Here is a 111,945-nt window from a genome sequence, read left to right on the forward strand (position 1 = left end):
CTTGATTCTTTGATTCATGGGGGACTCTTGGTTCCAGGGCATGATCAGTTACCTCCTGATCATGCGTATTAGCCTGTAAACCATGTCCCCGGTTAGAAATGTAAACGATGTCCCCGGTTTGTACCGGAGCAAGCCCCCTCCCACAGGGGAAAGTGCTCGCAGTTCAAATGTGGGAGGGGGCTTGCTCCCGATGACGGAAGACACTTGAACCCAAAACCCCCAGACGAAAAAAAGCCCCGCATTCAGCGAGGCTCTTTTCAGCTCATCAAGCCAATCAGCTGCCCTTGATGGCCTTGCCGTCAACGGTACCGTCCTGCAGCATGATGTTGTATTCCTTGCCGTCGGTTTCCACCTGGCGCAGGGCTACCAAAATGCCGCCCAGGTCCTTGGCAAACCACATCTGGGTGATGCGCTTGCTTTGAGTCGGGTCGCGTACGCGCTCAACTTTGATCGCGTCAATGCTGCCGACCTTGGTCTGGACTTTTTCCGGGCCGATCACGCGGAAGTCGTAGGTGTCGACGTCAGTGCCTTCAACCACGTTGTAGCTCATGCTTTTCTTGCCCGCTGCGACGTCGCGTTGCAGGGCCAACTGGTACGTCGATTTGTCGAGCATGCCGCTTTGCAGAGGGACGTTGACCGGGTCTTTGTTTTCAAAACCCGTTACTTTTTTGGTCGACGGATCGAAGTCCAGGTTGATCTTTTTGGCCTTGCCCAAACCGCCGCGTTCGAAGGTGTAGCTCTTGGGTTGCAGAGTGTCCTTATCAAACAGGATCACGCTGGTTTCGGTCAGGCTGGCGATCATCATGGAAGCCTTGAAGTTCAAGGTCCAGGTGCCGTCACCGTTCTTGGTCAGGCTGCGTTCTGCCGAACCACTCATGGGCAACTGTTTCCAGTCGGCGGTGTAGCTGGCGGAGAACGGGTGTAGATCTGCCGCTTGCACGGCAGGCAAGGCGAACAGCGCAAAAGCGAAGAGCAAGGCGCGACGCATAAAATCTCCTAGGTTCGAATCAAGTGGCCGCTGGCCGCAAGTAACTGGCCGTCCAATAATGCACCCTGGTCACCAAGAATCAACCGCCCCTCGGCAAACCAGCGCACAGCCAGCGGGTAAATCCTGTGTTCCTGGGTATGAACCCGCTGCGCAAGTGTCTGCGCGGAGTCGTCAGACTCTACCGGAACCACTGCCTGTACGACCAGAGGCCCGCCATCGAGTTCCTCGGTGACGAAGTGCACGCTGCAGCCATGCTCGCTGTCACCGGCATCCAGCGCGCGCTGGTGCGTGTGCATGCCTTTGTATTTGGGCAGCAGGGACGGGTGGATATTCAGCAGGCGCCCTTCATAGTGGCGCACGAAATCAGCGCTGAGGATGCGCATGAAACCGGCCAGTACCACGAGTTTGGGGTTGAAGGCGTCGATCAGGTCGACCAGGGCGCTGTCGAAGGCCTCGCGGCCTTCGAAAGCCTTGTGATCCAGCGAGCGGGTTTCGATACCCGCGTCCCTGGCGCGTTGCAGGCCGTAGGCGTCGCTGCGGTTGGAGATCACCGCAGCGATGCGCACCGGGCTGTCGCCGGTGCGCGTGCTGTCGATCAGGGCCTGCAAGTTACTGCCGGTGCCGGAGAGCAGCACCACGACATCACAGGTCTGGGACATCAATGCGCCTTGAGGTTCTTCAGTTCAACCTGAGCCGCGCCTTCGGCGGCGGTGGCGATCTGGCCGATGACCCAAGGCTGCTCGCCGGCTTCACGCAGAACGTTCAGCGCGGTTTCAACGTGTTCTTGCGCCACGCAGATGACCATGCCCACGCCGCAGTTCAGCACGCGGTGCATTTCGGTTTCGTTGACGTTGCCTTTCTCTTGCAGCCAGTCGAATACCGCAGGACGCTGCCAGCTGGCCACGTCGACGATCGCCTGGGCGCCTTTTGGCAGTACGCGCGGGATGTTGTCCAGCAGGCCGCCACCGGTGATGTGGGCCATGGCCTTGACGGCGCCGGTGTCCTTGATCAGCTTGAGCAGCGGCTTGACGTAGATGCGGGTCGGCGCCATCAGCAGGTCGGTCAGCGGTTTGCCGTCGAGTTGGATGTTCTCGATGTCGGCGCCGGACACTTCGATGATCTTGCGGATCAGCGAGTAGCCGTTGGAGTGCGGGCCGGACGATGGCAGGGCGAGCAGGGCGTCACCGGCAGCCACTTTGGAGCCGTCGATGATCTCGGCTTTTTCCACGACGCCGACGCAGAAGCCGGCCAGGTCGTAGTCTTCGCCTTCGTACATACCTGGCATTTCAGCGGTTTCGCCGCCGACCAGGGAGCAACCCGACAGTTCGCAGCCGGCGCCGATGCCGGTCACCACCTGGGTGGCGGTCTCGACGTTCAGCTTGCCGGTGGCATAGTAGTCGAGGAAGAACAACGGCTCGGCACCGCATACCACCAGGTCGTTGACGCACATGGCCACCAGGTCGATGCCGATGCTGTCGTGCTTGTTCAGGTTCAGTGCCAGGCGCAGCTTGGTGCCCACACCGTCGGTGCCGGAAACCAATACAGGCTGCTTGTAGCCGGCCGGGATCTCGCAGAGGGCGCCAAAACCGCCCAGGCCGCCCATGACTTCGGGGCGCGCAGTGCGCTTGGCAACGCTCTTGATGCGTTCGACCAATGCTTCACCGGCGTCGATGTCTACACCGGCGTCCTTGTAGCTCAGGGAGGGTTGCTTGCTCATGATCCAGGCCTTTAGGGGGGATTCAGGGGTAACGACCGAGCGGGCAGGCGCTTTTGGTAAAAGGCCCAGCCGTTGACGGTCTGCGAAGGCGCGCGATTTTATCAGGCTTGAGGGGCAGCGGCCATCCTCGGGCCGACGGGCAGGGCACATAGATTTAAAAAAGCAGGTTAAAAAAATGCTAATCGGGTCTGTTCAGGCACGTATTAAGGTATAGCCTTTAAACCGCTGTCGTTAATGACATGGCGAAAACTTACCGGGACCCCGTGAATGTTTTAGTTGTCGCTGTGGTCACAGCCTGGCTATGCCGATTTCACGCGGTCTGTTCCAGCCGCTAAATTTGTCGTTCGGGAATCTTCCATGCGTCTGTGTAATGTCTTTTTTGTAGGCTGCTTGTCGTTGATCAGCCTGGCGAGTCATGCCGAAACCCTCAATGGCCTTTATCAAGTACTTGAACCGGTCAGCAGCCAGTCCCCGCAGGAGCGCGACCAGGCCACTCAGCGTGCGGTGCAGACCCTGGTCATCCGCCTCACCGGCGATGCCAAGGCCGCCGAAGGCCCGGGCCTGGCGGCGATTCGCAAGGATCCGCAGCAAATCATCACTCAATACGGTTACGACGCCGGCCCGCCCGAGAGCTTGCAAGTGGACTTCGATCCGGTCAGCACTGATCGCGCCTTGCGTGACGCCGGCCTGTCGATCTGGGGCAGCAACCGGCCATCGATCCTCGGCTGGTGGCTGAACGACTCCACCGAAGGCAGCAGCCTGGTCGGCGATGGTCAGGCTGTCGCCCAGGCGTTGCGCCGTGCGGCACAACACCGTGGCTTGCCGTTGCGCCTGCCGCTGGGGGATCTGGATGAGCAGGTCGTCGCCACGGCGCCGAATCTGGAAAGTGCCGACGCCACACCGTTGCGTGCCGCGTCCGAGCGCTACGGTGCCGACGCCTTGCTTGCCGTGCATGCACGCCAGGAAGGCAATCAATGGCAGGCCAAATGGCGACTATGGCTGGGCGACAAGAGCGAGCAGGGCACCGAGCAAGGCGCTGACACTGGCGCGCTGGCCGATGCGGTCATGCTGGCGGTCAGCCAAAAACTGGCGCCGCGCTTTGCGGTCAAGCCCGGTGTGAGTACCGAACAATTGCTGGAAGTGCAGGGCATGAACCTGGAGCGGTACGCGGCGTTGGGGCACCTGCTTGAGCCGTTTGGCGGTCAGCCGCAATGGGTGGATGGCAATCGTATTGTGTACCGGGTCAACGGCAGCGCCGATCAGTTGCGTACCCAGTTGAGCCTGGCCAAATTGCAGGAGGTGCCTTCGGGTGAGGCCCCAACTCAGCAACCGGTCATCGAAGGTACGCAACCGGTCGCCGCCCCGGAGCCTCAGGCGCAACTGCGTTTTCGCTGGTAAAAGTTCTTCCTATATAGATAGAAGCAAGTAATGGAGTGGTTTATGGCGGATACGCGTCGTTGGGTGTGGCTTGGCGGGATAGTCCTGCTGTGCGTTTTTGTGTTCTTGCTGCATTCGATCCTGACGCCGTTCCTGGTTGCGTTGCTGCTCGCCTATCTGTTCGATCCCGTGGTGGATCGCCTGGAAAAAGCCGGTCTGTCGCGGACCTTGGGTGTGGTTGCAGTGTTTGCGTTGTTCACGTTGATCATCACCGCGCTGGTGCTGGTGCTGGTGCCAATGCTGGCCAAGCAACTGTTTCGGCTCTATGAGCTGGCGCCGCAGATGCTCGACTGGCTGCAGCACACGGCGATGCCGTGGGCCCAAACCAAGCTCGGGCTGGCGGACGGTTTCTGGAAGTTCGACAAGGTCAAGGCGGCGATCAGCGAACACATGGGGCAGACCACCGATATTGTGGGGGTGATCCTCAGTCAGGCGACCGCCTCCAGCCTGGCGCTGATCGGCTGGCTGACCAACCTGGTGCTGATCCCGGTGGTGGCGTTCTACCTGCTGCGCGATTGGGACATCATGATGGCCAAGATCCGCAGCCTGCTACCACGCAGCCGCGAAGAGCGCATCGTGGCCCTGGCCGGCGAGTGCCATGAGGTGCTTGGCGCCTTTGTGCGCGGGCAGTTGCTGGTGATGCTGGCACTGGGGGTCATCTACGCGGCAGGCTTGATGGCCATCGGCCTGGAGCTGGGCCTGTTGATCGGCCTGATTGCCGGCCTTGCCGCTATCGTGCCGTATATGGGTTTTGTGATCGGTATCGGCGCGGCGTTGGTGGCCGGGTTGTTCCAGTTTGGCGGCGACCTGTACCCGATGCTGGGGATTGTCGCGGTGTTCATGGTCGGCCAGGCCTTAGAGGGCATGGTGCTCACGCCGTTGCTGGTGGGGGACCGGATTGGCATGCACCCGGTGGCGGTGATCTTTGCGATCCTGGCGGGCGGCGAGCTGTTCGGCTTTACCGGTATCCTGCTGGCCCTGCCGGTGGCGGCGGTGATCATGGTGCTGGTGCGCCACATGCACGATTTGTACAAGGATTCCGACGCCTATACGGGGGTCGAAGGCCCCGAGCTGTAACCGCTGCGTCATAAACCCGGCTTCGGCCGGGTTTGTTGTTTATGGGGCTACGGCGTCAAACAATCCGCTTAAAACCGGCGAGTTAACGCAAACCTTTGATTTTGCTTGTGGTCTGCTGCATTGTGCGCCCGGCGTCACGGGTATAAACTTTGCAAACTTTACACAGAGGCCACTAACGGTTCGATGGGAGCCGTTCAGTCAGCATGAAACCGATTCAGCTGCCCTTAGGTGTGCGTCTGCGTGATGACGCTACCTTTATCAATTACTACCCAGGCGCCAATGCCGCTGCACTCGGCTATGTCGAGCGGCTCTGCGAAGCCGACGCCGGGTGGACCGAAAGCCTGATCTATCTGTGGGGCAAGCACGGCGTGGGGCGTACCCACCTGTTGCAGGCTGCGTGCCTGCGTTTCGAGCAGATGGGCGAGCCGGCGGTCTACCTGCCCCTGGCCGAGTTGATGGATCGGGGCATCGGGATCTTCGACAACCTTGAGCAATACGAACTGGTGTGCCTGGACGATCTGCAGGCGGTGGCCGGCAAGGCGGATTGGGAAGAGGCGCTGTTCCATCTGTTCAACCGCTTGCGTGACAGCGGCCGGCGCTTGTTGATTGCTGCCTCTACCTCGCCACGCGAGTTGCCGGTGAAGCTGGCCGACCTCAAGTCGCGCCTGACCCTGGCGCTGATCTTCCAGATGCGCCCGCTGTCCGACGAAGACAAATTGCGCGCCCTGCAATTGCGCGCATCCCGTCGCGGCCTGCACCTCACCGATGAAGTCGGGCACTTTATCCTCACCCGTGGCACCCGCAGCATGAGCGCGTTGTTCGATTTGCTCGAACAGCTCGATCAGGCCTCTTTGCAGGCTCAACGAAAATTGACGATCCCTTTTCTCAAAGAAACTTTGGGCTGGTAACTGGTTGAATCTACGGGCTTCGGCAATTTACAGGCGCCAGAAATCCTGCGTTTAAGCCACGTTGGCTACGCATTTGAACCGATAAATGGAATTACGGCTTAGATGTCATAGTCCAATCGCGAAGTCACATAGATCACGATTGAATTTGCAAATCGATGTGATAGAAGGCATAGTCTCGACTTCTTTACATACCAGCCACGGTCGTGCCCATGCTAAATCGCTTCGCACCCCTCGTGCCCCTCGCACTCGTTACCCTGTTGTTTGGTTGCGCCTCCCACCCTCAACAGGTGGTTGAGCAGCAAAAAACTCAACAACAGTCCCAGGCAAAATTCGTTGCTGCACAATCTGCTTCTGTTTATGAAGAAACGCTTTATAAAGAAGAGCAAGCAACCGAAAAGGAACTGGCCGATTTTTCCGGCAACAAGCCTTACCAGCTTCCAGTTCTGGCCGACAGCATCCTCGAACGCGGCATGTCCCTGATCGGTACCCGTTACCGTTTCGGCGGTACCTCTGAGGCCGGTTTCGACTGCAGCGGTTTTATCGGCTACCTGTTTCGTGAAGAAGCTGGCATGAACCTGCCACGCTCCACTCGCGAAATGATCAACGTGAAAGCACCGTTGGTCGCGCGCAATAACCTCAAGCCCGGTGATCTGCTTTTCTTCAGTACAGCAGGCCGTGGTCGCGTAAGCCACGCCGGTATCTACCTGGGCGATAACCAGTTTATCCACTCCAGCAGCCGTCGCAGTGGCGGTGTTCGAGTCGACAGCCTTGGCGACAGTTACTGGAGCAAAACCTTCATCGAAGCCAAGCGCGCACTCGCCATGGCCCCGACTACGGTTACCGCCAGTAAGTAAACTTAAAGTGATACTTGAAGTTTGACGTGTAAGCGCTAGAATCCCTGGACATTGTTGTAATCCGTTCGCGCGAGCTTTGCTTGCGCGTTCTGGTTTTCAGCGTTCGGCAGCGATAGCCGCATCCAGACCAGGATTGTTCTGCACATGTCGACCACAGCCCGCCTGCTCCTTATTCTCTGCGCCGCGCTGATCAGCGCCTGCGCCAGCCGGCCGCCGCCTGCTCCCGTTGCGGTCAAGCCCAAGCCGGTATTCAACTATTCCACCCAGAATTTCTCGCCTGCGGCCGAAGACGTGCTCTTTCGTGCGCTGGGCCTGGTCGGCACGCCTTACCGTTGGGGCGGCAACACGCCGGACTCGGGTTTTGATTGCAGCGGCCTGATCGGCTTTGTCTTCCGCGACGCCGCCGGCATCTCCCTGCCGCGCACTACCCGCGAACTGATCGTGATGCGCGCCCAGGATGTCAGCGAGCAGAACCTGCAGACCGGCGATTTGCTGTTCTTCGCCACCGGTGGCGGTTCCCAGGTCAGCCACGCCGGGATCTATGTGGGCGAAGGCCGCTTTGTCCATGCGCCGCAAACCGGCGGTACGGTGAAGCTGGATACCTTGTCCAAGGCGTATTGGCAGAATGCTTATCTGAGCGCCAAGCGTGTGTTGCCAGCAAATCTGGCACGTAATCCCTGAGTCAAACACCAAGCTCAATGTGGGAGGGAGCAAGCCACCTCCCACATTGGGTTTGTGTTGCTTCTAGGGGCGTTTATTTAGCCGCCGACACCCGCCACACCTTATTCCCCACATCATCCGCCACTAGCAAATCCCCCTGCTGATCAATCACCACGCCCACCGGCCGACCCATGGCTTTCTCATCTTTGTCGAGGAACCCGGTCAGCACATCCACCGGCTGACCTTTAGGCTGGCCACCCTCGAATGGCACGAAGATCACCTTGTAGCCACTGTGTGGCTTGCGATTCCACGAGCCATGCTGGCCGATGAATGCGCCGTTGCTGAACGGCACCGGGAGTTTGCTGCCCTCGGCGAACGTCAGGCCCAAAGACGCCGTGTGCGGCCCTACTGCATAGTCCGGCGCAATTGCCTTGGCGACCAGGTCCAGGTTCTGCGGTGTGACGCGCACATCCACATGCTGGCCGTAATAGCTGAAGGGCCAGCCATAGAACCCGCCATCCTTGACCGAGGTGATGTAGTCCGGCACCAGGTCGCTGCCGATCTCATCGCGCTCGTTTACCGCTGTCCATAGCTTGCCGCTCTGGGGTTCCCAGGCCATGCCGTTAGGGTTGCGCAGGCCGGAAGCGAAAATGCGGTGCTGGCCGCTGGCGCGATCCACTTCCCAGATAGCCGCGCGGCCCTGTTCCGCTTCAAGACCGTTCTCACCGACGTTGCTGTTGGAGCCAACGCTCACGTACAACTTGCTGCCGTCCTTGCTGGCGATCACGTTCTTGGTCCAGTGGTGATTCAGGGGGCCGCCCGGCAGGTCGACCACCTTGGTGCCAGGTGCCTTGATCGCGGTTTCGCCCGCTTGATAGGGGAAGCGCAACAGCTTGTCCGAATCGGCCACGTACAGGTCATTGCCGACCAGTGTCATGCCGAAGGGCGAGTTGAGGTTTTCCAGGAACACCGTGCGGGTCTCGGCGACGCCATCGTGATCGGCATCGCGCAACAGGGTGATGCGGTTCGGGCTTGGCACCCCGGCGCCGGCGCGGCCCATGACCTTCTCCATGACCCAGCCGCGAATGCCCGTGGAATCATCCGGTTTCGGCGGCGCATTGGTTTCTGCCACCAGCACATCGCCGTTGGGCAGCACATACAGCCAGCGCGGGTGGTCCAGGCCTTCGGCGAACGCCGCCACTTGGGTGCCGGCCGCTGCGGTCGGCTTCACGCCCTCTGGCCAGCCGATTGCCGGGGCAATGTTCACGGTGGGAATCAGCGTGTTGTTTGGCTCCGGTAGCTTGGGCGATGGCCCGGTGCCGTCGGACACCTGCAGGGTGGAGCTTTCACCGCAGGCCGCGAGGGTGCCGGCGAGCATGATGAGTAGGGCGAGTCTGGTTTTATGCATGGTGTTCTCCTTGATACCTGTAAGGGTAGAGGAGGGCGCTGGTGCGATGGTTCAAGTGCAAGGCCAGCTTTAATTGACGCTCCACCCCCAACCCACTAACCTTCGCGGCTTGTTCCAGGTGCTCTGTGACCCATGGGTCGACCGAGTGAAACAGGGAAGCCGGTGAGCGAGCGCACTTGTACACAGTGCTGCCGCGATTCCGGCGCTGCCCCCGCAACGGTAAATGAGTCAAGACGGTGCCTTTTGCCACTGTATCGCCCGCGATATGGGAAGGCGCGCCGTCGGCGTGTTCGCTCTGTAGATGAGCAAGCGCGCCACTCATGAGCCCGGAGACCGGCCTGGATCATCCAACAGCATCACGGTGGGCGATGCTTGGCTGTCTGTTTTTTCCTGCCTGCCGTTTTTGTCCAGCCCCAACGGAGAGCTGCCATGACCGATACCCCCGACCGCGACGAACGCCACCTGGCGCGCATGCTGCGCAAAAAAGCCGTGATCGACGAGCGCATCGCCAATTCCCCCAATGAGTGCGGCTTGCTGCTGGTGCTGACCGGCAACGGCAAAGGCAAGAGCAGCTCCGCATTCGGCATGCTCGCGCGCGCCATGGGCCACGGCATGCAGTGTGGTGTGGTGCAGTTCATCAAGGGGCGCAACAGCACCGGTGAGGAGTTGTTCTTCCGTCGCTTCCCCGAACAGGTGCGTTTCCACGTGATGGGCGAAGGCTTCACCTGGGAGACCCAGGACCGCCAACGCGATATCGCCGCCGCCGAAGCCGCCTGGGCCGTCTCCCGTGAACTGCTGCAAGACCCCACCATCGGCCTGGTGGTGCTGGATGAGCTGAACATCGCCCTCAAGCATGGCTACCTGGACCTCGATCAGGTTCTGAGCGACCTGCAGGCCCGTCCGCCGATGCAACACGTGGTGGTCACCGGCCGTGGCGCCAAGCCTGAATTGATCGAAATGGGCGACACCGTCACCGAAATGGGCATGCTCAAGCACGCGTTCCAGGCCGGTATCAAGGCACAGAAGGGCGTCGAACTTTGAATCAGCCCCGTCATTGCCCGGCCGTCCTGATCGCCGCACCGGCGTCCGGCCAGGGCAAAACCACCGTCACCGCCGCGCTGGCCCGTTTGCACCGCAACCTGGGGCGCAAGGTGCGCGTGTTCAAATGCGGCCCGGACTTCTTGGACCCGATGATCCACGAGCGTGCCAGCGGTGCGCCGGTGTATCAGTTGGACATGTGGATGGTGGGCGAGCAGGAAAGTCGTCGCCTGCTGTGGGAAGCGGCGGGCGAGGCCGACCTGATCCTGATCGAAGGCGTGATGGGTCTGTTCGATGGCACACCGTCCAGCGCCGACCTGGCGCGGCACTTCGGCGTGCCGGTGCTCGCAGTAATCGACGGCACCGCCATGGCCCAGACCTTTGGCGCCCTGGCCCTAGGCCTGGCGCGCTATCAGTCGGACCTGCCATTCGCCGGGGTGCTGGCCAACCGCGTCGGTACCCTGCGCCATGCGCAACTGCTGGAAGGCAGCCTGACCGAAGGCCTGCGCTGGTATGGCGCACTGTCCCGCGAAACCGGGATCGAACTGCCCAGCCGCCATTTGGGCCTGGTGCAAGCCAGCGAACTGAACGATCTCGACGTGCGCCTGGACGCCGCCGCCCAGGCATTGGGCAGCAGCTGTGAAGTCGCATTGCCGCCACCGGTGACCTTCGCCGCGCCGGAAGTGATCGCGGCCGAGCCGTTGCTGGCCGGTGTACGCATTGCGGTGGCCCGTGACGAAGCCTTCGCCTTTACCTATGGCGCCAGCCTTGACCTGCTGCGAGCGATGGGGGCCGAACTGACGTTTTTCTCGCCGATCCATGATCGCCAGCTGCCCGAGGCTGACAGCCTCTATTTACCCGGCGGTTACCCGGAACTTCATCACCAGGCGCTGTCGGAAAACACCCCGATGCTTGAAGCTATTCGTAACCACCATGCCGCCGGCAAGCCCTTGCTCGCTGAGTGCGGCGGCATGCTCTACCTGCTGGATTCGCTCACCGATGTCGACGGCATCCGCGCCGAACTGGTCGGCCTGCTGCAAGGCGATGCGGTGATGCAAAAGAAACTGGCCGCCCTGGCCCTGCAAAGCGTCGAACTGCCGGAAGGCGTGCTGCGCGGGCACACGTATCATCATTCCCTGACCAGCACCGAGTGCCAGCCGATTGCCCGTGGCCTCAGCCCGAACGGCGGGCGCGGTGCCGAAGCGGTCTTCCGACAGGGGCGGATGACCGCCTCTTACGTGCACTTCTATTTCCCGTCGAATCCGACGGCGGTAGCCGCCTTGTTTGCGCCGGACCGAGCTGAAACCCTATCCACTGTGGGAGGGGGCTTGCCCCCAATAGGGCCATGACCGACAACGCTTTCCCCCAGGCCGACCGCGACGCCGTCTACCGCGCCATCGCCGAACGCCGCGACATGCGTCACTTCAGCGGCGGCATGGTCGCCCCCGAATTGCTGCATCGCCTGCTCCAGGCCGCGCACCAGGCCCCCAGCGTCGGCCTGATGCAGCCTTGGCGGTTTATCCGCATCAGCGACCGCGCGTTGCGAAGCCAGATTCAACAGTTGGTGGAAGAAGAGCGCGTGCGCACCGCCGAGGCGTTGGGCGAGCGCTCCGACGCGTTCATGAAGCTCAAGGTCGAAGGTATCCACGACTGCGCCGAAGTGCTGGTGGCGGCGTTGATGGATGATCGCGAGCGCCACATCTTCGGGCGGCGTACCCTGCCGGAGATGGACCTGGCGTCGCTGTCCTGTGCGATCCAGAACCTGTGGCTGGCCGCGCGGGTCGAGGGGCTGGGCATGGGCTGGGTCTCGCTGTTCGAACCCCAGGCCCTGGCCGACCTGCTGGGCCTGCCGCCCGGTGCGAAACCCCTGGCGGTCTTGTGCCTGGGGCCGGTGACGGAATTTTACCCGGCACCGATGTTGCAGCTCGAAGGCTGGACCGAGCCTCGGCCGTTGAGTGACATGTTGTATGAGAATGTGTGGGGAGTGAGTCAATGAGTGTGGCCTTGCTGTGTGTCGCTGCGGTGGCGCTGGATGCGCTGCTGGGCGAGCCCAGGCGCTGGCATCCGCTGGTGGCGTTCGGCAATTTTGCCGGGCGCATCGAGCAGCGTTTCAACAGCGGTGGCCGTGGCTGGCGCAGCCATGGCGTGACCGCGTGGTTTATCGCCGTGGTGCCGTTGACCCTGCTGGCCACCGCGTTGTCGTGGGCGCCGTATATCGGCTGGGTTCTGGAGATCCTCGCGTTGTACTGCGCCCTCGGCATGCGCAGCCTCGGCGAGCATGTGATCCCGGTGGCCCAGGCCCTGCGCAGCGATGACCTCGACGCGGCCCGCACACGGGTGAGCTACCTGGTCAGCCGCCAGACCAGCGAACTGGACCGCACCGAAGTCGCCCGCGCCGCCACCGAATCGGTGCTGGAAAACGGCAGCGATGCGGTGTTTGCCGCGCTGTTCTGGTTTGTCGTCGCCGGTGTGCCAGGCGTAGTGCTCTACCGCCTGAGCAACACCCTCGACGCCATGTGGGGCTATCGCAATGAACGCTTCGAGCGCTTCGGGTGGGCCGCGGCCAAGATCGACGATGTACTCAACTATATTCCTGCACGCCTGGTGGCTTTGACCTACGCCGTGCTGGGCAAAACCCGCCTGGCCCTCAAATGCTGGCGCACCCAGGGGCCGACTTGGGACAGCCCCAATGCCGGGCCGGTGATGGCATCCGGCGCTGGCGCGTTGGGCGTTGAGCTGGGTGGCGCCGCGATTTACCACGGCGAGGTGCATCATCGTCCGCAGTTGGGCGAAGGCCCGGCGGCGGATGCCGATTCCATCGACCGCGGCTGGCAGCTGGTGCAGCGCGGCGTATGGTTGTGGTTGCTGATTCTATGCGTGGGGGGGCAATTTTATGCTTGAACACGGTGGCCGGCTGCGCAAGGCGGCGATTCAGTACGGGATTGCCGAGGCCGATTGGCTCGACCTTTCCAGCGGCCTCGCGCCCTGGCCCTGGCCGATCCCGGAGATTCCGCTGCGGGCCTGGGCGCGCTTGCCGGAATCCGACGACGGCCTGGAACAAGCGGCCAGCGAGTATTACGGCGCTGCCCATCTCCTGCCGGTGGCCGGCTCCCAGGCAGCGATCCAGTTGCTGCCGCGCCTGCGCCGTGCCGGCAAGGTCGGCGTGCTGTCGCCGTGCTACGCCGAGCACGCCGAGGCCTGGCGTCGCGCTGGTTACGTGGTGCGTGAAGTGCAGGAGCAGGAAGTCGACTTCTTCCTCGACGGCCTCGACGTGCTGGTGGTGGTCAATCCCAATAACCCCACCGGACTGAGCCTGACCCCGCAGCGCCTGCTGGACTGGCACACAAGGCTGGCCCAGCGCGGCGGCTGGCTGGTGGTGGACGAAGCATTCATGGATGTCACCCCGCAGTTGAGCCTGGCGAACCAGGCCCATCAGGTCGGCCTGATTGTGCTGCGTTCGTTCGGCAAGTTTTTCGGCCTGGCCGGGGTGCGCCTGGGCTTTGTGCTGGCCGAACGCAGGCTGCTCAAACTGCTGGCCGAACAGGTCGGGCCGTGGGCCGTCAGCGGGCCGACGCGGGTGCTGGGCCAAGTGTGCCTGCGCGATACCGCCGGCCATGCACGGCAGCGGGCACGCTGCACCGAGGCCGCCCAGCGTTTGTTTGAAATGCTCGAACGCCGTGGCTTTCAACCCCAGGGCGGCTGCGCGTTGTTCCAATGGTTGATCACCCCGCACGCCGAGCGCATGCACGAATTCATGGCGCAACGCGGCATCTTGCTGCGCCTGTTTGTGCACAACAGCAGCGTCCGGTTTGGCCTGCCCGACACCGAGGCCGATTGGCTGCGCCTTGACGAAGCGCTGGCAGCCTACAAGGACGCCTCATGAGTACGCTGATGGTGCAAGGCACCACCTCCGATGCCGGCAAAAGTACCCTGGTGACCGCGTTGTGCCGTTGGCTGGTACGCCAGGGCATTGCCGTGGTGCCGTTCAAACCACAGAACATGGCGCTTAACAGTGCGGTGACGGCCGAGGGCGGCGAGATCGGCCGGGCCCAGGCGGTGCAGGCCCAGGCGGCCAACCTGGCGCCCCATACCGATATGAACCCGGTTCTGCTCAAGCCCAACAGCGACACCGGCTCCCAGGTGATCATCCATGGCCGCGCCGTGACCAGCATGAACGCGGTGGCCTATCACGACTACAAAGCCATCGCGATGCAGGCAGTGCTGGCTTCCCACGCGCGGTTGAGCGAAGCCTACCCGGTGGTGATGGTGGAAGGCGCAGGCTCCCCGGCCGAGATCAACCTGCGCGCCAACGACATCGCCAACATGGGTTTCGCCGAAGCGGTGGATTGCCCGGTGCTGCTGATTGCCGACATCAATCGCGGCGGGGTGTTCGCCCATCTGGTCGGCACCCTGGAATTGCTCTCGCCCAGCGAACAGGCGCGGGTCAAAGGTTTCATCATCAACCGTTTTCGCGGCGACATTGCACTGCTGCAACCCGGCCTGGATTGGTTGCAAGCACGCACCGGCAAACCGGTGGTCGGCGTATTGCCCTACGTGATGGACCTGCACCTGGAAGCCGAGGACGGCATCGACCGGCGCCAAACCGACAAGGCGGCGCAGGTGCTCAAGGTAGTTGTGCCGGTGTTGCCGCGCATCAGCAACCATACGGATTTTGATCCGCTGCGCCTGCATCCCCAAGTGGACTTGCAGTTCATCGGGCCGGGCCAGCCGATTCCGGCCGCCGACCTGATCATCCTGCCCGGCTCGAAAAGCGTGCGCAGCGACCTCGCCTACCTGCGTGCCAATGGCTGGGACACCGCCGTGGCGCGGCACTTGCGCTACGGCGGCAAGGTGCTGGGGATTTGCGGCGGCTTGCAGATGCTCGGTGAGCAGGTGCACGACCCGTTGGGGCTGGAAGGGCCAGCGGGTTCCAGCGACGGCCTGGGGCTGCTGGCGTTCAGCACCACCCTGGAAGAAGAGAAGCAACTGCGTAATGTTCGCGGGCGTTTGTTGCTGGAGGATGCCGAGGTCAGCGGGTATGAAATTCATGCGGGCGTGACGTGCGGCGCTGCCCTGTCGAACGCCGCCGTACTGCTGGAGGACGGTCGCAGTGACGGCGCGCAAAGCGCTGACGGGCAGATTCTCGGCACGTATCTGCACGGCTTGTTCGAGACCCCGGCGGCCTGCAGTGCGTTGCTGCGTTGGGCCGGGTTGCAGGCTGTGCAGGAGGTGGACTACCACGCCCTGCGCGAGCGCGATATCGAACGGTTGGCGGATTTAGTGGAGAACCATTTGGATACCGATTTGTTGCGCAATCTGTGTGGGGTTTAAGGGTGTACACACGGTTCAAATGTGGGAGGGGGCTTTCGGTGTACATATCCATTCCTGCGGTAACGGCCACTTATGGTGGGTGGGTAGGGGGTGTCTCATGCTTCAACTGATTTTAGGCGGCGCTCGTTCCGGTAAAAGCCGTCTGGCCGAAAAGCTCGCCAGCGACAGCGCTTTGCCCGTCATCTATATCGCCACCAGCCAGCCGCTTGACGGCGAGATGAATGCCCGCGTTGCCTTGCATCGTGAGCGTCGTCCTGATCACTGGGGTTTGATCGAAGAACCTGTCGAGCTGGCACGGGTGCTACGCGAAAACGCCGCGCCCGGTCGTTGCCTGCTGGTGGATTGCCTGACCCTGTGGCTGACCAATCTGCTGATGCTCGAAGACGCGCAGCGCCTGGCGTTTGAGCGCGATCAATTGCTGGAAACCCTGGCCGTGCTGCCGGGTGAAATTATTTTTGTCAGCAACGAGACCGGTCTGGGTGTCGTGCCGCTGGGCGAATTGACTCGCCGCTATGTGGATGAAGCCGGTTGGCTGCATCAAGCCTTGGCCGAGCGGTGTCAGCGTGTTGTCCTGACGGTTGCCGGCCTGCCCCTGACGTTGAAAGGTACTGCGTTATGACTGACACCTGGTGGCTCAACCCTTGTAAGGCCATTGACGCCTCGGCGTACGAACAAGCCCTGGCGCGCCAGCAGCAATTGACCAAACCGGCCGGTTCCCTGGGCCAGCTGGAAGCGCTGGCGGTGCAATTGGCCGGCTTGCAGGGCCAGGTCAAACCGTCGGTGGATCAGCTGTGGATTGCCATCTTTGCCGGTGACCATGGTGTGGTTGCCGAGGGTGTATCGGCGTTTCCCCAGGAAGTGACCGGGCAGATGCTGCATAACTTTGTCACCGGTGGCGCGGCCATCAGCGTATTGGCGCGGCAACTGGATGCGCAGTTGGAAGTGGTCGACCTCGGCACGGTGAGCCCTTCGCTGAGCCTGCCTGGCGTCCGTCACCTGAATCTCGGCGCGGGCACCGCCAATTTCGTCAAGGGCTCGGCAATGACCGGCGCCCAGGGCCGATTGGCATTGCAGGCGGGTCGCGACAGTGTGCTGCGCGCCCGTGAAAGCGGTGCGCAGTTGTTTGTCGGCGGTGAGATGGGCATTGGCAACACCACCGCTGCCAGTGCGCTGGCCTGCGCCTTGCTCGATTGCCAGGTGACCGACCTGACAGGTCCGGGCACGGGGTTGAATGCCGAGGGCGTCAGTCACAAGGTGACGGTAATCGAGCGCGCGCTGGCCTTGCATGCCGCGCAGCGCGGGGATGCGCTGCAAACCCTGTGCAATCTCGGTGGATTTGAAATCGCTGCCTTGGTGGGCGCTTATCTGGCCTGCGCCCAGGAAGGCATTGTGGTGTTGGTGGATGGGTTTATCTGCACCGTCGCTGCGCTGGTCGCCACGCGCTTGAACCCGGCGTGCCGCGACTGGCTGCTGTTCGGTCATCGCGGCGCGGAGCCTGGCCATCGCCATGTCTTGCATAGCCTCGACGCACAGCCGTTGCTGGAACTGGGCCTGCGCCTGGGCGAGGGCAGTGGCGCTGCGTTGGCGGTGCCGTTGCTGCGCCTGGCCTGTGCGCTGCACGGGCAGATGGCGACGTTTGCCGAAGCGGCCGTGGCAGACCGTCCGGCATGACCTTGCACCTGGACCTGCTGCGCCATGGCGAAACCGAACTGGGGGGTGGCCTGCGCGGCAGCCTGGACGATGCATTGACTGCCAAGGGCTGGGAACAGATGCGCGCCGCCGTGGTGGCGCAGGGGCCTTGGGATCGGCTGATCAGCTCGCCGCTGCAACGCTGCGCGCGCTTCGCGGATGAGTTGGGTGCGCGGCTGCATCTGCCGGTGAGCCTGGAAAAGGATCTGCAAGAACTGCACTTCGGTGCATGGGAAGGGCAGAGTGCGGCGGCGCTGATGGAGACCGACTCCGAAGGTTTGGGCCGGTTCTGGGCCGATCCGTATAGCTTCACGCCGCCCGAGGGCGAACCGGTCAGCGAGTTTTCCCAGCGGGTTTTGGGCGCCGTCCTACGCCTGCATAAGGCGTATGCCGGTGAGCGTGTGCTGTTGATCAGCCACGGAGGGGTGATGCGTTTGCTGTTGGCCCAGGCTCGGGGGCTGCCCCGTGAGCAGTTGCTGAATGTCGAAGTCGGTCATGGCGGGTTGTTCAACCTGCAAGTCGCCGCCGATGGCGTGTTGAAGGAAGGAATCTGAGCATGCTGCCGTTCTGGATCGCCGTGCAGTTCCTGAGCAGTTTGCCGATTCGCCTGCCGGGTATGCCGCAACCGCAGGAGCTGGGGCGCTCGTTGCTGTTTTATCCCGTGGTCGGGTTGCTGTTCGGCGTGCTGCTGTGGGGCCTGAACACACTATTGACCGGATCACCGCTGTTGTTGCACGCCGCGCTGCTGCTGACGGCCTGGGTGTTGCTCAGCGGCGGCCTGCACCTCGATGGCCTGGCGGACACTGCCGATGCCTGGCTGGGTGGCTTCGGCGACCGCGAGCGCACCCTCAGCATCATGAAAGACCCGCGTAGCGGGCCGATTGCCGTGGTCACCCTGGGCCTGGTGTTGCTGCTCAAGTTCACCGCGCTGGTGGCCTTGATCGAACAACGCAACGGTGTGGCGTTGATTCTCGCGCCGTTGATCGGGCGGGCGTCGATGCTGGGGTTGTTCCTGACCACGCGTTATGTGCGAGCGGGTGGGTTGGGCCAAGCGCTGTCGGATCATTTACCGCGCATCGTCGGTCAACAGGTGCTGATCCTCAGTGGCCTGGCCTGCATCCTGATCGGCGGTTTCAGCGGGGGGCTCGCCGTGCTGCTCGCGGCTGTGTGTTTCATGGGATTGCGTCAACTGATGGTCAATCGTCTCGGCGGCACCACCGGCGACACCGCTGGCGCGCTGCTGGAGCTGTTGGAGGTCGCTGTTCTGGTCGGTTTGGCGTTGTAACACTTTCTTGCATTTCCTTAATCGCGGGTATATACACGTTCCATGCTTGCCTCCCAATGTTTATGCACCAACCTGCGACGTGCCGCCCGGGGCGTCAGCAGGCATTACGACGGCGCCCTTGACGGCTTCGGGATCAACGTCGCCCAGTATTCCTTGCTGTGCAACCTGCAGCGCCTCGATCAACCGAGCATTTCCAGCCTGGCCGACGCCATGGGCCTGGATCGCAGCACCTTGGGGCGCAACCTGCGGGTGTTGGAAGGTGAGGGCCTGGTGCAGATGGTGGAGGGCGATGACCTGCGCAACCGCCTGGTGCTGTTGACCGCAGCCGGTGAAGAGCGCCTGGCCGCAGCGTTACCCGCCTGGGAGGCGGCGCAACAGAAATTGATCGATCAACTCGGCGCGGAAAAACGCGAAACCCTGTTGGCCTTGCTGGATGAACTCGCCTGAACGCGGGTTTGTTCGAACACAAGCGGGTATATACCCGTGAGCGGAGAATAAGAAATGACGTCGATGTGGCGCACCAGCGGTTGGATCCTTTTAGGGAGTGCGCTGATCCTGGCGTTGTCCTTGGGCGTGCGGCACGGTTTCGGCCTGTTCCTGGCGCCGATGAGCAGCGAATTCGGCTGGGGCCGTGAGACCTTTGCCTTTGCCATCGCCTTGCAGAACCTGATCTGGGGCCTGGCGCAGCCGTTTACCGGTGCCCTGGCCGACCGGTTCGGCGCCACCAAGGCGGTGTTTGTCGGCGGGGTGTTGTACGCCGCAGGCCTGGTGTTGATGGGCATGTCGGATTCGGCGTGGTCGTTGTCCTTGAGTGCGGGCCTGCTGATCGGTATCGGCCTGTCGGGTACATCGTTCTCGGTGATTCTGGGTGTGGTTGGCCGCGCCGTGGCGCCCGAAAAGCGCAGCATGGCCATGGGCATTGCCAGCGCCGCCGGTTCGTTTGGCCAGTTCGCCATGGTGCCGGGTACCTTGGGCTTGATCAGCTGGCTGGGTTGGTCGGCAGCCTTGCTGGTGTTGGGCTTGATGGTGGCGCTGATCCTGCCGCTGGTGAGCATGCTCAAGGACCGCCCGCTGCCGGTGATGGCTGGCCAGCAAACCCTGCGTGAAGCCTTGAAGGAAGCCTGCTCCCACTCCGGGTTCTGGCTGCTGGCCTTCGGCTTTTTCGTCTGTGGCTTCCAGGTGGTGTTTATTGGTGTGCACCTGCCAGCTTACCTGGTGGACCAGCACTTGCCTGCCACGGTCGGCACCACGGTGTTGGCGTTGATCGGGCTGTTCAATATCTTCGGCACCTACACCGCCGGCTGGCTCGGCGGGCGCATGTCCAAGCCGCGCTTGTTGACCGGGTTGTACCTGCTGCGCGCGGTGGTGATCATACTATTCCTGTGGGCGCCGGTGACCGAGGTCACGGCCTACCTGTTCGGCATGGCAATGGGCTTCCTGTGGTTGTCCACGGTACCGCTGACCAACGGCACGGTCGCCACGTTGTTTGGGGTACGAAACCTGTCCATGCTGGGTGGGATCGTGTTCCTTTTCCACCAGCTCGGCTCGTTCCTTGGCGGCTGGTTGGGCGGGGTGGTCTATGATCGAACCGGTAACTACGATTTGATCTGGCAAGTGGCGATCCTGTTGAGTGTGCTCGCCGCAGCCCTGAATTGGCCGGTGCGTGAGCGGCCGGTGGCGCGATTGCAGGCGCAGATGGAGGCGACATGAGTGCGACCTGGTATTGGTTCGGCGGGGCAGCAGCGATAGCGCTATTGCTGGCCCTGGCCTGGTGGGGCTGGCAGCGCGGTGGCCTGGCGTTGATGCAACTGGGTATGTCGATCTGTTAAGTTCGATCCCTGAACTTTTTAAAGGATGTTTCGACATGCAGATGCGCTGGCTTGCTGTACCCGTGCTGATGGCTGCTTTTGGCGGTGTGGCGTTGGCTGCCGATTGCCCGCCGTTGCTGGAGGGCCAATTGCCCAAGCTGCGCGCCAAGGAATCCATCGACCTGTGCCAACGTTTTGCCGGTAAGCCCTTGGTTATCGTCAACACGGCGAGCTTTTGCGGGTTCGCGCCGCAATTCAAAGGCCTCGAAGCACTTTATCAGCGCTACAAGGATGAAGGGTTGGAGGTGATCGGCGTGCCATCCGATGACTTCAAGCAGGAAGCCAAGACCGGCGAAGAAACCGCCAAGGTCTGCTACGTGAATTACGGCGTGACCTTCACCATGACCGAGCCGCAGAAGGTCAAGGGGCCGGACGCGGTGCACCTGTTCAAGGTATTGGCGCAGCAGAGCAACGCGCCGAAGTGGAATTTCTACAAGTACGTGGTCGACCGACAGGGCAAGGTGATTGCCGATTTCTCCAGCCTCACCAAGCCGGACAGCCCTGACCTGATCAAGGCTGTGGAGCAGGCGATAGCGTCTAAACCCTGATCATCGGGCACTAAAAAGCCCCGCCTCCCTTGCAGGAGTGCGGGGCTTTTTTACACCCGTCTGTATCAGAAGGTGTAGGTCATGCCCAGGCCGAAACCGTTGGCACTGTTTTCGTATTTGGCGCGGTAACTGGCTGTCGACGGGGCGTCAGCAGTCTGGTTGATCTTGACGTCTTCTTCTTTCAGGTACGAATACGCCAGGTCGACTGTCATGTTATCCATGACTTTGTAGCCCAGGCCCACGCTGAAGATCGTACGGTCGCCAGTCGGGATGCGCGGCGAACGATCGGTGTTGTTGGTCGGGGATTGGTCGAAGGTCAGGCCGGTACGCAGCACGACTTGCTTGGTCAACTGATACGAGGTACCCACGGCGTAGGCCCAGGTGTCGTGCCAATTTTGTTCTTCGGTGATGGAACCTAGTTGGCTTGGCGCCAGTAAGCCGCCTGCGGCCGTTACGCCTTCGTTGTTGACGGTGATCTCTTTCAGGCGACTCCAACGCGTCCAGGTTGCACCGCCATAGAGTTTCCAGGCGTCGGTCAGGTCTTGGGTGACGGACAGGTCGTAGGACTCTGGGGTGTCGATTTTCAGCGAGGCGTCGTAACGGTTGTTACGCAGGAACGGCTGAGTGGCCGCTGGGCCGCTGACGGTGGTGTGGCCTTCGAGCTTGTACTTGACCTTCGAGTGGTAGGTCAGGCCTACGCGTGTGGTGTCGGTGGCCTGGACCAATACGCCGATGTTGAAACCCAGGGCAGTATCGTCCCCCTTGATTTTGACGTTGGTATCGGAAGCAAGCGGGCTGAGGGTCTTGTCCGACTCGAGCACACCGGAAATCCGGTTGATGGTCGGGCCAAAACCGATGGATACACGGTCGTTGAACGCGTAGCTGACAGTTGGCTGGAAGGTCATGACCTTCACTTCGCTCTTGCTGCCGAAGCCGCGACCCTGGAAGCCGTTTTCATAGTCGGTCACCAGGCCGAACGGTGCGTATACACCGAAGCCGATAGCCCACTGATCGTTGAGTTTGTTGGTGTAGAAACCGAATGGCACTGCGGTGAACGGAACCATATCGCCTTTGTTGGTACCGCGAGAGTTGCCACCGGTATTGCTGATGTCGGTCGACGCATCAATGGCAGCAACACCGCCGGTGATTTGCTGGCCATTCAGGCGGGACATACCGGCCGGGTTACCGTAGACAGTGCTTGCATCATCGGCAGAAGAGGAGCGACCTGCGAAACCCGTACCCATCCCGCTGACGCTCTGTTCGTTCAGTGCGAAACCGCTTGCGAACAGTTGGGAGGATGCCATGGCAACGGCGAGGCTAAGTGTGGTCTTGAGCATTACTTTTTTCATTATTAGAACTCCGGGGTGATCACCGCTGCGGAAAGTATCAATAAAATTAACATCGCGCTATAGGCTGTAATGTAGGAGATAGAGCGGTTTTGTAGGACAATCCGACCAGAATTCTGCTTTTTTGGCGAATCTTGCAAATTGCCCGGTCAGCAGGCCACGTGATTCAAGGGGGAAACACAGGTTTGCCAGGCTTGGGTGAAATCCCGCAGCCTTCCTTGAGGATGAAATATTTCTTTCCAGATACGCGCCATGGCTAAAACATCACCGGGTGGTGGCAGGGCGGGGCTGTGCTGTTCGACCAGCAGCCAAGCGATGGCCGTGGCGTAACGCAGGTTTACGGTGAGTTCCAGCTGGGGCGCGCTGAGGAAGGCATGTTGGCTGGCGAGCCCGCGTACCAGGCTGGCGCGCTCGGGGTCGAGCGCCAGGTAGTTATCCCACAAGGCGCGATGGCGAGGTTCGGTGATGCTGTACAGGCCATGGCCGCGTCGATCGTGTAAGGCAGAACCCAATTCCGACTGGCTGGCCGCGATGCCCAGCAGCAGTGACTCAGCCGTTGGGCTCTGCTGGCCGAGGTACGTCAGCGTTGGCCGGATCACATAGCGACACAATTCACTGGCTGCGATACCCATACATGCCTCAATCCGTGAAAGGGGTCGACGAGTCCTGAGATGGGGGCTTGGCAGCAGTGGATCGGATCTCAGGCTCGTCGGAAGCGGATCATGCCGCTTGAGTTGAAGTGTAGTGTCATATTCATGATGTAAAAGACTGTTTTTAAAACATCTTCCTCATCCAGTTATAACGTTTATATCGATTTGAACTTAGTACAAAGGCTCAGGGTACGAATTTCGGGCAATAAAAAACCCTGTGTTTTAAACAGGGTTTTTTGTGTTTCAGCGACTCGGGTCGATCAGGCAACCAGTGCCTGACGGGTACGCTCGATCACGGCCTGCAGCGGTTCAGCGCTGGAGTATTGATCGGGGTACAGGCGTTCGCTGTGACGAGCGATGCCGTGTTCGTTGACCAGGGTGAAGCTGAAGCAGCCTTTGCGAGCGGCCATGATCAGGCAGTTCATTGGAGCAAAAGCGTTGGTGAGGGTGCGAATGGCATCCTGAGTGTGGATAGCGGACATATTATTGGTGTTCCTACAAATGACACGGATAAGAACCGTGCAACGTTAAAACGTTCCAGTAACGTTGATCACCATTGATCAAACGAAGAACCTGACTGGAACAAAGCAGCCAGTTTGAAGCGCTAATAAGTTAGGCGCGCTTGGGCTGGCAGGTAGGTACTTAGGAGGGCAGGCAACACAACAAGGGCAAAGGTTCTGGGCCCGGGGTGAAGATCCTGATCAATTTGCAGGTTGGTTCGGTCAGAGTATGGAAACTTCGCGGCACCCTTTGCTTGTTCAAAGGCAGTGTCGTCGCAAGTGATACCTGGAAACCATCGAGGTGGTCGATCCCGTGTTGTTCAGGGGAGTTGTTCGACCAGAATTGACTTTCAGCTTGGTACTAACGCTGCGGATAGTAACGGATTGAAACAGGTAATGGAAGCGCGTTAATCAAAAACTGCAATCAACCGCCCAGCAGGCCGCGATACACCAGCACCGTGACGGCGGCGGCCAGGGAACAACCCAGCCCATAGGCGGCCAGGGTCAGGCGCAAGGATTGGCCGGTCTCGACCATCTTCATCACATCGCCCATGTCATCGACACGTCCTTCACCCAGCTCGATGCACACGCTCGCGGCGGTGAAAGCGGCCGATAGCAGGATGGCGATGGCAAACAACGCCCCATCCGGGGATGGCAGCGCGACATTGATCCCTAATGAAATGGCGCAGATGGCCAGTAACAACACGGCGAATAATAGAATTCCTTTCATCAGCCCACTCAGCCTTGCGTTGTCCGTCGGGCAGTGTGGCGAGCCTGAAAAGATTTGAAAAGTCCCTGTTTTGCTTCGGCGGTAACATTTTTGAAGGCTGTCGCTTCAAAAAAAGCCGGGGATATAACCATCGGATCGGTACTTGTGCACATTAGTTGCGGCGTGTGTAACCGGGCTGTCAATTGCTGGACAAGGCCGCCATTTGCCTGCAATGGAAATTTAAGTCAATGAAAAATCTGGCTTTTTTTTATTGGTGAAAAAATCGTCAGTTTGACTGCGGGCCCCGTTCCATGGGCGTTTGCGCGAGTTAAAGGCTGGTTGTCCACTGAGTTATCCACAGCTTCTGTGGATTGTCCCGAGCGCTTGCTCTAGAACGGGCGTGCAGGGTTTTTTCAGCTTTACCTGTACGAAAAAAAGAGTAGAGTGGCGCGCCTTCCGTTCTGTCCCACAGTGCTTTATGAAGTTTCGCTCAGTATCACCTTCTGTTACCGACATCCCCCAGACTGTTACCGCGCCCAAGCGTTTTTCTTTGAAGGTCGCCCTGTGGTTGCTCGACAGCCCACGCCTGGGGCACAGCACCAACGTCAAACACTTCGCCGGGCGCTTGCTCAAGCAGCCGGCCCGTGAGGGCGTAGTGGCTGCGCAAAGCCGCCTGGGCCAATTGATGTGCCGTGAGTGCGGCAACGCCCGCGACCGCCGCATCGGCCACGATCTGCTGCGCCTGGCCGCCCGTGCCGGTGACCGCCGTGCCCAACGAGAACTGGGTCAGGTCGAAGACTGAGCTGTCCTCACGCTCTACGCTTAGTTAACCTTGCTCCTTTTCGGTGATGGCAGAAATGGCTATGGTTTTTGACTGGACCAGTATTGCCCTGGGCCTGGCTGGCGCCGCAGTGCCTTTATTGGCGGTGTGCTGGCAGATTCAACGGCGGTTGACCGCGCGGACCACCGGCTGGGAACTGCTCGAAGAGCGCCTGGCCACTGCGCAACTGGCCCAGGAAGGCCTCACCGCTCAATTGGATGCCAGCCGCGATGAAATCAGCGATCTGAGCCAGGCCAATGCCGCCAAGCAAGCGGACCTCGCTGCCGTGCGCCGGGAGGTCGAGCTGTTGCAGATCGACCGCGATAACGCCCGCGACGCCGCCCACGCCTGGAACCTTGACCGCAGCGCCAAGGAAACCGAATTGCGCCGCCTTGATGCATTGTCGGCCGCCTTGCGCGCCGAACTGCGCGAGCAGCAGGAAAGCCATCAGCAGCGCCTCGCCGACCTGCAAGGCTCGCGGGACGAATTGCGTGCGCAGTTCGCTGAGCTGGCCGGCAAGATCTTTGATGAGCGTGAGCAGCGCTTTGCCGAGAACAGCCAGGAGCGCCTTGGCCAGTTGCTCGATCCCTTGAAGGAACGCATCCAGTCCTTCGAAAAACGCGTCGAAGAGAGCTATCAGAACGAGGCTCGCGAGCGCTTTTCCCTGGCCAAGGAGCTTGAGCGCCTGCAGCAACTGAACCTGCGTCTGTCAGACGAAGCCACCAACCTGACCCGCGCCCTCAAGGGCCAGAAAACCCAGGGCAACTGGGGTGAGCTGATCCTCGAGCGCGTGCTGGAGCACGCCGGCCTGGAGAAGGGCCGCGAGTACCAGACCCAGGTCAGCCTCAAGGGCCCGGACGGCGAGCGTTTCCAGCCGGATGTGCTGATCATGTTGCCTGGCGACAAGCAGGTCGTGGTGGACTCCAAAGTCAGCCTGACCGCTTACCAGCAGTATGTCGCAGCCGATGATGAGGTCATCGGCCAGACGGCCTTGAAACAGCACGTGCTGTCGCTGCGCAATCACGTCAAAGGTTTGGCCGGTAAGGATTACAAACGCCTGGAAGGCCTGCACAGCCTGGATTTCGTGTTGTTGTTCGTGCCGATCGAAGCCGCTTTTTCCGCGGCCTTGCAGGCCGAACCGAATCTGTTCCAAGAGGCTTTCGACCGTCATATCGTGATCGTCAGCCCAACGACGCTGCTCGCCACCCTGCGGGTAATCGACAGCCTGTGGAAGCAGGAGCGCCAAAGCCAGAACGCCCGCGAAATTGCCGAACGCGCCGGGTGGCTGTACGACAAGTTCGTGCTGTTTATCCAGGATCTGGACGAAGTGGGCAATCGTCTACAGCAATTGGACAAGGCTTACAGCGCGGCGCGGAACAAGCTGACAGATGGGCGTGGAAACCTGGTCAGTCGCACCGAGCAATTAAAGTTGCTCGGTGCGCGTGCCAGCAAAAGCCTGCCGGCGGATTTGCTGGAGCGGGCGATGACCGACGCCGACGGCGTGGCGCACCTTCCCGAATAAACACATTCCGAGAGGTGGGAGGGGGCTTGCTCCCGATTGCAGTGGATCAGGCACAGATGGTGTGACTGATGCTCCGCTATCGGGGGCAAGCCCCCTCCCACATTTTGACTGGGTACATCCGGTTTATAGAGGTAAGTGTCGGCTCAGCAACGCCCGTAAAGCTGCTGGCTTCACCGGCTTGGCAAGGTAATCCAACCCCGCCGCATGCACCTCTGCCACCATCTCCGGGCGGCCGTCGGCACTGATGACCACGCCGGGGATCGGCTCCGCCATTTGTGTACGCAGCCAGCCCATCAACTCGGTACCGGTCTCACCGTGATCGAGGTGGTAATCCACCAGCGCCAGTTGCGGGCGTATGCCTTGCTCCAGCAGCGCCGCACATTGCGCCTGATCGGTGGCGGTCCACACCTCACAGCCCCAGCGTGTCAGCAGGCTGCGCATACCGATCAGAATGCTCTCTTCGTTATCCACGCAGAGCACTTGCGCGCCGCTCAAGGGCAGGCCGTTTTCATGTACTGCTTTGACTTGCGGGCTGGCCTGGTTGCGCGCCAGCGGCACGCGTACGCTGAACACGCTGCCCTTGCCGGGCCATGAGCGCACGCTCAGACGATGGTCCAGCACTCGGCACAGGCCGTCGGCAATCGCGAGGCCCAGGCCCAGGCCTTTCTCGGCGCGGGTCTGGTGGCTGTCCAAGCGCTTGAACTCTTCGAAGATCACCTTCTGTTTATCCTGCGGGATACCGGGGCCACGGTCCCAGACTTCCAGGCACAGCTCGCCCTTGCGCCGGCGTACGCCGAGCAGCACCGAGCCATCGGAATACCGGAAAGCGTTGGTCAGGAAATTCTGCAAAATCCGCCGTAGCAGCTTGATGTCGCTGTCGACGCGCAAGCGGCTGCCCCGCAGGCGGAAGCGCAAGCCCTGCTCTTGGGCCAGGGCCTTGAATTCGGCGCCGAGGGTATCGAACAACTCATTGAGTACGAAAGGCTGGCGCTGCGGATTGATCTTGCCGTTTTCCAGGCGGGAGATATCCAGCAGGTCGCTGATCAGGTCTTCGGCAGAGCGCAGCGAGCTGTCCAGATGCTGCACCAGTTGCCGTGCCTCGCTGGACAGGCCGTCGTTCTGGTGGGAGAGGGCGGCGGAGAACAGGCGTGCGGCGTTCAACGGCTGCATCAGGTCATGGCTGACCGCCGCGAGGAAGCGGGTCTTCGACTGGCTGGCGGACTCGGCGACGCCCTTGGCATCGGTGAGCGCCACATTGAGCTGCGACAGTTCGTGGGTGCGCTCGGTCACCCGTTGTTCGAGGCCTTCGTTGGCCTCGGTGAGTGCCTGCTCGGCCTCGCGGAACGCGGTAATGTCGGTGAAGCTCATGACGAAGCCGCCGCCGGGCATCGGGTTGCCGATCAGCTCGATCACCCGTCCATTCGGGAACAGGCGCTCTGACGTATGCGCGCGGCCCTGGCGCATCCAGTGCAGGCGGCGCGCCACGTGCACCTCGGCTTCGCCCGGCCCGCACAGGCCGCGCTCGGCGTTGTAGCGAATGATGTCGGCAATCGGTCGGCCTACGCTGATCAGCCCGTCCGGGTAATTGAACAATTCCAGATAGCGCCGGTTCCAGGCCACCAGCTTGAGGGACTGGTCCACCACACTGATACCCTGGGTGATGTTCTCGATGGCGCCTTGCAGCAATGCGCGATTGAATTGCAACACTTCGGACGCTTCGTCGGCGATGCGTACGACATCCTCCAGTTGCATTTCCCGCCCTTCGATCGCCGCTTTCACCACGGCCCGAGTCGAAGATGCACCGAGTACACCGGCCAGCAAGCGTTCGGTGTGGGCGATCCAGTCGTTGTCGGCATTCTGGTTGGGGTTAAAGCCTTTGCCCTGGCGATAGGCGAAGCGGATAAAACTCTGTTGGGCCCGTTCTTCACCGACAAAACGCGCGGCCAGGCTGAGCAGGTCGCTGATCTGTACCGACAGCATCGAGCGTGCACTCGCGCGCTGACTGATTTCCTGGCCGATAAAACGCCCGGCTTGCCAGTGTTCCGACACGCGCGTGCGCGACAGCATCGACACCCACACGAACAGCGTGAAGTTACCTGCGAGGGAGAACACCGTGCCCAAGGTCAGTGAGGTGACGGACAAACCGAGCGGGTGCGAATGCATCCACGTCAGCCCCGGGAAAAGGGTGAGGGACCAACCCAGGCTTTTCGCGGTAACCGGTAGGACCAAGGTGTAGAACCACAGGAATGTACCTGCTGCCAGCCCCGCAAACACGCCACGGCGGTTGGCCTGTTTCCAGTACAGCGCGCCGAGCATGGCCGGGGCCAGTTGGGTCACGGCGGCAAAGGCGATCTGGCCGATGGTCGCCAGGCTTGCGGTGGAGCCCAGCAGGCGGTAGCTGACATACGCCAGCAGCAGGATGATCACGATGCTGACCCGGCGCACCGACAGCATCCAGTGGCGGAACACTTCGAACGGTCGCTCTGCGCTGGAACGGCGCAGCAGCCAGGGCAGCAGCATGTCGTTGGAGACCATGGTCGACAACGCGATGCTCGCCACGATCACCATGCCGGTGGCCGCCGACGCACCGCCGATAAACGCCAGCACGGCGAGGGCCGGATGGGCTTCGGCCATGGGTAGGCTGATCACGTAGGAGTCCGGCAGCACCGAGCCAGGCAGCATCATTTTGCCGCCCAGGGCGATCGGCACTACGAAAAGTGCGGCGAGGATCAGGTAGGCCGGGAACACCCACTTGGCCAGGCGCAAATCCTGTGGGTCGATGTTTTCCACGACCGTCACATGAAACTGTCGAGGCAAGCAGATGATCGCCATCATGGCGACGCCGGTTTGCACCACCATCGACGGCCAGTTGATGGTTTCCTTCCAGTATTCCTCCAGGCGTGGTGCGAGCATTGCCTGGCTGAACAGGTCGCCGAAACCGTCATATAGGCCGTAGGTCACAAACGCGCCGACTGCGAGAAACGCGAACAGCTTGACCAGGGACTCAAATGCAATCGCCAAGACCATGCCACGGTGGTGCTCCGTGGCGTCCAAGTTGCGGGTACCGAACACAATGGTGAACAACGCCAGCACCAGGGACACGATCAACGCGGTGTCCTGGGCGCGGGTGCCGGTGGTGTCCGCGCCAGCGCCAATCAGCAGGTTGACCCCCAGCACGATGCCTTTGAGTTGCAGGGCGATATAAGGCAGCACGCCCACCAGGCAGATCAGCGCGACCACCACCGCCAGGGACTGGGATTTGCCATAGCGTGCAGCGATAAAGTCGGCGATGGAGGTGATGTTTTCCTGCTTGCTGATCAGGATCATCTTCTGCAGCACCCAGGGTGCCAACACCAGTAGCAGCACCGGTCCCAGGTAGATCGGTAAAAACGCCCACAGTTGTTCGGCGGCCTGGCCTACGGCCCCGAAGAAGGTCCAACTGGTGCAGTAGACGGCCAGCGACAGGCTATAGACCCAGGCACGCATGCGCGGCGGCAGCGGCGCGCGGCGACGGTCACCGTAGAAGGCGATGGCAAACATAATGGCCATATAGGCCAGGGCAACGGCGGCGATCAGCCCGCTGGACAACGTCATGGTAACTCCGAGCATGAGAACACCCAGGCATTCCGGGCCCGGTTGGACAGTCTCGCATGATGCCTGGGGTTAGTCAGTGTCGACCAAGGTCGTGTGGGATCTAATGTCGCAGTGGGCGCTTAGCGCGGTGGCAGGGTTTTCTGGCGCAGGATGTAGATTGTCACCAGCACGGCGCTGGTCAGCATGAACCCGCGGGCCCATGGCAGCGGTACCAGGTAGCAGGAAAAACCGATACTCAGCCACATCAGGCCGATGGCGTAGACCTTGCCCTTGAGTGGAATGCCGTTGCCGTCCAGGTAATCACGAATCCAAGGGCCCAGGCGCGGGTGTTCCACCAGCCACTGGTAGAAACGCGGGGAGCTTCGAGCGAAGCAGGCGGCAGCGAGAAGAAGGAAGGGTGTGGTCGGCAAGACCGGCAGGAAAATACCGATCACTCCCAACGCTACGCTCAGCCAGCCGATGGCCAGCAGCACGTAACGCAGGAGCAGCGAGCGATTGCCCATGGGTGTCACGGGCAGGCGACTCAGTGGTGACGTGGCTTGAGGATCGCCGGTTTTTCGTCAGGAGCGTTGCACAGCAGGTACAGGGCGGTCAGCGCTTCCGGGATCTGTACGATCATGTCGTCCATCAGGTTGGCGTCGGCGGCGATGTCGGAAAATTCAGCTTCTTCCTCAAACAGCCCCGAGCCGACCATGATCGGCAGCAGCATTTCGCTGACTTCTTCCTCGGCGGATTCGAACCAGGCAGCTTCGCGCAGGAACACGCCTTCCATGAAGCCGATGCACCAGCCGCGCAGGTCGGAGTCGTCCGGCTCTTCGCCGAGGTCCAGTTCGCACGGCAGCTCGAATTCCTCATCGGAAGCCAGTTGGCGACCGATGTGGGCCTTGAGGGCCAGCAGGGTGGATTCGATTTCTTCGCGCTGTGCGGCGTCGGCGTAGTGCGGTTCTTCGGCGAACAGCGCGTCGATCCATTCACGGTCGGGAACGACCTCGGAGCAGATCGACAGGGCGGTCAGGTAGCCGTGGGCGGCCACGTAGTCCAGCGCCTCGTCATGCAGCTCATCGGCGTCGAGGAAGGCTTGCAGGCGGGTTAGTTGCTCAGCGAAGGACATTGAAGGACTACCTTGGGAATAAACGATGCTGAATTCTAGGCTTTCTTGCGCGCCCAAGCCAGTCGGCATGCATATTTGCCAGGTTTTTGAGACAGGCTGCAATTCGTCAGCGGCGCCCTTTGCCGGATGACGCTCGGGTATACTGCCGCGTTTTGTGATGCCCCTGCAGGCCAAGCGCCAGGCCGAGAAAACTTCGCTTACGGATTATTTTCCGTGAAACCGAAGTTTTTCGGCCAGCCTGTACAGAGGGATTTCGGCACTATTTTGTTGGAGTTATACATGCTCGATCAGGCTCAACGCGTCCTCAAGGACATCTTCGGCTACGACAGTTTTCGTGGCCGCCAGGGTGCGATCATTGAGCGCGTGGCCAAGGGTGGTGATGCGCTGGTCCTGATGCCTACCGGCGGCGGCAAGTCGTTGTGCTTCCAGGTACCGGCGTTGTTGCGCAACGGGCTGGCGGTGGTGGTGTCGCCGCTGATCGCGTTGATGGATGACCAGGTCGCGACCCTGGAAGAGCTCGGCGTCGCTGCCGCTGCGTTGAACTCCACCCTCAGTGCCGAGCAGCAACGCGACCTGGCCGCGCGGATCAAGCGCGGTGAAGTGAAGATGCTCTACCTTGCACCTGAGCGCCTGGTGCAACCGCGCATGCTGGCGTTTTTGCAGAGCCTGGAAATTGCCCTGTTCGCCATCGACGAAGCCCACTGCGTATCGCAATGGGGGCATGATTTTCGTCGCGAATATTTGCAGCTCGGTCAACTGGCGGAGCTGTTCCCGGACGTTCCCCGCATCGCCCTGACCGCCACCGCCGACAAGCGCACTCGTGAAGAAATCGTCGAGCGTCTGCACCTGCAGAACGCCGAGCGCTTCCTGTCGAGCTTCGACCGGCCGAATATTTTCTACCGCATCGTGCCCAAGGAGCAGCCTCGCAAGCAGCTGCTGGCGTTCCTTTCGGAGCGACGCAGCGATGCGGGCATTGTCTATTGCCTGTCGCGCAAGAAGGTCGATGAAGTGGCTGCATTCCTCTGCGAGCAGGGCTATCCGGCGCTGCCGTACCACGCCGGCCTGCCCAACGATACGCGCTCTGCCCACCAGAAACGCTTCCTCAACGAGGAAGGCTTGATCATGGTGGCCACCATCGCGTTCGGCATGGGCATCGACAAATCCAACGTGCGCTTCGTGGCCCATATGGACCTGCCCAAGTCCCTTGAGGCCTATTACCAGGAGACTGGGCGTGCCGGTCGTGATGGCCTGCCGGCCGATGCCTGGATGGTCTACGGCCTTCAGGACGTGGTGATGCTCAAGCAGATGTTGCAGAACTCCGAAGGCGATGAACGCCATAAACGCCTGGAGCAGCACAAGCTCGACGCGATGCTCTCGTTGTGTGAAGAGACCCGCTGCCGCCGCCAGACCTTGCTGGCGTACTTCGACGAGGACATGCCGCAACCGTGCGGCCACTGCGATAACTGCATTGATGGTGTACAGACCTGGGACGCCACCGAGCCGGCCCGCCAGGCACTGTCGACGATCTACCGAACCGGCCAGCGTTATGGCGTAGGCCATCTGGTGGATGTGTTGCTGGGCAAGGACAACGAAAAAGTGCGCAGCTTCGGCCACGAAAAACTCTCGGTCTATGGTGTCGGCAAGGCCCGTGCCGAAGGTGAGTGGCGTTCGCTGTTCCGGCAGATGGTTGCGCGTGGCCTGGTGGACATCGATATCGAAGGGTATGGCGGCCTGCGCCTGAACGACAGTTGCCGGCCGCTGCTCAAGGGCGAGGTGAGCCTGGAGCTGCGCCGCGACCTCAAGCCGCAGACTACCGCCAAGACCAGCACCAGCCAGGCCAGCCAGCTTGTCCGGGGTGAAGAACGTGAGCAGTGGGAAGCCCTGCGTACCCTGCGACGCAAACTGGCCCAGGAACACAGCGTGCCGCCGTACGTTATTTTCCCCGACTCCACTTTGCTGGAAATGCTGCGCGAGCAGCCCACCACCATGGCCGAAATGGCCCGGGTCAGCGGCGTCGGTGCGCGTAAGCTGGAGCGCTACGGCCAGGCGTTCCTCGAAGTGCTCGGTGGTCAGGTCGAAGCACCGAAGGAAATCGCCGATATTCGCCATGAACTGATCAGTTTGGCACGCGCCGGCATGACCCCGGTCCAGATCGCCGGCCAGTTGCAATGCTCGGAGAAAAACGTCTATACCTTGCTGGCCGAATCCATCGGCAAGCAGCAGTTGTCCCTGGAGCAGGCCCTTGATTTGCCGGAAGATTTGCTCGGCGAAATCCAGGACGCATTCCTCGACGGAGAAGGCGAATTGCCACCGGTTGCGGAGATTGCACCGCTGTTTGCCGGGCGTGTACCTGAAGGGGTTTTGTACTGCGTGCGGGCCGCTTTGCAGTCTGAATTCGAAATTTAGTGTGCCAATTACGTCAATGTAACGAATCAGTACATAGCAAGTCTTGCCTAGTGACATGGCTCATGCTTAGCTGACTAATAATTAGCCATACTTTATTTTCAGTCTAAACCATGAGTTTTTTATGCCGTTAACCGATCAACACCGTTTTGGCATGCAGCTGGCGCAAATGTCCCGAGGTTGGCGCGCTGAGCTCGACCGCCGTTTGGCCGGGCTGGGCCTGTCCCAGGCGCGCTGGCTGGTGCTGCTGCACCTGGCTCGTTTCGAAGAAGCGCCCACCCAGCGTGAGCTGGCGCAAAGCGTCGGCGTAGAAGGGCCGACACTGGCCCGGTTGCTCGACAGCCTAGAAGGCCAGGGCCTGGTGCAACGCCAGGCCGTGGTGGAAGACCGTCGCGCCAAACGCATCCTGCTGTGTGACACCGCCAAGCCGTTGATCGAGCAGATCGAGACTATTGCCACGGCTTTGCGCCAGGAACTGTTTATGGGCATTGACGAAGAAGATATGCGTGTATGCATGCGGGTGCATGGGCACATCCTGGCGAATCTGGAAAAGTCCTGATTCGACCACCGCAGCCTCGCTTGCGCTCGACAGCTGCTACACGAGCGTGAACGGGGGGGTTAGAAGGTTTGCCCGAGGTTCAGGTACACCGCCTTCTGATTATCATCGTTGAACCCATAGCTGAAATTCAGCGGCCCCAGCGGCGTATCAAACCCGAGGAAAATACTCGCTGCGTTGATATAGCCGCTGTCGAATTCATTGTCGTTGTTCCACGCGCGGCCGCGTTCCAGGGAGGCGCCCAGGTACAGCGGGAAATCCAGCGGCAGGTAGGAGCGCGGTGTCAGCCGGCGGTAGTACACCGCGCGCATCAAGCTGATGTTCTGCCCGGAAATCGCATCCTGGCGGAAGCCCGACAACTGCCGCGCACCGCCCAGCAGGAAGCTGGAAATCACCACGTCCGAATCATCCAGGGTGCGCCCGTAGCGACCGCCCAGTACCAGGGTGTCCGGGCCATGACTCATGGCCTTGTCCAGCTTGAACTCCCATTGTCGATAGCGCTGGTCCGAGCCCAACCCCGGTTCGAATTCGCGAAAAGCCAGGCCAATGTCCTCGCCGCTGTGGGGGAAGTACACGTTATCCAGGGAGTCGAAGGAGTACTTCAGTTCATAGAAGCCTTCGCTGAAGCTCACACTTGGCAGGTCGCGGTCGCCGATGCGCACATCCGCCTTGCCCCAGGCCTCGCCGACACCGAAGCGGATCTCGCCGCTGTTGCCGATCTGGCGTCCCACGTTCAGGCCGAAGCCGTAGCGTTCCAGGCGGTATTCGGAGATGGGGTCGTTGTCCAGGATCAGCTCGACGTTCTGTGCCTGGGCGCTGATATACGGTGCGACAAAGTAGCGCGAACCGGTGTCCATCGGCTGGTAGAACTCGCTGTAAAGCTCCTGCCGATCACCGATCTGTACCCGCGTCAGCCACTCGGCACCCAGGCGATTGATGCCGTTCATGCGGTAGCTGGCGCCGAGGTTGAAGGCGCTGTCGCCGCGCATGTCATCCGACAGGTTCAGACCCAGGCGCAGGTAGTCGGTGCCGCTGCGTTTGCCGCGCGCGCTGATCACCAGGGTGTTGTCCTGGCCCTTTTTCACCACGCGGTATTGCACCTGCTCGAAGTAATCCAGGCCATACAGGGTGCCCATGTCGGTCTGCAGGCGGCCAAGTTCCAGCGGTTGGCCCAACGGTTGGCGGATGTAGTAGCGGATCACGTCGTCGCTGACTTTCGAGTCGTTCTCCACCTTGATCGCGGTAATCACCGGGGTGCGTTCGCCCGGGGTACGCGCGGCTACCAGTTGTGGGTCGATCGGCTCGGCGGGGCGCAAATGGGCCAGGCGAACGTCGAGGGCGCGGGTGGCACGGTAGCCGGCATCGATCATGTCCTTGGCGCGACCGAAATCCGTCACGCCATAGGCGGCCAGCGGCGGCTGGATCAGTACGTCCTTGGGATGCAGGGCTTTGAGTTGTTCTTCGGAGTTGCGCCGGGTCATCAGGGTGATGGACTGGTTGAGCACATCCACCACCGTTGCCAGTTGCTTGCGTGAACGCAAGGGGGTGCCGATGTCGACCACGATGGCGATGTCCACGCCCATCTCGCGCGCCACATCCAGTGGGATGTTATCGGTCATGCCGCCATCCACCAGCAGCCGGCCATCCAGCTCCACCGGGGCGAACACGGCCGGAATCGACATGCTCGCTCGGATCACCTGGGGCAGGTGGCCCTTGCTGAACACCACTTTCTCGCCAGTGGTGATGTCGGTGGCCACGGCGCGAAAGGGGATTGGCAGCTTGTCGAAATTACGCGTGTTGCTGGTATGGGCGAACATGCTTTCCAGCAACAGCGCCAGGTTCTGGCCTTGGATCACGCCAAGGGGCAGGCCGAGGCTGCCGTCATCGCGGAAGCTGAGCTTCTGCTTGACCAGGAAATCCCGGTCATCCTGCTTGCGTCGAAACGGCACGTCTTCCCGTGGCGGTGCGTCGGACAGCGCCTGTTGCCAGTCGATGCCCAGCGCCAGTTTTTCCAGTTCATCGATCTTGTAGCCCGACGCATACAGCCCGCCAATCACCGCGCCCATGCTGGTGCCGGCGATCGCGTCGATATGAATACCCTGTTCCTCGAGCGCCTTGAGCACGCCGATATGCGCCAGGCCCCGGGCGGCACCGCCGGACAGTACCAGGCCGATTTTGGGGCGAGGCGTCTCAACGGCATCGGCGAGAAGAGGGAGCAGGCACAGAAACAGGCAGGACAACAGGCGGCGCATCATGAATCTCGAGGCTGGGCGATAAAGGCCGGTATTATAGCCATCCGATCCGCTGAGCCCGTTACGCCAGGAGCCTGTCAAATTATGTCGTTGACCAAACCCGAGATCGTTATCACCTATTGCACCCAGTGCCAGTGGCTGTTGCGCGCCGCATGGTTGGCGCAGGAGCTGCTGAGTACGTTTGCCGAGGACCTGGGTAAAGTGGCGCTGGAGCCGGCGACCGGCGGGGCGTTTCGCATCACCTGCGATGGCGTGCAAATCTGGGAGCGCAAGGCGGATGGTGGATTCCCTGAAGCCAAGGTGCTCAAGCAACGGGTGCGCGACCAGATCGATCCACAGCGCGACCTGGGCCACAACGACCGTACGCAATGAAGGTCACCGCCACACCAGGACGGTGACCCCTCAGTTCACCGCTATTTAGCGGCCATCTTGCTTTTGATGAAGCCCACGACCCAGGTCAGCACCAGGCCGCCCACGCCGCCGCCGACGATATTGCTGCCGACTGCCGCCACATCCAGCGCCTCGCCGCCCGAAGTGCCGGTCAGCGCGGCGACGACCTGGCCCAGCACGAGCCCGCCGACACCACCCAGCATGGTATTGAGCCCGGTCCCCAGGCTCTGTTTGGTCATGCCGGCCAAATTGCCACCGACGGCACCGCTGATGATCTGAACCAACAAGCTGATGAACATTTCCATGATGAAACCCCTGCATCGCGTTTATGGAGTGACCACTCACGTGCAGCAACTTCAGAAAACACCCTGGCTGTCGTCGAGGAGTCTTTATCCGTTGAACGACGGCTGACTGTTGCGGATGTTTAAAGTATAGATCAGGCCGCTGCAGCGGGCTGTTTGGCCTGGCTGGCGCTGCCCATCAGCCCGGAAAGCACGATGGCGACGATGATCAACGCGCCGCCCGACAGCATGCGCAGGGTCGGCGTCTCGGCAAACAGCAGCCAGGCTACCGTGATGCCGTATACCGGCTCCATGGCGAACACCACCGAGGCGGTGCGCGCCTTGATCACCGCAAGGCTGGCGACAAACAGGCTGTGGGCCAGGCCCGTGCAGAACACCCCAAGCAGACCGATCCACAACCAATCCAGCGCGCGAACGTCCGCCAGCCCCGGCGCGGCCACGGGCAGCAGGCACACGGCGACCACCACGTTCTGGCACAGCGCTGCCTGCACGGCGGGAATCCGTCCGGAGCTGGCGCGGTTGTTCAGCGACAACAATGAGAACAGCAAGCCCGAGACAATCCCCCAAAGCAGGCCGCCCGTGGCTTCGCTGGCGAGGTTGAAGTCCGGCGTCACCAGCACCAGGCCAACGGTGACCAAGGCCACCAGCACGATTTCATTGGCGCGAATACGTTCGCGAAAGATCAGCCCTTCGAGGATCACGGTAAAGGCCGGGAATGCGGTGAACCCCAGCGTGGCGACGGCCACGCCAGCGACCTTGACGGCAATGAAGAACGTCACCCAATGCGCCGCCAGCAACACACCGCTGACCAGCAGGCGGCGCCAGTCCTGCAGCGCCAGGGTTTTCCAGGGGGCGTTGCTGGCGAAGCGTGCAAACACTGCCAGGGCAATCACGGCAAACGCGGCGCGACCGAAGACGATGATGGCCGGGGACGCGGCCGCCAACTTGCCGAAAACGCCGGTAAGGCCAAACATCAGTGCGCCGATATGCAGGGCGCCGAGGGCTGAGCGGGGAGTCATTGCGATCCTTGAACCAACGGGAGTGACAGGTTCGCAGTCTAGAGGGTGCAGGTGTGTGCGTCTGTCGTGGGACTCGCGATTTTTAGCGCAAGGCTCGCCCTATGTGGCGCGCCGCAACGCGCCGGGAGAGGCGCCAAATTCGCGCAGCATGGCGGCGGCAAAGGCACTTTGTGAGGTGTAGCCAACCCGCACGGCGATTTCACCGACGGGCAGCGGTGTCTCGCGCAGCAGGTTCAAGGCCAGTTGCAGGCGACGGCTGCGGATGTAATCCATGGGCGTCTGCCCGCACTCGGCGATGAAGCGCGCATGCAGGCGGGCCACCGACAGGCCGGCGATACGCGCCAGATCGGCGACCTGCAACGGATGCGCGACGTGTCGCTGGATATGCGCATTGAATGCCGCATACGGCAGGCGACGGCCCGTTAGCGGCGGCGCCTGCGAATGATTGAGGCTGGCCAGCAACAGCACCGCACCCTGTTGGACGATCAGTGGGTCATCCACGGGGCTGTGCGCCAGCCATTGCACCAGTTGGTGTTGCCGGGAATCCAAGGCCAGGCGTGCCGGTTGATCGAGCAGGCGGCGGCTGGCGTCGGCGTGTTCGCCCAGGGAGTGCAGCAGCCAATGCTCCGTGGGCACATCCAGCACCAGGCAGCGGCTGCCATCGCGACTGCCACAGGCGTGGTGGGCGGAGAAGGGCAGCACCATCACGCTGCTTTCGCGCACCTGGCTGCCAAGGCCGTCGACTTCCAGGTCCAGGTGCCCGGACAGGCCGAACACCAACTGCGCATGGTCATGGCTGTGGGCGATGGGCGCTTCGAGGTAGTGGCGTAGCGTGAGCGACGGTCTCATCGCGGTCTCCTGGGCAGCAAGGCGCCAGTCTACAACGCTTCGCGGTCGGCGAGCGTTGTCATCAGACTGACGCACGATTGTCATGGGCTATTAATCGCCAAGGCGCAAGCTCGCGAAAACAGCGTCGAGGGATGCCCATGACCAGTGCCGAGTTCACCAAACCCAGCCGCAAGCAGCGGGTTCGTACCCTGTGGATTTCCGACGTGCACCTGGGCACCCGGGATTGCCAGGCCGAACATTTATCGCAGTTCCTCAAGGGCTACCACGCCGACAAGGTGTACCTGGTGGGGGATATCATCGACGGCTGGAAAATGCGCGGCGGCATGTATTGGCCCCAGGCCCATACCAACGTGATCCGCCGCCTGCTGACCATGGCCAAGCGCGGTACCGAAGTGATCTACGTCACCGGCAACCACGACGAGTTCCTGCGCCGCTACTCCAAGCTGATCCTGGGCAATATCCAGCTGGTGGATGAGGCCGTGCACGTGACGGCCGACGGTCGTCACCTGCTGGTGATCCACGGTGACCAGTTCGATGTGATTACCCGTTACCACCGCTGGCTGGCGTTCCTGGGCGACTCGGCCTATGAGTTCACCCTCACCTTGAACCGCTGGTTAAATCACTGGCGCGCCCGTTACGGCTATGGCTACTGGTCTCTGTCGGCGTATCTGAAACACAAGGTCAAAACCGCCGTGAGCTTTATCAGCGATTTTGAAGAAGCCATCGCCCACGAAGTGACCAAGCGCGAGTTGCATGGCGTGGTGTGCGGGCATATCCACCATGCGGAGATTCGCAAAGTGGGCGAGGTGGATTACCTCAACTGCGGGGATTGGGTGGAGTCGTGCACGGCGTTGATCGAGCACTGGGACGGGAGTATCGAGTTGTATCGCTTGGCGGATGCGCAGGCGAAAGAAGCGCTGCTGAAAGCCGAGATGGTCGCCAGCTGAGGGGTGTGCTCGGTCAATATGTGGGAGGGGGCTTGCTCCCGATGGGGGGGTGTCAGCCAATACACCTGTCACTGACCCACTGCCATCGGGAGCAAGCCCCCTCCCACATTTTCAATCCCGGTTTCGTCAGTGGGATACGTCGGCGATGGCTTCGGCCAGGAGTTTCAGGCGTGTCGCATCAATACCCGCCACGTTGGCCCGCCCCGAACTGACCATATACACGCTGTGCTTCTCGCGCAGTTGCTTCACCTGCTCGGCACTCAAACCGGTGTAGGAAAACATCCCACGTTGCGCTCCGATGTGCGCAAACCGCTCCGATAAACCATGGGGCGCCAACGCCTCCACCAGTCCGGAACGCAACTGCGCGATTCGCGCACGCATGGCTTCGACTTCCTCACTCCACTGCTTTTTCAGCTCGGCATCACCCAGGATCGTCGCGACCACCGCTGCACCGTGGTCCGGCGGCGTCGACCACAGGTTGCGCGCGGTATTTGCCAACTGGCTGCGTACATCCGTCAGCTTCTCGGCGTCCGCCGCGCACACGATCAACGCGCCGACACGGTCGCGGTAGAGGCCGAAGTTCTTCGAGCAGGAGCTGGTGATCAGTACTTCCGGCAGTTCCGCCGCGAACAAACGCACCGCCCAGGCGTCCTGCTCCAGGCCGTCGCCAAAGCCCTGGTAGGCGAAGTCGATCAGCGGCAGCAACTGGCGCTCGCGCACGATCTGCAGCACCTGGCGCCAGTCATCCTGGGACAGGTCGAACCCGGTCGGGTTATGGCAGCAGGCGTGCAACAGCACCACGTCGCCCCTGGGCACGGTGGCCAGCGTCGCCAGCATCGCCGCCACATCCAGGCGATTATCCGCACCCACGTACGGGTAGTGGCTGACCTTGATCCCCGCCTTGGCAAAAATGGTTTCGTGGATTGGCCAGGTCGGATCGCTCAACCACACGCCACGGCCGGGCAAGTTGTGGGCGATGAAGTCGGCGCTCAGGCGCAGTGCGCCGGTGCCGCCGGGGGTTTGAGTCGCGCCGGCACGGTGTTCGCGCAGCAGGGCGGAGTCGGCGCCCAGTACCAGTTCGCTGATCAGTGTGCCGAAGGCTGGATCACCGTGGCCGCCAATATAGGTCTTGGTCGCCTGGGTATCGACCAGGCGCTGTTCGGCGCGCTTCACCGAAGCTGGAATCGGCGTCAGGCCCTGGTCGTCTTTATACACACCTACGCCGAGGTCGAACTTGTTCGGGTTGGCGTCCTGGGCATACAGGTCCATCAAGCCGAGGATCGGGTCGCCGGGTACACGGCCTATGGCATCGAAATGCATTACTTGCGGCCCTCGGCGTCCTTGGCCACTTCGTCGGTGCGCGCGGCCATGATGAAGTCGTTGCGGTGCAGGCCCTTGATGGAGTGGCTCCACCAAGTCACGGTTACCTTGCCCCATTCGGTGAGCAGGCCCGGGTGATGGCCTTCGGCTTCGGAGATTTCACCCATGGCGTTGGTAAAGGCCAGGGCGAATTTGAAGTTCTTGAACAGGAAAACCTTTTCCAGCTGCATCACGCCGTCGCGTACCTCGATGTTCCAGTCGGGGATCTGCTTGAGCAGCACCGGCAGTTCTTCATCGCTGACTTGCGGGGCATCGGCGCGGCAGGCTTCGCAGTGGGCTTGGTTCAAGGTGGTCATGGTCGGTGTCCTGAATTCGAATAGGTGAAGGTCAGTAGCGTCACCCTAAAGCAACGCGGGGCCAGGGAACAGACTCACCTGGCCTTAAACGCCACAGTTCACGCGGCTTTGGGTTTGGGGGGCCGCCTTTGGGGTAAAGAGCGGGGCGTGCAAGCCAAGCTGCATACCGCGCTCGACCATGCCCATGATGTCTTCCTGCGCCACTTCGAACAGGCGCTTGAGGTTGGGCAGCACGAAATACAGCGGTTGCAGGATGTCGATGCGGTACGGGGTGCGCATCGCTTCCAGCGGATCGAAGGCCTGGTGCTCGGGCTCGTCCGACAGGCAGTACACGCTTTCCTTGGGTGACGACAAAATCCCGCCACCGTAGATACGCCGACCTTCGGGGGTATCCACCAGGCCGAACTCGATGGTCATCCAGTACAGGCGCGCCAGGTACACCCGTTGCTCCTTGCTGGCCGCCAGGCCGAGCTTGCCGTAGGTGTGGGTGAATTCGGCGAACCACGGGTTGGTCAGCAGCGGGCAGTGGCCAAAGATCTCGTGGAAAATATCCGGCTCTTGCAGGTAATCCAATTCTTCGCGGGTACGAATAAAGGTCGCCACCGGGAACTGCTTGTTGGCGAGCAATTCGAAGAACGTCTGGAAGGGGATCAGCGCGGGGACGCGGGCGACCTGCCAACCGGTGGTCGCGGCCAGCACCTGGTTGATCTCGCCCAATTGCGGAATGCGATCCAGGGGCAGGCCGAGCTTGTCGATGCCGTCCAGGTATTCCTGGCACGCGCGGCCCTCGATCACTTTCAGCTGGCGGGTGATCAGGGTGTTCCACACCGCGTGTTCTTCCGGCGGGTAGTGGATAAAACCTTGCGCATCGGGCTCGCGGGCCACGTAGTGCGTCTGCTTCATACGGCTCTCCTGCTAGGCATTCGTTCTTGTTATGTCCTGGGATGAGCCTATTGATACGCGGTGCGGAGCAAGATTCCATCGGCTTCAACATCGGTTATGTAGGAAAAATTACCGATTTTCGTAAAGTATTCGTTACGGTTGCGCGGCTGGTTGGCGTATTGGGCTGGGAAAAGCCTCCGAGCTGTCACATAATCTTGACGACTATCTGCGCCCAGCGACAAAAAGACGCGGCGCCTACCCACTTTTCGAGCCTTTTCATGCGTATCAAAGTGCACTGCCAGAACCGCATCGGCATCCTGCGGGACATCCTTAACCTGCTGGTGGAGTACGGCGTCAACGTTGCCAAGGGTGAGGTGGGCGGCGAGCATGGCAACGCCATTTACCTGTTCTGCCCGAACCTGGTGAACATGCAATTCCAGGCGCTGCGCCCGCAGTTTGAGGCGATTGCCGGGGTGTTTGGCGTCAAAAGGGTAGGGCTGATGCCAAGTGAACGTCGGCATATGGAACTCAATGCGCTACTCGGTGCGCTCGAGTTTCCGGTGCTGTCCATCGACATGGGCGGCTCCATTGTCGCCGCCAACCGTGCGGCCGCGCAGCTGCTCGGGGTGCGGGTGGATGAGGTGCCGGGCATTCCACTGTCGCGCTACGCCGAGGATTTCGATTTGCCGGAACTGGTGCGCGCGAGTAAATCGCGGATCAATGGCCTGCGGGTCAAGGTCAAGGGTGACGTGTTCCTGGCGGATATCGCGCCGCTGCAATCCTCCGAGCACGATGATAGCGAAGCCATGGCCGGTGCCGTATTGACCCTGCACCGCGCCGACCGCGTGGGCGAGCGCATCTACAACGTGCGCAAACAGGAGCTGCGCGGTTTTGACAGCATCTTCCAAAGCTCCAGGGTCATGGCCGCCGTGGTGCGCGAAGCCCGGCGCATGGCGCCGTTGGATGCGCATCTATTAATAGAAGGCGAAACCGGCACCGGCAAAGAATTGTTGGCGCGCGCCTGCCACCTGGCCAGCCCACGCGGGCAATCGCCGTTGATGGCGCTCAACTGCGCCGGGCTGCCCGAGTCGATGGCCGAGACCGAATTGTTCGGCTACGGCCCCGGCGCGTTTGAAGGCGCGCGGGCCGAAGGCAAGCTCGGGCTGCTGGAACTGACGGCGGGCGGTACGTTGTTTCTCGATGGCGTCGGGGAAATGAGTGCGCGTTTGCAGGTGAAATTGCTGCGCTTCCTGCAGGACGGCTGCTTTCGGCGCGTGGGCAGTGACGAAGAGGTGTACCTGGATGTGCGGGTGATTTGCGCCACCCAGGTGGACCTGTCCGAACTCTGTGCCCGTGGCGAATTCCGCCAGGACCTCTATCACCGCCTCAACGTGCTGTCCTTGCATATCCCGCCCCTGCGCGAATGCCTCGACGGCCTTGCGCCGCTGGTCGAGCACTTTCTCGACCAGGCCAGCCGGCAGATTGGCTGCCCGCTGCCCAGGCTGGCACCTGCCGCGATGGATCGCCTCAGCCACTACCACTGGCCGGGGAATGTGCGGCAGTTGGAAAACGTGCTGTTCCAGGCGGTGTCGCTGTGTGAGGGCGGGACGGTCAAGGTCGAGCACATTCGCCTGCCGGACTACGGCGTGCGCCAACCCCTTGGCGATTTTTCCCTGGAGGGCGGCTTGGAGGCGATCGTGGGGCGCTTCGAGAAGGCGGTGCTCGAGAGCCTCTATGCCGAGCACCCCAGCAGCCGGCAGTTGGGCAAGCGCCTGGGGGTGTCGCACACCACCATCGCCAATAAGTTGCGCGATTACGAAATCCTCAAGGCGGACAAATAACCAACGGCCCCTCCCGCATTGGTTCTCTGTCACCCGTAAGACGGGTACTTGCCGTAAGCGGCATAAGTCCGCCGTTTTTTCGACTATCCCCAGTCCTTAAAATCCTGCTGCCTGCCCGCAAAACCCCGCCCCGCCTGGGCTTTCCCCTGTTTTTAAAAGTTGGTTCGCAAATTGCTTAAGCCTCATCAGTACAGCGGTGGGCGGCAAGCCTGCGTCAGAAAGAGGAAGAAGCGTGGACAAGTACCTTTATGTGGCAATGACCGGCGCCAGCCAGAACGCACTGGCGCAGAAGGCTCATGCCAACAACTTGGCGAACATTTCCACCAACGGTTTTCAACGTGACCTGGAACAGGCGCGTTCGATGCCGGTGTTCGGTGACAGCTTTCCGGCGCGGGCCTTTGCCATGACCGAGCGCCCAGCCACCGACTTCACGCCTGGCGCGATGATCGAGACCGGCCGTGACCTGGACGTGGCCGTTAGTGGTGACGGCTGGATGGCCGTGCAAACCCCGGACGGCGGCGAAGCCTACGTGCGCAGCGCCAGCATGAACGTCGATGCGCTGGGCGTGCTGCGGGCCGGCAACGGCATGCCGATCATGGGCAACGGCGGCCCGATTGCCGTGCCGCCCCAACAGAAGATCGAAGTGGGCGCCGACGGCACCATCAGCATCCGCGCTATGGGTGAAGGCCCACGGGTGATGGCTGAGGTGGACCGTATCAAGCTGGTCCAGCCTGACCTTAAGAACATGACCAAAGGCCTGGACGGCAGCATCCACACCAAGGATGGCCAGCCGGCACAGGCCGACGCAAACGTCACGCTGACCTCGGGCTTCCTGCAGGCGAGCAACGTCAATGCGGTGGAGGAAATGACCGCCGTATTGGCGCTTGCCAAGCAGTTCGAGCTGCACATCAAGATGATGAACAGCGCCAAGGAAGATGACCAGGCCATGACTCGCGTCATGCAGATGAGCTGACAGGCGACCACCGAATTCTAATTGTGTAACGCGGCGCCAACAAACAGGCGCGCAAAGGAGAACAGCATGCTTCCGGCTCTATGGGTTGCCAAAACAGGTCTGTCCGCCCAGGACACCAACCTGACCACCATTTCCAACAACTTGGCCAACGTGTCGACCACGGGTTTCAAACGTGACCGCGCCGAGTTCCAGGACTTGCTCTATCAGATCAAGCGCCAGCCAGGCGCCCAGTCGACTCAGGACAGCGAATTGCCGTCGGGTCTGCAACTGGGTACCGGTGTGAAGATCGTCGGCACCCAGAAGAACTTCAACGCCGGTAACCTGCAGCAGACCGGCCAACCGCTGGACATGGCAATCAACGGCAAAGGCTTCTTCCAGATCCTGCAGCCGGATGGGACCACGTCCTACACCCGTGACGGTACGTTCCACCTGGATTCCAACGGCCAGATCGTCACCGCCAACGGCTTCGCCTTGGAACCTGCGATTGTGGTGCCAGCCGATGCGCAGACCTTCACCGTCGGCAACGATGGCACCGTTTCGATCACCGTGGCCGGCAACCCGGCGTCCCAGGTAATCGGAAATCTGCAGACCGCCGACTTCATCAACCCGGCCGGCCTGCAGGCCATGGGTGGCAATTTGTTCCTGGAAACCGCCGCCAGCGGCGCGCCGCAAATCGGCACTCCCGGCCTGAACGGTTTCGGCACCACGCTGCAAAGCACCCTGGAAACCTCCAACGTCAGCACCGTTGAAGAGATGGTCAACATGATCACTACTCAGCGCGCCTACGAGATGAACTCCAAGGTGATTTCCACCGCCGACCAGATGCTTTCGTTCGTAACGCAGAATCTGTAATCAAGTCCATGGGGCGCTCCTGAGAGCTCCTGCAACACCGTGAGGTAAGGGTCATGAATCGCTATGTTTCCGTTCTGGCATTGAGTGGGATTGCCGTGCTCGCGGGCTGTGTCGCCCCGACGCCAAAACCCAATGACCCGTACTACGCGCCGGTGTTGCCGCGCACGCCATTGCCGGCGGCGGCCAACAATGGCTCGATCTACCAGGCCGGTTTCGAACAGAACCTGTACAGCGACCGCAAGGCGTTCCGCGTGGGTGACATCATCACCATCACCCTGAACGAGCGAACCCAGGCCAGCAAGAACGCCAACTCCCAGATCGGCAAGACCAGCAAGGCAGGTCTGAGCCTGACCTCGCTGTTCGGCGCCGTACCCAACGTCAACAACCCGCTGGGCGATGGCGACCTGAGTTTGAACGCCGGCTACAGCGGCGACCGTGCCACCAACGGCAAGAGCGCGGCGGGGCAGGGCAACAGCCTGACCGGTTCGATTACTGTGACCGTCGCCGATGTATTGCCCAACGGCATCATTGCCGTGCGCGGTGAGAAGTGGATGACCCTCAACACCGGCGACGAACTGGTGCGCATTGCGGGGATGGTCCGAGCCGACGACATCTCCACCGACAACACCGTACCGTCGACGCGGATCGCCGATGCGCGCATCACTTACTCCGGCACCGGCGCTTTTGCCGATGCGAGCCAGCCGGGCTGGTTCGACCGCTTCTTCCTTAGCCCGCTGTTCCCTTTCTAGGTGGCCACTTTGAAACTCAAACAACTGATGGCTGCCGCACTCTTGCTGACGTTGAGCGCTGTCGCCCAGGCCGAGCGCCTGAAAGACATCGCCAGCATCTCTGGCGTGCGTTCCAACCAGTTGATCGGCTACGGCCTGGTGGTGGGGCTCAACGGTACGGGTGACCAGACCACCCAGACCCCGTTCACCCTGCAGACCTTCAACAACATGCTCTCGCAGTTCGGCATCAAGGTGCCGGCGGGTTCGGGCAACGTGCAGTTGAAGAACGTCGCGGCGGTGTCGATCAGTGCCGATTTGCCGGCGTTTTCCAAGCCGGGCCAGGTGGTCGACATCACGGTGTCGTCCATCGGTAACTCCAAGAGCCTTCGCGGCGGCACCCTGTTGATGACGCCGCTTAAGGGTATCGACGGCAACGTCTACGCCATCGCCCAGGGCAACCTGGTGGTGGGCGGGTTTGACGCCGAAGGTCGTGACGGTTCGAAGATCACCGTCAACGTGCCATCGGCCGGTCGGATTCCCGGCGGCGCCACGGTTGAACGCACTGTGCCGAGCGGTTTCAACCAGGGCAACAGCCTGACCCTGAACCTCAACCGTTCGGACTTCACCACCGCCAAGCGTGTGGTCGACAAGATCAACGACATGCTCGGCCCTGGCGTGGCCCAGGCCATCGACGGTGGCTCGATCCGTGTGACTGCGCCGCTGGACCCCAGCCAGCGCGTGGACTACCTCTCGATCCTGGAAAACCTGGAAGTTGATCCGGGCCAGGCGGTGGCCAAGGTCATCATCAATTCGCGTACCGGTACCATCGTGATCGGTCAGAACGTCAAGGTCTCGCCGGCGGCGGTGACCCACGGCAGCCTGACCGTGACCATCACCGAAGACCCGATCGTCAGCCAGCCTGGGCCGTTGTCCAATGGCCAGACGGCGGTGGTGCCACGCTCGCGGGTCAACGCCCAGCAAGAGGCCAAGCCGATGTTCAAGTTCGGCCCCGGCACGACCCTGGATGAGATTGTGCGTGCGGTGAACCAGGTGGGCGCAGCGCCAGGCGACTTGATGGCGATCCTCGAAGCTTTGAAGCAGGCCGGCGCGTTGCAAGCCGACCTGATCGTGATTTAAGGCCATGGCCATGGACATGCGTAACAGCGGCCTGACCAGTACGGCGGATTCGGGTTCGTATTCTGACTTGAATCGCCTGAACCAACTGAAAGTCGGCGACAAGAACAGCGAAGGCAATATGCGCAAGGTGGCGCAGGAATTCGAGTCGCTGTTCTTGAACGAGATGCTCAAATCCATGCGTTCGGCCACCGACGCCCTGGGCAAGGACAACCCGCTGAACACCCCGGCGGCCAAGCAGTACCAGGAAATGTACGACCAGCAACTGGCGGTGTCGATGTCCCGCGAAGGCGGCGGTATCGGCCTGGCCGATGTGCTGATGCGCCAGATGCAGAAGAGCAAGCCGGTGGACGCCCAGGCGGCCACCTTGCAGGGCCCGGCGGCGGCCGAGGCCGTCAAGAAAGTCGATGTGCCGACGCAAATTGCCGCCGGTACCCAGGCCGAGGGCCCGCTGGGGCGTTCCAATGGCCAGCGTCCACTGTGGGCCTATCGCGTGGCGGAGCCCCAGGCGGGCGCCGCTGCGACCCACAGCAACGACATCGCGCTGATGAACCAGCGCCGTATCGCCTTGCCGAGCAAGCTCACCGATCGCCTGCTCGCCGGTATCGTGCCGAGCACCGACACCACGACCGTTGCCCAGGCGGCGCCGCTGCGTAACAGCGCGGCCGCCGACAATGTGGTCAACAGCACTGCGCGCACATTTGCCGTACCGAGCGGGCGCATGCAGGTCTACGGCCGCGCGGTGGCCCAGCCGCCATTGGCGCCGGTGAAGAAGGCGTTCAGCTCCCAGGACGAATTTGTCGCGACCATGTTGCCGATGGCCAAGGCGGCTGCCGCGCGCATCGGTGTCGATCCTAAGTACCTGGTGGCCCAGGCCGCCCTGGAAACCGGTTGGGGCAAGTCGGTGATGCGCGCCGAGGATGGCAGCAGCAGCCATAACCTGTTCGGCATCAAGGCCGGCCAGAGTTGGCAGGGCGGCCAGGCCCGCGCGATCACCAGCGAGTTTCGTGATGGGGCGATGGTCAAGGAAACGGCGCAGTTCCGTTCTTACGACTCCTACCAGGACAGCTTCCATGACCTCGTGACATTGCTGCAAAGCAATGATCGCTATAAAGAAGTTGTGAAATCGGCCGATAACCCCGAACAGTTTGTACGCGAGTTGCAAAAAGCCGGGTACGCCACCGACCCGGCCTATGCCAGCAAGATTTCGCAGATCGCAAAAACCATGAACAGTTACCAGAATTACGCTGCCGCTGGCGCGACCACTCATTTATAAGGTCTGAACCATGAGTTTGCTCAACATCGGGATGTCAGGGCTTAACGCCGCTCAAGGATCGTTGTCGGTCTTGAGTAATAACATTGCCAACGTCAATACTCCGGGTTACTCCCGCCAGCAGAGCGCTCAGACCGCCAATGCGTCGAACCAGTTCGGCGGTGTGTTCATCGGTAGCGGCACGACCCTGGCGGATGTGCGTCGGGTGTACAACGAGTATCTGGATACTGCCTACCAAAACAGCACATCGTTGAGTGCGGACGCCAATGCGTACCAGGGCCAGATCGGCAGTGTGGACAAGTTGTTGTCGGACCGCACCACTGGCATGTCGTCGGTACTCAGCTCGTTTTTTGCAACGTTGCAGACGGCTTCGTCGAACCCTAATGACCTTTCGGCCCGGCAACTGCTGGTTGCCAATGCCCAGACCCTGACCAATCGCTTCAACTCGCTGTCGACGCAACTGACCCAGCAAAAAGAAACCATCAACAGCCAGTTGAGCACCATGAGTGACCAGGTCAACCAACTGACCGCCTCGATTGCCTCGCTGAACAAGCAGATCTTCCAGGCCCAAGGTTCGGCCAGCAGCGCGCCAGCCAACCTGCTGGACTCGCGTAATGAGGCCGTGCGCTCGCTCAACGAGCTGATCGGTGTGACTGCGACGGAAAAGAACGGCCAATTCAGTATTACCACCGGCACTGGCCAGTCGCTGGTGGAAGGTGGGATTGTCAACACGATTTCTGCGGTGCCGAGCAAAGCGGATAACAGTCAGTACACCATTCAACTGAATGTCAGCGGCACCGCCCTGGACCTCGGTTCGGTGGTCAGTGGCGGCAGCATTGGTGGCCTGTTGCGTTATCGCAGCGACGCCCTGATGCCGGCTATCAATGAGCTGGGCCGCCTGGCCATTGCCACCGCCGATACCATCAATAACCAGTTGGGCCAGGGCCTGGACTTGAATGGTGATTTCGGTACCTCACTGTTCAAGGACATCAACAGCGCTGCCGCCATTGCTTCACGCAGCCAGGGCGCGGCGGGCAACAGTGCCACCGCCAGCAACCTGAACGTGACGATCACTGACAGCAGCAAGCTCACCACGTTCGACTACCAGGTCACCTTCAGCGACAATACCAACCCGAACATGGTCACGGTGCTGCGCTCCGACGGCAAGGCCATGGGCACCTTCGACATCACCGCCGCCAACCAGGTGCCGATGGACGGCTTCACCCTGGCACTCGATGGCAAGGGCAGCATGAGCTTTCCCGACAGCTTCAAGGTCAGCCCTACCGCCACCGGGGCCAGTGCTATCGGCGTGGAGATGGCCGATGCCAACAAGCTCGCATTTGCCGGCCCGCTGATCGGCGAGAGCGGCAAGACCAATGCCGGCACGGGCACGTTTACCCAGCCGTCGTTGAGCGTTCCGTTGGATATCCACGGCGGGGCGGCTACCGCGCAGTTACGTACGGATATTAAAGGCCTGATGCCGGTCAAAATGGTGTTCGGCAAGCCGGCTGCGGACGGCACTCAGTCGTATACGATCAGTAATGCCCAGGGCAAGGCGATCGGTACCGGCACCATCATTCCGGGGCAGGGCAACAAGATCAGCGTCAATGTGCCCGAGCTGGATGCCACCGGCGCCGTGATCCCAGGTTCCGGCTTCAAATTCGACACCACCATCAACGGTTCGCCGGCCGATGGTGACAGCACGACCTTCTCGTTCAACAGCGGCGGCAAGTCCGATGGCCGCAACGCCCAGCAGTTGCTTGATCTGCAGACCAAGGCCACTGTGGGTCTGGGCGGTGGTAACGTCGGCGTGAGCCTGACCGGTGCCAACAGCCGCCTGGTCTCCCAGGTAGGCGCCAAGGCCAACCAGTCCGGTGTTGACGTTTCTGCGACCGGCGCCTTATTGGCGGCCAACAAGGCTGCGCGCAACTCGGTGTCCGGGGTCAACCTGGATGACGAGGCGGGCGACATGATCAAGTTCCAGCAGTACTACACCGCGTCGTCGCAGATCATCAAGGCTGCGCAGGAAACCTTCACCACATTGATCAATAGCCTTTAAGGGAGTCTGGGACGATGCGTATTTCTACACAGCAGTATTTCGAAACCAGCTCCGCCAATTACCAGCAGAACTATTCCAGCGTGGTGAAGGCCCAGGATCAGGCAAGCAGTGGTGTGCGCGTGCAAACGGCGGCGGATGATCCGGTGGCGGCGGCGCGGTTGCTGATGCTGCAACAGCAGAAAGACATGCTGGGGCAATTCAACGGCAATATCGACACGCTGAAAAATTCGCTGAGCACCGAAGACAGCGTGCTGGAAAACATCAACATCGCTGTGCAAAGGGCCAGTGAGTTGGCCCTGAAGGCGGGTAACCTCGGCATCAGTGATGCCGACCGCAAGTCGACGGCCGCTGAAATCGGTTCCCTGGAAGACCAGATCATGGGCCTGCTCAATACCAAGGATTCCACCGGCAATTACCTGTTTTCCGGGAGCAAGACCGACACGCCGCCTTATTCGCGCAACAACGACGGCACCTACACCTATCAGGGCGATGACACTCCGCTGACCCTGAAAGTCGCTGAAAACCTGTCGATCTCGATGGGGGATACCGCCAAGAGCATGCTTGAAACCGCGGCCAATACCGGGCGTACGCAAGCAACGCGCGTGCTGCCGAACCCGGCTGTGGATGTGGATGACGGTAAAGTCACCGTATCGGCAGGCCTGATTGCTTCGGGCACCAGCAGCGACAAATTTGCCGACGGCCAGCCATACAAGCTGACCTTTACCAGCAGTACCCAGTACACCGTCAGCGACAAGGCCGGCAAGGACATCACTTCCGAGATCCCGGGCAACGGCACCTTCGATTCCACCAAGGAAGGCGCCTCCACCCTCAACCTGCGTGGGGTCAAGTTCGACATCGGCTTGAACCTGGGCAAAGACGTCTTGCCGGGCGCGCCGTCGGACCTGGTGGTGGCGGGCCGCGAGTTCAGCCTTTCGATCAAGCCTGACTCGTTCAGTGTGTCGCGTACGCCGAGCAATCCGAGCACGGCGCAGTTGACGGGCGGCGCAGTGACCGATCAGGCCGCCTATTCCAGCACGTTCCCCAACTCCGGCCTGGTGGTCAAGTTCGGCGCGGCGGGTGCCTACAGCGTCTACGCGCAGCCTTACAGCGCAGACAGCAAAGCCATCGCCAGCGATACGCTGGCCGCCGGTGCCACCTCGATCACGGTGGCGGGCGTTACCCTGGGCGTCAGTGCGGATCCTGCAGACGGCGATCAGTTCCTAGTCGGTGCCACCAGTAACAAGAACGAGAACGTGCTCGATACCCTCAGTCGCCTGCGTCGGACCCTCGAGACACCGTCGGATGGCAACCCGGCCTTGCAGAAGGAGCTCAAGGATGTGGTGGCCAGATCCATCGGCAACCTGACCAATGCCTACAGCCAGATCGACCAGATTCGTGGTGGCATCGGTGCGCGCCTCAACACCCTGGATATCCAGGTGCAGGAAAACACCAGCATTGGCCTGGCCAATACCACAACCATGAACTCGCTGGGCAATGTCGACTTCGCCGAAGCGGCCATCAACCTCAGCCTGCAACAAACCATGCTGCAGGCGTCACAACTGGCTTTTGTGAAAATCTCGCAGTTGAGCCTGTTCAACAAGATGTAAGTGGCGTCACGTCAAGCGGCCCGCTCTGGAAACAGGGCGGGCCGCTGTCGTTTCTGCGGCTAAATTGTTGAAACGTTTTGCACAATCCACACAAAATTGAGTGACCTGTGAGTCATAAAGCGCATCTTCACTGTATCGTGTGAAAAGGATAAGTCGTCACAAGGTCCTTGCGGGACGGCTTTCAGCGAGATTTTTATGGGGTTATCCCCTTTATTGTCAGCACTCCAGGCCAGGCCTGGGGTGTTCTCCAGCTATTTAGTATTGGGAAGCCACAATGATTGGCATAAAAAGCATCGCCAGTTACGTGCCGGCAGACGGGATCGATAACTACGCCCAGGGTGCCAAATTCGCCAAGGATGAAGAATTCATCATTGGCAAGATCGGCTCGGCGTTCCTGCCGCGCAAGGAAGCTGCGCAGGAAACCTCCGATCTGTGTGTCGAGGCGGTCAACGCTTTGTTTGCCAACAACCCGGATTTGAAGCGCGAGTCGATTGACGCGCTGATCGTCGTCACCCAGAACGGCGATGAAGAAGGCTTGCCCCACACTGCTGCCATCGTCCAGGACAAACTCGGCCTGCCGACCCACGTCGCGGCCTTTGATATCTCCCTGGGGTGCTCCGGCTACGTCTACGGCATCTACGCGATGAAAGGCTTCATGGAAGCCACCGGCCTGAAGAACGGCCTGCTGATCACCGCCGACCCGTACTCCAAGATCGTTGACCCGGAAGACCGCAACACCACCATGCTGTTCGGCGACGCTGCCACCGCCACCTGGATGGGTGAAGATGCACCGTGGCTACTGGGCAAGGCCAAGTTCGGCACCGACGGTTCCGGCGCACCGCACCTTAAGGTTAGCGATGGCGTATTTTTCATGAACGGCCGCCAGGTGTTCAACTTCGCCTTGCTCAAGGTGCCGGCGCATTTGCACGAGCTGCTCAATGAGTCGGACCTCAAGGCCGATGACATCGATGCGTTCTGCATTCACCAGGGCAGTGCGGCGATTGTCGACGCCGTGGCGCGTCGCTTTGAAGATGCACCGGTGGACAAGTTCATAAAGGACATGGTCGAGACCGGCAACACCGTGTCGTCGAGTATTCCGTTGCTGCTGGAAAAGCATGTGATCGACGCCACCTGGAAGCGCGTGGCTATCAGTGGTTTTGGTGTGGGGTTGTCGTGGGGGTCGGCGATTCTCTATCGTTCGTGAGGTTTTAACCGGCTTCAAAAGAAACGCCGATGATCGAGAGATCATCGGCGTTTTTTTATTGGCGCCAGAAAAGCCAATGAAACCGGGGTTTTTCGCGGGCCTAAGCCCTTGAATTGCAAGGGGTGGCACGGTGCTAGTAAAAAATTTCAAAAAAAACCTCAAGCAACTGGCTACCACGACGATAACTATTACGTAGGTTCTCTAGGCCACACCCGGCGGTTGCCAGGGCCGGAAGCCGCAGCATCCAATCAACGAGGATTTCGTCATGGCATTATCAGTAAACACCAACATCACTTCCCTGGGTGTCCAGAAGAACCTGAACAAAGCTTCCGACGCTCTGAGCCAGTCGATGAACCGTCTGTCCTCCGGCCTGAAAATCAACAGCGCCAAAGACGACGCTGCCGGCATGCAGATCGCCAACCGTCTGAACAACCAGGTCAAAGGCCTGAACGTTGCCATCGCTAACGCCAACAACGGCGTGTCGATTGCCCAGACCGCTGAAGGCGCGATGCAAGAATCCACCAACACCCTGCAGCGTCTGCGTGAACTCGCCCTGCAAGCGGCGAACGGTGATAAAAGCGACGCTGACCGTGTTTCCCTGCAGCAAGAATTCACCGCTAAAGTGGGCGAGCTGAACCGTATCGCCAGCACCACCACCTTCGGTGGTCGTAACCTGCTGGACGGCTCGTTCAGCAACGTAGCTTTCCAAATCGGCGCCAACGCTAACGAGACTATCTCGTTCGGTATGACTGATATCAGCTCGACTGCGCTGAAGGGTAACTACAAAGAAGCTGCTGTAGACGGTGCTGCAATGACTGGCTTGGCGGCTACTGCTACTGGTTCGGTATTGGGCAATAGCGCACAGCTAGTCGGTACGGCAGCAACAGCTACAGTTGCTACTGACGCATTCACCATCAACGGTACTGAATTTAATCTTGGCGTAACAACTGGTGGCACAAATACATCTGACGCTGCACTAACCGCCATCAACGCTCAAACCGCAACTACCGGCGTTACTGCTACTGCTGATTCTAGTGGTGTCGTAACTCTGACCTCGAAAAACGCCATCGTTTTGGGTGCGTCGGCAGTCGTCGGTGCGACAGACGGTTTGGCCAAGCTCGGTATGGCTGTTGGCACCACTCCTTCCGACAGCTCCCTCAAGGCTGACGGTGCAATCTCGGTCAATGGCACTGCTGTGACTTGGACTGCTGGTGACGCCATGAGCACCGTGTTGACCAGTTTGAGCGCAGCTGCTGGTGCTGGCGCCACCGCTACTTTTACTGACGGCCGTGTAAAAGTTACTTCGGGTGGTGGTGAAGACATCAAGCTGGCCAACACCAACAGCGGTTCGTTGTCTCAGTTGGGTCTGTCGGCTGGTACCACTCAAGCCAAACTGACCGCTGACACTTCCATCGACGTGAACGGTGTTGAAGTCAAGTTCAAGAAAGGTGATACCGCTGATGCGATCGTTTCTTCGATCAACAGCGCCAGCACCGGTGTTCAAGCTAGCAAAAACGCTGACGGCACCTTGAACCTGTTCGCTGACAAAGACATCACCATCAAGGACGGCAGCGCCGGTACTGGCCTTGCGGCACTGGGCCTGACCACTGTTGCTAGTAATGGCACCAAAACCGCCGTCACCATGGAAACCAGCGTTTCCGACCTGAGCGTTCTGACTGCCGCTTCTTCGCAGCAGGCCATCCAGGCTTTGGACGATGCCATGCAGCAGATCGACAGCCAGCGTTCGCAGCTGGGTGCCGTACAAAACCGCTTCGCCAGCACCGTGGCCAACCTGCAGAGCATTTCGCAGAACTCCTCCGCTGCCAAAGGCCGCGTAGAAGACGCTGACTTCGCTTCTGAAGCTGCTGAACTGACCAAGCAACAAACCCTGCAACAGGCTTCCACTGCGATCCTGTCCCAGGCTAACCAACTGCCATCCTCTGTTCTGAAGCTGCTTCAGTAATAGGCGACAGCGGTTAAATAACGGGAGGGTGCGTTTAACGTGCCCTTCCGTTTTTTCAGTTTGGAGGTGGTGACATGGACATGAGCATCAAGCTAAGTACGCCCTACGCCTCTGGTACAGCCCAGCCCAGCGCCGCATCGGTGCCCCAGGCAAAGACTGCAGCCAGCAGTGAACCGGTCAAGGGCGAGGAACCGCAGCGCGTCGCGCTGGAAAAAGCGGTAACCGATATTCGCGAGTTTGTGCAGGCTTCACAGCGCAACCTGGATTTTTCCATCGATGACTCCACCGGCAAGGTGGTCGTCAAGGTGATCGCCACGGACAGTGGTGAAGTGATTCGACAGATACCCTCGGAGACTGCGCTGAAGCTGGCGCAGAACCTTAGCGATGCCAGCAGCTTGCTGTTTGATAGCAAGGCCTGAGTTGGCACGAAACATGTCTCTGATTGCGGTCAGAACGCATAAGCGCCAAAAAAACGGCCGCTGCAGGACAAGGAGAATGGCAAATGGCTAGTTCAACGATTTCCGGCCCAGGTTCGGGCTACGACACGCAAGCTATCGTCAAGGCGCTGGTGGGGGCTGAACAAGCGCCCAAGCAAGCGCAGATCACCAACGAGCAGAAAAAGGCCACCGTGCAGTTGTCGGCGGTTGGTTCGGTCAAGACGGCGTTGGAAGCCTACCAGGCGGCGATCACCAAGTTGAACAATGCCTCGGCGTTCAATGGGCTGGCGGCCACTTCTTCGGAAGAGAAAAATGCCAAGGTGACCTTGGCTGACGGCGCGTCCAGCGGCAAGTACGTGCTGAAAGTCACGAACCTGGCGACCGCGTCGAAAGTCACCACCGCAGTGAATGTGGACGGCGCGACGGGCAAGGCCAATAGCACCGACGAAGACCAGACGCTGACGATCAACCAGTCGGGCAAAAGCTATGACGTGGTGATTCCTGGCGGCGCAACCTTGCAACAGGTGCGCGAGTCCATCAATACCCAGCTTTCGTCCCAGGGCATCAGCGCCAACGTGCTGAGTGACTCCAACGGCGCGCGTCTGGTGCTGACGTCTACCAACATGGGCGAAGGCACCGACATCACCCTCAGTGGCGACTCGCAGCTGGCCACCGGGTATGACAAGGGCGCGGCCCCGAAAAATGCCAAGTACTCCATCGATGACGTTGAAATGTCATCCAACAGCAACAAGATCACGTCTGCGATCAGTGGCGTGACCCTGGATCTGCTGGACACGATTGACTTGGACAAGAAAACGACCATCACCGTGGCCAGCAACACCGACACGTTGAAAACCTCGGTACAGTCGTTCGTCACCGCATACAACGCGCTGATGACGGCCGTCAATACCCAGACCAAAGTCACCGCCACCGGCGATGCCTCGACCACCACCGCAGGGGCGTTGACCGGTGATGCTTCGATGCGTCAACTGGTGAACAGCCTGCGTTCGGAGTTGGTCAGCGGTTCTGGGGCAGGCAGTATTTCCAGTTTGGCACAGATGGGTGTAACCACTGACCAGAAAACCGGGCTGTTGAGCCTGGATGACAAAACCTGGAACGCGGCAGTAGTTAAAGGCGCCGGCGATATCGCCAAGCTGTTCACGGGCGACACGGGCTTGATCACGCGGATGAACAAGGCGACTAACAGTTATGTCGGCACCACCGGCACGCTGGCGACCCGTGCCACCGATCTCAACAACAAGTTGACCGACTTGACCAAAGAGACGGATGACCTGACGCGGCGCATGGATGCCTTGCAGAAGTCCCTGACGGCCAAGTACACCGCCATGGACACCATGATCGCCCAGATCAACTCCAGCAGCTCCAGCATCATGACCACCCTCAACTCGCTGAACAATCCGAAGTCGAGCTGATGGACGGCGCGCCGTGGGCCCTGATTCAGGGCCCTGGCCCATGGTTCTGGATTAAAGTTTTTGTCGCCTCAGTCGAAAAACTGGTTAAGCAAACCTATTCGATTGTCGCCAGTAACGAGGTAGCAACATGAACCCGATGAGAGCCCTTCGCCAGTACCAGAAGGTCAATTCCCATGCTCAGGTCTCCGAGGCCAGCCCGCATCGTCTGGTGCAGATGCTGATGGAAGGTGGCCTGGACCGTATGGCGCAGGCCAAGGGGGCGTTGAGTCGCGGTGATATCGCCCAGAAAGGGCTGTTGCTGGGCAAGGCGATCGAAATTATCTCCGGCCTGCGCGATGGTCTGGAGCCGGAGAAAGCCGAAGATCCGGAAGCGATACAGCGTTTGGACGCCCTGTACAACTACATGGGCAATCGTCTGGTCGAGGCGAATCAAGTCAATGACGCCGAGATGATCGACGAAGTCGCCCGCCTGCTGATTACAGTCAAAACCGGCTGGGATGCCATCGCTCCACAATAAGGCGGATCGCCTTGAGGTACAGATCATGAGCCAAGCACTGCAACGCATCGACGAAACCCGCGAAGCCCTGATCGGCGCGCTGGCCGAGCGCAATTGGGAGGCCGTTGGCGAGTTGGACCTGGGTTGCCGCGCGGTGATCGATGAGGTGCTCAGCGAAGCGCCAGTGGATGAAGATGCGCTGCGCGAGAAGCTTGAGAGCCTGTTGGTGGTATATCAGCAGTTGCTTGAGGTGACGACCGGCGAGCGCCAGGCGATTTTTGAAGAGATGTCGCAGATCAACCAAGCGAAAAATGCGTCAAAGGTTTACCATCTGTTCGGTTGAACAGTCGCAGTTAATCCTACCGGTGCGTCATAAATTTGACCGTACCAGCTTTTTTGACTTAACTAGTGCTGTTTTCAGATTTCAGACGTCTAGTAAGGTAAGAAGTCTTACAGGCGCCTCGATTGCCCACAATCTCGGGGCAGGAAGTTTTACTAGGGAAGTTGCTATTGCATGTGGCGTGAAACCAAAATTCTGCTGATCGATGACGATAGCGTCCGCCGCCGCGACTTGGCGGTGATTTTGAATTTTCTTGGCGAAGAAAATCTGCCCTGCGGCAGCCATGATTGGCAGCAGGTGTCCAGCTCGTTGTCGTCGAGCCGTGAAGTCATTTGTGTGCTGATCGGGACGGTAAACGCTCCAGGTGGTGTTTTGGGCTTGTTAAAGACACTGTCTACCTGGGATGAGTTCCTTCCGGTGTTGCTAATCGGTGATATTTCTTCTGTCGAGCTGCCGGAAGACCAGCGCCGCCGCGTGCTTTCCAGCCTGGAAATGCCCCCCAGCTACAGCAAATTGCTTGATTCCCTGCACCGTGCCCAGGTCTATCGCGAGATGTACGACCAGGCCCGCGAGCGCGGTCGCCACCGCGAACCCAACCTGTTCCGCAGCCTGGTCGGCACCAGCCGTGCCATCCAGCACGTGCGCCAGATGATGCAGCAGGTGGCCGATACCGACGCCAGCGTGCTGATCCTTGGCGAGTCGGGCACCGGCAAGGAAGTGGTCGCGCGCAACCTGCACTACCACTCCAAGCGCCGCGACGGGCCATTTGTGCCGGTCAACTGCGGGGCGATCCCGGCAGAGCTGCTCGAAAGCGAACTGTTCGGCCACGAGAAGGGCGCCTTTACCGGGGCGATCACCAGCCGTGCCGGGCGTTTCGAGCTGGCCAACGGCGGCACCCTGTTCCTCGACGAAATCGGCGACATGCCGCTGCCGATGCAGGTCAAGCTGCTGCGCGTATTGCAGGAGCGCACCTTCGAGCGCGTGGGCAGCAACAAGACCCAGAGCGTCGACGTGCGCATCATCGCCGCAACCCACAAGAACCTCGAAAGCATGATCGAGGTCGGCAGCTTCCGCGAAGACCTGTACTACCGCCTCAACGTATTCCCGATCGAGATGGCCCCGCTGCGTGAGCGCGTGGAGGACATCCCGCTGCTGATGAACGAGCTGATCTCGCGCATGGAACACGAAAAGCGCGGTTCGATCCGCTTCAATTCGGCCGCAATCATGTCCCTGTGCCGCCACGGCTGGCCGGGCAACGTCCGTGAACTGGCCAACCTAGTAGAGCGCATGGCGATCATGCATCCCTACGGTGTGATCGGCGTGGTCGAGTTGCCGAAGAAATTCCGCTACGTCGACGACGAAGACGAGCAACTGGTCGACAGCCTGCGCAGCGACATGGAAGAACGGGTCGCCATCAACGGCCACGCCCCGGACTTCGGCTCCACCGCCATGTTGCCGCCTGAAGGCCTGGACTTGAAGGACTACCTCGGCAACCTGGAGCAGGGGCTGATCCAGCAGGCCCTGGACGACGCCAACGGCATCGTCGCCCGTGCCGCCGAGCGCCTGCGCATCCGTCGAACCACCCTGGTGGAGAAGATGCGCAAGTACGGAATGAGCCGCAAAGACGGTGATGAACAGGCAGATGATTGACGCCTGTTTTCCAAGCCGCTGATATTTCAGCGGTTTTTTTTCGGCACAACTATTGCTACAGCTCTCGCAACGTTCCGTTTAACTGACGGTCAGCCAAGCGAGAGAGCATGATGCCCCACGCCGCCCAACTATCTTCGGCCCCTGCCATCCAGGGGCTGGTTCCGCCTGTCGAGCCGCCGACCCGCCAGGGTCTTGAACAGGCGTTCTCGCAGTTCAGCCAGATGTCGAGCCAGCTGACCGACTCCTACAGCCTGCTGGAAGCCCGGGTCTCCGAGCTGAAAGGCGAACTGGCGGTGGTCAGTGCCCAGCGCATGGAAGAGCTCGCCGAAAAAGAGCGCCTGGCCAACCGCCTGCAAAACCTGCTGTCGCTGTTACCCGGTGGCGTGATTGTCATCGATGAAGACGGCCGCGTGCGTGAAGCCAATCCGGCGGCCTGCGACATGCTTGGCCTGCCGCTGGAAGGCGAGCTGTGGCGACACGTCATCACCCGCTGCTTTGCGCCGCGTGAGGACGATGGCCACGAAATCTCCCTGAAAGACGGGCGTCGCCTGTCCATTGCCACCCGTTCCCTGGATGCGGAGCCGGGGCAACTGGTGCTGCTTAACGACCTGACTGAAACCCGTCACCTGCAGGACCAGTTGGCGCGCCATGAGCGTTTGTCGTCTTTGGGCAGGATGGTCGCTTCGTTGGCGCATCAGATCCGCACGCCGTTGTCGGCCGCGTTGATCTACGCCAGTCATTTGACTGATGAACAATTACCCGCCGCCACCCACCAGCGTTTTGCCGGGCGCCTCAAGGAGCGCCTGCATGAATTGGAGCACCAGGTACGCGACATGCTGGTGTTTGCCCGCGGCGAATTGCCGCTGACCGACCGCGTGACGCCGGCCCAGCTGATGCAGGCCCTGCAAGCTGCGGCTGCTGCCCATATCCAAGGCGTGCAAGTGCGCTGGCAGTGCGACAGCCACCTCGGCGAGCTGCTCTGCAACCGCGACACCCTGGTGGGCTCGCTGCTCAACCTGATCGAAAACGCCACCCAGGCCAGCGGCCCCGGCGCGCGGCTCAAGGTGCACCTGTACAACCGCGAACAAACTCTGCGCCTGTGCGTCAGCGACAGCGGCAGCGGTATCGATCCGGTGGTGCTCAAGCGCCTGGGTGAACCGTTTTTTACCACCAAGACCAACGGCACCGGCCTGGGCCTGACCGTGGTCAAGGCCGTGGCACGTGCCCATCAGGGAGAATTGCAGCTGCATTCCCGCGTTGGGCGTGGCACCTGTGCATTGATGACCTTGCCGCTGTTTTCTTGCGCGGCAAGCGCGGAGTAAGGATATGGCTATCAAGGTTCTGTTGGTGGAAGACGATCGCGCCCTGCGTGAAGCATTGGCTGACACGCTGTTGTTGGCGGGCCATGACTACCGGGCGGTCGGGTCTGCCGAGGACGCCTTGGAGGCGGTGGAGCAGGAAACCTTCAGCCTGGTAGTCAGCGACGTGAACATGCCCGGCATGGACGGCCACCAGTTGCTCGGCCTGCTGCGTGCGCGTCAGCCGCAACTGCCGGTGCTGCTGATGACCGCCCACGGTGCCGTTGAGCGTGCCGTGGACGCGATGCGTCAGGGCGCGGCGGATTACCTGGTCAAACCCTTTGAGCCTAAAGCCCTGATCGAGCTGGTCGCGCGCCACGCCCTGGGCGTGATTCCGGCCAGCGAAGGCGAGGGGCCCATTGCCTTCGAACCCGCCAGTGCCCAATTGCTCGAATTGGCCGCCCGCGTGGCGCGCAGTGATTCCACCGTGCTGATCTCCGGTGAGTCCGGTACTGGTAAAGAGGTGCTGGCGCGTTATATCCACCAGCAGTCGACCCGCGCCCAGCAACCGTTTATCGCCATCAACTGCGCGGCGATCCCCGACAACATGCTCGAAGCCACGCTGTTCGGCCACGAAAAGGGCTCGTTCACCGGCGCCATCGCGGCCCAGGCGGGCAAGTTCGAACAGGCCGATGGCGGCACCATCCTGCTGGATGAGATTTCGGAAATGCCCCTGGGCCTGCAAGCCAAGCTATTGCGGGTGCTGCAGGAGCGCGAAGTGGAGCGAGTCGGCGCGCGCAAGCCGATCCAGCTGGATATCCGCGTGGTCGCCACCACCAACCGCGACCTCGCTGGCGAAGTGGCGGCGGGGCGCTTCCGGGAAGACCTGTTCTACCGCCTCTCGGTGTTCCCCCTGGCCTGGCGCCCGTTGCGTGAGCGCCCGGCAGACATCATTCCGCTGGCCGAGCGCCTGCTGAACAACCACGTCAAAAAAATGAAGCACGCCCAGGCGCGGCTGTCCGCCGAAGCCCAGGCCTGCCTGATCAGCTATCCATGGCCCGGCAACGTGCGGGAATTGGACAACGCCATCCAGCGCGCGCTGATTTTGCAGCAGGGCGGCTTGATCCAGCCCCAGGATTTCTGCCTGGCCATGGGCAGCGGTACGGCACCGCTGCCTACGTTGGCGCCCGCGCCAGTGGTTGCCGAGGCCGAGCCTGCCGGAGGGCTGGGTGACGACCTGCGTCGCCGCGAATTCCAGATGATCATCGACACCCTGCGCGCCGAGCGCGGCCGCCGCAAAGAGGCTGCCGAGCGCCTGGGTATCAGCCCGCGCACCCTGCGCTACAAGCTGGCGCAGATGCGCGACGCCGGGATGGACGTGGAAGCGTATTTGTTCGCCACGTAACCGGTAACAAGGTCGACAAGGTTTGTCGCCTTTTCTTACGAGTTGATACAGAGCTGGCACCCTTGTTGCTACTTCCCCTAGTAATCGCTGCGTAGTGTCAAAAATTTGCGGGTTGGAGAGAGAAGGTCATGAGCCAGGGTATTGAGTTCAATCGGTTGATGTTGGATATGCGCGCCATGCAAATGGATGCCATGGCTCAACCGAAATCCGTCGCGCCAGCGCCGGAACTGGGCCAAAGCAGCTTCGCCGATATGCTCGGCCAGGCCATCAACAAAGTCAGTGACACCCAGCAAGCCTCCAGTCAGTTGGCCAATGCGTTCGAGATCGGCAAAAGCGGTGTGGACCTCACCGATGTGATGGTCGCCTCGCAAAAGGCCAGCGTCTCCTTCCAGGCCCTGACCCAAGTGCGTAACAAGCTGGTCCAGGCCTATCAAGACATCATGCAGATGCCGGTTTAAGGGCGAGATCTAAGTCATGGCAGAAGCAGTCTCCGACAACGTACCCGCCAAGGCAGACGGCAAGCCGCCGCTGTTTGGCCTGTCGTTCCTGGAAAACCTCTCGGAAATGACCATGCTGCGTCAGGTGGGCCTGATGGTCGGCCTGGCTGCCAGCGTGGCGATTGGTTTTGCCGTGGTGTTGTGGTCGCAGCAACCCGATTACCGGCCGCTGTACGGCAGCCTGGCGGGCATGGATTCCAAGCAGATCATGGAAACCCTCGCCGCCGCCGACATCGCCTACACCGTGGAGCCCAACTCCGGCGCCTTGCTGGTCAAGGCCGACGATGTGGCCCGTGCCCGCATGAAGCTGGCCGCTGCTGGCGTGACCCCGTCCGACAGCAATATCGGTTTCGAGATCCTCGACAAGGACCAGGGCCTGGGGACCAGCCAGTTCATGGAAGCCACCCGCTACCGTCGTGGCCTTGAAGGCGAGCTGGCCCGCACCATCTCCAGCTTGAACAACGTCAAAGCTGCCCGCGTGCACTTGGCGATCCCGAAAAGCTCGGTGTTTGTGCGCGACGAGCGCAAGCCAAGTGCTTCGGTACTGGTCGAGCTGTTTTCCGGCCGCTCCCTGGAGCCTGGCCAGGTGCTGGCGATCATCAACCTGGTGGCCACCAGCGTTCCGGAACTGAGCAAGTCGCAAATCACCGTCGTCGACCAGAAGGGCAACCTGCTGTCCGACATGGCCGAAAACTCCGCGCTGACCCAGGCCGGCAAGCAGTTCGACTACAGCCGCCGCATGGAAAGCATGCTCACCCAGCGTGTGCACAACATCCTGCAACCGGTGCTGGGCAATGACCGCTACAAGGCGGAAGTGTCTGCCGATGTGGACTTCAGCGCCGTCGAGTCGACCTCCGAGCAGTTCAACCCGGACCAGCCGGCCCTGCGCAGTGAGCAATCGACCAGTGAACAACGCACCGCCAGCAATGGCCCGCAAGGTGTGCCGGGTGCCCTGAGCAACCAGCCGCCAGCCCCGGCCTCGGCGCCGCAAACCACCGGTGGCGCCGCTGCTACCGCTGGCGCGATCCAGCCAGGCCAACCGTTGCTGGACGCCAACGGCCAGCAGATCATGGACCCGGCCACCGGCCAGCCGATGCTCGCGCCTTATCCGGCGGACAAGCGTAACCAGTCCACCAAGAACTTTGAACTCGACCGTTCCATCAGCCACACCAAGCAGCAGCAGGGTCGCGTCAATCGCCTGTCGGTGTCGGTGGTGGTCGATGACCAGGTCAAGGTCAACGCCGCTGACGGTGCCGTAACACGCGCGCCGTGGAGCGCCGACGAATTGGCGCGTTTCACGCGCCTGGTGCAGGACGCCGTTGGTTTTGACGCCAGTCGTGGTGACAGCGTCAGCGTGATAAACATGCCGTTCTCCGCCGAGCGTGGTGAAGTGATCGCCGAAGCGGCGTTCTACACCCAGCCGTGGTTCTGGGACATCGTCAAGCAAGTGCTGGGTGTGTTGTTCATCCTGGTGCTGGTGTTCGGTGTGCTGCGCCCGGTGCTCAACAACATCACCGGCAACGGCAAGAAACAACTGGCGGCCTTCGGCGGCAGCGATGTCGAGTTGGGTGGCATGGGCGGCCTGGATGGCGAACTGGCCAACGACCGCGTCAGCCTTGGTGGCCCGCAAAGCATCCTGTTGCCAAGCCCGAGCGAAGGTTACGACGCTCAGTTGAACGCAATCAAAAGTCTGGTAGCAGAAGACCCGGGCCGTGTGGCCCAGGTCGTGAAAGAGTGGATTAACGCAGATGAGTGATAGTCGAGCCGCTGTTGCCAAACTCACCAAGGTCGATAAAGCCGCAGTCCTGCTGCTGTCCCTCGGTGAAACCGACGCTGCCCAAGTGTTGCGTCACATGGGACCCAAAGAGGTCCAGCGTGTGGGCGTGGCCATGGCGCAGATGCGCAATGTGCACCGTGAGCAGGTCGAGCAGGTGATGAGCGAGTTCGTCGAGATCGTCGGCGACCAGACCAGCCTGGGCGTCGGCTCCGACAGCTACATCCGCAAGATGCTCACCTCGGCCCTGGGCGAAGACAAAGCCAACGGCCTGATCGACCGCATCCTGCTGGGCGGCAACACCAGCGGCCTGGACAGCCTCAAGTGGATGGAGCCGCGCGCGGTCGCCGATGTGATCCGCTACGAGCACCCGCAGATCCAGGCGATCGTGGTGGCCTACCTCGACCCGGACCAGGCCGGTGAAGTACTCGGCCACTTCGACCATAAAGTGCGCCTGGACATCATCCTGCGCGTGTCGTCGCTGAACACCGTGCAGCCCGCGGCCCTGAAAGAACTCAACACGATTCTCGAGAAACAGTTCTCGGGTAACTCGAACGCCTCGCGGACCACCCTGGGTGGCATCAAGCGTGCGGCCGACATCATGAACTTCCTCGACAGCTCGGTCGAAGGCCAGTTGATGGACTCGATCCGCGAGATCGACGACACCCTGTCCGGCCAGATCGAAGACCTCATGTTCGTGTTCAACAACCTCTCCGATGTCGACGACCGTGGCATCCAGGCGCTGCTGCGCGAGGTGTCCTCCGACGTGCTGGTGCTGGCCCTCAAGGGCTCGGACGAAGGCGTCAAGGAGAAGATCTTCAAGAACATGTCCAAACGTGCCTCCGAGCTGTTGCGCGACGACCTGGAAGCCAAAGGCCCGGTACGCGTCAGCGACGTGGAAACCGCGCAGAAAGAAATCCTCACCATTGCCCGCCGTATGGCCGAAGCCGGAGAAATCGTTCTCGGCGGGAAGGGCGGCGAAGAAATGATCTAAGGCGCTACCCATGTCGAACAAAGATGAGGCGCCCAGCGATCTGATTCGCGCACGGGACGTCGGTGGGTTCGACATCTGGTCGTTGCCCAGCTTCGATCCGCATGTGCCCGAGCCTGAGCCGGAACCGGTGGAAGAACCTCCAGTGGAAATGGAAGAAGTGCCGCTGGAGGAAGTCCAGCCACTGACCCTGGAAGAGTTGGAAAGCATTCGTCAGGAGGCCTACAACGAAGGTTTCGCCGCGGGCGAGAAAGACGGTTTTCGCAGCACCACCCTCAAGGTTCGCCAGGAGGCCGAGGCGGCGCTGAGCGTCAAGCTGTCGAGCCTGGAGCGGCTGATGGGCAACCTGTTCGCCCCTATCGCCGAGCAGGATTCGCAGATCGAAAAATCCATGGTCGGTCTGGTGCAGCACATCGCCCGCCAGGTGATCCAGCGCGAACTGGTGCTGGATTCCAGCCAGATCGAAAGCGTGATGCGCGAAGCCCTAAAGCTGCTGCCCCTGGGCGTCGGCAATGTGCGGCTGTACATCAACCCGCAGGACTTCGAGCAGGTCAAAGCGATGCGCGAGCGCCACGAAGAAACCTGGCGCATCGTCGAAGATGCGGCGCTGCAGCCCGGCGGTTGCCGGGTCGAGACCGAGCACAGCCGCATCGATGCCACGGTGGAAACCCGCATCAGCCAGATCATGGCCAAGCTGCTTGATCAACAACACGAGCAGGCGCTGAACCCCGCCGAGCCGGACCTGAGCGTAGACCTGGACGCCCCCGATGCGCCTTGATCGCACCAGCTTCGCCAAGCGCCTGGGCGGCTATGCCGAGGCCACCGAATTGCCTGGCCAGCCGATCCTCGAAGGGCGCCTGTTGCGCATGGTCGGCCTGACCCTCGAAGCCGAAGGCCTGCGCGCCGCCATGGGCAGCCGCTGCATGGTGATCAACGACGACAGCTACCACCCGGTGCAGGTCGAAGCCGAAGTGATGGGCTTTTCCGGCAACAAGATTTTCCTCATGCCCGTCGGCAGCCTGGCCGGTATTGCCCCCGGCGCCCGCGTGGTCCCGTTGGCCGACACCGGTCGCCTGCCCATGGGCATGAGCATGCTCGGCCGGGTGCTGGACGGCGCCGGTCGCGCGCTGGACGGCAAGGGCGGCATGAAAGCCGAAGACTGGGTGCCGATGGACGGCCCCACGATCAACCCGCTCAACCGCAACCCCATCAGCGTGCCGCTGGACGTGGGCATTCGCAGCATTAACGGTTTATTGACGGTCGGCCGTGGCCAGCGTCTGGGCCTGTTCGCGGGTACGGGGGTGGGTAAGTCGGTGCTGCTGGGCATGATGACGCGCTTTACCGAGGCCGACATTATCGTGGTGGGCCTGATCGGCGAGCGGGGCCGCGAGGTGAAGGAGTTCATCGAACACAGCCTCGGCGAAGAAGGCCTCAAGCGTTCGGTCGTCGTTGCGTCGCCAGCGGATGATGCACCGCTGATGCGTTTGCGCGCGGCCATGTACTGCACGCGCATCGCCGAATATTTTCGCGACAAGGGCAAGAACGTCCTGTTGCTGATGGACTCGCTCACCCGGTTCGCCCAGGCCCAGCGGGAAATCGCCCTGGCCATCGGCGAGCCGCCAGCCACCAAGGGCTACCCGCCGTCAGTGTTCGCCAAGCTGCCCAAGCTGGTGGAGCGCGCCGGGAATGCCGAGGCTGGCGGTGGCTCGATCACCGCCTTCTACACCGTATTGTCCGAAGGCGATGACCAGCAGGATCCCATCGCCGACTCGGCGCGGGGTGTGCTCGACGGCCACATCGTGCTGTCACGGCGTCTGGCGGAGGAGGGGCACTACCCGGCCATCGACATTGAAGCGTCCATCAGCCGGGTCATGCCGGCGGTGGTCACGCCGGAGCATATGGCCCGCGCGCAGCAGTTCAAGCAGCTGTGGTCGCGTTATCAACAGAGCCGCGATTTGATCAGCGTTGGCGCCTACGTGGCCGGTGGTGACCGCGACACGGACCTGGCGATCGCGCTGCAACCGAAGTTGGTGACCTATTTGCGCCAGGGCCTCAACGACAAGATCAGCATGGGTGAAAGCGAAGCGCATTTGCAGTCCATCTTTGCCCCTGCGCCAGGCGGTTAAGCCATGGCCAACAGCCGCGCAGCGCGCCTGGCCCCGGTGGTGGACATGGCCGAAAAGGCCGAAAAAACCGCCGTCCAGCGCCTGGGTTACTTCCAGGGCCAAGTGCGCTTGGCGGAAAGCAAGCTGGGCGACCTGGAGCGCTTTCGCGGCGAGTACCAGCAGCAATGGATCGAGCGCGGCACCCAGGGGGTGTCGGGCCAATGGTTGATGGGTTACCAGGGCTTTCTCAATCAGCTGGAAACTGCCGTCGGCCAGCAGCGCCAAAGCCTTGCTTGGCACCAGAACAACCTCGACAAGGCCCGCGAGAGCTGGCAGCAAGCCTTCGCTCGCGTCGAAGGGCTGCGTAAATTGGTGCAGCGCTACATCGACGAAGCGCGAGCGCTGGAAGACAAGCGCGAGCAGAAATTGCTCGACGAACTGTCCCAGCGCCTCCCGCGCCAATCACAATACTGACGGTTGCCCGCCCCCCCCATTTGATCTGCTGTGTTGCTGGTATCCCATTCGCCTGCTACACCTTGTGTCTATGTCTATGACAAGGAAGCAGTCGCATGTCAATCGAGTCAGAAGTATCCCTGGACGGGAAGAAGTTGACGATCGTAATCAAGGGGCGGTTCGATTTCAGCAGCCACCAGACATTTCGTGACGCTTACGAGCGTTTCTACAAGGTGCCTGAGTTGTATGTGGTCGACCTGAAAGAAACCACTTATATGGACAGTTCGGCCCTGGGCATGCTCCTGCTGTTGAGGGACCATGCCGGCGGCGATGAGGCGGAGGTCCAGGTGATCAACACCAACTCCGATGTGCGCAAAATCCTCGCCATCTCCAACTTCGACAAATTGTTCGACATCAATTGAGCGCCCAGGCCCCCGCTGTTGAGCCGCTGACGATCCTGATCGCCGAAGACAGCGCCGCCGACCTGCTGTTGCTGTCGACCATTGTGCGGCGCCAGGGGCATCAGGTGCTCACAGCGACCAATGGCGAGGAGGCCGTTGAACTGTTCGCGCGCGAGCGTCCGCAACTGGTGTTGATGGACGCGATCATGCCCGTGATGGATGGCTTGGCCGCCGCGCGGTGGATCAAGCAGTTGGCGGGGGAAGAGCTGGTGCCGATCATCTTCCTCACGTCCCTGCGCGAAAGTGCCGCCCTGGCCGAGTGCCTGGATGCCGGCGGCGATGATTTCCTGCCCAAACCCTACAACCAACTGATCCTGGCGGCCAAGATCAACGCCATGGACCGCCTGCGTCGGCTGCAAGCCACCATGCTGCAGCAGCGCGACCAGATCGCCAGGCACCATGACTACCTGCTGCGTGAGCAGCGGGCGGCCAAGGCGGTGTTCGATAAAGTCGCCCACTCGGGCTGCATCAACGCGGCGCCGAATATCCGCTACCTGCAATCGCCCTATGCGCTGTTCAACGGTGACCTGCTGCTGGCGGCGTACACGCCGTCGGGTGACATGCACGTGTTGCTCGGCGATTTCACCGGCCATGGCCTGCCGGCGGCGGTGGGCGCCATGCCCCTGGCGGAAGTGTTCTACGGCATGACCGCCAAGGGCTACGGCCTGGCGCAGGTCCTGCAGGAGATGAATGCCAAGCTCAAGCGCATCCTGCCGGTGGACATGTTCTGCTGCGCCACCTTGTTGTGCCTGAGCACGCAGCGGCGGGTGGTGGAGGTGTGGAACGGCGGCATGCCCGAAGGCTATGTGCATGAAGTCGCCAGCGGCAAGCGCACGCCGCTGCAGTCGCGGCATTTGCCGTTGGGGGTGCTGTCGGTGCAAGCCTTTGATGATCGCACCGAAGTCTGGCCGATGGCCCTGGGTGACCGGGTGTTCCTGTTGTCCGATGGTGTGCTGGATACCGCCGACGCCAATGACCAGCTGTTTGGCGTTGAGCGCTTGCAGCAGGTCTTTGCCGCCAACCGTGAGCCCGACCGGCTGTTCGACGACATCGAGCAGGCCCTGGTGGCCTTTCGCGGTGTGACGCGGGATGACGTGAGCATGGTGGAGATCACACTGAGTCCCGGGCAGCCGCTGCGGGCCACCGGGCCGTTGTATGCCGACAGCGGCCAGTCGTGCCCGCTGGATTGGTCGGTGAGTTTCGAATTTCGTGCCGAAACCCTCAAGCGTTACAACCCCTTGCCCTACCTGCTGCAACTGCTGCTGGAGATCCAGGGGCTGCGCGAGCAGAGCGGGGCGCTCTACAGCGTAATGGCCGAGTTGTATTCCAATGCGCTGGAGCATGGTGTGCTGGGCCTGGACTCGCGGCTCAAGCGCGATGCCCAGGGCTTTACCGAGTATTATCGCCAGCGCAATGACCGCCTGGCGCAGTTAAACAGTGGTTATGTGCGGGTGCATGTGCAGGTGGTACCCACCGAGGCGGGCGGCAAGATGACCCTGTGCCTTGAAGACAGTGGGCAAGGGTTCGACGTGGAGCAGGTGCTGGCCCGGCCGCTGGACATCGACTGTCTGTCTGGCCGAGGCTTGAGCCTGGTGCGCCAACTGAGCAGCGAGGTGCGCTGGTCCGACGGCGGGCGCAGTGTCTGCGTAGAGTTTTGCTGGGGGGCTCTGGCATAATCCGCCGATTCTTGATCAGGGAGCGAGCAAGTGGCTGAGATTCATATGGACCCGAACGTGTTGTCGGGTTTGCAGGAGGTCATGGAAGGCGAGTACCCCAAGTTACTCGATACCTTCCTCGATGACTCCCAAAAACGCGTCGAAGCGTTGCGCAAGGCGCGGGACGACGCCAAGGCACTGGGGCGTATTGCCCATAGCTTCAAAGGCAGCAGTGGCAACCTCGGCGCAGTGCGGTTGGCGCATTTGTGCCAGCGGTTGGAGGCGGAGTCCGTTGAGGCTGCGGCGGACCTGGGGGCGCTGGTGGACCAGATTGATCATGAGTTTGCATTGGTGAAGCCGATGTATGAGTCGGAGCGGCAGCGGTTCCAGATTTGATTCCATCAGTTTGAAAACCTGGCCCGGCTCTTGCTATATCTCCTGATACTGCATCCCCGATCCCCATGCAGTGGAGACCTTTACCTATGCCAGTCGCCCCGAATTCGCTTCTTCAGGCTGCCCCTGCGGCCAAGCCTCAAGTGCCTGCCGTCAATCCACCGGCAGTGGCTGCGGACCCACGGGACAAGGGCCCTGGCTTCGCTCAAGTGTTCGCCAGCCAAGGTTCCAAACCCACGGTCAAGGCTGATGACAACTCGGCCAAGCCCACGCGGGACAAGCCTGCCGATGCCAGCGCCAAGCCTGCGGCGGGCAACGACAAACCTGCCGCCAGCACGCCAGTGGTTGCCGATAGCGGCAATACCTTGCCTGCCAAGCCTGCGGCATCGTCCGACGACACTTCCAGCCAGGATGACGATGCACCTGTGGATCCGGCCCTGGCGCAGCAGCCTCCGGTGGACCCGGAGGTCGACCCGGCATTGATTGCCACGGTCACCCCGGTGGTGGTGCCAGTGCCGGTGGAAACCCCGGCACCCGTTGCCGCTGCCAAGGATGATAAGGCCGCACCCGTGGTTGCAGCGCCAATCGCAGCGACCGAGGAAGCCGCGTCGGCCTTCGATCCTGAGGCCGATCCCCTGGACGCCATGCCGGCCGTACGCCTGGCAATGGAGCAGGGCGGGCATGTGTCGGCCAGCAGCCAGGCACCGGCCAAAACCGTCCCGCCGACCACCCAGGACCAGCCAACCGCCGCCCAGAACTTTGCTGCCGGCCTGGCCACCATGGTCGACCAGCAAGCCACCAAGGACAGTACGGACCAGGGCGGCGACAAGGCCTTCAGCGGCTTGATCGAAGGTGGCCTCAAGGACTTGAAGGAGGCCAGCAGCGACACCCGCGTCGATGACTTCGCCAACCGCCTGGCCGCGTTGACCCAGGCGGCCACGCCGAAAACCGCGAATGCCTTGCCGCCGGTGACGAATGCACCGCTGGCCATGCACCAGAGCGGCTGGACCGACGAGATCGTCAACCGCGTGATGTACCTCTCCAGCGCCAGTCTCAAGTCGGCTGAGATCCAGTTGCAACCGGCCGAACTCGGGCGCCTGGATATCAAGGTCAACATGACCGCCGACCAGCAGGCCCAGGTCAACTTCATGAGCGCCCACCCGGTGGTGCGCGAGGCGCTGGAAAGCCAGTCCGGCCGCTTGCGGGAGATGTTCGCCCAGCAGGGCATGGGGCAGGTGGACGTGAATGTCTCCGACCAGTCCCGTGGCCAGGAGCAGCAGCAACAGCAGGCCCAGACTGCTGGCGTTAGTCGTGGCGGGCGGGGTGGCGACAGCGGCGACAGCGGCAACCACATTGATGTGGCCGAAGCAGTGGCGCCCGTGACTTCGACGGTGATCGGCTCCAGCGCCGTCGATTACTACGCCTGACTTGAGCCGAGTACAAATCCAAAATGTGGGAGGGGGCTTGCCGCCTCCCACATTGTTTTGTGGTGTTCCTTCGTCTCCGCTTACCAGACAACTCTGGCATAACACTTGCTCTTGCCTTCCCGTAGATCTATGAATCCCCGAATAGTGACGGATTATTGGCATGGCGAAGAGCGACGACGCAGCAAAAGCACCCGCACCCGCAGGCAAAGGCAAACTCAAGCTTATCCTGATGATTGTCGTGGGCCTGCTCCTGGCCATCGGCGCCTCGGTGGGCGGCACCTGGTACATCATGCACAGCAGTGCAAGCAAACCGGCACCTGCCGCTGAAACTGCCAGTAACGTCAAGCAACCGGCAATCTTCGAGCCGATGCTTCCGGCCTTTGTCGCCAACTTCAACCAGAACGGTCGCCAACGCTACCTGCAAGTGAGCATCACCTTGCTGGCGCGGAATGCGGCGGACCTGGAGGCGCTCAAGGAGCACATGCCAGTGATCCGCAACAACCTGGTGATGCTGTTCTCCGGGCAGAGTTTCGACGCCCTGGCCACCCCGGTGGGCCAGGAAATGCTGCGCCAGAAGGTCACTGCCAGCGTGCAGGAAGTGGCCCAGAAGGAGCTCGGCAAAGTCGTGATCGAGCAGGCGCTCTTCACTAATTTCGTATTGCAGTAGGATCACCACATGGCCGTGCAGGACCTGCTGTCCCAGGATGAAATCGACGCGCTGTTGCATGGCGTCGACGACGGTCTGGTACAGACTGAAATAGCTGCCGAGCCCGGCAGCGTCAAAAGTTATGACCTGACCAGCCAGGATCGCATCGTCCGTGGACGCATGCCGACCCTGGAGATGATCAATGAGCGCTTCGCCCGTTACACCCGGATCAGCATGTTCAACATGCTGCGCCGCTCGGCGGACGTGGCGGTGGGCGGCGTGCAGGTGATGAAGTTCGGCGAGTACGTGCATTCGCTGTACGTGCCCACCAGCCTCAACCTGGTCAAGATCAAGCCGCTGCGCGGTACCGCGCTGTTCATCCTCGACGCCAAGCTGGTGTTCAAGCTGGTGGACAACTTCTTCGGCGGTGACGGCCGCCACGCCAAGATCGAAGGCCGTGAATTCACCCCCACCGAGTTGCGCGTGGTGCGCATGGTGCTGGAACAGGCCTTCATTGACTTGAAGGAAGCCTGGCAGGCGATCATGGAAGTCAGTTTCGAGTACATCAACTCGGAAGTGAACCCGGCCATGGCCAACATCGTCGGCCCCAGCGAAGCCATTGTGGTGTCCACCTTCCACATCGAACTCGATGGCGGTGGCGGCGACCTGCACGTGACCATGCCGTACTCGATGATCGAGCCGGTGCGCGAAATGCTCGACGCCGGCTTCCAGTCCGACCTGGACGACCAGGACGAACGCTGGGTCAAGGCCCTGCGCGAAGACCTGCTGGACGTCGACGTGCCCCTGAGCGCCACCGTCGCCCGTCGCCAATTGCGTCTGCGGGATATTTTGCATATGCAGCCGGGGGACATCATCCCCGTCGAATTGCCGGACGAAATGATCATGCGCGCCAACGGCGTGCCGTCGTTCAAGGTCAAGCTCGGTTCCCATAAGGGCAACCTTGCGCTGCAGGTGGTGGAGTCGATCACCCGTCGCTGAGCCACCGCTGTTGATGTATCCCTATTTATGAATGTTTGCTCCGCCGAGGACATGTAATGGCTACCGAACACGAAAACACTTCCGCCGAAGACCAGGCCCTGGCTGACGAATGGGCTGCGGCCCTGGAAGAAACCGGCGATGTTGGCCAGGACGATATCGACGCACTGCTGGCCGCGGATGCCGCCACAGCACCAGCGGGTAATCGCCTGCCCATGGAAGAATTCGGCAGCGTGCCGAAGAACAACGACCCGGTGACCCTCGATGGGCCGAACCTGGACGTGATCCTCGACATCCCGGTGTCGATCTCCATGGAAGTGGGCAGCACCGACATCAACATCCGCAACCTGCTGCAACTCAACCAGGGCTCGGTGATCGAGCTGGATCGCCTGGCCGGTGAGCCGCTGGACGTGCTGGTCAACGGCACCCTGATCGCCCATGGTGAAGTGGTGGTGGTCAACGAAAAGTTCGGCATCCGCCTGACCGACGTGATCAGCCCAAGCGAACGCATCAAGAAGTTGCGCTGATATGAAACGGCTGATGGTGGGACTGTTAGCCGCGCTGCCATTGGCGGCGTGGGCGGCGGAGCCGGTGGCCCAAGCTGCCGCTGCGCCCGTCGGCGGCAGTGTCGGCGGGCAATTGACGCAGTTAGTGCTGGGCCTGTTGCTGGTGGTCGGCTTGATCTTCGTGTTGGCCTGGTTGATGCGTCGCGTGCAGAGCATCGGTCCGGGCAATGCCCAGGTCATCGAAATGATCGGCTCGCGCGCCCTCGGCCCGCGTGACCGGTTGGTGCTGGTGCAAGTGGGCGAGGAGCAGATACTGCTGGGCATTACCCCCGGCCGAATCACGCCGCTGCACGTGCTCAAGACTCCGGTGCAAACCACCCAATCCCAGCCCGCCACGCCAGAATTCGCCCAGCGCCTGATGGAGTTGCTGGGCAAGGATCAGAAGGATAAGAAGTAATGCGCGTTTTATTGACGCTCATGCTGTTGCTGGCTGCGCCGTTGGCGTTTGCCGCCGACCCGTTGTCGATCCCGGCGATTACGCTGGGTACCAACGCGGCGGGGGCCCAGGAGTATTCGGTCAGCCTGCAGATCCTGCTGATCATGACAGCGCTGAGCTTTATCCCGGCGTTTGTCATGCTGATGACCAGCTTCACGCGGATCATCATCGTGTTCTCGATCCTGCGTCAGGCCCTGGGCCTGCAGCAGACGCCGTCGAACCAGATCCTCACCGGCATGGCGTTGTTCTTGACGATGTTTATCATGGCGCCGGTGTTCGACAAGGTGAACCAGCAAGCCCTGCAACCGTACCTGGCCGAGACCATCACGGCCCAGGTCGCGATCGACAGGGCGCAAGGCCCGATCAAGGACTTCATGCTCTCGCAGACTCGCTCCAGCGACCTTGAGCTGTTCATGCGCCTGTCCAAGCGCACCGACATCGCGACCCCGGACCAGGCGCCGCTGACTATCCTGGTGCCGGCGTTCGTCACCTCTGAACTGAAGACGGCGTTCCAGATCGGCTTCATGATCTTTATCCCGTTCCTGATCATCGACCTGGTGGTGGCGAGCGTGCTGATGGCCATGGGTATGATGATGCTGTCGCCGCTGATTATTTCGTTGCCGTTCAAGATCATGCTGTTTGTGCTGGTGGACGGTTGGGCGTTGATTATCGGCACTTTGGCCGGCAGTTTCGGAGGGGTGTGATTTGTTAGGTGAAGCAGCATGACCCCAGAAGTCGCCGTTGACCTGTTCCGTGAAGCGCTATGGCTGACCACCGTGATGGTTGCCGTGCTGGTGGTGCCGAGCCTGTTGGTGGGCTTGCTGGTGGCGATGTTCCAGGCCGCGACCCAGATCAACGAACAGACCTTGAGCTTCCTGCCGCGCCTGCTGGTGATGCTGATCACGCTAATTGTCGCTGGCCCGTGGCTGGTGCAAACCTTCATGGAATACATCCTGCAGCTGTACGGCAGTATTCCGCAGTTGATCGGCTGACCGCATGCAATCGCTGCTGGCATTGACCGACACCCAGATCAGCACTTGGGTGGCCTCGTTCATCCTCCCGTTGTTCCGAGTGACGGCGGTACTGATGAGCATGCCGGTGTTCGGTACCACCCTGGTGCCGCGCCGCATCCGCCTGTATTTCGCGGTGGCGATTACCGTGGTGCTCGTGCCCGGCCTGCCGCCGATGCCCCCGGTCAACGCGCTCGACCTCAGTGCCCTGATGCTGATTGCCGAGCAGATCCTGATCGGCTCGCTGCTGGGCTTTTCGCTGCAACTGTTTTTCCAGGCGTTCGTGATCGCCGGGCAAATCATCTCGATCCAGATGGGCATGGGCTTCGCGTCCATGGTCGACCCCACCAATGGCGTGTCGGCGGCAGTGATCGGGCAATTCCTGACCATGCTGGTGACCTTGTTGTTCCTGGCCATGAACGGCCACTTGGTGGTGTTCGAGGTGCTGACCGAAAGCTTCACCACCTTGCCGGTGGGGTCGGGACTGGTGGTCAATCACTTCTGGGAGTTGGTGGGGCGCCTCAGTTGGGTGCTTGGTGCCTCGCTGTTGCTGGTGCTGCCGGCGATCACGGCCTTGCTGGTGGTCAACATCGCGTTTGGCGTCATGACGCGTGCAGCGCCGCAGTTGAACATTTTTTCGATTGGTTTCCCGCTGACCCTGGTATTGGGCATGGGAATTTTCTGGGTCGGCCTGGCCGACATTCTCAATCAGTATCAACCGCTGGCGACCGACGCCTTGCAGTTCTTACGTGATCTGGCACGGGCGCGCTGAGCCATGGCCGAGAGCGAGAGTGGTCAGGACAAAACAGAAGACCCCACGGAGAAACGTAAAAAGGACTCCAGGGAAAAGGGCGAGATTGCCCGTTCCAAGGAGCTCAACACCGTTGCGACCATGATGGCCGGGGCCGGTGCCTTGCTGATCTACGGCGGCGGCCTGGCGCTGGACCTGATGGAGCTGATGAAGCACAACTTCACCTTGCCGCGCGATGTGCTGCTTAACCCCGGCTCCATGGGCCAATACCTGCTGCACTCGGGCAAGATCGCGATATTGGCGGTGCAGCCCATCTTGATCACCTTGCTGCTGGCTGCGCTGATCGGCCCGGTCGCCCTCGGTGGCTGGTTGTTCGCCGCCGGCAGCATGGCGCCCAAGTTCAGCCGCATGAACCCTGCGGCCGGTCTCAAGCGCATGTTTTCCGCCAAGGCACTGGTGGAACTGCTCAAGGCCCTGGCCAAGTTCATCCTGATTCTGTTCGTGGCACTGATGGTGTTGTCAGCCGACATCGACGACCTGCAGCGCATCGCCCATGAACCCCTGGAGTCGGCGATTATCCACAGCGTGCAGGTGGTGGGCTGGAGTGCGCTGTGGATGGCCGCCGGGCTGATCATCATCGCGGCGGTAGACGCACCGATCCAGTTGTGGGAAAGCCACAAGAAACTGCTGATGACCAAACAGGAAGTGCGCGACGAGCACAAGGACCAGGAAGGTCGCCCCGAGGTCAAGCAACGCATCCGCCAACTGCAGCGGGAAATGTCCCAGCGCAAGATGATGGCTTCGGTGCCCGACGCCGATGTGGTCATCACCAACCCGACCCACTACGCCGTGGCTCTCAAGTACGACCCGGAGAAGGGCGGCGCACCGATGCTGCTGGCCAAGGGCAGCGACTTTACCGCGTTGAAAATCCGCGAAATTGCCGTGGCCCACGACATCCTGCTGTTGGAATCACCGGAACTGGCGCGATCAATCTTCTACTCCACCGACCTCGACCAGGAAATCCCCGCAGGGTTGTACCTGGCCGTGGCCCAGGTGTTGGCGTATGTCTATCAGATCCGCCAATACCGCGCGGGCAAAGGCAAGCGCCCGGATCCGCTCAAGGACCTGCCGATTCCGCCGGAATTACGTCGCGATTCCTGATCTCTTACCACTCGTCACTAACGGCCGTCTACCTGTCAACTTTGACAGTAGTCAATCTTATTTCCAGCGCGTTTGATAAGGCTCAGGTCTTAAAAACAAGCAGGGTGGAGAAGGTTAATGGCAACCGGCATCGTAAAGTGGTTCAACGTAGATAAGGGGTTTGGTTTCATCAAGCCGGACGACGGCTCTGAAGATGTATTTGTGCATTACTCGGGGATCGTTTCCAGCGGTTTCAAAAGCCTGGATGAAAACCAAAAGGTCGAATACGTGCTTGCCAATGGTCCCAAGGGACTGCAGGCAACTGAAGTTAAGGCTGTGAACTAGCCGTGGACGTTAGTTTCGCTGTCGGCAATGAATGTACACCGATCCAACTGTGGGAGGGGGCAAGCCTCCTCCCACAATTGGATTGTTTACATCCGATAGAACTCGGGCGCCTGTAGCGATCCACCTCCTCAAAAGCAAAGTTGGAAGGCTTCTTGCAATACCGCCTCCAGGACGCCTCCCGGCGTCAAAAGTTTGCTTCAAGGAAACGAGGAATACCGGTGGTGGATCGCTCTCAAATGCTCGGCACGGCCCGTACGACCCTGACTGACCTCTCGCGGGGCAATCTGGGTGTGCCGTTGTTGTTGCTGGTGATGCTGGCAATGATGATGTTGCCGATACCGCCATTCCTGCTGGACGTGTTCTTCACCTTCAACATTGCGCTGTCGGTCGTGGTGCTGCTGGTGTGCGTGTACGCCCTGCGGCCGCTGGACTTTGCGGTATTCCCGACGATCCTGTTGGTGGCGACCCTGCTGCGGTTGGCGCTCAACGTGGCGTCCACCCGCGTGGTGATGCTCAACGGCCAGGACGGTCACGCCGCCGCCGGTAAGGTGATCCAGGCCTTCGGTGAGGTGGTGATCGGCGGTAACTACGTGGTCGGTGTCGTGGTGTTCGCGATCCTCATGATCATCAACTTCGTGGTGGTGACCAAGGGTGCCGGCCGTATTTCCGAGGTGAGCGCGCGCTTTACCCTCGACGCCATGCCCGGCAAACAGATGGCCATCGATGCCGACCTCAACGCCGGCTTGATCGACCAGAACCAGGCCAAGACCCGACGCCTGGAAGTGGCCCAGGAAGCCGAGTTCTACGGCTCCATGGACGGTGCCAGCAAATTTGTGCGCGGTGACGCCATTGCCGGGCTGCTGATCCTGTTCATCAACCTGATCGGTGGTATTGCGGTCGGGATCTTCCAGCACGGCATGACTTTCGGCGATGCGGGCAAGGTATACGCCTTGCTGACCATCGGTGACGGTTTAGTGGCGCAATTGCCATCACTGTTGTTATCTACAGCTGCCGCCATCATGGTGACCCGTGCTTCGGGCTCCGAAGACATGGGCAAGCAGATCAGCCGGCAGATGTTTGCCTCGCCCAAGGCCCTGGCCGTAGCGGCGGGCATCATGGCTATCATGGGCATCGTGCCGGGCATGCCCCACTTCTCATTCCTGAGCATGGCGGCCCTGGCCGGCGGCGCTGCCTACCTGTTCTGGAAAAAGCAGAATGCGGTCAAGGTCCAGGCCCTGCAAGAAGTTGCGCGCCAGCAGGAACTGCTGCCATCGCCAGCCCGCGCCCAGGAAACCAAGGAGTTGGGCTGGGACGACGTGACCCCGATCGACATGATCGGCCTGGAAGTCGGCTACCGCCTGATTCCGCTGGTAGACCGCAATCAGGGCGGCCAATTGCTCGCGCGGATCAAGGGCGTGCGCAAGAAGCTGTCCCAGGACCTGGGTTTCCTGATGCCTACCGTGCATATCCGCGACAACCTCGACCTGGCCCCGAGTGCCTACCGCCTGACCCTGATGGGCGTGATCCTGGCCGAAGCCGAGATCTACCCGGACCGCGAGCTGGCGATCAACCCCGGCCAGGTGTTCGGCAGCCTCAACGGCATTACCGCCAAAGATCCGGCTTTTGGCCTGGAGGCGGTGTGGATCGAAATCAGCCAGCGCAGCCAGGCGCAGTCCCTGGGCTACACCGTGGTGGACGCCAGTACCGTGGTCGCCACTCACCTCAACCAGATCCTCTACAAGCACTCCCACGAGCTGATCGGCCACGAAGAAGTCCAGCAATTGATGGGCTTGCTCGGCAAGGCCTCGCCAAAACTGGCGGAAGAACTGGTGCCGGGCGTGCTGTCGTTGTCGCAACTGCTCAAGGTGCTGCAGGCGCTGCTGGCCGAACAGGTGCCGGTACGCGACATCCGCAGCATTGCCGAGGCTATCGCCAACAATGCCGCCAAGAGTCAAGATACTGCCGCGTTGGTGGCGGCGGTGCGTGTCGGATTGTCCCGCGCAATCGTGCAAAGCATTGTAGGGCTTGACTCCGAGCTGCCTGTGATCACCTTGGAACCAAGGTTGGAACAGATATTGCTCAATAGTATTCAGAAGGCAGGACAAGGCCAGGAAGAGGGCGTTCTGCTGGAACCAAGCATGGCTGAGAAACTGCAGCGTTCGTTGATCGACGCCGCACAGCGCCAGGAAATGCAGGGCCAACCGGTGATTCTGCTGGTGGCGGGTCCGGTCCGGGCGATGTTGTCGCGGTTTGGACGTCTGGCAGTACCGAATTTGCACGTCTTGGCTTATCAGGAAATTCCTGACAACAAGCAAGTGACTATCGTCGCGACAGTAGGGCCCAACGGCTGAGGGTAGTGGGTTATGCAAGTTAAGCGTTTTTTCGCCGCCGATATGCGTCAGGCCATGAAACTGGTCCGCGATGAGCTGGGCGCCGATGCCGCGATTATCGGTAACCGTCGTATTGCCGGCGGTGTCGAGCTGACGGCTGCCCTGGACTACACCCCCTCGGCATTGGCGCCGCGTGTGCCGAACATGGAGCTTGAAGACGAGCTGCGCAAGACCGCTTCGCGCATCGTCTCGGCCCAGGCTGAACTGAGCATGCGTGGCGACAGCGATGCCACCACCAATCGCCAGTTGTTTGCCGGCCTGCCGCTGACCGCCGCCGAGCCGCTGGTTGAGCCAACATTCATCGAACCGCCGCGTCCTGCTGCGCCAGCCCCGGCCGCCGCAGTCGACCAGCGTGTCTTCGACTCGATGCGTTTTGAACTCAACGGCCTGCGCGAACTGCTGGAAGTGCAACTGGGTTCGCTGGCCTGGACCCAACTGCAAGGCAGCAAACCGCAACAGGCCAACCTGTGGCGCCGCCTGCAACGCATCGGCCTGTCCGGCCCGTTGTCCCGCGACCTGCTGGCCCTGACCACCGAAATCGAAGAGCCTCGCCAGGCCTGGCGCATGTTGCTGGCCCACCTGGCGCGGATGATCAGCACCCCGGAAATCGAACCTCTGGAAGAGGGCGGCGTGATTGCCATGGTCGGCCCTGCCGGCATGGGCAAGACCACCACCCTGGCCAAGCTGGCGGCGCGTTATGTGCTCAAGTACGGCGCGAATAACATCGCGCTGGTGAGCATGGACAGCTACCGCATCGGCGCCCAGGAACAGCTCAAGACCCTGGGCCGCATCCTCAATGTGCCGGTCACCCACGTCGACCCGGGCCAGTCCCTGGCCAACGCGCTCGATCCGCTGCTGCGCAAGCGTGTGGTGCTGATCGACACCGCCGGCCTGCAAGCCAGTGATCCGGCGTTGCGCATGCAACTGGAAAGCCTGGCCGGGCGTGGCATCAAATCGAAAAATTACCTGGTGCTTGCAACCACCAGCCAGAAACAGGTTCTTACCGCTGCGTACCATAGCTACAAGCGTTGCGGTCTGGCCGGTTGCATCCTGACTAAACTGGATGAAACCGCGAGCCTGGGCGAAGTGTTGAGCCTGGCTATCAGCCATGAACTACCGGTTGCCTATCTGACCGACGGGCCGCGGATCCCGGATGACTTGCATCTGCCGCGTCGTCATCAGTTGGTCAGCCGCGCCGTCAGCGTGCAAATGCAAGAAGAGCCTAGCGAGGAAGCGATGGCCGATATGTTCGCCGACCTTTACCACAACCCGGCAAAACGGGTGGGTTGAGGCGCGATGAACACCGTGAAATGTACCTACATCGATGGTCTGCAAGCGATTCACGCGGCCAAGCCATGTAGCCTGCGTCTAAGCAAGACAAGGTAAAGAAATAAAATGGGCAGCATGCATCCCGTACAGGTGATCGCGGTGACCGGCGGCAAAGGTGGCGTCGGAAAAACTAACGTGTCAGTGAATTTGTCCCTGGCCCTGGCAGAGCTTGGCCGTCGCGTCATGCTGCTGGATGCTGACCTGGGGCTGGCGAACGTCGACGTTCTACTGGGACTGACGCCTAAACACACCCTTGCCGATGTGATCGAGGGGCGCTGTGAGCTGCGCGATGTGCTGCTCCAGGGCCCTGGCGGGATCCGCATCGTGCCGGCTGCCTCCGGCACCCAGAGCATGGTGCACCTGAGCCCGGCGCAGCATGCCGGCCTGATCCAGGCCTTCAGTGACATCGGCGACAACCTCGACGTGCTGGTGATCGACACCGCCGCCGGGATCGGCGAGTCCGTGGTCAGCTTCGTGCGCGCGGCGCAGGAAGTCTTGCTGGTGGTCTGCGATGAACCCACCTCGATCACCGACGCCTACGCCCTGATCAAACTGCTTAACCGTGACTACGGCATGAACCGCTTCCGCGTCCTGGCTAACATGGCCCAGAGCCCGCAGGAAGGTCGCAACCTGTTCGCCAAGTTGACCAAGGTCACGGATCGCTTTCTCGATGTCGCCTTACAATACGTCGGTGCAGTTCCCTACGACGAGTGTGTGCGCAAGGCTGTGCAAAAGCAGCGTGCAGTCTACGAAGCGTTCCCTCGTTCCAAATGCGCATTGGCGTTCAAGGCTATTGCCCAGAAGGTCGATACCTGGCCGTTGCCTGCCAACCCTCGGGGGCATCTGGAGTTTTTCGTCGAGCGATTGGTGCATCAGACGAGCGCAGGACCGGTGCTATGACAGCGAACGGCTATAACGCATACAAGAAGTCTGCCCGTGACAGCCAGGGCGAGTTGATCGAGCGCTATGCGCCACTGGTCAAGCGGATTGCCTATCACCTGCTGGCACGCCTGCCCGCCAGCGTCCAGGTCGAAGACCTGATCCAGGCGGGCATGATCGGCCTGCTCGAAGTGTCGACCAAGTACGACGCGAGCAAGGGCGCGAGTTTCGAGACGTATGCGGGGATCCGCATCCGTGGCGCGATGCTCGACGAAGTGCGCAAAGGTGACTGGGCACCGCGTTCGGTGCACCGCAATACACGCATGGTCAGTGACGCAATTCGTGCAATTGAAGCAAAAACCGGTCGCGACGCTAAAGATCACGAAGTTGCGGCCGAACTCCAATTGAGTCTCGACGATTATTACGGGATTTTGAACGATACCTTGGGCAGCCGCCTGTTCAGTTTCGACGACCTGTTGCAGGACGGCGAACACGAAGGGCTGCATGAGGACGGCGCGAGCACGCATATGGAGCCGTCGCGTGACCTGGAAGATGAGCGTTTCCAGGGGGCGTTGGCGGACGCCATTGCCAACTTGCCGGAGCGTGAGCGGTTGGTGTTGGCGCTGTACTACGACGAAGAGCTGAACCTCAAGGAAATCGGTGAGGTCCTGGGGGTCAGCGAATCGCGTGTCAGCCAGTTGCACAGCCAGTGCGCGGCCCGCTTGCGGGGGCGTTTGGGAGAGTGGCGAGCGCGCTGACAGGCAGTGTGGGGAGCACTGCAAAGCGATACCGCGAAGGTGATTGGCCTTCGCGGGTTCGACCCGTGGTGCCCCTGGCAGTCCTTGTTGTGTATGCCTGTTGATTGAAATGGCGCGTCCAGGTGCTGGGCGCGTTTAAGACTGCTTGGAGGTCGAATTGGACAAGAACATGAAAATCCTCATCGTTGATGACTTCTCAACGATGCGGCGGATCATAAAAAACCTGTTGCGTGACCTGGGGTTCACAAACACGGTCGAGGCGGATGATGGCCTTACGGCGATTCCGATCCTCAACAGCGGGAGCATCGACTTTCTGGTAACGGACTGGAACATGCCGGGGATGACCGGTATCGACTTGTTGCGCCACGTGCGTGCCGACGAAAAATTGCGCAGCCTTCCCGTGTTGATGGTGACCGCCGAAGCCAAGCGTGAACAGATCATCGAAGCCGCCCAGGCCGGGGTCAACGGTTACGTGGTTAAACCATTCACTGCACAGGCCTTGAAAGAGAAGATCGAAAAGATCTTCGAACGCATCCACGGCTGATGCCATCGCGGGGGAGCTATGGAGCATAAAGAAACGTCACAGGGCGACTTTGAGTCGACCCTGAAAAAGCATGCTCACCAGTTGGTCGACAGCCTTGAAAAAGGCCATTTCGGCGACGCGGTGCAGTTAATCCATGAGCTTAACCAGACCCGTGACCGCGGCCTGTACCAGGAAGTGGGCAAGCTCACACGCGAGCTTCACAGTGCAATCGTCAATTTCCAGATTGACCCGCACATGCCCCAGGCCGAAGAGATTTCGCAGATCACCGACGCCACCGAACGCCTGTCCTATGTGGTCAGGCTGACTGAGGCGGCGGCCAACCGCACCATGGACCTGGTGGAAAACGCCACGCCCCTGGTCAACGGCATGGCCACGGAAGCCCAGGCGCTCAGCGTTGACTGGGGCCGCTTCATGCGCCGTGAAGTCGGTGCAGAGGAGTTTCGTGAGCTGGCCCGTCGGGTCGAAGGGTTCCTGTCACGCAGCGAGCAAGAAAACCGCACGGTTTCCAGCAACCTCAATGACATTCTGCTGGCCCAGGATTACCAGGACCTGACCGGTCAGGTGATCAAGCGTGTGACCCAGTTAGTCACCGAAGTGGAAAGCAACCTGCTCAAATTGGTACTCATGGCCGGCCAGGTAGACCGTTTTGCCGGCATCGAACATGACCGCGAAGCGATCCTTTCTGAAAAAGATCCACAAAAACATCTCGCCAAGGGTGAAGGTCCGCAGATTCATGCCGATAAACGTGAAGACGTTGTGTCAGGTCAGGATGACGTAGATGACCTGTTATCCAGTTTAGGCTTCTAAGGAGCACCCACATGAGCTTCGGCGCCGATGAAGAGATCCTTCAGGATTTCCTTGTAGAGGCCGGCGAAATTTTAGAGCAACTGTCCGAACAACTGGTCGAGCTGGAAAGCCGCCCGGATGATGCGAACCTGCTCAATGCAATTTTTCGCGGTTTTCATACTGTAAAAGGGGGCGCCGGCTTCCTCCAGCTCCATGAGCTGGTGGAGTGCTGCCACATCGCCGAGAACGTGTTCGACATCCTGCGCAAGGGTGAGCGTCACGTTGATTCGGAGTTGATGGACGTGATTCTCGAAGCACTGGATGCGGTCAACGGCATGTTCAGCGAAGTGCGCGAACGTGCCCCGATCACCGCAGCCACTCCGGAACTGCTGGCCGCCCTGGCGCGCTATGCCGAGCCGGCCGATACCTCGGCAGCGCCGGTGGTCGAAGCCGCGCCGGAACCGGTGGTGGAGCCTGAAGCGGATGTGACGGACAGCGAGTTCGAGCAACTGCTCAATTCCCTCAGTGCCGTCAAGGCTGAGGCCGAAGCCCCAGCCGCCGTTGCCCCGGCCGCCGCGCCGAGCAGCGAAGACATTACCGACGCTGAGTTCGAGTCTTTGCTCGACCAATTGCACGGCAAGGGCCAGTTCGCTGCCGACGCCGTGGCGCCTGCCGGTGCCGAGCCTGCTGCGGATGCGCCCGCTGCACCTGTCAGCACCGACATCACCGACGACGAATTCGAAGCGCTGCTCGACCAGTTGCATGGCAAGGGCACCTTCGCGGCCGACGCCTTGCCGGCCGTCGCCGCTACACCCGCAACACCGGCTGCCGGTGCCAAGCCTGCGGACGATGGGTTGATCTCCGATCACGAATTCGAAGCGTTGCTGGATGATTTGCACGGCAAGGGCAAGTTCACCGAAGTCGCCCCAGCCGCCGCTGCCGCCCCAGCCGCTGCTGCGGCCACGGCGGCACCGGTTGCCGCCAAAGCCGCCGCGCCCGCCGCCAAGCCTGCGCCGGCTGCTGCCCCGGCTCCAGCGCGTGCCGCTGCCGCACCGGTCGCGGAAAAACCGGCCAGTGAAGCCGAAACCACCGTACGGGTCGATACCGCGCGCCTGGACGACATCATGAACATGGTCGGCGAGCTGGTACTGGTGCGTAATCGCCTGGTGCGCCTGGGCCTGAGCAGTGGCGATGAAGCCATGCAGAAGGCCGTGTCGAACCTCGACGTGGTCACCGCCGACCTGCAAACCGCGGTGATGAAAACGCGGATGCAACCGATCAAGAAAGTCTTCGGCCGCTTCCCGCGCCTGGTTCGCGACCTCGCGCGCCAACTGAAGAAAGAGATCAACCTGGAACTGGTGGGTGAAGAAACCGACCTCGACAAAAACCTTGTCGAGGCCCTGGCCGACCCGCTGGTCCACTTGGTGCGCAACGCTGTCGACCACGGTGTCGAAACCCCGGAAGAACGCGAAGCCTCGGGCAAGTCCCGTGGCGGCAAGGTGATCCTGGCGGCAGAGCAGGAAGGCGACCACATCCTGCTGTCGATCACCGATGACGGCAAGGGCATGGACCCGACGATTCTGCGCAATATTGCCGTCAAGCGTGGCGTGATGGACAAGGACGCCGCCGACCGCCTGACCGACACCGAGTGCTACAACCTGATCTTCGCCCCTGGCTTCTCGACCAAGACCGAGATTTCCGACGTGTCGGGCCGTGGCGTGGGCATGGACGTGGTGAAGACCAAGATCAGCCAGCTCAACGGCTCGATCAACATCTACTCGACCAAGGGCCAGGGCTCCAAGATCGTCATCAAGGTGCCGTTGACCTTGGCGATCATGCCGACCCTGATGGTGATGCTGGGCAACCAGGCATTCGCCTTCCCGCTGGTCAACGTCAACGAGATCTTCCACCTCGATCTGTCGCGCACCAACGTGGTCGACGGCCAGGAAGTGGTGATCGTACGGGACAAGGCGTTGCCCCTGTTCTACCTCAAGCGCTGGCTGGTTGCTTCGGCTGCCCATGAAGAGCAGCGCGAAGGCCATGTGGTGATTCTCTCCGTGGGCACCCAGCGTATCGGCTTTGTCGTCGATCAACTGGTTGGCCAGGAAGAAGTGGTCATCAAGCCTTTGGGCAAAATGCTGCAGGGAACCCCGGGCATGTCGGGTGCGACCATCACCGGTGACGGTCGGATCGCGCTGATTCTCGATGTTCCGAGCATGCTCAAGCGTTACGCCGCTCGGCGTATTTGATTCTGGTGGGGCACGGCGGTATTGCCCACCCCACCTAACGGAGTGTTTATGGCAGTCAAGGTCCTGGTGGTGGACGATTCGGGTTTCTTCCGCCGCCGCGTCTCGGAAATTCTTTCCGCCGATCCAAGCATCCAGGTGGTCGGCACGGCCACCAACGGCAAAGAGGCGATTGATCAAGCCATTGCGTTGAAGCCGGACGTGATCACCATGGACTACGAGATGCCGATGATGGATGGCATCACGGCAGTTCGGCATATCATGCAACGCTGCCCGACCCCGGTATTGATGTTCTCCTCGCTGACCCACGAAGGCGCCCGAGTGACCCTCGACGCGTTGGATGCGGGTGCGGTGGACTTCCTGCCGAAGAATTTCGAAGACATCTCGCGTAATCCCGAGAAGGTCAAGCAACTGCTGTGCGAGAAAGTCCACAGTATTTCCCGCAGCAACCGCCGCAGCCTGTTCAGCGCGCCAGCCCCTGCGCCGGCACCGGTGGCTGCGCCGACCAGTTCCTCGTTCAGTCGCCCGGCGTCTGCGCCGGTTGCACGGCCTGCCGTGCCGCCGGTGCGCACGTCGGCACCGGCGGCTGCCCAGTCGCCTGCGCCCAAGCGCAAGGCTTATAAACTGGTCGCCATCGGCACCTCCACCGGCGGCCCGGTAGCCTTGCAGCGCGTGTTGACCCAATTGCCGGCCAACTTCCCGGCGCCGATCGTATTGATCCAGCACATGCCCGCTGCGTTTACCAAAGCCTTCGCCGAGCGCCTGGACAAGCTGTGCCGCATCAGCGTCAAGGAAGCCGAGGATGGCGACATCCTGCGTCCTGGCCTGGCGTTGCTGGCCCCAGGCGGCAAGCAGATGATGGTCGATGCCCGTGGCGCGATCAAAATCCTGCCGGGCGATGAGCGCCTCAACTACAAGCCGTGCGTGGACATCACCTTCGGTTCGGCGGCCAAGTCCTACGGCGACAAAGTTCTGGCGGTGGTGCTCACCGGCATGGGCGCCGATGGCCGTGAAGGCGCGCGCCTGCTCAAGCAGGGCGGCAGTGCGATCTGGGCACAGGACGAAGCCAGCTGCGTGATCTATGGCATGCCCATGGCCATCGTCAAGGCTGACCTGGCCGACGCCGTCTACAGCCTGGACGACATCGGCAAGCATCTGGTGGAGGCCTGCCTCTGATGGATGTATTGAGCCTGATCGGCATCATCCTGGCGTTTGTCGCCATTATTGGCGGCAACTACCTCGAAGGCGGTCACCTTGGCGCCCTGGCCAATGGCCCGGCGGCGCTGATCGTGATTGGCGGCACGGTGGGCGCCGCGTTGCTGCAGTCACCGATGAGTTCGTTCAAGCGTGCAATGCAAATCCTCATCTGGATCATTTTTCCGCCGCGTGTCGACTTGGCCGGTGGCATCGATCGTGTGGTCAACTGGAGCCTCACCGCGCGCAAGGAGGGCCTGCTGGGCCTTGAGGGCGTGGCCGATGCCGAACCCGACAGCTACTCGCGCAAAGGCCTGCAATTGCTGGTGGACGGCGCCGAGCCGGAAGCGATCCGCAGCATTCTCGAAGTGGATTTCTACACCCAGGAAAGCCGCGACATCAACGCCGCCAAAGTATTTGAAAGCATGGGCGGCTACGCGCCGACCATCGGCATCATCGGTGCGGTGATGGGCCTGATCCATGTGATGGGCAACCTGGCCGATCCGTCGCAACTGGGCAGCGGCATTGCCGTGGCGTTCGTCGCGACGATCTACGGGGTGGCCAGTGCCAACCTGGTGCTGTTGCCGGTGGCCAGCAAGCTCAAGTCGATCGCCATGCGCCAGTCCCGTTACCGCGAGATGCTGCTTGAAGGCATCCTGTCGATTGCCGAGGGCGAGAACCCGCGCTCCATCGAATTGAAGCTCCAGGGCTTCATGGATTGATGGGGAGTATTGCCAATGAGCCGTCGCCGTCGCGAGCCTGAAGAACACGTCAACCACGAGCGGTGGCTGGTGTCCTACGCGGACTTCATCACCTTGCTGTTCGCCTTTTTCGTGGTGATGTATTCCATCTCGTCGATCAACGAAGGCAAGTACAAGGTCATTTCCCAGGCGCTGATCGGTGTGTTCAATGACGCCGACCGCTCGCTCAAGCCGATCCCCATCGGCGAAGAGCGGCCCAAGACCGTGACCCCGGCCAAGCCTCTGGTCAACGACAGCGACGAAACCGCTGCCGGCGTGGGCGGCACCAGTGATCCGCTGAAAAGCATCGCCGATGACATCAGTGCCGCGTTTGGCGACCTGATCAGTTCCAACCAGATGACCGTGCGCGGCAATGAGTTGTGGGTAGAGATCGAACTCAATTCCAGCCTGCTGTTCGCCAGTGCCGATGCGTTGCCCAGCGACCAGGCGTTCACCATCATCGACAAGGTCGCGGCGATCCTCAAACCGTTTGAAAACCCGATCCACGTTGAAGGCTTTACCGACAATGTGCCGATCAGTAATGCTCAGTACCCGACCAACTGGGAGCTGTCATCGGCCCGTGCCGCGAGCATCGTACGCATGCTCGCGATGCAGGGCGTGAACCCTGGGCGCCTGGCGTCGGTGGGGTATGGCGAGTTCCAGCCCGTGGCCAATAACGCCACGCTCGAAGGCCGCGCACGCAACCGTCGGGTGGTCTTGGTGGTGTCCCGAAACCTGGAGGTGCGCCGTAGCCTGACCGGTACCGGTACCGCCAATGCAACACCGGATGCGGCCTTGAAGCGCGCTGGCACACAAACTGCACCGGCCCCTGCAAAGCCGCCGGTTCAGCAGAGTGCCGTCAATTCTCCGTCGCCGGCTCAATAACCTTATGCAATGTCTCGGTCGCGCGTGTGCCCACCGGGAGGAACCATCCGAATGAGAGTCTGGGCAGTTGCCAATCAAAAAGGTGGAGTCGGCAAGACCACCACCTCCATCGCTTTAGCCGGCTTGCTGGCCGAGGCGGGCAAGCGTGTGGTCGTGGTCGACCTCGACCCCCACGGCTCGATGACCAGCTATTTCGGCTACGACCCGGATGCGCTGGAGCACAGCAACTACGACCTGTTCCTGCACAAAGGCAACGTACCGGCCGACCTGCCCGGGCAATTGCTGTTGCCCACCAGTAACGAAAGCATTTCCCTGCTGCCGTCCAGTACCGCGCTGGCCACCCTGGAGCGCCAGTCGCCGGGGCAGAGCGGCCTCGGCCTGGTGATTGCCAAGACCCTGGCGCAACTGTGGCAGGACTTCGACTACGCCATCATCGACAGCCCGCCGTTGCTCGGCGTGCTGATGGTCAACGCCTTGGCGGCCAGCCAGCAACTGGTGATCCCGGTGCAGACCGAGCACCTGGCGGTCAAAGGCCTGGAGCGTATGGTCAGCACCCTGGCGATGATCAACCGTTCGCGCAAACAGGCGCTGCCCTACAGCATCGTGCCCACACTGTTCGACCGCCGCACCCAGGCGTCCCTGGGCACCTTGCGCGTACTGCGCGACGCCTACCCGGAGACCATCTGGAATGGCTACATCCCGGTGGACACGCGCCTGCGTGATGCCAGCCGTGCCGGGCTCACGCCGTCGCAGTTCGACGGTAAAAGCCGTGGCGTGCTGGCTTACCGTGCATTGCTCAAGCACCTGCTGTCCCAGCAGCTTGTGGCGCAGGTGGCCTGATGATGAACCGTCCCGTCGAATTCAAGGTCAAGACCCGCCCGCAACTGGCACTGGAATCCTACCTGGATGCCTTGCTGCAGGACGCGACCGCGGAAGAATTGCCGGAACCGATCCTGGTGCTGGAGCCGGTGGTCGAAGTGCCGTCGTCGAGCAGCCTGGATGAGTTCCAGTTGGCTGTATTGGAAGAACAGGCCCGTGATGCACTCGTTGCGCCTGTGAGCGTGCCGGTTGTCGTCCCGGTGGTCACGCCCGTCGCGCCTGTGGTGGTCGAGCCGGTCGTGGAAGTGCATCTGCCGCCGAGCATCACGCCACCGCCGGTGAGCGGCGATGATCGCCCGGCCTGGGCTGCCGAGCCGTTCGAATGTTTGCTGTTTGACGTCGCCGGGTTGACCCTGGCGGTGCCGCTGGTGTGCCTGGGCTCGATCTATTCCCTGGAAGGCCAGGAACTGACGCCGTTGTTCGGGCAGCCGGAGTGGTTCCTGGGCATCCTGCCGAGCCAGGCCGGTAACCTTAAGGTGCTGGACACCGCGCGCTGGGTGATGCCCGACCGCTACCGCGATGACTTCCGCCAAGGCTTGCAATACGTGATCTCGGTGCAGGGCTACGAATGGGGGCTGGCGGTGCATCAAGTCAGCCGCTCGCTGCGCCTGGACCCGAATGAAATCAAATGGCGCAGCCACCGGGGCCAGCGGCCTTGGCTGGCAGGTACCGTGATCGAACACATGTGCGCATTGCTGGACGTTGCCGAACTGGCCGAGTTGATCGCCAGCGGTGCCGTTAAAGCGATGCCGGTGAACAAACGCAGTTGATTGGACAATAAGGGCCGCACGCGCGTGCGGCCAAAAGAAGTACACACGCCGCCTACATCGGCATTTGAAGGGGTCAGAGATATGAACAAGTCAGCGTCCGCACAAGGTTTGGATGATCCGATCCTGCAATGGGTTACCTTCAAACTGGACAACGAAACCTACGGTATTAACGTGATGCGCGTGCAGGAAGTGCTGCGCTACACCGAGATCGCTCCGGTTCCCGGTGCGCCAAGCTATGTGCTGGGCATCATCAACCTGCGCGGCAACGTGGTGACGGTGATCGACACCCGCCAGCGTTTTGGCCTGGACACGGTCGAAGTCAGCGACAACACGCGCATCGTCATCATCGAAGCCGACAAGCAAGTGGTCGGGATCATGGTCGACAGCGTCGCGGAAGTGGTCTACCTGCGCCAATCGGAAGTGGAAACCGCGCCGAACGTGGGCAACGAGGAATCGGCCAAGTTCATCCAGGGTGTGTGCAACAAGAACAACGAACTGTTGATTCTGGTTGAGCTGGACAAAATGATGAGCGAAGAAGAATGGTCGGAACTGGAGAGCATCTGATTGTTCCTTGAGGTCGCGGTGATTGTCCTGGCCCTGTTGTGGGCCGGGACCCTGGGTTTTCTGCTGCGCTATATGAGCCAGCAGCGGGAATTGGCGATGCAGCAGGCCGAGCGCGATGCGGTGCGTGATCGGCGAGTGCTGGAGTTGGTCAAGCGGGTTGATCACTTCCAGCAGAGTGCGGTGAGGGTCGGGGACGAGGTGCATGAACTGCGCGCCATTCTCGCGCCGTTGCCGGACAAGCTGGCGCAGATCGAGCAGCGTGATCCTTCCAGCCTGTCATTTGCCCAGGCGGCGAAGCTGGTGGGCATGGGCGCGACGGTGGATGAACTGACCCAGTCCTGTGGCTTGACCCAGGCTGAGGCCCAGTTGATGAGTAAATTACACAAAAGCTGATTGCGCCGTGTATACCGTGCAAAACCTCTCTGTGCCCTGAGCTAGAGCCTTCAGGCTTGAAAATCGAGGGTGTCGGCTGCGGCTGATTGTGTCGAATGTGTCACAGTGCCATGTTTGTCCATGGCACTTTTACGTCTTTGTGATGACCAACCTGCGCATGTAGGAAGTTTCACTCACAAGGATGCGAAATGTCTGTTGATCCCCCTCTCGAGCAAAACCCTCTGTTTTGCTGCCGTCTTGCGTCGCCACCTCCGCGCTTACCGCGCAATCAAACGCCGTGCTTCAAGATCGACCGCGTAGTGCTCAGTGGCAATCAGGCCGAAGATGTCCAATGAATCCTGTCGATGATCCGGTGCAAGGACGTTGCGTCCGTGCCAGCGGCATTAACCTGACGTTGGGCCATGGGCAATGCCAGGGACGTGCTGGCGCGTGAACGATCTACGCAAACCCTGAGGAAGAGCACGATGTTCAGGAAGAGCCTGCTGCTGAGTGTTTACGCGGTGTTATTGATTGGCTGCACGGGCAGGGGCTTTCAGCCTCCGCCAGGGGACTATACCCAATAGAAAAAAAGCGGTGTGTCGCAGCAGGGGGTCGACGATGCCATGCGTGCCTGCGGGTATACCAATCTTGATGGGGCGGGAGACACGTCGCCAATTGATGTGGTCCTGACGCGGTTCTACTGCATGAAAGATGCGGGCTTCACGCGCAGGGATAACCTGGACCTGTGCAAGGAAGGCCGTATCGGCGAATCACCTGTGTGCGAAGGTCGCCGCTGATCCAACACTAAAAGGAAGCAAGGCATGAACGATCTACGCAATGGACTGTACGGCGTCGCGCTGGCATTGGCGGTGGCAGGGCTGGGCGGTTGCGCCTCGTCGATGACGGTCACCGGCGAGCCGGGGGTGAAGATGGGCCAGAGTTACGCCCAGGTGCTCGCGGTGGTCAGCCGCAACAACGCTGTGACCAAGCAGGTCGATGGCCAAGGCTTCCGGGCTGAGGGTTACTCGCCGATGTTCAAGGACTGCCGGATCAAATACTTCATCTTCCAGGGCGCTGATGGCTTGCAGCAGGTGAAGTACGAACCGGCGCCAGAGCTGTCGGTCAACCAGAATTGCCGTCAACCGTAAGCGGCCCTTTATTCCTCTGCGAGTTGACTGCTGATGAGCCTTTTACGTGTGGTTCCCGTGGCGCTGCTGGTGCTGCTGACAGGCTGCGGCCAGGTGGCGAATATCCGTTCCCTGTCCACCGGCTACGTTGCACCGCAGACAGGCGAGACCGCCCGCGTGCGGTTGATCACCGATGGTCTGGTGCGCGCTGTGCCGGGGCGTGATTGCCTGGACTGGAACGTGCCGGGCGCTGGGGTGATGGCCTCGACGAAAGCGGGCTTCCCCGATCACAACGGTGAAAGCCTGGGCATGCCTGGTCCGATTTATTCGTGGGCGGCTGCGGTGTCGTCGGAATTGGTGGTGCCGGCGAACAAGCCGATCGCCTTTCATTACCTGGGGCAATTGCAGTATTCCCGGCAATGCTCCGCCAGCATGGCCTTCGTGCCTCGGCCCGGGGTGGATTACATGGTGCAGGCGTCCATGTATGCCAATTGTTCGATCCAGTTGCATGAACTGCCGGCGGGCGCCAAGCAATGGGTCGCTGTGGAGCCTGCGTCCAAGGGCAAGCTGTCGATGTGCAGCGCGATGGATAACTTCTAATCAGTCGCGGGATTAATTTTCAATATTCATGGCTTTTTTTCGGTCGCCCAAGGTCCACATCCTTCAAGCACCTTTGAATGCAGGAGTAAGCCATCCATGACCACACCCAAGGCACTGTTGATCCTCCACGGCAAGCAAGCCCTCAACGAGGACGTGCGCAGCGCCGTGCTGGCCCGGCGCGAGCAGGGTTGGGAGCTGGCGGTGCGGGTGACCTGGGAGGGCGGTGATGCCCAGCGCCTGGTCAAGGAGGCCCTGGAGGGTGGTTACACCCACATCATTGCCGGTGGCGGTGACGGTACCTTGCGCGATGTGGCCGAGGCCATGGCCCAGGCCAAGGGCGACGCCAGCCTGGTGCTGATGCCCCTGGGGACCGCCAATGATTTCGCCAAGGCTGCCGGCGTGTCGTTGGAGCCCGCCCAGGCGCTGGCGTTGCTGGATGTGCCGCCCCGTGCGATCGACCTCGGCCAGGTCGGCGGGCAGATCTTCCTCAATATGGCCACCGGCGGCTTCGGCAGCCAGGTCACCGCCAATACCTCCGAAGACCTGAAGAAAGTCCTCGGTGGTGCCGCCTACCTGTTCACCGGCCTGACGCGCTTCAGCGAGTTGAAGGCCGCCTATGCCGAACTTGACGGGCCGGATTTCCACTGGAAAGGCGAGCTGCTAGCGCTGGGCATCGGTAACGGTCGCCAGGCGGGCGGTGGGCATGTGCTGTGCCCTGGCGCATTGGCCGACGATGGCTTGCTCGATGTCAGCATCCTGCCGGCGCCCCAGGAAGTGGTCGGCACCTTGCGCGAGCTGATGGGCAACGGTTGGGAGCTGGACGCGATGTTCGTGCGGGCACGCCTGCCGTGGGTGAACATCAAGGTCGCACAGGGTTTGTACATCAACCTTGATGGCGAGCCGCTGGAAGGTGACGACCTGCACTTCGAGGCCTTGCCCAAGGCCCTGCGCGTGCATCTGCCGGTGGGTTCGCCCCTAGTCGTCCAGGCTGATGATCTGCTCGCGCACGGCAAATAACACCAGGCCCGCCACGTCGAATATCTGCAGGCGCTTCATGATTTGCGAGCGGTGGGCTTCTACGGTCTTGATGCTCAGGCCCAGGCCGTGGGCGATCTCGCGGGTGGATTTGCCGCGCACGATCAGGCGCAGGATTTCCAATTGGCGGGCCGTGAGGTTATGGCTGTGGCCGGCGGGCGTGGCGGGCCCCTGGCTGCGCACCAGGGCCTGGTTGATCACGGTATGGGCGATCGCGGGGCTCAGGTAGCGCTCGTTATTGCGCAAGGCCAGCAGCGCGTGCTCCAACTCGTTGGCGGTGGTGTCCTTGAGCAGGTAGCCGTGGGCGCCCGCCTCCAGCGCGCACATGATCAGCTCCGGGTCGGTGTGCATCGACAGGATCAGCACCTTGCTCTTGGGGTGCACGCGCTTGAGTTGCTGCAGAGCGTCCAGGCCACTGGTGTGCTTCATCGACAGGTCCAACAGCACGATATCCGGCAGCAAGGCGTTGAACTGCTCCAACAACTGCGCGCCATCGCTGGCTTCGCCGATCACCGTGTAGCCGGGAATATCCTGGACCAGCGCACGTACGCCGGCCCTGATCAGTGCATGGTCATCCACCAGGAGTAATGTACAGCTCACTCGATAACCTTAGGGGCGCTGGCCCGTTCGAGGACGCGGGGCGCCCAGGGGAAAAGCGCTTCGATCCGTGTCCCGTTGCCTGGTTGGCTGCTGACGGATAATGAACCGCCAAGCTGATCAATGCGCTCGGACATGCCGGCCATGCCCCGTTGACCTTCCAGGCCGGGGTTGATGGCGGGCGAAAAGCCTTGGCCGTCATCGCAGATGGTCAGCGACAGGCCCTCGGGCAGGCGTTGCAGGCGCACCAGCAGATTGTGCGCCTGGGCGTGGCGCAGCATATTGGTCACGGCTTCCTGGGTAATACGAAAGGCCGCCACGGCCATTTCTTCAGGAATGCCGGTCAGCCGTTGCTGGCATTCAAGGCTCCAGTGCACGGGGGTGTTTTCCAGGGTCTTGAGCAGGTGCGCGCGCAGGCTGGCTTCCAGGCCCAGGCTGGCGAGCTGCCGGGGATTGAGGATGGCGGACACGTCGCGCACCTTGGCCAGGGTCTCATTCAAGGTGTTGCACAGGACAGTGCACTGGCTTTGCAGCTCATCCGGCAGGCGGCGCTTGAGCCATTCGCTTTGCAGCTTGGCGGCGGTCAGCAGTTGGCCGATATCGTCATGCAGTTCGCGGCTGAGGCGATGACGTTCGTTTTCCTGCACCTGCAACAGGCGATCGGCCAGCTCCTGGGGCTGGAACTTGATGGATTTACGCGAGCGCCACTGTTGCAGGCCAACCACCACCAACGTGGCCAGGTTGAGCAGCAGCACCATCAGTGGCAGCGGCGCAGAGCGGCTGTAGGCCCACAGACTCAGCAGTAGCGAGCCAAGGCACAGGGCGAGGATCAAACGGCGTGCGTGACTGCGGGACGCGGACCTTGCGATGAATGTCTTGAGGCTGGCATGCATAGCGGATGGAGCCAATAAGGTTCGCTGCGAAAAGACCGGTCGCGACTGACCGGGCTCTGTTTGGAATACGTTCTTGAATCGTTTTCAAGCAGGTTGAAGTTGAGTCACTTCAAGCGGGGGCATAGTACCACCACTCTTACCGTTGGTCGCCAGGTGCCTTGCCTGGCGGGCCTATTTAAACGCGCAAAAACTCGGGGAATGATAATCCCAGAGTTGATGAAGTGAGGTTGTATTATTTTAAAGGGTTTGTATCGTTAATGGCTCATTGATATTAGTGTGCGCCATTCTGTTTCAGCGGGTTAGTTGGAACCGTCGTTTTTAGATAACCCTGTGCTTGAATGCGACCTGATAACGCCTCAAGACAAATGATGCATACGTTGTTGCGGCTTGTAACTGAAAACCTTTTGCGGAATTTGTAAGGTGACCGTGTCAATCAACTTGGTCTGTTCTTCTTTATCCATGGTCAGTTGGCCAGTTTTTGCATCGATCAGTTCCAGCTGCCAGGCCAGCAACGTCAAGCAGTCATGCAGGGCCTCCAGGGCTTGATCATGTAACTGCAAAGGGTTTTCGGCGTTGGCTATCACGTCCTGGATATGCCGCGAGAACTCGCTGATCGCTTGCAGGGCCAGGCAATCGGCTTTTTCGGCAAGCTTGATCAGGCTGATTTTCATGCAGTCGATGGCGTCACTGTCGTTGCGGATCAAATGCAGGTGGCTCAGGCATTCTTCCGACTTGGTCAGCAGTTTTTCAGCCTCGCTCAGGAACTCAGGAAGTGCAATCTGCCACTCGTTACCGTCGTTCATCATGCAAGTCTCCACAACATAAGGTCGGGTGATGAGAAGTCGCACCGGGTGAATGGCGTAAAACTACCGCTGAAAGGTAACGGGGATATGTAGGTTGCTTCTGAGTTTTCAGTAGGACGTTTATTTGAATGGCGGCGACGGCTGTGCGTAGCCCCCATGAGTGGGCTCGATTGCACACCTTCAGTTGCCGCGACGTGAACGTCTGGAAGACCCATGGGGCGAGGGCTTGGGATGGCAAACAAAAGCCTGACTCCATTCATGCAATGAGAATGGCGTCACATTAATGGCTATTAGATATTGCGAATATCAGGTTGGGCCTGATTGTGCATAGGGGAATCCCTTACATGGCGGAACCTTGCGTCGATTTGAGTGTCGCGCAACGTTGCTGTACCGCCTATGAACAGGCCTCGGCAGTAAAGCATGATGTCAGTGTGACATCAATGAATTTACGTGGCATTTTACCGGGGTCAAGGTCCGACGCTTGCGGCCGATAACAGGCTAACTGCACAAACACTTCGCGCATTACTTTCCAGCGCACACCAGGAGCTCTTAATGGCCGGCATTCTCGACACGGTAGACCAACGCACGCAACTGGTGGGTGAGAATCGCCTGGAGATCCTCATGTTTCGCCTGGCCGGGCGGCAACTGTTCGCCATCAACGTGTTCAAGGTGCAGGAAGTCTTGCAGTTGCCCAAGCTGACCCTGATGCCCCAGCGTCACCCCTTCGTGTGCGGCGTGGTCAACCTGCGGGGCCAGACCCTGCCGGTGATCGACTTGTCCCAGGCCATTGGCATGCGCCCGCTGGTACCCGGGCCGAACAGCACCATCATCGTCACCGAATACAATCGCTCGGTGCAGGCGTTCCTGGTAGGCGGCGTGGACCGCATCGTCAACATGAACTGGGAAGCCATCCTGCCGCCGCCGACCAGCGCCGGGCGCCAGCATTACCTCACCGCCATCAGCAAGGTTGATGACCAGTTGGTGGAAATCATCGATGTGGAAAAAGTCCTCGCCGAGATCGTGCCATACAACGCCAAGGTCTCCCGCGAAAAACTCGACGACCCGGTGCTGGAACGCGCCCGTGGCCGCGAAGTGCTGCTGGTGGACGACTCCAACGTGGCCCTGTCGCAATTGCGCGACACCCTCGGCCAACTGGGCGTGAAGATGCACATCGCCAGCGACGGCCTCAAGGCGCTGAACATGCTCAAGGCCTGGGCTGACGCCGGCCATGTCATGACCGACAAGCTGCTGATGATCTTCACCGACGCCGAAATGCCCGAAATGGACGGCTACCGCCTCACCACCGAAATCCGCAATGACCCGCGCCTGCGCAAGCTCTACGTGGTGCTGCATACCTCGCTGTCGGGCAGCTTCAACGACTCAATGGTGAAGAAGGTCGGGTGCGACAACTTCCTGTCCAAGTTCCAGCCGGACAAGCTGGTGGATGTGGTACGCCAGCGCCTGATGCTGGACGAAGCGTCCGCTTGACCTTAGGGTGACGGCTTTGCCCCTCAGGAATGCAGGCCCATGCTCCGTCTCAGCGCGTTGTACCGTTATCCCTTGAAGTCCGGCAGGGGAGAAATCCTGCAACAGATCGGCCTGGATAAACTCGGGTTGGACGGGGATCGACGCTGGATGCTGGTGGACGAGGCCAGTGGGCGTTTTCTCACCCAGCGCGCGGTGGCGAAGATGAGCCAACTGTCGGCGCTGTGGAACAGCAGCGGTGGCCTGACCCTCAGTTCGCCTGGCTACGCGCCGCTGGACGTGGCGCTGCCCGGCAACGAGGCCGAGTTGCGCGGCGTGACCATCTGGCGTGACACCTTGCGTGTGCCGGACGCCGGCGACGAAGCTGCCGCCTGGGTCAGCGACTTTATCGGCAAGCCCACGCGGCTGGTGCAGATCCCCCTGGAACGTGCCCGCACCACCCAAGCGGGTTACGGCCGCGATGATGACCAGGTAGCGTTTGCCGACGGTTATCCGTTGCTGGTGATCGGGCAAGCGTCCCTCGACGACCTCTCGCAGAAAGTCGGCCGTCCCATGGACATGCTGCGCTTTCGCCCCAATCTTGTGATCGAGGGCAGCGAAGCCTTCGCCGAAGACGGCTGGAAACGCTTGCGCATCGGTGATGTGGAGTTTCGCGCAGTCAAACCCTGCTCACGCTGCATTCTCACCACCATCGATCCGCACACCGGCGAGCGCAGCGCCGACCGTGAGCCTTTTGTGACGCTGGAGGCCTACCGCAAGACGGAGGACGGCGCGATTTTTGGCCAGAACCTGGTCAACGATGGCGTGGGCCGCCTGGAAGTGGGCATGCCGGTGATCATCCTCGAATAAGTCATGCGCCCATAAAAAATGCCCGTCTCGCAGGAGACGGGCATTTTTTTTGCGGCGCAGCGGTCAGCCGCGGTATTCGCACATGTAAGCGGTGTCCACCGCGACCTTCAGCTGGAACTTGCTGTTGGCCGGTACGTTGAACTGGCTGCCGGCGGCGAAGGTTTCCCAGGTGTTGGCGTCGGGCAGCTTGACGGTCAGGGCGCCGGACACCACGTGCATGATTTCACGCTGGGCGGTGCCGAATTCGTATTCACCCGGGGCCATTACGCCGATGGTCGCCGGACCTTCTGCGGTGCCGAAAGCGATCGACTTGACGGTGCCGTCGAAGTACTCGTTGACTTTGAACATGGGCGAATCCTCGGAAAAAGTTGCTGCTTTACGCTCACTCTGTAGGAGCGAGCTTGCTCGCGAAAAACCTGAGAGCGCCGCTGGGTGCCCGGTTTACAGCGTTATCGTCAACGACCTGCGCAAGCAAGCTCGCTTCTACAGTTGAGCAGCAAGGAAAAGGGCAGCCAGTATGCCCAAGGCTTCGGGCGCTGCCTAGACCGGCAAAATCAGCGGCAGCAGGCGCGCGGTGTTGCGGGCATCTTCCAGCGCTCGATGTTGCTGGCCCTGGAACTGCATCCCCGCCAACTGCAGGGCGCCATTGAGCCCCAGGGGCTTGTCCAGGCGCCGTGCCTTGGCGAAGCGTTGCTTGAGGTTGACATGGGGCGTGGGGGCCATGGCGCTGGTCAGGCCATGGCGTTGCCATTCGAGCTCCAACTGCACGCGGTCGTAGTCACCCCAACTGGCCCAGCCTTCCAGGCGCGCCTGATGCTGGCCCAGCCAGCGCTCAAACAGCGGCCACACCTCGGTGAAGGGCGCGGCGGTGTCGATATTTGCCTGGGTGATATGGGTCAGTTTGCGACAAAAGGGCGTCAGCAATGGACGGCGCAGCGGCCGCACAAAGCGCTGGAAGTGATCCAGTTCGCGGCCCTGGCGGTTCACCAGGCTCGCGCCGATCTCGATGACTTCCATCTCCGTCACGGGCCAGCCGCCTTCATCCGTTGTGGCTTCAAGGTCAATAATCAGCCAATGAGGCATCGCGCAGGTTCCCGTACTCGTCCTTTCCTGTTGGGGATAGAGCGTAGCCCGGCCTTGTAGTTCCGACTAGGTGGTTATTCGATCTCCAGCAGAACCTGGCGATTGCGTACCTGATCGCCTGCTGTGACCTGTACGGCCTTGACCACACCGTCCATATCGGCCTTGAGTGGATGCTCCATTTTCATGGCTTCGAGCACCAACAACAGTTGGCCTTTGCTCACGTGTTCACCGGCGCTGACGCGTACGTCGACGATGGCGCCGTCCATCGGTGCCTTGACCGTGCCGCTGCCGGCGTCGGCCGGGGGGGCGACAACTTGCTGAGTGCGGTTGGTCACGGTCAGGCCGGGTAGCCACAACCGGGTGCCCTCAAGGTGATAGGCGATGCGGCGGCGAATGCCGTTGAGCACCAGAGTGGCATGACGCCCATCGGCACTGAGTGGCAGAGGGGGAGCGGTGAGGGTGTGGATTTCGCCGTCGACCTCCAGGCGAAAGGTACAGGGCACACTGGCGTTGTTGCGCCATCCCGCCAGGCCGTGGGGATGCTGGTCAGCGCTGTGTTGGTAAAACAGCGCGGCGGCCAGGGCGAGTTGATCGCTCGTCGCGGGCTGGCGCGGTATTTCGCTGAAGTGTTCGGCGATAAACCCGGTACTGAAATCGCCGCCGATAAAGTCTGGATGCTTGAGCAAATCAGCCAGCAACCGTTGATTGGTCGCCACCCCCAGCAGCAAGGTGTCTTCCACCGCCCGCAGTAGTTTGCGCCGGGCCTCTTCGCGGGTGGCGCCATGGGCGATGAGCTTGCCGAGCATCGGGTCATAGAACGGGCCGATTTTTTCACCTTCGCACAGCCCATGGTCAACCCGTATGCCCACGGCCGGCTCCCAGCGCAGCACCTCACCGGTTTGCGGCAGAAAGCCCAGGGCCGGGTCTTCGGCGTAGAGGCGCACTTCCATGGCGTGGCCGTTCAGGCTCACCTGCGCTTGCGTGAGCGGCAGCGGCTGGCCGGCGGCGATCTGCAGTTGCCAGGCCACCAGGTCGAGGCCGGTGATCAGCTCGGTCACCGGGTGCTCCACCTGCAGGCGGGTGTTCATTTCCAGGAAGTAGAACCGGCCGTTGCGGTCGAGCAGGAACTCCACGGTGCCCGCGCCGACGTAATTCACCGCGCGTGCGGCCTTGAGCGCGGCTTCGCCCATGGCCTGACGCAGTTCGGGCGTCATCACCGGGCAGGGTGCTTCCTCGATGACCTTTTGATGGCGGCGCTGGATCGAGCAGTCGCGTTCGCCGAGGTAAATCAGGTTGCCGTGGCGGTCGCCGAACAGCTGAATCTCGACGTGGCGCGGCTCGATCAGTGCCTGTTCGAGGATCAGTTCGTCGCTGCCAAATGCGTTCTTCGCTTCCGAGCGCGCGGTGTGCAGGTTGTCCAGCAGCGCCTCTGGCCGGTGGACCAGGCGCATGCCACGACCACCGCCGCCGGCGCTGGCCTTGATCATCAACGGGTAGCCGATGCGCTCGGCTTCGCGCTGCAGGCAGGTGTCGTCCTGGGCGCTGCCCTGGTAGCCGGTGATGCAAGGCACGCCGGCCTCCAGCATGGCGAGTTTGGACAGGCGCTTGCTGCCCATCAACTCGATGGCCTCGGCGCTGGGACCGATGAACGTCAGGCCGGCGTCTTGGCAGGCGCGGGCGAAATCGGGGTTTTCCGAGAGGAAGCCGTAGCCGGGGTGGATGGCGTCGGCGCCGGTCAGTTTGGCTGCATTGAGGATGGCTTCTATGTTCAGGTACGACTGCTGTACCGGGGCGGGGCCGATGTGGACGGCTTCGTCGGCCATTTGTATGTGCCGGGCTTGGGCGTCGGCGTCGCTGTAGACGGCGACGGTGCGGTAGCCCAATGCCTGGGCCGTGCGCTGGATGCGGCAGGCGATTTCGCCGCGGTTGGCGATCAGGATCTTGGTGAGCTGGGGCATTGGATTATCCCTTGGGTTATGCGGTGTCTGTTCCGGCCTCATCGGGGGAAAGCCCCCGATGACGTCACTTGCACCACCCAGGCTTTCTCTTCTGCACAAACGCCTGCGTCCCCTCAATTCCTTCTGCACTGGTCACCGCCTCGGCAAACCACTGCGCCGCTTGATCCAGCAGTGGCCCTAACGGTTGCTCCACACTCGCCAGCAGCAGCGCCTTGGTACGCGCGTTGGCACCTGGCGCGCAGCGCAGCACCTGCCCCAGCACCTCATCCAGACGCTCCGCCAACGCCTGCGGGTCGGTCTCGGTAAAGTGCACCAGCCCCAGCCGTTCAGCTTCCCGTCCATCGAACCGCGCCGCCGTCAGTGCCAGCCGCCGTGCCTGGGCCAGGCCGATACGCTTGACCACAAACGGCGCAATCTGCGCCGGCAGCAACCCCAGGCTGGTCTCCGGTAAACCGAACTGCGCCTGGTGGTCGGCAATCGCGATGTCGCTCACGCAGGCCAGGCCAAACCCACCGCCCAGCACCGCGCCTTGCAGCACCACGATGACCACTTGCGACACGGCTTCCACCTCTTGCAGCAACGTGCCGAAGGCCCGGTTCAACGCCTGCAATTGTTCGCCTGCGCTGACCAGATCCCTCACATCGGCACCGGCGCAAAAGTGTCCGCCTGCGCCGCTGATCACCACCGCGCGCACCTGGCTGTCCAATCCCGCCAGCACCGCGCGCAGTTCGTTGACCATCTCCAGGCTCATGGCATTGCGGCATTCGGGGCGGTTGAGGGTGATGTGCAACACGCCGTTATGGGGTTCGAGCAGCAGGGTATTCATGGTTTTTTCCCAGGCAAAGTGCCCATCAGTTTGCAGATGATGCCCAGCATGATTTCGTCGGCGCCGCCGCCAATCGACACCAGGCGCACGTCGCGATAAGCGCGGGCCACCGGGTTGTCCCACATGAAGCCCATGCCGCCCCAGTATTGCAGGCAACTGTCGCTGACTTCGCGGCCCAGGCGCCCGGCCTTGAGCTTGGCCATGGAGGCCAGGCGGGTTACGTCCTGGCCCTTGATGTACTGCTCGGTGGCCTGGTAGACCAGCGCCCGCAGGCATTCGATTTCGGTGGCCAGTTCGGCCAGGCGAAAGTGAATCACCTGGTTGTCGATCAGCGCCTTGCCGAAGGTCTGGCGCTCCTTGCAGTAATCAATAGTGCTGTCGATGCAGTATTCCAGGCCCTTGATCATATTGGCCGCGCCAAACAGGCGTTCTTCCTGGAACTGCAGCATCTGCATCATGAAGCCCGCGCCTTCGTGGCCGACGCGATTGCGCTGCGGCACGCGCACGTCGTCGAAGAACACCTGGGCGGTCTCGGAGCTGTGCATGCCGAGCTTTTCCAGGGGCGGGCTGACGCTGATACCGGGGGTGTTCATCGGCACCATGATTAGCGACTTGTTGATATGCGGCTTATCGTCGGAGGTGTTGGCCAACAGGCAGATAAAGTCAGCGCTGGGCGAGTTGGTGATCCACATTTTGCTGCCGTTGATGACGTAGTCGCCGCCGTCCTTGCGCGCATGGGTCTTGAGCCCGGCCACGTCGGAACCGGCGCCGGTTTCCGATACGCCGATGCAACCGACCTGCTCACCGCTGATGGCCGGGCGCAGGAATTCCTCGCGCAATTCATCGGAACCGAAGCGGGCGAGGGCGGGGGTGCACATGTCGGTCTGCACGCCGATGGACATGGGGATGCCACCGCAGCGGATGGTGCCGAACTCTTCGGCAGCGACGATCGAGTAGCTGTAGTCGAGGCCCATGCCGCCGAATTGTTCCGGTTTGGAAATGCCCAGCAAGCCGAGGTCACCGGCCTTGCGGAAGATTTCGTGGATGGGGAAGCGCCCGGCCTTTTCCCATTCGTCCACATGGGGGTTGATCTCGCGGTCGACGAAGGCGCGGACGGTGCGGCGCAGTTCCTGGTGTTCCTGGGTGAAGATCATTGTTCTTGTTCTCCTGTTAGAAACGCGCGACACCGAAGCTGTTGGACTGCAACTCGCGGACTTCGGCCTCGTGACAGATATCCAGCAGAAAGCCGAGCAAGGTACGGGTATCCCGTGGATCTATCAGCCCGTCATCCCACAGATTCGCGCTGCCATAGAGTGCAGTGGACTGGCTGTCGAGTTTCTGCGCGGTGACCTGCTCAAGCATGTCCAGCACCTTGGGATCGGGCACCAAACCGTCCTTCAGCTGTTTGGCCTCGGTGACGATCCGCAGCACCTTGCCCGCCTGCGCACCGCCCATCACCGCTGTGCGGCTGTTGGGCCAAGCGAAGATAAAGCGCGGGTCCAGGCCGCGACCGCACATCGCATAGTTGCCGGCGCCGTAGGAGCCACCGACCACCACGGTGAGTTTAGGTACCCGTGCGTTGGCCACGGCCTGGATCATCTTCGCGCCGTGCTTGATCACCCCTTGCTGCTCCGCTTCGGTACCCACCATGAAGCCGGTGGTGTTGTGCAGGAACAACAGCGGCGTGCGGCTCTGGTCGCACAGCTGGATAAACTGCGCCGCCTTGCTCGCGCCTTTGGGCGTGATCGGGCCGTTGTTGCCGATCACGCCGACCGCACGGCCTTGAATGTGCAGATGGCCGCAGACGGTATGGGCGTCGAACTCCCCCTTGAACTCGAGGAACTGCGAACCGTCGGCCAGGCGCGCGAGGATCTCGCGCACGTCGTAGGGTTTTTTGGCGTCATCGGGGATCAGCCCCAGCAGGTCGTCGATCGGGTACAGCGGCTCGGCGTAAGTGCGTTTTGGCGCCTGTGGCAGGCGATCGTTCCAGGGCAACAGGCTGACAATCTCGCGCACGATGCGCACGCCATCGGCATCGTTTTCCGCCAGGTATTCAGCGGTGCCGGCGATTTGCGCATGCATCTCGGCGCCGCCCAGTTCCTCATCGGTGGCGACTTCACCGGTCGCCGCCTTGAGCAGCGGCGGGCCGGCGAGGAACAGCTTGGCCTTGCCGCGCACCACCACCACGTAATCCGACAGCCCTGGCTGGTACGCGCCCCCCGCCGTGGCCGAGCCGTGCACCACGGTGATCTGCGGCAAGCCCATGGCCGACATGCGCGCCTGGTTGGCAAAGCTGCGCGCGCCTTCGACGAAAATCTCCGCGGCGTAGTTGAGGTTGGCGCCGCCGCTTTCGGCGAGGGTCACCACCGGCAGTTTGTTTTCCATGGCGATCTGTTGCAGGCGCAGGGATTTTTTCAGGCCGGAGGGCGAAAGGGTGCCGCCTTTGATCGCGCTATTATTGGCCACCACCAGCATGCGCACGCCGCTGACGTAGCCGATGCCGGCGATCAACCCACCACCGGCGGCGCTGCCGTCCTTGTCGTCGTGCAGCTTGTAGCCCGCCAGGCTCGCCAGCTCCAGGAATGGCGCGCCAGGGTCCAGCAGCAGGTTGAGGCGCTCGCGCGGCAGCAGTTGGCCGCGCTTGTCGAACTTGGGCCTGGCTTCCTCGGCCTTGGCGAGCAGGGTGTGTTCCAGTTGGCGCAGGTGCTGGATACCTTCGAGCATGGCCTGGCGGTTCTGCGCGAACTGGGGGCCATGGGCATCGATCAGGCTTTCAATCAGCGGCATGGTTTATTGCTCCGCCTTGTGCAGCGGTGACGATCACGGTGTGGCCCTGGAACAGGCCGGCTTTGAAGATCGAGTCGAAGGCCACGGCAACGCTCCTTTACGTGAGTTGATCGGCGATGTGTTGCGGCACGGCGATGGGGATTTCCAACAGCTGCTGGGCGAAGCCCTTGCCCTGGGGGTCGATGCGCAGGCTGGCGATGCCGCCGCCGCCCAAGGCGTTTTCCAGCAGGAAATTGAGGCTGTGGCTGCCGGGCAAATACCAGCGTTCGACGCGGCCGTGCACGGGGTCGAGCACGTGGCCCATCCAGTCGACGAGCACCTCCGGCGTCAGCGCTTCGGCAATCCACGGCAGGTACTCGGGGGCTCGGGCAATGACCCCGATATTGCTGTGGTTGCCCTTGTCGCCGGAGCGCGCCACGGCGAGTTTCACCAGCGCCACGCTGGCGTCGGCGCGGCCCAGGGGGTTGGGCGGATCCATCGCGGCGGCAGGCATGAGGGGGGCGTCGGCGACGGGCAGCGTGCAGACGTGGCGTTGGCCCTGGAAGTCGATCACCACCTCGCAGGCGGCCTTATCGATCAGGAACGAGAACAAGCGGATCAGCGGGTAGACCGTTGGCCGGCCACCGACAATCCCGGTCAACCCCGGCGCCATTCCGGTGGCGGCCTGGGCGATCTCGCGTGCGAACAGCACCAGCGCTTGCTTGCTCGGGTGTCGCACCGCCAGCTTGACCACCACCTCGCGGCAGTCGTGGCGCTGGGCGTGAGCGCCATACGTTGCTTCGCTGCCGAGCAGTTCGATATTCACTTCGGTGTAGGGTGCCCAGCCGCGCTGGCTGAACAGCTCCGAGGTCTTGTTGATGATCGCCTGGCTGACGCGCTCGGCCTTGGCCACCGCATCGATCCCGGCGATCAGGCAACTGGCGGTGCAGCGAAAGCCCTCCGGGTAGGTGGCGCTGACCTTGTACTGCGCGGTCGGCGGCAGGCCCTTGGCGCCGTGCAGGCGTACGCAATGTTTGCCTTGTTGCTGCAACTTCACCTGGCTGAAATCGCACATCACATCGGGCAGTAAATAAGCGCGTGGGTCGCCGATTTCATACAGCAGCTGTTCGGCCACGCTCAGTTCGCTGATCAGTCCGCCGCTGCCCTCGACCTTGTTGACGGTGAATTGACCGTCGGCGCTGACTTCGACGATGGGAAAGCCGATGTGCTCGTAGTCCGGCACGTCGCGCCAATCGGTGAAGTTGCCACCGGTGCATTGAGCGCCGCATTCGATGATATGCCCGGCCAAGGCGGCTTGGGCCAGGCGGTCGTAGTCCTGCCACGACCAACCGAACTCATGCACCAGTGCCGCGCTGACCACTGCGCTGTCGACCACGCGGCCGGTGATGACGATGTCCGCGCCCAATTGCAGCGCCTGGGCGATGCCCGGTGCACCGAGGTAGGCATTGGCGGAAACGCACAGGGGCGGCAGCGGCGCGCCGTTGAACATGTCGGTGATGCCGTGCAGGTGCTTGAGCTGGGGTTGCAGGTCGTCGCCCAGCAGCACGGCGATTTTCAGCGGGATCTGGGCTTTATCGCAGGCGGCTTGCAGGGCGGCGGCGCAGGCCTGGGGGTGGATGCCGCCGGCATTGCTGATCACGCGGATGCCCTGGTGCTGGATCTCGGCCAGCAGCGGCGTGAGCACCTCGACGAAATCCGTGGCGTAGCCGGCTTGAGGATCTTTCATCCGGGCACCGGCGAGGATCGACATCGTGACTTCCGCCAGGTAGTCGAACACCAAGTAATCCAGCTTGCCGCCGTGCACCAACTGCGCGGCAGCGGTGCAGGTGTCACCCCAGAACGCGCTGGCGCAGCCGATACGAACCGTCTTGCTCATGAGAAATCCTTCCTCGAATGGCTGGCAACGAGACTACCAAGCAAGCGCTTGGTTTGTAAACTCTGGTCACAAGTTTTAGCCAAGCGCTTGCTTGGGTGACTGGCACGGCCTAAATTGCCGGCCAAGACGTCAGTAGAAGTAGAGGAGAGCAGCATGGATGAGCACAAAGCCCTGCGGGTGATGCGCACCATGGTCGACGGCGGCCAATTGACCGACCCCGACAGTGCCCGTGGCAAGTTGCTGCAAACCGCGGCTCACCTGTTTCGCAACAAGGGCTTTGAGCGCACCACCGTGCGCGACCTGGCCAGCGCCGTGGGCATCCAGTCCGGCAGCATCTTTCATCACTTCAAGAGCAAGGACGAGATCCTGCGTGCGGTGATGGAGGAAACCATCCACTACAACACGGCCTTGATGCGCGCCTCGCTCGAGGAGGCGACCAACGTGCGCGAACGCGTGCGGGCGCTGATTCGCTGCGAGTTGCAATCGATCATGGGCGGCAGCGGCGAGGCCATGGCGGTGCTGGTGTATGAGTGGCGCTCGTTGTCGGCCGACGCCCAGGCCCAGGTACTGGCGCTGCGCGATGTGTACGAAGACATTTGGCTGCAGGTGTTGGGCGAAGCCAAGGCGGCGGGCTACATCAAGGGTGATGTGTTTATTGCGCGACGCTTCCTCACCGGGGCCTTGTCCTGGACCACCACCTGGTTTCGTGCCGAGGGCAACCTGACCCTGGAGCAATTGGCCGAAGAAGCCTTGTTGATGGTTTTGAAGGCCGATTGAGGCGCAAGCTCTTAATTTGTCGATGGAAAGTTGTCTAGCCGAACAAAAACGCCTAGCTTATCGACATCGATGTATTGAACGGTGTGTGCCTTGATGTTTTCGCCATGGCGGTTGGCTGCAGGACTTACTTTATGGGCTCTCGGCACCGCAGCGTGGTTGCCGGCTTCGGCTGCGCAACTGGTGCGCATCGGCGCGGCGCATTTTCCACCCTACACCGTGCGTCCGGAGCAGGGCGCCGATACCGGTTTGTTGCCGCAACTGGTGGAGGTCCTGAACGCCTCGCAGACCGACTACCAGTTTGTGCTGGTGCCCACCTCCATCCCCAGGCGCTTCCGCGATTTCGAGCAGGGCCGGATTGACATGGCTATTTTCGAAAATCCCGACTGGGGCTGGCAGAAGATTCCCCACACCAGCGTCGATATGGGCCTTGAAGATGCGGAAATCTTCGTTGCCCAGCATGATCCAGGCCGTGACCAAAGCTATTTCGCCGACCTGACCGGCAAGCGCCTGGCGGTATTCAGCGGTTATCACTACGCCTTTGCCAACTTTAACCCCGACCCCAAGTACTTGGCTGAGCACTTCAACGCCACGTTGACCTACTCCCATGACAGCAACCTGCTGATGGTTGCGCGCGGGCGGGCGGACATCGCCTTGGTAACCCGTTCGTACTTGAGTGACTTCATGGTGCGCAATGCGGATATGGCCGGGCAGTTCCTGGTCTCGGAGCGCATCGACCAGGTCTATCACCACTACGCGTTGCTGCGGCCCAAGGCGCCGATCACGGGCGAGGCGTTTTCGGCGTTGCTCAAGCGACTGCGCGACAAGGGCGAGATGCTGAAGATTTTCGAGCCGTATCGCATCGATGTGATGGCGGTGCCCTGAGGTCAAACCCGCCGCGCAAATGTATCGCTGTGGTTGCCCGACACCTTGCGGCAGTGCACCAGCGCATCGCGAATCATGAAGTTCACCAACGTCGGTGAAACCCCCAGTTCTTTGGCAATGTCCTTTTGCGGCACACCGTGCAGGCGGTACATCTCGAACGCGTAGCGGGTGCGCTGGGGCAACTCCGTCAGGGCGTCTGCGATGTTTTCCAGGGTGTTGAAATTGATGTGGGAGGTTTCCGGTGAAGCGCCGTGAATGACCACATTCAAGCCTTCCTCTTCCGTCCCGGAATATTTGAGTTCCAGGGCCTGCTTGCGATAGTGATCGATCGCCAGGTTGCGCACGATCTGGAACAGATAACTCAGTTGGGCCTTGAACGATGACGTGATCGTCGGCGCCGATTGCAGGCGGAAGTAGGCGTCCTGCACTACATCTTCAGCACGGGAGCGGCACCCGGTAATACGTGCCGCAATCTTCACCAGAATCAGTCGATTGTCGACAAATGCCTGGAGAAGCGGTGAGTCGCACCTGCCTGTGGATACTTGTTCCGTCATGGAAGTCACCTTGTCGCAAAAGAGGTTAGGGGAGGGCGTCCTTGCTGAGGCCTCCTACACATCGGGCAACAAATTATTCTTAATGATAATGATTGTCAAATGAGAAGGCGAACTAATCTTATGCTTTCTTGTTTGGTGTGAACCACGTCTCGCACGTACCCGGCGACTAATTATTTGCCGGTGCCGTCCGTTCTTCTGGGTGACAGGTCCGTTAGCCAAGCGGCCAGGGATCAGCACCCGCAGGAGGACGAAATGGGTTTTTATCGTGCACACAGCGTGTTTCAGTTTGGAGTCGTCGCGGGATGACTACACCGACTCGACTGCGCCTGTTCTGTCTGCCCTATTCGGGCGCCAGTGCCATGGTTTACGCACGTTGGCGCCGCACCCTGCCGGAGTGGTTGCAGGTGTGCCCGCTGGAATTGCCCGGCCGTGGCATGCGCATGGACGAGCCCCTGCAGCGCGATATCAAGGCCTTGGCGGCGCAGCTCGCGGAGGAAATCAGCGGCGACTTGAGCGGCCCTTATGCGTTGTTCGGCCATAGTCTCGGCGGCCTGCTGGCCTTTGAATTGGCCCACGCGTTAAACGCACGAAATGTCCCTGCGCCGCTGGCGCTGTTCGCCTCCGGCACGGCCGGTCCGGCTCGGCGTGATGTCAGCGAATACGCCATCGAGAAGACCGACGCGCAACTGATCGTCCGCCTGCGCGAACTGCAAGGCACCGCTGAAGAAGCCCTGGCCAACCCCGAGTTGATGCAGTTGATGCTGCCGATCCTGCGCGCCGACTTCCTGCTGTGCGGCAGCTT

General features: G+C 61.2%; 112 protein-coding genes, 2 pseudogenes and 1 riboswitch (1 of these 115 only partly in view). Of the genes and pseudogenes, 84 read left to right on the forward strand and 30 right to left on the reverse strand.

Annotated elements, in window-relative coordinates:
- Positions 1–274 precede the first annotated feature (274 nt).
- The 3 genes from HCF10_RS24335 to purM are packed head-to-tail and all read right to left on the reverse strand — an operon-like array spanning position 275 to position 2,705.
- On the reverse strand, positions 275–988 hold the full coding sequence (locus HCF10_RS24335; protein ID WP_131698618.1) for a DUF3108 domain-containing protein: 714 nt from the start codon (positions 986–988) through the stop codon (positions 275–277).
- A gap of 8 nt (positions 989–996) precedes the next feature.
- Positions 997–1,647 carry a phosphoribosylglycinamide formyltransferase gene (gene purN, locus HCF10_RS24340; RefSeq protein WP_065909707.1) on the reverse strand — a complete coding sequence of 217 codons (651 nt, stop codon included), beginning with the start codon at positions 1,645–1,647 and terminating at the stop codon, positions 997–999.
- Positions 1,647–2,705 carry a phosphoribosylformylglycinamidine cyclo-ligase gene (purM, locus tag HCF10_RS24345; protein WP_014719398.1) on the reverse strand — a complete coding sequence of 353 codons (1,059 nt, stop codon included), beginning with the start codon at positions 2,703–2,705 and terminating at the stop codon, positions 1,647–1,649. Before purM ends, purN begins: the two co-directional genes overlap by 1 nt.
- A gap of 357 nt (positions 2,706–3,062) precedes the next feature.
- On the opposite strand from purM, the gene HCF10_RS24350 reads away from it, so the two are divergent.
- The 5 genes from HCF10_RS24350 (at position 3,063) to HCF10_RS24370 (ending at position 7,662) form a co-directional block, all read left to right on the forward strand.
- Positions 3,063–4,103 carry a DUF2066 domain-containing protein gene (locus HCF10_RS24350; protein ID WP_167656580.1) on the forward strand — a complete coding sequence of 347 codons (1,041 nt, stop codon included), beginning with the start codon at positions 3,063–3,065 and terminating at the stop codon, positions 4,101–4,103.
- Positions 4,104–4,145: 42 nt separating this feature from the next.
- Positions 4,146–5,219, forward strand: a complete 1,074-nt coding sequence (locus HCF10_RS24355; RefSeq protein ID WP_131698616.1) for an AI-2E family transporter — start codon at positions 4,146–4,148, stop codon at positions 5,217–5,219.
- Between the two features lie 203 nt (positions 5,220–5,422).
- Positions 5,423–6,127 carry a DnaA regulatory inactivator Hda gene (gene hda, locus HCF10_RS24360; RefSeq protein ID WP_027603798.1) on the forward strand — a complete coding sequence of 235 codons (705 nt, stop codon included), beginning with the start codon at positions 5,423–5,425 and terminating at the stop codon, positions 6,125–6,127.
- Between the two features lie 209 nt (positions 6,128–6,336).
- A complete protein-coding gene (locus HCF10_RS24365; RefSeq protein ID WP_053133099.1) occupies positions 6,337–6,981 on the forward strand; it encodes a C40 family peptidase in 645 nt (214 codons plus the stop codon).
- A gap of 144 nt (positions 6,982–7,125) precedes the next feature.
- Positions 7,126–7,662, forward strand: coding sequence for a C40 family peptidase (locus HCF10_RS24370; RefSeq protein ID WP_131698615.1), 537 nt, complete (start codon positions 7,126–7,128; stop codon positions 7,660–7,662).
- A gap of 73 nt (positions 7,663–7,735) precedes the next feature.
- On the opposite strand, the gene HCF10_RS24375 is transcribed toward HCF10_RS24370, so the two are convergent.
- Positions 7,736–9,049 (reverse strand): PQQ-dependent sugar dehydrogenase, encoded by a 1,314-nt coding sequence (locus HCF10_RS24375; protein WP_167656581.1) that lies wholly within the window; start codon positions 9,047–9,049, stop codon positions 7,736–7,738.
- Between the two features lie 99 nt (positions 9,050–9,148).
- Positions 9,149–9,405, forward strand: a riboswitch (cobalamin riboswitch).
- Positions 9,406–9,478: 73 nt separating this feature from the next.
- On the opposite strand from HCF10_RS24375, the gene cobO reads away from it, so the two are divergent.
- The 14 genes from cobO to HCF10_RS24440 all read left to right on the forward strand — a co-directional run bounded on the left by cobO (position 9,479) and on the right by HCF10_RS24440 (position 20,808).
- Positions 9,479–10,090 carry a cob(I)yrinic acid a,c-diamide adenosyltransferase gene (gene cobO, locus HCF10_RS24380; protein WP_027603802.1) on the forward strand — a complete coding sequence of 204 codons (612 nt, stop codon included), beginning with the start codon at positions 9,479–9,481 and terminating at the stop codon, positions 10,088–10,090.
- A complete protein-coding gene (locus tag HCF10_RS24385; RefSeq protein WP_167656582.1) occupies positions 10,087–11,436 on the forward strand; it encodes a cobyrinate a,c-diamide synthase in 1,350 nt (449 codons plus the stop codon). Before cobO ends, HCF10_RS24385 begins: the two co-directional genes overlap by 4 nt.
- Positions 11,433–12,083, forward strand: a complete 651-nt coding sequence (bluB, locus tag HCF10_RS24390) for a 5,6-dimethylbenzimidazole synthase (protein ID WP_131698612.1) — start codon at positions 11,433–11,435, stop codon at positions 12,081–12,083. Before HCF10_RS24385 ends, bluB begins: the two co-directional genes overlap by 4 nt.
- A complete protein-coding gene (gene cbiB, locus HCF10_RS24395; protein ID WP_131698611.1) occupies positions 12,080–12,988 on the forward strand; it encodes an adenosylcobinamide-phosphate synthase CbiB in 909 nt (302 codons plus the stop codon). Before bluB ends, cbiB begins: the two co-directional genes overlap by 4 nt.
- Positions 12,981–13,970 carry a threonine-phosphate decarboxylase CobD gene (gene cobD, locus HCF10_RS24400; protein ID WP_167656583.1) on the forward strand — a complete coding sequence of 330 codons (990 nt, stop codon included), beginning with the start codon at positions 12,981–12,983 and terminating at the stop codon, positions 13,968–13,970. Before cbiB ends, cobD begins: the two co-directional genes overlap by 8 nt.
- Positions 13,967–15,418 (forward strand): cobyric acid synthase, encoded by a 1,452-nt coding sequence (locus HCF10_RS24405; protein WP_167656584.1) that lies wholly within the window; start codon positions 13,967–13,969, stop codon positions 15,416–15,418. Before cobD ends, HCF10_RS24405 begins: the two co-directional genes overlap by 4 nt.
- A gap of 97 nt (positions 15,419–15,515) precedes the next feature.
- Entirely contained in the window at positions 15,516–16,037 is a 522-nt protein-coding gene (gene cobU / locus HCF10_RS24410; RefSeq protein ID WP_131698608.1) for a bifunctional adenosylcobinamide kinase/adenosylcobinamide-phosphate guanylyltransferase, read from the forward strand.
- Positions 16,034–17,089 carry a nicotinate-nucleotide--dimethylbenzimidazole phosphoribosyltransferase gene (gene cobT, locus HCF10_RS24415; protein ID WP_167656585.1) on the forward strand — a complete coding sequence of 352 codons (1,056 nt, stop codon included), beginning with the start codon at positions 16,034–16,036 and terminating at the stop codon, positions 17,087–17,089. Before cobU ends, cobT begins: the two co-directional genes overlap by 4 nt.
- Complete coding sequence (cobC, locus tag HCF10_RS24420; RefSeq protein WP_167656586.1) at positions 17,086–17,661, forward strand: alpha-ribazole phosphatase family protein; 576 nt, start codon at positions 17,086–17,088, stop codon at positions 17,659–17,661. The genes cobT and cobC overlap by 4 nt, the downstream gene beginning before the upstream one ends.
- 2 nt (positions 17,662–17,663) lie before the next feature.
- Positions 17,664–18,392: an adenosylcobinamide-GDP ribazoletransferase gene (locus tag HCF10_RS24425; RefSeq protein ID WP_131698605.1), complete on the forward strand. Its 729-nt coding sequence runs from the start codon at positions 17,664–17,666 to the stop codon at positions 18,390–18,392.
- Between the two features lie 42 nt (positions 18,393–18,434).
- Positions 18,435–18,839: a MarR family winged helix-turn-helix transcriptional regulator gene (locus HCF10_RS24430; RefSeq protein WP_090400092.1), complete on the forward strand. Its 405-nt coding sequence runs from the start codon at positions 18,435–18,437 to the stop codon at positions 18,837–18,839.
- Between the two features lie 63 nt (positions 18,840–18,902).
- Positions 18,903–20,102: an MFS transporter gene (locus tag HCF10_RS24435; RefSeq protein WP_167656616.1), complete on the forward strand. Its 1,200-nt coding sequence runs from the start codon at positions 18,903–18,905 to the stop codon at positions 20,100–20,102.
- Positions 20,099–20,221: a hypothetical protein gene (locus HCF10_RS31725; RefSeq protein WP_256663489.1), complete on the forward strand. Its 123-nt coding sequence runs from the start codon at positions 20,099–20,101 to the stop codon at positions 20,219–20,221. The genes HCF10_RS24435 and HCF10_RS31725 overlap by 4 nt, the downstream gene beginning before the upstream one ends.
- Before the next feature lie 35 nt (positions 20,222–20,256).
- The gene (locus HCF10_RS24440; RefSeq protein WP_027603814.1) at positions 20,257–20,808 is read left to right on the forward strand and encodes a glutathione peroxidase; all 552 of its coding nucleotides are present in this window, start codon (positions 20,257–20,259) and stop codon (positions 20,806–20,808) included.
- 65 nt (positions 20,809–20,873) lie between these two features.
- Here the strand turns inward: HCF10_RS24440 and HCF10_RS24445 are convergent, their stop codons facing one another.
- From HCF10_RS24445 to HCF10_RS24460, 4 genes are all read right to left on the reverse strand, one after another.
- Positions 20,874–22,157: an OmpP1/FadL family transporter gene (locus HCF10_RS24445; protein WP_167656587.1), complete on the reverse strand. Its 1,284-nt coding sequence runs from the start codon at positions 22,155–22,157 to the stop codon at positions 20,874–20,876.
- 146 nt (positions 22,158–22,303) lie between these two features.
- Entirely contained in the window at positions 22,304–22,786 is a 483-nt protein-coding gene (locus tag HCF10_RS24450; protein WP_065946840.1) for a hypothetical protein, read from the reverse strand.
- Between the two features lie 278 nt (positions 22,787–23,064).
- Positions 23,065–23,286 (reverse strand): hypothetical protein, encoded by a 222-nt coding sequence (locus HCF10_RS24455; protein ID WP_010563939.1) that lies wholly within the window; start codon positions 23,284–23,286, stop codon positions 23,065–23,067.
- A gap of 442 nt (positions 23,287–23,728) precedes the next feature.
- Positions 23,729–24,034: a hypothetical protein gene (locus HCF10_RS24460; RefSeq protein WP_131698600.1), complete on the reverse strand. Its 306-nt coding sequence runs from the start codon at positions 24,032–24,034 to the stop codon at positions 23,729–23,731.
- Between the two features lie 457 nt (positions 24,035–24,491).
- Here HCF10_RS24460 and HCF10_RS24465 point away from each other — a divergent pair, with 457 nt between their 5' ends.
- Complete coding sequence (locus HCF10_RS24465; RefSeq protein ID WP_065940585.1) at positions 24,492–24,815, forward strand: hypothetical protein; 324 nt, start codon at positions 24,492–24,494, stop codon at positions 24,813–24,815.
- A gap of 175 nt (positions 24,816–24,990) precedes the next feature.
- Positions 24,991–26,355 carry a DNA recombination protein RmuC gene (gene rmuC / locus HCF10_RS24470; protein WP_167656617.1) on the forward strand — a complete coding sequence of 455 codons (1,365 nt, stop codon included), beginning with the start codon at positions 24,991–24,993 and terminating at the stop codon, positions 26,353–26,355.
- Positions 26,356–26,478: 123 nt separating this feature from the next.
- Here the strand turns inward: rmuC and HCF10_RS24475 are convergent, their stop codons facing one another.
- The 3 genes from HCF10_RS24475 to HCF10_RS24485 form a co-directional block, all read right to left on the reverse strand.
- Positions 26,479–29,949 carry a hybrid sensor histidine kinase/response regulator gene (locus tag HCF10_RS24475; protein WP_131698599.1) on the reverse strand — a complete coding sequence of 1,157 codons (3,471 nt, stop codon included), beginning with the start codon at positions 29,947–29,949 and terminating at the stop codon, positions 26,479–26,481.
- Positions 29,950–30,068: 119 nt separating this feature from the next.
- A complete protein-coding gene (locus HCF10_RS24480; RefSeq protein WP_027603821.1) occupies positions 30,069–30,452 on the reverse strand; it encodes a YbaN family protein in 384 nt (127 codons plus the stop codon).
- 20 nt (positions 30,453–30,472) lie between these two features.
- On the reverse strand, positions 30,473–31,060 hold the full coding sequence (locus HCF10_RS24485; protein ID WP_167656588.1) for a UPF0149 family protein: 588 nt from the start codon (positions 31,058–31,060) through the stop codon (positions 30,473–30,475).
- Positions 31,061–31,339: 279 nt separating this feature from the next.
- Between HCF10_RS24485 and recQ the strand changes: the two genes are divergently transcribed.
- Both recQ and HCF10_RS24495 read left to right on the forward strand, forming a co-directional pair.
- Positions 31,340–33,466, forward strand: a complete 2,127-nt coding sequence (gene recQ / locus HCF10_RS24490) for a DNA helicase RecQ (protein ID WP_131698597.1) — start codon at positions 31,340–31,342, stop codon at positions 33,464–33,466.
- Positions 33,467–33,587: 121 nt separating this feature from the next.
- On the forward strand, positions 33,588–34,022 hold the full coding sequence (locus tag HCF10_RS24495; RefSeq protein ID WP_131698596.1) for a MarR family transcriptional regulator: 435 nt from the start codon (positions 33,588–33,590) through the stop codon (positions 34,020–34,022).
- 59 nt (positions 34,023–34,081) lie between these two features.
- Here the strand turns inward: HCF10_RS24495 and HCF10_RS24500 are convergent, their stop codons facing one another.
- The gene (locus HCF10_RS24500; RefSeq protein WP_065924938.1) at positions 34,082–36,271 is read right to left on the reverse strand and encodes a patatin-like phospholipase family protein; all 2,190 of its coding nucleotides are present in this window, start codon (positions 36,269–36,271) and stop codon (positions 34,082–34,084) included.
- 84 nt (positions 36,272–36,355) lie between these two features.
- Here HCF10_RS24500 and HCF10_RS24505 point away from each other — a divergent pair, with 84 nt between their 5' ends.
- Positions 36,356–36,643 carry a SelT/SelW/SelH family protein gene (locus HCF10_RS24505; RefSeq protein WP_131698594.1) on the forward strand — a complete coding sequence of 96 codons (288 nt, stop codon included), beginning with the start codon at positions 36,356–36,358 and terminating at the stop codon, positions 36,641–36,643.
- Between the two features lie 41 nt (positions 36,644–36,684).
- Here the strand turns inward: HCF10_RS24505 and HCF10_RS24510 are convergent, their stop codons facing one another.
- The 3 genes from HCF10_RS24510 to HCF10_RS24520 form a co-directional block, all read right to left on the reverse strand.
- Positions 36,685–36,966: a hypothetical protein gene (locus HCF10_RS24510; protein WP_027603827.1), complete on the reverse strand. Its 282-nt coding sequence runs from the start codon at positions 36,964–36,966 to the stop codon at positions 36,685–36,687.
- A 131-nt stretch (positions 36,967–37,097) separates the two neighbouring features.
- Entirely contained in the window at positions 37,098–37,982 is an 885-nt protein-coding gene (locus HCF10_RS24515) for a DMT family transporter (RefSeq protein WP_145336977.1), read from the reverse strand.
- Between the two features lie 99 nt (positions 37,983–38,081).
- Positions 38,082–38,831 carry a helix-turn-helix transcriptional regulator gene (locus HCF10_RS24520; RefSeq protein ID WP_131698592.1) on the reverse strand — a complete coding sequence of 250 codons (750 nt, stop codon included), beginning with the start codon at positions 38,829–38,831 and terminating at the stop codon, positions 38,082–38,084.
- Positions 38,832–38,968: 137 nt separating this feature from the next.
- Between HCF10_RS24520 and HCF10_RS24525 the strand changes: the two genes are divergently transcribed.
- Positions 38,969–39,778, forward strand: a complete 810-nt coding sequence (locus HCF10_RS24525; protein ID WP_053133181.1) for a UDP-2,3-diacylglucosamine diphosphatase — start codon at positions 38,969–38,971, stop codon at positions 39,776–39,778.
- A gap of 126 nt (positions 39,779–39,904) precedes the next feature.
- Here the strand turns inward: HCF10_RS24525 and HCF10_RS24530 are convergent, their stop codons facing one another.
- The 3 genes from HCF10_RS24530 to phhA form a co-directional block, all read right to left on the reverse strand.
- On the reverse strand, positions 39,905–41,098 hold the full coding sequence (locus HCF10_RS24530; RefSeq protein WP_167656589.1) for an amino acid aminotransferase: 1,194 nt from the start codon (positions 41,096–41,098) through the stop codon (positions 39,905–39,907).
- Entirely contained in the window at positions 41,098–41,454 is a 357-nt protein-coding gene (locus tag HCF10_RS24535; protein WP_010208721.1) for a 4a-hydroxytetrahydrobiopterin dehydratase, read from the reverse strand. The genes HCF10_RS24530 and HCF10_RS24535 overlap by 1 nt, the downstream gene beginning before the upstream one ends.
- 84 nt (positions 41,455–41,538) lie before the next feature.
- Positions 41,539–42,357 carry a phenylalanine 4-monooxygenase gene (gene phhA / locus HCF10_RS24540; protein ID WP_131698589.1) on the reverse strand — a complete coding sequence of 273 codons (819 nt, stop codon included), beginning with the start codon at positions 42,355–42,357 and terminating at the stop codon, positions 41,539–41,541.
- Between the two features lie 257 nt (positions 42,358–42,614).
- Here phhA and HCF10_RS24545 point away from each other — a divergent pair, with 257 nt between their 5' ends.
- The 54 genes and pseudogenes from HCF10_RS24545 (at position 42,615) to yegS (ending at position 95,755) form a co-directional block, all read left to right on the forward strand.
- On the forward strand, positions 42,615–44,177 hold the full coding sequence (locus HCF10_RS24545) for a sigma-54-dependent transcriptional regulator (RefSeq protein ID WP_167656590.1): 1,563 nt from the start codon (positions 42,615–42,617) through the stop codon (positions 44,175–44,177).
- 232 nt (positions 44,178–44,409) lie between these two features.
- Entirely contained in the window at positions 44,410–45,150 is a 741-nt protein-coding gene (locus HCF10_RS24550; RefSeq protein WP_131698587.1) for a flagellar basal body rod protein FlgF, read from the forward strand.
- A gap of 66 nt (positions 45,151–45,216) precedes the next feature.
- The gene (flgG, locus tag HCF10_RS24555; protein ID WP_131698586.1) at positions 45,217–46,002 is read left to right on the forward strand and encodes a flagellar basal-body rod protein FlgG; all 786 of its coding nucleotides are present in this window, start codon (positions 45,217–45,219) and stop codon (positions 46,000–46,002) included.
- Positions 46,003–46,055: 53 nt separating this feature from the next.
- Entirely contained in the window at positions 46,056–46,751 is a 696-nt protein-coding gene (gene flgH, locus HCF10_RS24560; RefSeq protein ID WP_131698585.1) for a flagellar basal body L-ring protein FlgH, read from the forward strand.
- A gap of 27 nt (positions 46,752–46,778) precedes the next feature.
- A complete protein-coding gene (locus tag HCF10_RS24565) occupies positions 46,779–47,867 on the forward strand; it encodes a flagellar basal body P-ring protein FlgI (protein WP_131698736.1) in 1,089 nt (362 codons plus the stop codon).
- A 4-nt stretch (positions 47,868–47,871) separates the two neighbouring features.
- A complete protein-coding gene (gene flgJ, locus HCF10_RS24570; RefSeq protein ID WP_167656591.1) occupies positions 47,872–49,140 on the forward strand; it encodes a flagellar assembly peptidoglycan hydrolase FlgJ in 1,269 nt (422 codons plus the stop codon).
- 10 nt (positions 49,141–49,150) lie between these two features.
- Complete coding sequence (flgK, locus tag HCF10_RS24575; RefSeq protein ID WP_167656592.1) at positions 49,151–51,196, forward strand: flagellar hook-associated protein FlgK; 2,046 nt, start codon at positions 49,151–49,153, stop codon at positions 51,194–51,196.
- 14 nt (positions 51,197–51,210) lie between these two features.
- A complete protein-coding gene (locus tag HCF10_RS24580) occupies positions 51,211–52,803 on the forward strand; it encodes a flagellar hook-associated protein 3 (RefSeq protein WP_167656593.1) in 1,593 nt (530 codons plus the stop codon).
- A gap of 274 nt (positions 52,804–53,077) precedes the next feature.
- Positions 53,078–54,007: a ketoacyl-ACP synthase III gene (locus tag HCF10_RS24585; RefSeq protein ID WP_167656594.1), complete on the forward strand. Its 930-nt coding sequence runs from the start codon at positions 53,078–53,080 to the stop codon at positions 54,005–54,007.
- Between the two features lie 265 nt (positions 54,008–54,272).
- A complete protein-coding gene (locus HCF10_RS24590; RefSeq protein ID WP_167656595.1) occupies positions 54,273–55,970 on the forward strand; it encodes a flagellin N-terminal helical domain-containing protein in 1,698 nt (565 codons plus the stop codon).
- Between the two features lie 74 nt (positions 55,971–56,044).
- The gene (locus tag HCF10_RS24595; RefSeq protein ID WP_167656596.1) at positions 56,045–56,389 is read left to right on the forward strand and encodes a flagellar protein FlaG; all 345 of its coding nucleotides are present in this window, start codon (positions 56,045–56,047) and stop codon (positions 56,387–56,389) included.
- Between the two features lie 83 nt (positions 56,390–56,472).
- Positions 56,473–57,840 carry a flagellar filament capping protein FliD gene (gene fliD / locus HCF10_RS24600; RefSeq protein WP_167656597.1) on the forward strand — a complete coding sequence of 456 codons (1,368 nt, stop codon included), beginning with the start codon at positions 56,473–56,475 and terminating at the stop codon, positions 57,838–57,840.
- A gap of 127 nt (positions 57,841–57,967) precedes the next feature.
- The gene (fliS, locus tag HCF10_RS24605) at positions 57,968–58,357 is read left to right on the forward strand and encodes a flagellar export chaperone FliS (RefSeq protein WP_034099507.1); all 390 of its coding nucleotides are present in this window, start codon (positions 57,968–57,970) and stop codon (positions 58,355–58,357) included.
- Positions 58,358–58,382: 25 nt separating this feature from the next.
- A complete protein-coding gene (locus tag HCF10_RS24610; RefSeq protein WP_167656598.1) occupies positions 58,383–58,679 on the forward strand; it encodes a flagellar protein FliT in 297 nt (98 codons plus the stop codon).
- A gap of 171 nt (positions 58,680–58,850) precedes the next feature.
- Positions 58,851–60,326, forward strand: coding sequence for a sigma-54 dependent transcriptional regulator (locus HCF10_RS24615; RefSeq protein WP_167656599.1), 1,476 nt, complete (start codon positions 58,851–58,853; stop codon positions 60,324–60,326).
- 110 nt (positions 60,327–60,436) lie between these two features.
- The gene (locus tag HCF10_RS24620) at positions 60,437–61,648 is read left to right on the forward strand and encodes a sensor histidine kinase (protein WP_237683177.1); all 1,212 of its coding nucleotides are present in this window, start codon (positions 60,437–60,439) and stop codon (positions 61,646–61,648) included.
- A gap of 4 nt (positions 61,649–61,652) precedes the next feature.
- Positions 61,653–63,029, forward strand: a complete 1,377-nt coding sequence (locus tag HCF10_RS24625; RefSeq protein ID WP_167656600.1) for a sigma-54-dependent transcriptional regulator — start codon at positions 61,653–61,655, stop codon at positions 63,027–63,029.
- Positions 63,030–63,157: 128 nt separating this feature from the next.
- Positions 63,158–63,487, forward strand: a complete 330-nt coding sequence (fliE, locus tag HCF10_RS24630) for a flagellar hook-basal body complex protein FliE (protein ID WP_010208741.1) — start codon at positions 63,158–63,160, stop codon at positions 63,485–63,487.
- Positions 63,488–63,503: 16 nt separating this feature from the next.
- Positions 63,504–65,282, forward strand: coding sequence for a flagellar basal-body MS-ring/collar protein FliF (gene fliF, locus HCF10_RS24635; RefSeq protein WP_167656601.1), 1,779 nt, complete (start codon positions 63,504–63,506; stop codon positions 65,280–65,282).
- On the forward strand, positions 65,275–66,294 hold the full coding sequence (gene fliG, locus HCF10_RS24640) for a flagellar motor switch protein FliG (protein ID WP_048720872.1): 1,020 nt from the start codon (positions 65,275–65,277) through the stop codon (positions 66,292–66,294). The genes fliF and fliG overlap by 8 nt, the downstream gene beginning before the upstream one ends.
- Positions 66,295–66,304: 10 nt before the next feature.
- The gene (gene fliH / locus HCF10_RS24645) at positions 66,305–67,069 is read left to right on the forward strand and encodes a flagellar assembly protein FliH (protein WP_131698573.1); all 765 of its coding nucleotides are present in this window, start codon (positions 66,305–66,307) and stop codon (positions 67,067–67,069) included.
- Complete coding sequence (fliI, locus tag HCF10_RS24650; RefSeq protein ID WP_131698572.1) at positions 67,059–68,417, forward strand: flagellar protein export ATPase FliI; 1,359 nt, start codon at positions 67,059–67,061, stop codon at positions 68,415–68,417. The genes fliH and fliI overlap by 11 nt, the downstream gene beginning before the upstream one ends.
- Before the next feature lie 3 nt (positions 68,418–68,420).
- The gene (fliJ, locus tag HCF10_RS24655) at positions 68,421–68,870 is read left to right on the forward strand and encodes a flagellar export protein FliJ (RefSeq protein ID WP_027603853.1); all 450 of its coding nucleotides are present in this window, start codon (positions 68,421–68,423) and stop codon (positions 68,868–68,870) included.
- A 95-nt stretch (positions 68,871–68,965) separates the two neighbouring features.
- Entirely contained in the window at positions 68,966–69,271 is a 306-nt protein-coding gene (locus HCF10_RS24660; protein WP_131698571.1) for an STAS domain-containing protein, read from the forward strand.
- Positions 69,268–70,986, forward strand: a complete 1,719-nt coding sequence (locus HCF10_RS24665; RefSeq protein ID WP_167656602.1) for an ATP-binding SpoIIE family protein phosphatase — start codon at positions 69,268–69,270, stop codon at positions 70,984–70,986. The genes HCF10_RS24660 and HCF10_RS24665 overlap by 4 nt, the downstream gene beginning before the upstream one ends.
- A gap of 30 nt (positions 70,987–71,016) precedes the next feature.
- Positions 71,017–71,361, forward strand: a complete 345-nt coding sequence (locus HCF10_RS24670) for an Hpt domain-containing protein (RefSeq protein WP_131698569.1) — start codon at positions 71,017–71,019, stop codon at positions 71,359–71,361.
- An 86-nt stretch (positions 71,362–71,447) separates the two neighbouring features.
- Positions 71,448–72,785 carry a flagellar hook-length control protein FliK gene (locus HCF10_RS24675; protein ID WP_167656603.1) on the forward strand — a complete coding sequence of 446 codons (1,338 nt, stop codon included), beginning with the start codon at positions 71,448–71,450 and terminating at the stop codon, positions 72,783–72,785.
- Positions 72,786–72,945: 160 nt separating this feature from the next.
- Complete coding sequence (gene fliL, locus HCF10_RS24680) at positions 72,946–73,452, forward strand: flagellar basal body-associated protein FliL (protein ID WP_131698567.1); 507 nt, start codon at positions 72,946–72,948, stop codon at positions 73,450–73,452.
- 9 nt (positions 73,453–73,461) lie between these two features.
- On the forward strand, positions 73,462–74,430 hold the full coding sequence (gene fliM / locus HCF10_RS24685; protein WP_131698566.1) for a flagellar motor switch protein FliM: 969 nt from the start codon (positions 73,462–73,464) through the stop codon (positions 74,428–74,430).
- A 56-nt stretch (positions 74,431–74,486) separates the two neighbouring features.
- Positions 74,487–74,954 (forward strand): flagellar motor switch protein FliN, encoded by a 468-nt coding sequence (gene fliN, locus HCF10_RS24690; protein ID WP_027603860.1) that lies wholly within the window; start codon positions 74,487–74,489, stop codon positions 74,952–74,954.
- A 1-nt stretch (position 74,955) separates the two neighbouring features.
- Complete coding sequence (gene fliO, locus HCF10_RS24695) at positions 74,956–75,390, forward strand: flagellar biosynthetic protein FliO (RefSeq protein ID WP_131698565.1); 435 nt, start codon at positions 74,956–74,958, stop codon at positions 75,388–75,390.
- Entirely contained in the window at positions 75,390–76,133 is a 744-nt protein-coding gene (gene fliP / locus HCF10_RS24700; protein WP_053133261.1) for a flagellar type III secretion system pore protein FliP, read from the forward strand. Before fliO ends, fliP begins: the two co-directional genes overlap by 1 nt.
- Before the next feature lie 18 nt (positions 76,134–76,151).
- Positions 76,152–76,421, forward strand: coding sequence for a flagellar biosynthesis protein FliQ (fliQ, locus tag HCF10_RS24705; protein WP_027603863.1), 270 nt, complete (start codon positions 76,152–76,154; stop codon positions 76,419–76,421).
- 4 nt (positions 76,422–76,425) lie between these two features.
- Positions 76,426–77,211, forward strand: coding sequence for a flagellar biosynthetic protein FliR (gene fliR, locus HCF10_RS24710; RefSeq protein WP_027603864.1), 786 nt, complete (start codon positions 76,426–76,428; stop codon positions 77,209–77,211).
- Positions 77,212–77,214: 3 nt separating this feature from the next.
- Positions 77,215–78,351: a flagellar biosynthesis protein FlhB gene (flhB, locus tag HCF10_RS24715; RefSeq protein WP_131698564.1), complete on the forward strand. Its 1,137-nt coding sequence runs from the start codon at positions 77,215–77,217 to the stop codon at positions 78,349–78,351.
- Between the two features lie 117 nt (positions 78,352–78,468).
- Positions 78,469–78,675: a cold-shock protein gene (locus tag HCF10_RS24720; protein ID WP_131698563.1), complete on the forward strand. Its 207-nt coding sequence runs from the start codon at positions 78,469–78,471 to the stop codon at positions 78,673–78,675.
- Between the two features lie 236 nt (positions 78,676–78,911).
- Positions 78,912–81,026, forward strand: a complete 2,115-nt coding sequence (gene flhA / locus HCF10_RS24725; RefSeq protein WP_205885876.1) for a flagellar biosynthesis protein FlhA — start codon at positions 78,912–78,914, stop codon at positions 81,024–81,026.
- A 12-nt stretch (positions 81,027–81,038) separates the two neighbouring features.
- Positions 81,039–82,355 carry a flagellar biosynthesis protein FlhF gene (gene flhF / locus HCF10_RS24730; RefSeq protein WP_131698561.1) on the forward strand — a complete coding sequence of 439 codons (1,317 nt, stop codon included), beginning with the start codon at positions 81,039–81,041 and terminating at the stop codon, positions 82,353–82,355.
- Positions 82,356–82,460: 105 nt separating this feature from the next.
- Positions 82,461–83,294 carry a flagellar synthesis regulator FleN gene (fleN, locus tag HCF10_RS24735; RefSeq protein ID WP_003192912.1) on the forward strand — a complete coding sequence of 278 codons (834 nt, stop codon included), beginning with the start codon at positions 82,461–82,463 and terminating at the stop codon, positions 83,292–83,294.
- The gene (fliA, locus tag HCF10_RS24740; protein WP_065924972.1) at positions 83,291–84,031 is read left to right on the forward strand and encodes an RNA polymerase sigma factor FliA; all 741 of its coding nucleotides are present in this window, start codon (positions 83,291–83,293) and stop codon (positions 84,029–84,031) included. Before fleN ends, fliA begins: the two co-directional genes overlap by 4 nt.
- 169 nt (positions 84,032–84,200) lie before the next feature.
- Positions 84,201–84,575 carry a chemotaxis response regulator CheY gene (locus HCF10_RS24745; protein ID WP_160385018.1) on the forward strand — a complete coding sequence of 125 codons (375 nt, stop codon included), beginning with the start codon at positions 84,201–84,203 and terminating at the stop codon, positions 84,573–84,575.
- Between the two features lie 18 nt (positions 84,576–84,593).
- Positions 84,594–85,382: a protein phosphatase CheZ gene (locus HCF10_RS24750; protein ID WP_090399987.1), complete on the forward strand. Its 789-nt coding sequence runs from the start codon at positions 84,594–84,596 to the stop codon at positions 85,380–85,382.
- An 11-nt stretch (positions 85,383–85,393) separates the two neighbouring features.
- Positions 85,394–87,610 (forward strand): chemotaxis protein CheA, encoded by a 2,217-nt coding sequence (locus HCF10_RS24755; RefSeq protein WP_167656604.1) that lies wholly within the window; start codon positions 85,394–85,396, stop codon positions 87,608–87,610.
- 48 nt (positions 87,611–87,658) lie between these two features.
- The gene (locus HCF10_RS24760; RefSeq protein WP_167656605.1) at positions 87,659–88,783 is read left to right on the forward strand and encodes a protein-glutamate methylesterase/protein-glutamine glutaminase; all 1,125 of its coding nucleotides are present in this window, start codon (positions 87,659–87,661) and stop codon (positions 88,781–88,783) included.
- Positions 88,783–89,523, forward strand: a complete 741-nt coding sequence (locus HCF10_RS24765) for a flagellar motor protein (protein ID WP_027603872.1) — start codon at positions 88,783–88,785, stop codon at positions 89,521–89,523. The genes HCF10_RS24760 and HCF10_RS24765 overlap by 1 nt, the downstream gene beginning before the upstream one ends.
- 15 nt (positions 89,524–89,538) lie before the next feature.
- Positions 89,539–90,426 carry a flagellar motor protein MotD gene (motD, locus tag HCF10_RS24770; RefSeq protein WP_131698558.1) on the forward strand — a complete coding sequence of 296 codons (888 nt, stop codon included), beginning with the start codon at positions 89,539–89,541 and terminating at the stop codon, positions 90,424–90,426.
- A gap of 51 nt (positions 90,427–90,477) precedes the next feature.
- Positions 90,478–91,266, forward strand: a complete 789-nt coding sequence (locus tag HCF10_RS24775) for a ParA family protein (RefSeq protein ID WP_065924144.1) — start codon at positions 90,478–90,480, stop codon at positions 91,264–91,266.
- Positions 91,267–91,268: 2 nt separating this feature from the next.
- Positions 91,269–92,075, forward strand: a complete 807-nt coding sequence (locus HCF10_RS24780) for a CheW domain-containing protein (protein ID WP_167656606.1) — start codon at positions 91,269–91,271, stop codon at positions 92,073–92,075.
- 81 nt (positions 92,076–92,156) lie between these two features.
- Complete coding sequence (locus tag HCF10_RS24785; RefSeq protein WP_005790025.1) at positions 92,157–92,639, forward strand: chemotaxis protein CheW; 483 nt, start codon at positions 92,157–92,159, stop codon at positions 92,637–92,639.
- Positions 92,640–93,032 (forward strand): DUF2802 domain-containing protein, encoded by a 393-nt coding sequence (locus HCF10_RS24790; protein WP_131698556.1) that lies wholly within the window; start codon positions 92,640–92,642, stop codon positions 93,030–93,032.
- A gap of 464 nt (positions 93,033–93,496) precedes the next feature.
- Positions 93,497–93,808: pseudogene (locus HCF10_RS31550) on the forward strand (hypothetical protein).
- Positions 93,809–93,832: 24 nt separating this feature from the next.
- Positions 93,833–94,159 carry a hypothetical protein gene (locus tag HCF10_RS24800; protein ID WP_065940546.1) on the forward strand — a complete coding sequence of 109 codons (327 nt, stop codon included), beginning with the start codon at positions 93,833–93,835 and terminating at the stop codon, positions 94,157–94,159.
- 33 nt (positions 94,160–94,192) lie between these two features.
- On the forward strand, positions 94,193–94,738 hold the full coding sequence (locus HCF10_RS24805; RefSeq protein ID WP_131698554.1) for a hypothetical protein: 546 nt from the start codon (positions 94,193–94,195) through the stop codon (positions 94,736–94,738).
- Positions 94,739–94,834: 96 nt separating this feature from the next.
- Positions 94,835–95,755, forward strand: a complete 921-nt coding sequence (gene yegS, locus HCF10_RS24810) for a lipid kinase YegS (RefSeq protein WP_131698553.1) — start codon at positions 94,835–94,837, stop codon at positions 95,753–95,755.
- Here yegS and HCF10_RS24815 read toward each other — a convergent pair.
- The 3 genes from HCF10_RS24815 to HCF10_RS24825 all read right to left on the reverse strand — a co-directional run bounded on the left by HCF10_RS24815 (position 95,714) and on the right by HCF10_RS24825 (position 98,069).
- Entirely contained in the window at positions 95,714–96,373 is a 660-nt protein-coding gene (locus HCF10_RS24815) for a response regulator transcription factor (RefSeq protein ID WP_131698552.1), read from the reverse strand. The two genes, yegS and HCF10_RS24815, sit on opposite strands and share 42 nt — an antisense overlap.
- Complete coding sequence (locus HCF10_RS24820; RefSeq protein WP_131698734.1) at positions 96,370–97,263, reverse strand: sensor histidine kinase; 894 nt, start codon at positions 97,261–97,263, stop codon at positions 96,370–96,372. Before HCF10_RS24820 ends, HCF10_RS24815 begins: the two co-directional genes overlap by 4 nt.
- Before the next feature lie 356 nt (positions 97,264–97,619).
- Positions 97,620–98,069 (reverse strand): hypothetical protein, encoded by a 450-nt coding sequence (locus tag HCF10_RS24825; RefSeq protein ID WP_205885872.1) that lies wholly within the window; start codon positions 98,067–98,069, stop codon positions 97,620–97,622.
- A gap of 549 nt (positions 98,070–98,618) precedes the next feature.
- Here HCF10_RS24825 and HCF10_RS24830 point away from each other — a divergent pair.
- Entirely contained in the window at positions 98,619–99,554 is a 936-nt protein-coding gene (locus HCF10_RS24830) for a chemotaxis protein CheV (RefSeq protein WP_027603884.1), read from the forward strand.
- A 39-nt stretch (positions 99,555–99,593) separates the two neighbouring features.
- Entirely contained in the window at positions 99,594–100,400 is an 807-nt protein-coding gene (locus HCF10_RS24835; protein WP_167656607.1) for an MOSC domain-containing protein, read from the forward strand.
- A 63-nt stretch (positions 100,401–100,463) separates the two neighbouring features.
- Here the strand turns inward: HCF10_RS24835 and ppnP are convergent, their stop codons facing one another.
- The 8 genes and pseudogenes from ppnP to HCF10_RS24870 all read right to left on the reverse strand — a co-directional run bounded on the left by ppnP (position 100,464) and on the right by HCF10_RS24870 (position 108,930).
- Entirely contained in the window at positions 100,464–100,748 is a 285-nt protein-coding gene (gene ppnP, locus HCF10_RS24840) for a pyrimidine/purine nucleoside phosphorylase (RefSeq protein ID WP_167656608.1), read from the reverse strand.
- 40 nt (positions 100,749–100,788) lie between these two features.
- Positions 100,789–100,875 (reverse strand): annotated as a pseudogene (locus HCF10_RS31800) (outer membrane lipoprotein carrier protein LolA); the annotation flags it as partial.
- Positions 100,876–100,940: 65 nt separating this feature from the next.
- Complete coding sequence (locus tag HCF10_RS24845; RefSeq protein ID WP_053133333.1) at positions 100,941–101,483, reverse strand: exonuclease domain-containing protein; 543 nt, start codon at positions 101,481–101,483, stop codon at positions 100,941–100,943.
- Positions 101,484–101,557: 74 nt separating this feature from the next.
- Positions 101,558–103,441 (reverse strand): acetyl-CoA carboxylase biotin carboxylase subunit, encoded by a 1,884-nt coding sequence (locus HCF10_RS24850; protein WP_167656609.1) that lies wholly within the window; start codon positions 103,439–103,441, stop codon positions 101,558–101,560.
- 64 nt (positions 103,442–103,505) lie between these two features.
- Positions 103,506–104,267, reverse strand: a complete 762-nt coding sequence (locus tag HCF10_RS24855) for an enoyl-CoA hydratase/isomerase family protein (RefSeq protein ID WP_167656610.1) — start codon at positions 104,265–104,267, stop codon at positions 103,506–103,508.
- Positions 104,264–105,421, reverse strand: a complete 1,158-nt coding sequence (atuD, locus tag HCF10_RS24860; protein ID WP_167656611.1) for a citronellyl-CoA dehydrogenase — start codon at positions 105,419–105,421, stop codon at positions 104,264–104,266. Before atuD ends, HCF10_RS24855 begins: the two co-directional genes overlap by 4 nt.
- Before the next feature lie 16 nt (positions 105,422–105,437).
- Entirely contained in the window at positions 105,438–107,054 is a 1,617-nt protein-coding gene (atuC, locus tag HCF10_RS24865; RefSeq protein WP_167656612.1) for a geranyl-CoA carboxylase subunit beta, read from the reverse strand.
- A 97-nt stretch (positions 107,055–107,151) separates the two neighbouring features.
- Positions 107,152–108,930, reverse strand: coding sequence for an acyclic terpene utilization AtuA family protein (locus tag HCF10_RS24870; RefSeq protein ID WP_167656613.1), 1,779 nt, complete (start codon positions 108,928–108,930; stop codon positions 107,152–107,154).
- Positions 108,931–109,083: 153 nt separating this feature from the next.
- Here HCF10_RS24870 and HCF10_RS24875 point away from each other — a divergent pair, with 153 nt between their 5' ends.
- Together HCF10_RS24875 and HCF10_RS24880 are read left to right on the forward strand one after the other, a co-directional pair.
- On the forward strand, positions 109,084–109,707 hold the full coding sequence (locus HCF10_RS24875) for a TetR/AcrR family transcriptional regulator (protein ID WP_145336956.1): 624 nt from the start codon (positions 109,084–109,086) through the stop codon (positions 109,705–109,707).
- Between the two features lie 93 nt (positions 109,708–109,800).
- A complete protein-coding gene (locus tag HCF10_RS24880; protein ID WP_131698542.1) occupies positions 109,801–110,589 on the forward strand; it encodes a substrate-binding periplasmic protein in 789 nt (262 codons plus the stop codon).
- Between the two features lie 2 nt (positions 110,590–110,591).
- Here HCF10_RS24880 and HCF10_RS24885 read toward each other — a convergent pair whose 3' ends face one another.
- Positions 110,592–111,143, reverse strand: coding sequence for an RNA polymerase factor sigma-70 (locus HCF10_RS24885; RefSeq protein WP_027603895.1), 552 nt, complete (start codon positions 111,141–111,143; stop codon positions 110,592–110,594).
- 302 nt (positions 111,144–111,445) lie between these two features.
- Between HCF10_RS24885 and HCF10_RS24890 the strand changes: the two genes are divergently transcribed.
- A protein-coding gene (locus HCF10_RS24890; RefSeq protein ID WP_167656614.1) for a thioesterase II family protein crosses the window boundary here: on the forward strand, positions 111,446–111,945 show its 5' portion. 253 nt of this gene lie beyond the right edge of the window; only the first 500 of its 753 coding nucleotides appear in the window; the start codon lies at positions 111,446–111,448; its stop codon lies off the right edge, out of view.

This window comes from Pseudomonas sp. B14(2022) (assembly GCF_012030485.1).
GTDB lineage: Bacteria > Pseudomonadota > Gammaproteobacteria > Pseudomonadales > Pseudomonadaceae > Aquipseudomonas.

What these genes read in the sequence shown, in the direction of transcription:
- HCF10_RS24335 (WP_131698618.1), bottom strand. Translation starts at nt 988, where the DNA reads ATGCGTCGCGCCTTGCTCTTCGCTTTTGCGCTGTTCGCCTTGCCTGCC.
- purN (WP_065909707.1), bottom strand. Translation starts at nt 1,647, where the DNA reads ATGTCCCAGACCTGTGATGTCGTGGTGCTGCTCTCCGGCACCGGCAGT.
- purM (WP_014719398.1), bottom strand. Translation starts at nt 2,705, where the DNA reads ATGAGCAAGCAACCCTCCCTGAGCTACAAGGACGCCGGTGTAGACATC.
- HCF10_RS24350 (WP_167656580.1), top strand. Translation starts at nt 3,063, where the DNA reads ATGCGTCTGTGTAATGTCTTTTTTGTAGGCTGCTTGTCGTTGATCAGC.
- HCF10_RS24355 (WP_131698616.1), top strand. Translation starts at nt 4,146, where the DNA reads ATGGCGGATACGCGTCGTTGGGTGTGGCTTGGCGGGATAGTCCTGCTG.
- hda (WP_027603798.1), top strand. Translation starts at nt 5,423, where the DNA reads ATGAAACCGATTCAGCTGCCCTTAGGTGTGCGTCTGCGTGATGACGCT.
- HCF10_RS24365 (WP_053133099.1), top strand. Translation starts at nt 6,337, where the DNA reads ATGCTAAATCGCTTCGCACCCCTCGTGCCCCTCGCACTCGTTACCCTG.
- HCF10_RS24370 (WP_131698615.1), top strand. Translation starts at nt 7,126, where the DNA reads ATGTCGACCACAGCCCGCCTGCTCCTTATTCTCTGCGCCGCGCTGATC.
- HCF10_RS24375 (WP_167656581.1), bottom strand. Translation starts at nt 9,049, where the DNA reads ATGCATAAAACCAGACTCGCCCTACTCATCATGCTCGCCGGCACCCTC.
- cobO (WP_027603802.1), top strand. Translation starts at nt 9,479, where the DNA reads ATGACCGATACCCCCGACCGCGACGAACGCCACCTGGCGCGCATGCTG.
- bluB (WP_131698612.1), top strand. Translation starts at nt 11,433, where the DNA reads ATGACCGACAACGCTTTCCCCCAGGCCGACCGCGACGCCGTCTACCGC.
- cbiB (WP_131698611.1), top strand. Translation starts at nt 12,080, where the DNA reads ATGAGTGTGGCCTTGCTGTGTGTCGCTGCGGTGGCGCTGGATGCGCTG.
- cobD (WP_167656583.1), top strand. Translation starts at nt 12,981, where the DNA reads ATGCTTGAACACGGTGGCCGGCTGCGCAAGGCGGCGATTCAGTACGGG.
- HCF10_RS24405 (WP_167656584.1), top strand. Translation starts at nt 13,967, where the DNA reads ATGAGTACGCTGATGGTGCAAGGCACCACCTCCGATGCCGGCAAAAGT.
- cobU (WP_131698608.1), top strand. Translation starts at nt 15,516, where the DNA reads ATGCTTCAACTGATTTTAGGCGGCGCTCGTTCCGGTAAAAGCCGTCTG.
- cobT (WP_167656585.1), top strand. Translation starts at nt 16,034, where the DNA reads ATGACTGACACCTGGTGGCTCAACCCTTGTAAGGCCATTGACGCCTCG.
- cobC (WP_167656586.1), top strand. Translation starts at nt 17,086, where the DNA reads ATGACCTTGCACCTGGACCTGCTGCGCCATGGCGAAACCGAACTGGGG.
- HCF10_RS24425 (WP_131698605.1), top strand. Translation starts at nt 17,664, where the DNA reads ATGCTGCCGTTCTGGATCGCCGTGCAGTTCCTGAGCAGTTTGCCGATT.
- HCF10_RS24430 (WP_090400092.1), top strand. Translation starts at nt 18,435, where the DNA reads ATGCTTGCCTCCCAATGTTTATGCACCAACCTGCGACGTGCCGCCCGG.
- HCF10_RS24435 (WP_167656616.1), top strand. Translation starts at nt 18,903, where the DNA reads ATGTGGCGCACCAGCGGTTGGATCCTTTTAGGGAGTGCGCTGATCCTG.
- HCF10_RS31725 (WP_256663489.1), top strand. Translation starts at nt 20,099, where the DNA reads ATGAGTGCGACCTGGTATTGGTTCGGCGGGGCAGCAGCGATAGCGCTA.
- HCF10_RS24440 (WP_027603814.1), top strand. Translation starts at nt 20,257, where the DNA reads ATGCAGATGCGCTGGCTTGCTGTACCCGTGCTGATGGCTGCTTTTGGC.
- HCF10_RS24445 (WP_167656587.1), bottom strand. Translation starts at nt 22,157, where the DNA reads ATGAAAAAAGTAATGCTCAAGACCACACTTAGCCTCGCCGTTGCCATG.
- HCF10_RS24450 (WP_065946840.1), bottom strand. Translation starts at nt 22,786, where the DNA reads ATGGGTATCGCAGCCAGTGAATTGTGTCGCTATGTGATCCGGCCAACG.
- HCF10_RS24455 (WP_010563939.1), bottom strand. Translation starts at nt 23,286, where the DNA reads ATGTCCGCTATCCACACTCAGGATGCCATTCGCACCCTCACCAACGCT.
- HCF10_RS24460 (WP_131698600.1), bottom strand. Translation starts at nt 24,034, where the DNA reads ATGAAAGGAATTCTATTATTCGCCGTGTTGTTACTGGCCATCTGCGCC.
- HCF10_RS24465 (WP_065940585.1), top strand. Translation starts at nt 24,492, where the DNA reads ATGAAGTTTCGCTCAGTATCACCTTCTGTTACCGACATCCCCCAGACT.
- HCF10_RS24475 (WP_131698599.1), bottom strand. Translation starts at nt 29,949, where the DNA reads ATGACGTTGTCCAGCGGGCTGATCGCCGCCGTTGCCCTGGCCTATATG.
- HCF10_RS24480 (WP_027603821.1), bottom strand. Translation starts at nt 30,452, where the DNA reads ATGGGCAATCGCTCGCTGCTCCTGCGTTACGTGCTGCTGGCCATCGGC.
- HCF10_RS24485 (WP_167656588.1), bottom strand. Translation starts at nt 31,060, where the DNA reads ATGTCCTTCGCTGAGCAACTAACCCGCCTGCAAGCCTTCCTCGACGCC.
- recQ (WP_131698597.1), top strand. Translation starts at nt 31,340, where the DNA reads ATGCTCGATCAGGCTCAACGCGTCCTCAAGGACATCTTCGGCTACGAC.
- HCF10_RS24495 (WP_131698596.1), top strand. Translation starts at nt 33,588, where the DNA reads ATGCCGTTAACCGATCAACACCGTTTTGGCATGCAGCTGGCGCAAATG.
- HCF10_RS24500 (WP_065924938.1), bottom strand. Translation starts at nt 36,271, where the DNA reads ATGCGCCGCCTGTTGTCCTGCCTGTTTCTGTGCCTGCTCCCTCTTCTC.
- HCF10_RS24505 (WP_131698594.1), top strand. Translation starts at nt 36,356, where the DNA reads ATGTCGTTGACCAAACCCGAGATCGTTATCACCTATTGCACCCAGTGC.
- HCF10_RS24510 (WP_027603827.1), bottom strand. Translation starts at nt 36,966, where the DNA reads ATGGAAATGTTCATCAGCTTGTTGGTTCAGATCATCAGCGGTGCCGTC.
- HCF10_RS24515 (WP_145336977.1), bottom strand. Translation starts at nt 37,982, where the DNA reads ATGACTCCCCGCTCAGCCCTCGGCGCCCTGCATATCGGCGCACTGATG.
- HCF10_RS24520 (WP_131698592.1), bottom strand. Translation starts at nt 38,831, where the DNA reads ATGAGACCGTCGCTCACGCTACGCCACTACCTCGAAGCGCCCATCGCC.
- HCF10_RS24525 (WP_053133181.1), top strand. Translation starts at nt 38,969, where the DNA reads ATGACCAGTGCCGAGTTCACCAAACCCAGCCGCAAGCAGCGGGTTCGT.
- HCF10_RS24530 (WP_167656589.1), bottom strand. Translation starts at nt 41,098, where the DNA reads ATGCATTTCGATGCCATAGGCCGTGTACCCGGCGACCCGATCCTCGGC.
- HCF10_RS24535 (WP_010208721.1), bottom strand. Translation starts at nt 41,454, where the DNA reads ATGACCACCTTGAACCAAGCCCACTGCGAAGCCTGCCGCGCCGATGCC.
- phhA (WP_131698589.1), bottom strand. Translation starts at nt 42,357, where the DNA reads ATGAAGCAGACGCACTACGTGGCCCGCGAGCCCGATGCGCAAGGTTTT.
- HCF10_RS24545 (WP_167656590.1), top strand. Translation starts at nt 42,615, where the DNA reads ATGCGTATCAAAGTGCACTGCCAGAACCGCATCGGCATCCTGCGGGAC.
- flgG (WP_131698586.1), top strand. Translation starts at nt 45,217, where the DNA reads ATGCTTCCGGCTCTATGGGTTGCCAAAACAGGTCTGTCCGCCCAGGAC.
- flgH (WP_131698585.1), top strand. Translation starts at nt 46,056, where the DNA reads ATGAATCGCTATGTTTCCGTTCTGGCATTGAGTGGGATTGCCGTGCTC.
- HCF10_RS24565 (WP_131698736.1), top strand. Translation starts at nt 46,779, where the DNA reads ATGGCTGCCGCACTCTTGCTGACGTTGAGCGCTGTCGCCCAGGCCGAG.
- flgJ (WP_167656591.1), top strand. Translation starts at nt 47,872, where the DNA reads ATGGCCATGGACATGCGTAACAGCGGCCTGACCAGTACGGCGGATTCG.
- flgK (WP_167656592.1), top strand. Translation starts at nt 49,151, where the DNA reads ATGAGTTTGCTCAACATCGGGATGTCAGGGCTTAACGCCGCTCAAGGA.
- HCF10_RS24580 (WP_167656593.1), top strand. Translation starts at nt 51,211, where the DNA reads ATGCGTATTTCTACACAGCAGTATTTCGAAACCAGCTCCGCCAATTAC.
- HCF10_RS24585 (WP_167656594.1), top strand. Translation starts at nt 53,078, where the DNA reads ATGATTGGCATAAAAAGCATCGCCAGTTACGTGCCGGCAGACGGGATC.
- HCF10_RS24590 (WP_167656595.1), top strand. Translation starts at nt 54,273, where the DNA reads ATGGCATTATCAGTAAACACCAACATCACTTCCCTGGGTGTCCAGAAG.
- HCF10_RS24595 (WP_167656596.1), top strand. Translation starts at nt 56,045, where the DNA reads ATGGACATGAGCATCAAGCTAAGTACGCCCTACGCCTCTGGTACAGCC.
- fliD (WP_167656597.1), top strand. Translation starts at nt 56,473, where the DNA reads ATGGCTAGTTCAACGATTTCCGGCCCAGGTTCGGGCTACGACACGCAA.
- fliS (WP_034099507.1), top strand. Translation starts at nt 57,968, where the DNA reads ATGAACCCGATGAGAGCCCTTCGCCAGTACCAGAAGGTCAATTCCCAT.
- HCF10_RS24610 (WP_167656598.1), top strand. Translation starts at nt 58,383, where the DNA reads ATGAGCCAAGCACTGCAACGCATCGACGAAACCCGCGAAGCCCTGATC.
- HCF10_RS24615 (WP_167656599.1), top strand. Translation starts at nt 58,851, where the DNA reads ATGTGGCGTGAAACCAAAATTCTGCTGATCGATGACGATAGCGTCCGC.
- HCF10_RS24620 (WP_237683177.1), top strand. Translation starts at nt 60,437, where the DNA reads ATGCCCCACGCCGCCCAACTATCTTCGGCCCCTGCCATCCAGGGGCTG.
- HCF10_RS24625 (WP_167656600.1), top strand. Translation starts at nt 61,653, where the DNA reads ATGGCTATCAAGGTTCTGTTGGTGGAAGACGATCGCGCCCTGCGTGAA.
- fliE (WP_010208741.1), top strand. Translation starts at nt 63,158, where the DNA reads ATGAGCCAGGGTATTGAGTTCAATCGGTTGATGTTGGATATGCGCGCC.
- fliF (WP_167656601.1), top strand. Translation starts at nt 63,504, where the DNA reads ATGGCAGAAGCAGTCTCCGACAACGTACCCGCCAAGGCAGACGGCAAG.
- fliG (WP_048720872.1), top strand. Translation starts at nt 65,275, where the DNA reads ATGAGTGATAGTCGAGCCGCTGTTGCCAAACTCACCAAGGTCGATAAA.
- fliH (WP_131698573.1), top strand. Translation starts at nt 66,305, where the DNA reads ATGTCGAACAAAGATGAGGCGCCCAGCGATCTGATTCGCGCACGGGAC.
- fliI (WP_131698572.1), top strand. Translation starts at nt 67,059, where the DNA reads ATGCGCCTTGATCGCACCAGCTTCGCCAAGCGCCTGGGCGGCTATGCC.
- fliJ (WP_027603853.1), top strand. Translation starts at nt 68,421, where the DNA reads ATGGCCAACAGCCGCGCAGCGCGCCTGGCCCCGGTGGTGGACATGGCC.
- HCF10_RS24660 (WP_131698571.1), top strand. Translation starts at nt 68,966, where the DNA reads ATGTCAATCGAGTCAGAAGTATCCCTGGACGGGAAGAAGTTGACGATC.
- HCF10_RS24675 (WP_167656603.1), top strand. Translation starts at nt 71,448, where the DNA reads ATGCCAGTCGCCCCGAATTCGCTTCTTCAGGCTGCCCCTGCGGCCAAG.
- fliL (WP_131698567.1), top strand. Translation starts at nt 72,946, where the DNA reads ATGGCGAAGAGCGACGACGCAGCAAAAGCACCCGCACCCGCAGGCAAA.
- fliM (WP_131698566.1), top strand. Translation starts at nt 73,462, where the DNA reads ATGGCCGTGCAGGACCTGCTGTCCCAGGATGAAATCGACGCGCTGTTG.
- fliN (WP_027603860.1), top strand. Translation starts at nt 74,487, where the DNA reads ATGGCTACCGAACACGAAAACACTTCCGCCGAAGACCAGGCCCTGGCT.
- fliO (WP_131698565.1), top strand. Translation starts at nt 74,956, where the DNA reads ATGAAACGGCTGATGGTGGGACTGTTAGCCGCGCTGCCATTGGCGGCG.
- fliP (WP_053133261.1), top strand. Translation starts at nt 75,390, where the DNA reads ATGCGCGTTTTATTGACGCTCATGCTGTTGCTGGCTGCGCCGTTGGCG.
- fliQ (WP_027603863.1), top strand. Translation starts at nt 76,152, where the DNA reads ATGACCCCAGAAGTCGCCGTTGACCTGTTCCGTGAAGCGCTATGGCTG.
- fliR (WP_027603864.1), top strand. Translation starts at nt 76,426, where the DNA reads ATGCAATCGCTGCTGGCATTGACCGACACCCAGATCAGCACTTGGGTG.
- flhB (WP_131698564.1), top strand. Translation starts at nt 77,215, where the DNA reads ATGGCCGAGAGCGAGAGTGGTCAGGACAAAACAGAAGACCCCACGGAG.
- HCF10_RS24720 (WP_131698563.1), top strand. Translation starts at nt 78,469, where the DNA reads ATGGCAACCGGCATCGTAAAGTGGTTCAACGTAGATAAGGGGTTTGGT.
- flhA (WP_205885876.1), top strand. Translation starts at nt 78,912, where the DNA reads ATGCTCGGCACGGCCCGTACGACCCTGACTGACCTCTCGCGGGGCAAT.
- flhF (WP_131698561.1), top strand. Translation starts at nt 81,039, where the DNA reads ATGCAAGTTAAGCGTTTTTTCGCCGCCGATATGCGTCAGGCCATGAAA.
- fleN (WP_003192912.1), top strand. Translation starts at nt 82,461, where the DNA reads ATGGGCAGCATGCATCCCGTACAGGTGATCGCGGTGACCGGCGGCAAA.
- fliA (WP_065924972.1), top strand. Translation starts at nt 83,291, where the DNA reads ATGACAGCGAACGGCTATAACGCATACAAGAAGTCTGCCCGTGACAGC.
- HCF10_RS24745 (WP_160385018.1), top strand. Translation starts at nt 84,201, where the DNA reads ATGAAAATCCTCATCGTTGATGACTTCTCAACGATGCGGCGGATCATA.
- HCF10_RS24750 (WP_090399987.1), top strand. Translation starts at nt 84,594, where the DNA reads ATGGAGCATAAAGAAACGTCACAGGGCGACTTTGAGTCGACCCTGAAA.
- HCF10_RS24755 (WP_167656604.1), top strand. Translation starts at nt 85,394, where the DNA reads ATGAGCTTCGGCGCCGATGAAGAGATCCTTCAGGATTTCCTTGTAGAG.
- HCF10_RS24760 (WP_167656605.1), top strand. Translation starts at nt 87,659, where the DNA reads ATGGCAGTCAAGGTCCTGGTGGTGGACGATTCGGGTTTCTTCCGCCGC.
- HCF10_RS24765 (WP_027603872.1), top strand. Translation starts at nt 88,783, where the DNA reads ATGGATGTATTGAGCCTGATCGGCATCATCCTGGCGTTTGTCGCCATT.
- motD (WP_131698558.1), top strand. Translation starts at nt 89,539, where the DNA reads ATGAGCCGTCGCCGTCGCGAGCCTGAAGAACACGTCAACCACGAGCGG.
- HCF10_RS24775 (WP_065924144.1), top strand. Translation starts at nt 90,478, where the DNA reads ATGAGAGTCTGGGCAGTTGCCAATCAAAAAGGTGGAGTCGGCAAGACC.
- HCF10_RS24780 (WP_167656606.1), top strand. Translation starts at nt 91,269, where the DNA reads ATGAACCGTCCCGTCGAATTCAAGGTCAAGACCCGCCCGCAACTGGCA.
- HCF10_RS24785 (WP_005790025.1), top strand. Translation starts at nt 92,157, where the DNA reads ATGAACAAGTCAGCGTCCGCACAAGGTTTGGATGATCCGATCCTGCAA.
- HCF10_RS24800 (WP_065940546.1), top strand. Translation starts at nt 93,833, where the DNA reads ATGAACGATCTACGCAATGGACTGTACGGCGTCGCGCTGGCATTGGCG.
- HCF10_RS24805 (WP_131698554.1), top strand. Translation starts at nt 94,193, where the DNA reads ATGAGCCTTTTACGTGTGGTTCCCGTGGCGCTGCTGGTGCTGCTGACA.
- yegS (WP_131698553.1), top strand. Translation starts at nt 94,835, where the DNA reads ATGACCACACCCAAGGCACTGTTGATCCTCCACGGCAAGCAAGCCCTC.
- HCF10_RS24820 (WP_131698734.1), bottom strand. Translation starts at nt 97,263, where the DNA reads ATGCATGCCAGCCTCAAGACATTCATCGCAAGGTCCGCGTCCCGCAGT.
- HCF10_RS24825 (WP_205885872.1), bottom strand. Translation starts at nt 98,069, where the DNA reads ATGATGAACGACGGTAACGAGTGGCAGATTGCACTTCCTGAGTTCCTG.
- HCF10_RS24830 (WP_027603884.1), top strand. Translation starts at nt 98,619, where the DNA reads ATGGCCGGCATTCTCGACACGGTAGACCAACGCACGCAACTGGTGGGT.
- HCF10_RS24835 (WP_167656607.1), top strand. Translation starts at nt 99,594, where the DNA reads ATGCTCCGTCTCAGCGCGTTGTACCGTTATCCCTTGAAGTCCGGCAGG.
- ppnP (WP_167656608.1), bottom strand. Translation starts at nt 100,748, where the DNA reads ATGTTCAAAGTCAACGAGTACTTCGACGGCACCGTCAAGTCGATCGCT.
- HCF10_RS24845 (WP_053133333.1), bottom strand. Translation starts at nt 101,483, where the DNA reads ATGCCTCATTGGCTGATTATTGACCTTGAAGCCACAACGGATGAAGGC.
- HCF10_RS24850 (WP_167656609.1), bottom strand. Translation starts at nt 103,441, where the DNA reads ATGCCCCAGCTCACCAAGATCCTGATCGCCAACCGCGGCGAAATCGCC.
- HCF10_RS24855 (WP_167656610.1), bottom strand. Translation starts at nt 104,267, where the DNA reads ATGAATACCCTGCTGCTCGAACCCCATAACGGCGTGTTGCACATCACC.
- atuD (WP_167656611.1), bottom strand. Translation starts at nt 105,421, where the DNA reads ATGATCTTCACCCAGGAACACCAGGAACTGCGCCGCACCGTCCGCGCC.
- atuC (WP_167656612.1), bottom strand. Translation starts at nt 107,054, where the DNA reads ATGCCGCTGATTGAAAGCCTGATCGATGCCCATGGCCCCCAGTTCGCG.
- HCF10_RS24870 (WP_167656613.1), bottom strand. Translation starts at nt 108,930, where the DNA reads ATGAGCAAGACGGTTCGTATCGGCTGCGCCAGCGCGTTCTGGGGTGAC.
- HCF10_RS24875 (WP_145336956.1), top strand. Translation starts at nt 109,084, where the DNA reads ATGGATGAGCACAAAGCCCTGCGGGTGATGCGCACCATGGTCGACGGC.
- HCF10_RS24880 (WP_131698542.1), top strand. Translation starts at nt 109,801, where the DNA reads ATGTTTTCGCCATGGCGGTTGGCTGCAGGACTTACTTTATGGGCTCTC.
- HCF10_RS24885 (WP_027603895.1), bottom strand. Translation starts at nt 111,143, where the DNA reads ATGACGGAACAAGTATCCACAGGCAGGTGCGACTCACCGCTTCTCCAG.